Origin of the sequence: Porphyromonas sp. oral taxon 279 str. F0450 (assembly GCF_000292995.1) — a bacterium.
Lineage (GTDB): Bacteria > Bacteroidota > Bacteroidia > Bacteroidales > Porphyromonadaceae > Porphyromonas > Porphyromonas pasteri.
This window is the reverse complement of the sequence record NZ_ALKJ01000031.1, coordinates 1-87266: the sequence shown is the minus strand read 5'-3', so window position 1 is coordinate 87266 and position 87266 is coordinate 1. Positions and strand designations below refer to the sequence as shown.

At 55.7% G+C, this 87266-nt stretch carries 62 protein-coding genes, 2 tRNA genes and 2 riboswitches; of the genes, 30 read left to right on the top strand and 34 right to left on the bottom strand.

What is annotated here, in order from left to right:
* Positions 1–38: 38 nt before the first annotated feature.
* The 3 genes from folB to hemG are packed head-to-tail and all read right to left on the bottom strand — an operon-like array spanning position 39 to position 2793.
* On the bottom strand, positions 39–410 hold the full coding sequence (gene folB, locus HMPREF1323_RS07245; RefSeq protein ID WP_009433463.1) for a dihydroneopterin aldolase: 372 nt from the start codon (positions 408–410) through the stop codon (positions 39–41).
* Positions 411–434: 24 nt separating this feature from the next.
* The gene (locus HMPREF1323_RS07240; protein ID WP_009433460.1) at positions 435–1358 is read right to left on the bottom strand and encodes a cation diffusion facilitator family transporter; all 924 of its coding nucleotides are present in this window, start codon (positions 1356–1358) and stop codon (positions 435–437) included.
* A complete protein-coding gene (hemG, locus tag HMPREF1323_RS07235; RefSeq protein ID WP_009433454.1) occupies positions 1345–2793 on the bottom strand; it encodes a protoporphyrinogen oxidase in 1449 nt (482 codons plus the stop codon). The genes HMPREF1323_RS07240 and hemG overlap by 14 nt, the downstream gene beginning before the upstream one ends.
* A gap of 440 nt (positions 2794–3233) precedes the next feature.
* Between hemG and rfbA the strand changes: the two genes are divergently transcribed.
* The 4 genes from rfbA to HMPREF1323_RS07215 are packed head-to-tail and all read left to right on the top strand — an operon-like array spanning position 3234 to position 6787.
* On the top strand, positions 3234–4112 hold the full coding sequence (gene rfbA / locus HMPREF1323_RS07230; protein WP_009433437.1) for a glucose-1-phosphate thymidylyltransferase RfbA: 879 nt from the start codon (positions 3234–3236) through the stop codon (positions 4110–4112).
* A gap of 33 nt (positions 4113–4145) precedes the next feature.
* Positions 4146–4715 carry a dTDP-4-dehydrorhamnose 3,5-epimerase gene (rfbC, locus tag HMPREF1323_RS07225; RefSeq protein ID WP_009433455.1) on the top strand — a complete coding sequence of 190 codons (570 nt, stop codon included), beginning with the start codon at positions 4146–4148 and terminating at the stop codon, positions 4713–4715.
* Positions 4716–4738: 23 nt separating this feature from the next.
* Positions 4739–5812, top strand: a complete 1074-nt coding sequence (gene rfbB, locus HMPREF1323_RS07220) for a dTDP-glucose 4,6-dehydratase (RefSeq protein ID WP_009433436.1) — start codon at positions 4739–4741, stop codon at positions 5810–5812.
* Positions 5813–5839: 27 nt separating this feature from the next.
* On the top strand, positions 5840–6787 hold the full coding sequence (locus HMPREF1323_RS07215) for a glycosyltransferase family 2 protein (RefSeq protein ID WP_083845386.1): 948 nt from the start codon (positions 5840–5842) through the stop codon (positions 6785–6787).
* Between the two features lie 263 nt (positions 6788–7050).
* Here the strand turns inward: HMPREF1323_RS07215 and HMPREF1323_RS07210 are convergent, their stop codons facing one another.
* The 15 genes from HMPREF1323_RS07210 to HMPREF1323_RS07140 all read right to left on the bottom strand — a co-directional run bounded on the left by HMPREF1323_RS07210 (position 7051) and on the right by HMPREF1323_RS07140 (position 29923).
* A complete protein-coding gene (locus HMPREF1323_RS07210) occupies positions 7051–8124 on the bottom strand; it encodes a BACON domain-containing protein (RefSeq protein ID WP_009433487.1) in 1074 nt (357 codons plus the stop codon).
* Between the two features lie 47 nt (positions 8125–8171).
* Positions 8172–9464, bottom strand: coding sequence for a DUF4302 domain-containing protein (locus tag HMPREF1323_RS07205; protein ID WP_009433491.1), 1293 nt, complete (start codon positions 9462–9464; stop codon positions 8172–8174).
* 2 nt (positions 9465–9466) lie between these two features.
* Positions 9467–10348, bottom strand: a complete 882-nt coding sequence (locus HMPREF1323_RS07200; RefSeq protein ID WP_009433446.1) for a zinc-binding metallopeptidase — start codon at positions 10346–10348, stop codon at positions 9467–9469.
* A gap of 18 nt (positions 10349–10366) precedes the next feature.
* Positions 10367–11944, bottom strand: a complete 1578-nt coding sequence (locus HMPREF1323_RS07195) for a RagB/SusD family nutrient uptake outer membrane protein (protein ID WP_009433432.1) — start codon at positions 11942–11944, stop codon at positions 10367–10369.
* A 13-nt stretch (positions 11945–11957) separates the two neighbouring features.
* Positions 11958–15269 carry a SusC/RagA family TonB-linked outer membrane protein gene (locus tag HMPREF1323_RS07190; RefSeq protein WP_044124202.1) on the bottom strand — a complete coding sequence of 1104 codons (3312 nt, stop codon included), beginning with the start codon at positions 15267–15269 and terminating at the stop codon, positions 11958–11960.
* A 651-nt stretch (positions 15270–15920) separates the two neighbouring features.
* Entirely contained in the window at positions 15921–16640 is a 720-nt protein-coding gene (locus tag HMPREF1323_RS07185; RefSeq protein ID WP_009433472.1) for a HesA/MoeB/ThiF family protein, read from the bottom strand.
* Between the two features lie 39 nt (positions 16641–16679).
* Entirely contained in the window at positions 16680–17798 is a 1119-nt protein-coding gene (gene thiH, locus HMPREF1323_RS07180) for a 2-iminoacetate synthase ThiH (RefSeq protein WP_009433434.1), read from the bottom strand.
* Positions 17795–18571 (bottom strand): thiazole synthase, encoded by a 777-nt coding sequence (locus HMPREF1323_RS07175; protein WP_009433467.1) that lies wholly within the window; start codon positions 18569–18571, stop codon positions 17795–17797. Before HMPREF1323_RS07175 ends, thiH begins: the two co-directional genes overlap by 4 nt.
* Before the next feature lie 14 nt (positions 18572–18585).
* Positions 18586–20520 (bottom strand): thiamine phosphate synthase, encoded by a 1935-nt coding sequence (locus HMPREF1323_RS07170; protein ID WP_009433482.1) that lies wholly within the window; start codon positions 20518–20520, stop codon positions 18586–18588.
* Between the two features lie 5 nt (positions 20521–20525).
* Complete coding sequence (gene thiC / locus HMPREF1323_RS07165; protein ID WP_009433479.1) at positions 20526–22337, bottom strand: phosphomethylpyrimidine synthase ThiC; 1812 nt, start codon at positions 22335–22337, stop codon at positions 20526–20528.
* A 39-nt stretch (positions 22338–22376) separates the two neighbouring features.
* Positions 22377–22601 carry a sulfur carrier protein ThiS gene (locus HMPREF1323_RS07160; RefSeq protein ID WP_044114215.1) on the bottom strand — a complete coding sequence of 75 codons (225 nt, stop codon included), beginning with the start codon at positions 22599–22601 and terminating at the stop codon, positions 22377–22379.
* A 145-nt stretch (positions 22602–22746) separates the two neighbouring features.
* Positions 22747–22855, bottom strand: a riboswitch (TPP riboswitch).
* Positions 22856–23282: 427 nt separating this feature from the next.
* Entirely contained in the window at positions 23283–24494 is a 1212-nt protein-coding gene (locus tag HMPREF1323_RS07155; RefSeq protein ID WP_009433452.1) for a DNA/RNA non-specific endonuclease, read from the bottom strand.
* 12 nt (positions 24495–24506) lie between these two features.
* A complete protein-coding gene (locus HMPREF1323_RS07150; protein ID WP_009433449.1) occupies positions 24507–26267 on the bottom strand; it encodes a DUF5689 domain-containing protein in 1761 nt (586 codons plus the stop codon).
* A 44-nt stretch (positions 26268–26311) separates the two neighbouring features.
* A complete protein-coding gene (locus tag HMPREF1323_RS07145; RefSeq protein WP_009433470.1) occupies positions 26312–27127 on the bottom strand; it encodes a DUF5689 domain-containing protein in 816 nt (271 codons plus the stop codon).
* Between the two features lie 21 nt (positions 27128–27148).
* The gene (locus tag HMPREF1323_RS07140; RefSeq protein ID WP_009433476.1) at positions 27149–29923 is read right to left on the bottom strand and encodes a TonB-dependent receptor; all 2775 of its coding nucleotides are present in this window, start codon (positions 29921–29923) and stop codon (positions 27149–27151) included.
* A 223-nt stretch (positions 29924–30146) separates the two neighbouring features.
* Between HMPREF1323_RS07140 and HMPREF1323_RS07135 the strand changes: the two genes are divergently transcribed.
* Positions 30147–31193 (top strand): endonuclease/exonuclease/phosphatase family protein, encoded by a 1047-nt coding sequence (locus HMPREF1323_RS07135; RefSeq protein ID WP_009433443.1) that lies wholly within the window; start codon positions 30147–30149, stop codon positions 31191–31193.
* A 273-nt stretch (positions 31194–31466) separates the two neighbouring features.
* Here HMPREF1323_RS07135 and HMPREF1323_RS07130 read toward each other — a convergent pair whose 3' ends face one another.
* Genes HMPREF1323_RS07130 through HMPREF1323_RS07120 form a run of 3 tightly spaced genes read right to left on the bottom strand, consistent with a single transcriptional unit; the run spans position 31467 to position 33572 of the window.
* Positions 31467–32177 carry a ComF family protein gene (locus tag HMPREF1323_RS07130; RefSeq protein WP_009433466.1) on the bottom strand — a complete coding sequence of 237 codons (711 nt, stop codon included), beginning with the start codon at positions 32175–32177 and terminating at the stop codon, positions 31467–31469.
* Complete coding sequence (locus HMPREF1323_RS07125; RefSeq protein WP_009433483.1) at positions 32158–32673, bottom strand: regulatory protein RecX; 516 nt, start codon at positions 32671–32673, stop codon at positions 32158–32160. Before HMPREF1323_RS07125 ends, HMPREF1323_RS07130 begins: the two co-directional genes overlap by 20 nt.
* Positions 32670–33572 carry a N5-glutamine methyltransferase family protein gene (locus HMPREF1323_RS07120; RefSeq protein WP_009433453.1) on the bottom strand — a complete coding sequence of 301 codons (903 nt, stop codon included), beginning with the start codon at positions 33570–33572 and terminating at the stop codon, positions 32670–32672. The genes HMPREF1323_RS07125 and HMPREF1323_RS07120 overlap by 4 nt, the downstream gene beginning before the upstream one ends.
* A 23-nt stretch (positions 33573–33595) precedes the next feature.
* Between HMPREF1323_RS07120 and ribD the strand changes: the two genes are divergently transcribed.
* Positions 33596–34600, top strand: a complete 1005-nt coding sequence (ribD, locus tag HMPREF1323_RS07115) for a bifunctional diaminohydroxyphosphoribosylaminopyrimidine deaminase/5-amino-6-(5-phosphoribosylamino)uracil reductase RibD (protein WP_009433464.1) — start codon at positions 33596–33598, stop codon at positions 34598–34600.
* A gap of 566 nt (positions 34601–35166) precedes the next feature.
* On the opposite strand, the gene HMPREF1323_RS07110 is transcribed toward ribD, so the two are convergent.
* From HMPREF1323_RS07110 to gyrB, 10 genes are all read right to left on the bottom strand, one after another.
* A complete protein-coding gene (locus HMPREF1323_RS07110) occupies positions 35167–36351 on the bottom strand; it encodes a cytochrome d ubiquinol oxidase subunit II (RefSeq protein WP_009433473.1) in 1185 nt (394 codons plus the stop codon).
* 42 nt (positions 36352–36393) lie between these two features.
* Positions 36394–37974 carry a cytochrome ubiquinol oxidase subunit I gene (locus HMPREF1323_RS07105; protein WP_009433435.1) on the bottom strand — a complete coding sequence of 527 codons (1581 nt, stop codon included), beginning with the start codon at positions 37972–37974 and terminating at the stop codon, positions 36394–36396.
* A gap of 53 nt (positions 37975–38027) precedes the next feature.
* A complete protein-coding gene (locus HMPREF1323_RS07100; RefSeq protein WP_044114227.1) occupies positions 38028–38291 on the bottom strand; it encodes a DUF4492 domain-containing protein in 264 nt (87 codons plus the stop codon).
* A 363-nt stretch (positions 38292–38654) separates the two neighbouring features.
* Positions 38655–38737: transfer RNA gene (locus tag HMPREF1323_RS07095), tRNA-Leu, on the bottom strand.
* Positions 38738–39564: 827 nt separating this feature from the next.
* Positions 39565–39840, bottom strand: a riboswitch (cobalamin riboswitch).
* 692 nt (positions 39841–40532) lie between these two features.
* Positions 40533–41429: a Ppx/GppA phosphatase family protein gene (locus HMPREF1323_RS07090; protein ID WP_009433489.1), complete on the bottom strand. Its 897-nt coding sequence runs from the start codon at positions 41427–41429 to the stop codon at positions 40533–40535.
* Positions 41422–43512, bottom strand: coding sequence for an RNA degradosome polyphosphate kinase (locus HMPREF1323_RS07085; protein WP_044124201.1), 2091 nt, complete (start codon positions 43510–43512; stop codon positions 41422–41424). The genes HMPREF1323_RS07090 and HMPREF1323_RS07085 overlap by 8 nt, the downstream gene beginning before the upstream one ends.
* 30 nt (positions 43513–43542) lie before the next feature.
* Positions 43543–44010 (bottom strand): cytidine deaminase, encoded by a 468-nt coding sequence (cdd, locus tag HMPREF1323_RS07080; protein ID WP_009433475.1) that lies wholly within the window; start codon positions 44008–44010, stop codon positions 43543–43545.
* Between the two features lie 123 nt (positions 44011–44133).
* Complete coding sequence (locus HMPREF1323_RS07075) at positions 44134–45063, bottom strand: TIGR01212 family radical SAM protein (protein ID WP_009433486.1); 930 nt, start codon at positions 45061–45063, stop codon at positions 44134–44136.
* Complete coding sequence (locus HMPREF1323_RS07070; RefSeq protein WP_009433461.1) at positions 45060–45848, bottom strand: lipoate--protein ligase family protein; 789 nt, start codon at positions 45846–45848, stop codon at positions 45060–45062. Before HMPREF1323_RS07070 ends, HMPREF1323_RS07075 begins: the two co-directional genes overlap by 4 nt.
* Positions 45849–45931: 83 nt before the next feature.
* Positions 45932–47899: a DNA topoisomerase (ATP-hydrolyzing) subunit B gene (gene gyrB, locus HMPREF1323_RS07065; protein ID WP_009433477.1), complete on the bottom strand. Its 1968-nt coding sequence runs from the start codon at positions 47897–47899 to the stop codon at positions 45932–45934.
* Between the two features lie 612 nt (positions 47900–48511).
* On the opposite strand from gyrB, the gene HMPREF1323_RS07060 reads away from it, so the two are divergent.
* The 16 genes from HMPREF1323_RS07060 to HMPREF1323_RS06985 all read left to right on the top strand — a co-directional run bounded on the left by HMPREF1323_RS07060 (position 48512) and on the right by HMPREF1323_RS06985 (position 70509).
* On the top strand, positions 48512–52525 hold the full coding sequence (locus tag HMPREF1323_RS07060; protein WP_009433480.1) for a glycoside hydrolase family 2 TIM barrel-domain containing protein: 4014 nt from the start codon (positions 48512–48514) through the stop codon (positions 52523–52525).
* 185 nt (positions 52526–52710) lie between these two features.
* Positions 52711–53805: a DUF4831 family protein gene (locus HMPREF1323_RS07055; protein WP_009433481.1), complete on the top strand. Its 1095-nt coding sequence runs from the start codon at positions 52711–52713 to the stop codon at positions 53803–53805.
* 76 nt (positions 53806–53881) lie between these two features.
* The gene (locus tag HMPREF1323_RS07050; protein ID WP_044124200.1) at positions 53882–55435 is read left to right on the top strand and encodes a peptide MFS transporter; all 1554 of its coding nucleotides are present in this window, start codon (positions 53882–53884) and stop codon (positions 55433–55435) included.
* Positions 55436–55461: 26 nt separating this feature from the next.
* Positions 55462–55797 carry a hypothetical protein gene (locus HMPREF1323_RS07045; RefSeq protein WP_009433492.1) on the top strand — a complete coding sequence of 112 codons (336 nt, stop codon included), beginning with the start codon at positions 55462–55464 and terminating at the stop codon, positions 55795–55797.
* A 99-nt stretch (positions 55798–55896) separates the two neighbouring features.
* The gene (gene bioB / locus HMPREF1323_RS07040) at positions 55897–56889 is read left to right on the top strand and encodes a biotin synthase BioB (protein WP_009433439.1); all 993 of its coding nucleotides are present in this window, start codon (positions 55897–55899) and stop codon (positions 56887–56889) included.
* 21 nt (positions 56890–56910) lie between these two features.
* Positions 56911–58365 carry a sodium:solute symporter gene (locus HMPREF1323_RS07035; protein WP_009433441.1) on the top strand — a complete coding sequence of 485 codons (1455 nt, stop codon included), beginning with the start codon at positions 56911–56913 and terminating at the stop codon, positions 58363–58365.
* Positions 58366–58383: 18 nt separating this feature from the next.
* On the top strand, positions 58384–60381 hold the full coding sequence (locus HMPREF1323_RS07030) for a TonB-dependent receptor (protein ID WP_044124199.1): 1998 nt from the start codon (positions 58384–58386) through the stop codon (positions 60379–60381).
* A gap of 874 nt (positions 60382–61255) precedes the next feature.
* Entirely contained in the window at positions 61256–62002 is a 747-nt protein-coding gene (rlmB, locus tag HMPREF1323_RS07025) for a 23S rRNA (guanosine(2251)-2'-O)-methyltransferase RlmB (protein WP_009433462.1), read from the top strand.
* 29 nt (positions 62003–62031) lie between these two features.
* Positions 62032–62664 (top strand): L-threonylcarbamoyladenylate synthase, encoded by a 633-nt coding sequence (locus HMPREF1323_RS07020; RefSeq protein WP_009433493.1) that lies wholly within the window; start codon positions 62032–62034, stop codon positions 62662–62664.
* Between the two features lie 17 nt (positions 62665–62681).
* Positions 62682–63149, top strand: coding sequence for an rRNA maturation RNase YbeY (gene ybeY, locus HMPREF1323_RS07015; protein WP_009433451.1), 468 nt, complete (start codon positions 62682–62684; stop codon positions 63147–63149).
* Positions 63150–63267: 118 nt separating this feature from the next.
* Positions 63268–63996 (top strand): type III pantothenate kinase, encoded by a 729-nt coding sequence (locus tag HMPREF1323_RS07010; protein WP_009433465.1) that lies wholly within the window; start codon positions 63268–63270, stop codon positions 63994–63996.
* Entirely contained in the window at positions 63993–65300 is a 1308-nt protein-coding gene (locus HMPREF1323_RS07005; protein ID WP_009433445.1) for a hypothetical protein, read from the top strand. Before HMPREF1323_RS07010 ends, HMPREF1323_RS07005 begins: the two co-directional genes overlap by 4 nt.
* Before the next feature lie 100 nt (positions 65301–65400).
* Positions 65401–66747 (top strand): tetratricopeptide repeat protein, encoded by a 1347-nt coding sequence (locus HMPREF1323_RS07000; RefSeq protein ID WP_044124198.1) that lies wholly within the window; start codon positions 65401–65403, stop codon positions 66745–66747.
* 17 nt (positions 66748–66764) lie between these two features.
* Positions 66765–67475: an LPS export ABC transporter periplasmic protein LptC gene (gene lptC / locus HMPREF1323_RS06995; protein ID WP_009433469.1), complete on the top strand. Its 711-nt coding sequence runs from the start codon at positions 66765–66767 to the stop codon at positions 67473–67475.
* Between the two features lie 33 nt (positions 67476–67508).
* On the top strand, positions 67509–68762 hold the full coding sequence (locus HMPREF1323_RS06990) for a hemolysin family protein (protein WP_044124197.1): 1254 nt from the start codon (positions 67509–67511) through the stop codon (positions 68760–68762).
* 1138 nt (positions 68763–69900) lie between these two features.
* Positions 69901–70509: an LIC11966 family surface protein gene (locus tag HMPREF1323_RS06985; protein ID WP_156795226.1), complete on the top strand. Its 609-nt coding sequence runs from the start codon at positions 69901–69903 to the stop codon at positions 70507–70509.
* 112 nt (positions 70510–70621) lie between these two features.
* On the opposite strand, the gene HMPREF1323_RS06980 is transcribed toward HMPREF1323_RS06985, so the two are convergent.
* Genes HMPREF1323_RS06980 through HMPREF1323_RS06970 form a run of 3 tightly spaced genes read right to left on the bottom strand, consistent with a single transcriptional unit; the run spans position 70622 to position 76196 of the window.
* Positions 70622–73984, bottom strand: a complete 3363-nt coding sequence (locus tag HMPREF1323_RS06980; RefSeq protein WP_009433457.1) for a UvrD-helicase domain-containing protein — start codon at positions 73982–73984, stop codon at positions 70622–70624.
* Positions 73985–74001: 17 nt separating this feature from the next.
* Positions 74002–75105 carry a 4-hydroxythreonine-4-phosphate dehydrogenase PdxA gene (pdxA, locus tag HMPREF1323_RS06975; RefSeq protein ID WP_009433471.1) on the bottom strand — a complete coding sequence of 368 codons (1104 nt, stop codon included), beginning with the start codon at positions 75103–75105 and terminating at the stop codon, positions 74002–74004.
* Between the two features lie 14 nt (positions 75106–75119).
* On the bottom strand, positions 75120–76196 hold the full coding sequence (locus tag HMPREF1323_RS06970) for a DUF4837 family protein (RefSeq protein WP_009433450.1): 1077 nt from the start codon (positions 76194–76196) through the stop codon (positions 75120–75122).
* 894 nt (positions 76197–77090) lie between these two features.
* Here HMPREF1323_RS06970 and alaS point away from each other — a divergent pair.
* From alaS to HMPREF1323_RS06930, 8 genes are all read left to right on the top strand, one after another.
* Positions 77091–79727: an alanine--tRNA ligase gene (gene alaS / locus HMPREF1323_RS06965; RefSeq protein ID WP_009433468.1), complete on the top strand. Its 2637-nt coding sequence runs from the start codon at positions 77091–77093 to the stop codon at positions 79725–79727.
* 16 nt (positions 79728–79743) lie between these two features.
* A complete protein-coding gene (gene aroB / locus HMPREF1323_RS06960) occupies positions 79744–80805 on the top strand; it encodes a 3-dehydroquinate synthase (protein ID WP_009433456.1) in 1062 nt (353 codons plus the stop codon).
* A 66-nt stretch (positions 80806–80871) separates the two neighbouring features.
* A tRNA-Pro gene (locus HMPREF1323_RS06955) sits at positions 80872–80946 on the top strand.
* A 244-nt stretch (positions 80947–81190) separates the two neighbouring features.
* On the top strand, positions 81191–82954 hold the full coding sequence (gene aspS / locus HMPREF1323_RS06950) for an aspartate--tRNA ligase (RefSeq protein WP_044124196.1): 1764 nt from the start codon (positions 81191–81193) through the stop codon (positions 82952–82954).
* A gap of 17 nt (positions 82955–82971) precedes the next feature.
* A complete protein-coding gene (locus HMPREF1323_RS06945; RefSeq protein WP_044124195.1) occupies positions 82972–83520 on the top strand; it encodes an IS1096 element passenger TnpR family protein in 549 nt (182 codons plus the stop codon).
* A complete protein-coding gene (gene miaA, locus HMPREF1323_RS06940; RefSeq protein WP_009433459.1) occupies positions 83501–84427 on the top strand; it encodes a tRNA (adenosine(37)-N6)-dimethylallyltransferase MiaA in 927 nt (308 codons plus the stop codon). Before HMPREF1323_RS06945 ends, miaA begins: the two co-directional genes overlap by 20 nt.
* A gap of 703 nt (positions 84428–85130) precedes the next feature.
* Positions 85131–86282 carry a hypothetical protein gene (locus HMPREF1323_RS06935; RefSeq protein ID WP_009433488.1) on the top strand — a complete coding sequence of 384 codons (1152 nt, stop codon included), beginning with the start codon at positions 85131–85133 and terminating at the stop codon, positions 86280–86282.
* Between the two features lie 57 nt (positions 86283–86339).
* A partial coding sequence (locus HMPREF1323_RS06930; protein WP_009433484.1) for a PQQ-binding-like beta-propeller repeat protein occupies positions 86340–87266 on the top strand: 927 nt, incomplete at its 3' end.

The window sequence follows — 87266 nt, the reverse complement described above, 5'->3', positions numbered from 1 at the left end:
TCCCGTGTTTTGTATTCAGGCATCCGAGTCGTGGCGGCTTAGTCGCGGCTGGCTTCAAGGGTGAAGGCTGCGGACTGTACCTCGCCAGGGAAGGGCGGATTGCACTTGCTGAGGGTGAGTACGAGGCGCTGCATGCGGGGGAAGGTAGCGAAGAGGCGCTCACTGATACGGCCGACGACATGCTCCAAGAGGCGCGAGGGGATAGCCATCTCGGCCTTGACGACCTCGTAGACGTCGGCATAGCTGATGGTCTCCTCCAGTTCGTCACTGCGGACGCTTCCTGCGACGCCAGCCCAGAAAGTGAGCTCGACGACGAACTGATTGCCGACACGCTGCTCCTGTGGGAAGACGCCGTGGTAGGCGTAGAAGCGCATTTCGTGCAGGGTGATCTTCATTGCTTCGATCTTCATTGGCTTATCGTGGGGTAAGGGATGTTAGTAATGTCCGTGGGAGCTGGGCTCGATATGAATAGCGATGTGGGTCGTCGTCCCATAGCGGGCGCGTAGCTCACGCTCGATGATGAGGGTGATATCGTGCCCCTCGGCTACACTCATGCGCCCATCGACGAGGAGGTCGATCTCGATAGCGTAGCTCCCGCCGATGCTACGAGTGCGCATGCGATGGATGCCCTCGACACGGTGCGTCGAGAGGACGATCTCGGTGATCTCTCCTTCGATCTCAGGGCTCAGACATTCCTCTGTCAGCTCATTGAAGGCCGGGCGAAGGACGCTCCAGCCCATGTGGATGATGAAGAGGCTCACGACGCCTGCAGCCAGTGGCTCGAGGAAGAGCCAGCGCTCATCGAGGAAGATAGCTCCAGCGATACCGATGAGTACGGCGATGAGTGCCAGCGTATCACTGCGGTGGTCGAGGGCCTTGGCCTTGAGTGCCGAGCTCTTGAGCAGCCCTGCCCACTGGTAGGTATAGCGGTAGAGGAAGAGCTTGATCAGAAGGGAGACGAAGGCGACGATGAGTGTCATACGGCTGGGACGGGGCAGCTGGAGCGTACCCATCCCAAGGCCAATGATCGAGATGATGCTATTGTAGAGGAGGAGGACGCCGACGCTGATCATGACGACTGCCATGACGACCGAGGCGAGCGTCTCGAACTTCCCGTGCCCGTAGTGATGATCCTTATCCTGAGGCTTGCCCGAGATACGGATGAAGATGAGGGCAATGATGTCGGTGAGGAAGTCAGAGATTGAGTTGATCGCCTCTGCTATCATCGCGCTACTATGCCCTACGATCCCGACGAAGAGCTTCAGTAGTACGAGGAGGGCGTTGGAAGCACTGCCGAGGAGCGTCACACGTAGGATCTTCTTCGTGCGCTCGGGGTAGGTGCTTTTATTCGGCGCCATGCTGCTTGCTGATGAGACGAGCTAAGGCCTCGCCCTGCTTGATGCGGTCGGGGATGCCGATGCCGTCACGGATCGCCCCAGCTAAGTGGAGGCCTGGATAGCGCTCTTCGAGTTGCGCGATTCGCTCGAAGCGTGCTCCTGAGGAGGCTTCGTATTGGGGGATAGCCAAGCGGTGGCGGAAGATGTGCAGTAGGTCGGGCTCGCTCGTAATCCCGAGTAGGCGCTGCAGGCGCTCACGGACGAGGGCCTCGATGGCTTCGTCCGAGTAATCAATGACTTCTGGGGCTCGCATCCCTCCGAGGAAGATTGAGAGGAGTGTACCGCCCTTAGGTGCGCGCTCTTCGAAGCATGCCGATGGATGAAGGATACCTAAGAGTTCGCCATCTTCGTGCGAGGGGACCAGACCACCGAAGGCATGGAAGTGGGGGAGCTTCGTCTTACGCATGCCCCACGCCACTTGTACGATAGGCGCATAGCGAAGGGCTGTGATCGGAGCGAGGTCTTCTGTGGAGAGGAAGGGGAGTAGGTTGGGAAGAGTGGGGGCAGGTGTCGTCGTGATGACGTGGTGAGCTCGGAGCGTATGTGTGGTGCCCTCCGCCGTGAACTGCACTTCGTAGAGCCCCTCTGCGGTGCGTGTGATACGACAGCCTTCGGCAGTGTAGGAGAAGTGCTCGCTCCCGATATGATTTGCAAGTGCGTGTGTGAGCTGGGATAGCCCACCCGAGGTGGAGAAGATTTGCTTCGTCACACTCTGAGCCTCCGCATCCTTCGGTGCTCGTGCCTTGGCGATAGCCCCACGGATGAAGCTCCCATGTTGCTCCTCGAGGGCGTAGAGCTTGGGTAGGGCGTAGCGCGTCACGAGACGGTGCGGGTCGCCTGCGTAGATGCCTCCGATGAAGGGATCGACAGCGTAGTCGAGGAAGCTCTTCCCGAGTCGGCGCACGACCAGCTCTGCGATCGACTCGTTCTCCTTCCGACCACGGGCACGGAAGGGCTCGAGGAGGATGCCCAGCTTATCACGCATCGAGAAGAGTGGTGTCTTCAGCCCAGAGAGCGGTGAGGAGGGTAGGGGGAGGAAGGTCTGTCCTTCGCCTGTGTGCTTCCCCATGCTCTTGAGGATGAGGCGGCGATTGGCCTCGGTTGAAGCGGTGCACATGAGATCTGGGAAGGCGGCAAAGAGGCGAGGGACGGCAGCATGACTGATGATGCCCGTCGTAGGTCCCGACTCATAGATGAAGCCCCCTTCGCTGTGGCTCTCGATGACGCCCCCAGGCCGATCACGTTGCTCAACGAGGTGTAAGCTGAGTCCAGCCTCCTTCAGATGGAAGGCTGCGGTGAGGCCCGTCAGGCCAGCACCTATGATGACTACGTCAATCGGAGTATCGGGGAGGTTATTCGTCATGTGGCTTGATCCTGCTTCACTTGTGCGAAGCATCGGCAAAGATAACGAACATGCTCAAGATAGGGCGAGTTAATTAGGTGCATCCATTTAGTATGCTAATGGTACATCACAGAATACTATTTGCAATATTTAGGATTCAATCTTATCCCTTTAGATACAAGTACTTTACTCTCGTTAAACTACTTGTTGCTATCTCTTGCTCTTAACTTGGGGAGCTTTATTAAATGGTAGCGTTGTTCTCTATGATACTAGTAAGTAAGGGATTCCTCTGAGATCTGTTGGGAGATAGATGATGTATCAATGTGTTGTTTTTTAGTTGGCTATATTGGTGGCTCTTGGTGAGCTACCCTCAGGAAACTGTGTGATGGAAGGAATATTCTATCTTTGTGAAAAGAATGTATACGAGGAGCGTTGATCGTCGTTGATTCTGTTCTTAGCAAGGAACCTTCCCTTGAAAAAATTAAGCAGCAAATATGAAAGGAATCATACTGGCAGGCGGTACAGGTACACGCCTCTATCCCATTACCAAGGGGGTGAGCAAGCAGCTTCTCCCTATCTACGATAAACCTATGATCTACTATCCCATTTCAGTACTTATGCTGGCTGGGATACGTGAGATCTTGATTATCTCGACACCACAGGATCTGCCAGGATTCCGTCGTCTGTTGGGGGATGGGAGTGACTATGGAGTCTCATTTAGTTATGCCGAGCAGCCTTCGCCCGACGGGCTGGCACAAGCCTTCCTCATCGGCGAAGAGTTTATTGGGAATGATTCTGTATGTCTAGTTCTAGGGGATAATATCTTCTATGGTATGTCTTTCAGCCAGATGCTCACTCAAGCCGTAGCAGATGCAGAGAAGGGCTGGGCGACCATCTTTGGCTATTGGGTTAATGATCCAGAACGCTATGGCGTAGCAGAGTTCGATGACGAAGGAAATTGCCTCTCGATCGAGGAAAAGCCGGAGCATCCAAAGAGTAACTATGCTGTCGTCGGTCTTTACTTCTACCCGAATGAGGTAGTTCAAGTAGCTAAGGGAGTTAAGCCCTCTGCTCGAGGTGAGCTGGAAATCACATCTGTCAATGAGGCCTTCTTGAAGAAAGATGCTCTAAAGGTGCAGACGCTCGGCCGGGGCTTTGCTTGGCTGGATACGGGTACCCATGATTCCCTCTCTGAAGCTTCCACATTCGTCGAGACCCTTGAGAAGCGTCAAGGTCTCAAGATCGCTTGTCTCGAAGAAATTGGCTTCCATCAAGGCTGGATCACTAAGGAGAAGCTCCAAGAGATTGGAGAGTTTCTGAGCAAAAATCAGTATGGACAGTATCTCCTCTCGCTTCTGAAGAATAAGCGCTAGTTCGTATATCCACCAAATAGATACAGCGAGATCATGAACATCGTACCGACCTCGATTGAGGGAGTTGTGATCCTAGAGCCTCGGGTCTTCGGAGACGATCGTGGCTATTTCTTTGAGTCCTTCAGTGCAGCCTCCTTCAAGGAGCACGTCTGTGCAACAGACTTCGTACAAGACAATGAAAGTTATTCGCGCTACGGAGTGATCCGTGGACTGCACTTTCAGCTTCCTCCCTATGCTCAGAGCAAACTAGTACGCGTCGTGCGTGGCTCTGTCCTTGATGTGGCAGTCGATATACGCCGGGGGTCAAAGACCTTCGGACAACATGTGGCTGTGGAGCTAAGCGAGGATAATCATCGTCAGCTCTTCATCCCACGAGGCTTTGCTCATGGCTTCAGCGTACTCTCCCCCGAAGTAGTCTTTCAGTACAAGTGTGACAACTATTATGCTCCCCAGTGTGAGGGTGCAATAGCATGGGATGACCCAGATCTGGCGATTGACTGGCGCATACCAACCGATCGGGTGAACCTCTCCGAGAAGGATAAGCTACACCCTAGACTCAAGGAGGCTGAGCACCTCTTTGATATACAAGACTTACTTTACTAGAAATCAAAAATATCAATTACGCTATGCAATACAAGCGCACCCTACTGATCACAGGTGGAGCTGGATTTATCGGCTCGCATGTCGTTCGTCTGATGGTGAATAAGTATCCAGACTACCGCATCATCAACTTGGATAAGCTAACTTATGCGGGTAATCTGGCTAATCTCAAGGATATCGAGCAAGCTCCGAATTACCTCTTCGTACGTGAGGATATTTGTGAATATGAGCGTATAAGAGAAATCCTGAAGGAGTACGAGGTGGATGGGATCATTCACCTAGCAGCAGAGAGCCATGTGGACCGCAGTATCCGTGATCCTTTCACCTTTGCTAAGACCAATGTCTTGGGGACGCTCTCTCTCCTGCAGGCTGCTCGTGAAGTTTGGGAAGCTCGCCCGGAGAAGTATGACGGGAAGCGCTTCTATCATATCTCTACCGATGAAGTCTACGGGACGTTAGCGTTTGATGGGGCCCTCTTCACTGAGGACTACAAGTATGATCCACATAGCCCTTACTCAGCGAGTAAGGCTTCCAGCGACCACTTTGTCCGTGCGTACCACGATACCTATGGGATGCCGACACTGGTGACCAACTGCTCGAATAACTATGGTCCCTATCAGTTCCCAGAGAAGCTGATCCCCCTCTTCATCAACAATATCCGTCATGGTAAGCCTCTGCCCGTCTATGGAAAGGGCGAGAATGTGCGTGACTGGCTCTATGTCGTCGACCACGCACGTGCTATCGACTTGATCTTCCATAAGGGACGCACTGCCGAGACCTACAATATCGGAGGCTTCAACGAGTGGAAGAATATCGACCTGATCAAGGTGCTTATCTCTACGGTAGATCGACTCTTGGGCAATCCTGAAGGCCACTCCCTCCCTCTGATCTCCTATGTGACGGACAGAGCAGGGCATGACCTTCGCTATGCGATTGACTCCACCAAGCTACATAAGGAATTAGGGTGGGAGCCCAGCCTCCAGTTCGAGGAAGGTGTCGAGCTGACAGTACGTTGGTATCTGGAGAATCAAGAGTGGCTTGACAATATTACCTCTGGAGCCTACGAGACCTACTACGAGCAAATGTATCAGGGGCGCTAATTCTTCCTCTATCATCCTTGCAATATTATGCAGACTCAGCCGCTTATATCTTTCGTTATGCCCGCCTACAAAGCGGAATGGCTTGCGCAGGCAGTAGATAGTATCCTCGCTCAGACATATCCAGCCATCGAGTTGATCGTCGTAAACGATTGTTCTCCTCATGATCTTGACTCTGTTATGGCTCAGTACACGGATCCTCGAGTGCGCTACTATCGCAACGAGCAGAATATCGGAGGGAAGCACTTGACTCGGCAGTGGGAACACTGTCTAGGGTTCGTACGAGGTGAATACCTCGTTATGGCTGCAGACGATGACCTTTATGCTCCGACCTTTGCCGAGGAGTGTATGAAGCTAGCAATGCAGCATCCTTCTGTAGACTTGATCCGTACGAGGGTAGAGGAGATTGATGAGGTAGGGGCACTTGTAGGGCTTGAGTCATTTTATACAAAAGGTCTGATCTCTCAGCTTGAGTATATCTATGCCTATCGTTCTGGAGAAGTCTTTATCTGTATGGGAAACTTTGCTTTCAAGACTTCTGTCTTGAGAGAGAAGGGATTTGTTGATTTCCCAAGGGCATTAGGTTCTGATATCGCTACCACTATCGAGATGGCAGCCAACGGGGTTGCGTGTGTAGATCAGCCTCTGTTTGCTTTCCGCCACTCGACGATTCATCTGTCAGGTTCTATGGCCCAGCTTGAACCTAAGATGGGGGCCATTACTCTCTTCTACGAGTGGATGGAGCGTTATCCTATCCCCGTTCCCCAGAATAAGTATGAGGTCTATTATGCCAATAAGTTGACTTCGCTTGATTGGCATGAGAAGTGCATCTACGACTACTATAATCAGGTGATTCGCTATGTCCCTATGCTTAAGCTCTCCCACTTCTTATCCTTAGCGAGACTTGCTTCTTCCAAGGAGAAGACAAAGATGATTCTTCGCTGGTGTAAGGATCGTGTCTTACCCCTTAAGCACTGAAGCGGGAAGGCTCGACAATTTATATTAAAAGTAAGGCCAACCTCTCAAATGTGAGAGGTTGGCCTTACTTTTTACTTTCTATATATGGGCGAGTATGATTTTATAGCTGCATCTTTCATCATAGCTGTGTGGGGAGATTGCTTTAACTTGTATAAACTCAAGCTCTCTGTGTGTAGGAGTGAAAAGGCAAGCCCCTCGCCCATAGCAGATGCTACGAGCGAGGGGCTGATGCTTAGTGGATTCGTCCGAAGGACGGAGGAGGGTTACTTGGCCTCGAGCTTAGGCTGGATGAAGAACTTCTCGATGCCGATGAACGTACCTTGGGTGATCTGGCGTGAGCTTGAGCGGACGAAGCCGTAGGAAGCCCAGTACTGCTCCGAGGAGATCTTGCTCTTCTCCTTGAAGATGAGCTTGCCGTCATGGTTGACGGAGATCAGTACGGGCTCACGTGTCCCGATGATATAGGTCTTGTGCTCAGCAGTGAAGTCATCGGCAGCGAGGACGCTCATGATGTAGATGTTCTTGCCGCTGGCTGGGTCTGTCGCCGTCTTCACCACCTTCCCGTTGAGGAGCTCCAGGCCTTGACCAGGCGTGAATGCAGCCTCCCATGTGTAGGTGCCGTCGATGATGAACTGTGCCTGCGTGTCGCTGACCTTCTTGATCTCCACGTCGGAGCTTAGGGGAACCATCGTCCCCGTAGCGGCATCCAGCGTCATAGAGTGCTGAGTGTATTGCCCTACGATGTCAGCGAGATCGACCTGTGTGACCTGAAGTGAGTCAACGAGACCAACCCCCTTGGCGATGATCCAGCCCGTGCGGGGACGGCCCGTGGTGTTCTCTGCGACGATGACACGAAGCTGCTGATCCTTGGGCTCCAGCTGGATCCAGTCGGCTGAGGTGGTGTAGGTGACGGTGATATTCGAGGGTGCCTTGATCGTCTTGTCAATGGCAGCATCTCCCCCGATCATCGCTTGCTCCTTCGGCAGACCGAAGATGATGCCGGCCTGCATGATGTTGATCGCGATGGAGTCACCCTTACTATCCTTGAGGACCAGCGAGGCGTTGCGTGACTGGGGATTGATATTGTCAGTCGCGGTAAGACGGATCGTCGCACCTTCCTGAGCTACCTGAAGCCAAGAGGCGGAGCTGTAGGCCTTCGCAGGAGCCTTGTCTAGACGTACGGTCGCCGTAGAGGACTCTACGGGTAGGTAGGTCTTAGCCTCCAGTACGGAGAAGTCCACCTGGCTCAGTCGAGGTACATCCTGCTGCTTCTTACACGAGCTACCAAGGCTCAGCAGTCCGAGAGCAGCGAGGAGGATTAAGCTTATTCTCTTCATGAGTATTGTAATCATCTGAATTGAGAGAGGTACATACGAGGCTGGCACTAAGGCTGCTTCTTGATGTACTGGATATTCTCGATAGCGATCGGCATGACGAGGTTGCCCTTACTATCAACGAGCGGAGTATTGAGGTCTTCACCGTAGGCGATACCATAGAAGGAGTCGACCTTACCATCGGCGAGCTCGGTACCCTTAGCGACGGCTTGCTGGAGATCTTCATCCCAAGCGAAGGTGATGCTATGGAGCTCAGCGGCGAGGAGCTTGCGTCCATCAGCCAGCGATGCAGGTACGAGGATGATACCACCAGCATATCTATTCGTCGGGTCGTGCAGAGCCTGTCCCTGGAAGCTGATCGTACCCGCAGTAGCATCGTAGGGGAGGACCATCTTGTAGCTGACTCCGTAGAAGGTGAGGACGGCCGAGAGGGTATTGGCTCGCTCACCAGCTGAGAGGGTGAGGGTCGTAGGCTTACGCCAGCCACGGACGGGGTTGTGTCGGAGCGTCCACGTGCCGTACCAGAAGTCGATAGGCTTATAGCTCTTGGGGAGGAAGAGCTTCGCGACGAGGTCACCCGAGGTGAACTGCTGGGCTTCGCCATCCCAGGTGAAGGTGCTGTAGCTCTTGCCTTCGACTACGATGGGGCTCTGTAGCGTGATGCCCTTAGCGGTGAAGTTGAATGGCGTGTCGAAGCTACGCTCACCGATCTTGACCGAGAGGCGACGGGCGTCTCGACGGATCTCACCCTGCGCCAGCTCCTTGCTCCCGAGAGAGAAGTCGAAGGTGCTTGCTGTCATCCCTTCGCGGACATTGAGGATACCGAGGATCTGCTCCTCGATGCTGCTGTCATCGGGGATGCGGACGAGGCGCATCTCATTGCCCCACTTCTTACCGAGGAGACGTACTGTATCAGCGGTGGCTGAGAGGATAGCGAACTCATAGTCTCCCTGGATCCCCTCGGGGTAACCGAGTGATGCGGAGGCCAGTGAGTGAATCACCTCATTATAGGTGGGGAAGGTCAGCACAGGGCCTTGGTCGCGGACGATCGAGTACTCGCTGGTAGCCCGTAGCTCGGGATCTACGTTGTCACCAGCCATTGTCACGTGACCGTTCTCGAACTTCATCAGGAGCGTGAAGCCAGGACCCGAGTAGTCTCGGCCAGCATAGTACTCCATACGCCAGCCCTTGGGCGCAGCTTCGAGAAGGGCTTTCTCCTCAGCGATGAGGGCGTCGATGCGAGCTGCCGCAGGCTTGTCGAAGATCTCCTTATTGTCCTTGAGGCAGGAGGGGAGCATGAAGCTCAGCAGCCCCAAGAGGATATATATATAGGTAGGACGCATGATTAGTTGAGCTTAGTTAGGTCTAATGTAGCGATCTGGCCACCACGGCGCAGGACGACGTCACGTAGGTCATCGAGGTCAAGCTTCCACGAGTCACGGGTATAGTCCTTGACACGCTGGAGCTTGCGCTGGATGAGTGCGGCACCAGCAGAGCCTGCATTGTTGAGGATCTGCTGCCACTGCTGGGGCGTGTAGGTGACGTAGTAGGAGAGCATCTCTGCGAAGTCCTCTGCATCATTCTGCATCGCGTAGGGCGATACGAAGCCAGCACGATTGGCAGCACGCTCGGACTGGTTGAACCAGTCACCACTGACATAGCCCGACTTCGTGATGAGAGCAAAGTCCGTGCTGTAAGGCTTCTTCTGATTGAGAATGTGGGTGAACTCGTGATGCATCGTGTGGAAGTAGTAGGTCGTCATCGTCTCGTAGTCGGCCAGAGCTTGGTCGGTGAGCGAATTGACCTTCCCTAAGATGACCTTGTAGCCACCATCGGCACTACCGACGACCTCGGTGCGCTGGCGGGTGTAGCCCGGCGTACCGATAGCTACGAGGATACGTGGGGCGTTGAGCTTCATAAACTCAGGCCCGAGGACTTCGGCATAGGCATCGAACCAGAGGTACTTCGTGATAATCGCGAGCTTGGCTGTCTTAGCCGAGTCGGCGGGGATGAAGTGATAGCTGAGGTCTGTCTCGGAGTCCTCGAGCTTGTACTTGAAGCGGATATTGTATGGACTGCGGTAGTTCACGTCCAGCCACTGCTCGAAGTCATTGAGTGTCTCCGAGGTTGTGGGGAAGATCGTGGGATCCTTCGGCTGGTCATCGGAGCAGGCGATGATACCTACGGTGAGGAGTAGCCCGATGAGTCCTTGATATATGTAGTTCATAGGTCCTTCGTCGCTATGTTAATGTTGGGAAGCTCGGGGATTAGCCTCGAGCTGTGCAGAGATGACGTCCTGAGGAAGCTGGACGGCCAGACGTGGGTCGCGTGCCTCCATCTTGTCCGTCACAGCCTCGACAGCATTGCTGACGTTCACACGACGGCGGTAGATCGTGATGCCGTAGCGCTTGACGTCCTGCATGCGGAGACCTTCGTGGATGGTGATGAGGCGGCGGAGCTGGAGGATGGCCTGCAGGAGAGGCTCCTGAGTCTCCGTCTCAAGGGCGGGTGTCGTGTGAAGCTCCTTCTTAGGAGTAGGCTTCTCGGGCGTATAGTACTTGATGCCTTGGTAGAAGTCCTTGATCTGCTGAAGGGTCAGCTGTACACTGCGCTTCGTGAAGGCGCTGAGCTCGATGTTGAGGTCAGCGAGAGCCTCGTCATAGCGCTGCAGAAGGGCCTTCGCCTCGGCACGCACCATGAGTGTCTCATCAGTGGTGAAGGTAGCGTAGGTCGAGTAGGGGATACCGATACCTGCTACACGGTCGATGTACTTCGGCGTGTAGGGGAGCTTGTGGAGGGCGTACTTAGATACCCCGTTGTTATTCACCACGACGTAGTTCATCACATCGCCACTGGCACCCCATGGACCATCGGCCTGGAGGGTCTCGGTAGTGGAGATAAGTGCACCGTGGGCATACTTACTACCACGCAGGATGGGGATGCTGACGCCGCCCCATTCGGTAGCTACCGTCTGCAGGAGGATATTCGCCTTGACAGAAGACTGGATATAGGCGTTAGGCTGTACATTGCCCGAGAGCCCCTGCTTACTCCACGAAGCCCAGTCACGTAGGTCGGTGCGTGGGTTCGATCCCAGAGCGGCATCAGCGTGCTCAATAGCCTTGGCATACTGACGGGCATAGAGGTAGAAGCGTGCAGCGAAGGCATGAGCAGCCTGTGCAGTGAAGTGGTACTTCGGCTTACCGTAGTTTGCTGAATTGATATCCCGCAGGCCCTCGGTGAGGTCTTGCTCGATGTGCTTGTAGAGCGCTTCGAGCGTGCCTCGGTGATGGAGGGTACGCCCAGGGTGCTCCTCAGGCTCGGTAGGATAAGGCAGACCATAGTCGGAGGCTGCCGTCTCGGGAGCATAGGCTTGGCAGAAGACATTTGCCAGCTGGAACATCGAGTAGGCGCGGCATAGCTTGGCTTCGGCAACCTGACTGGTGTAGGCATCCTTATTGCTTGCGCCAGCGACGTGCTTGAGCACCTCATTGCAGACGGTGATCGCGGTATAGTGTGCATCCCAGAGCTGCTGAGGGGTCTCCTGCTCGCGGATCTCGGAGATATCGCTCCAGCGATAGGCCTGCTCCTGGAAGGGGCTGATAGCGCTCCACGAGGTGTAGTCATGCTCGTCGCTATTGTCGGAGTACATCTCCAACAGGTAGGCTGCGTGGGCATCGGGATAAGCCGATACGAGGAACTTCGCCGCATCCTCTGGGCTGTGCAGCTCCATACGGTTGTCGGGGTACTTGTCGAGGTACTTACCGCAGCTCGAGAAGAGCAGTGCCAGCGAGAGGACTGAGGTGATGATATGTTTCTTCTTCATTGGTGTCGATGCGTTAGAGTCCAAGCTTCAGGGTGAGAGTGAACTGTCGGGGCGTAGGCGAAGCTACCCCACCGATGTTGAAGAACTCTGGGTCTTGGCCGTTGAGCTTCTTGTCTGCATACAGGAGGAAGAGGTTCGTAGCCTGTACCTTGACCGAAGCGCTACGCAGAGGCGTACGCTTGATCAGACTTGTGGGCAGGTCATAGGCGAGGGAGATCTCCTTGAGGCGGATGAAGTCGCCCTTAGCGATACGTGCCGTAGAGTAGTTGTAGCCGTTGTAGGCGTAGCGCAGATTATTGTTGGTAGCGTACTGACGACGGCTCAGGATGGTGGGGATGTCCGTACGATCCTCCTCGCCAGCAGCCTGCCAGCGGTTGATGAAGGCGTGCGTCATCGAGGCCATATCCCCATAGTAAGCCTTGAACTTCGGATCAAGTCGGACGACATTGCCGAAGGCATAGGTGAGGAATACATTGAGGTGGAGGCCCTTGTAGGAGAGTGTATTGCCGAGTGAGCCCGTGTGGGTGGGGTCGGTAGGACCTTCGTACTTGAGGTACTCGGTGTGGTTACGCTCCTGGAAGTTGATGTTGTCGGTCGTGACCTCACCCTTCTCGTTGATGAGCTGGGGGAGACCTTGGTTATTGAGGCCGACGAAGGGGATAGAGAAGAGGGCACGTGCGGGGTAGCCCTTCTTAGCGAAGCCGTTCCCACTGACAAGGTCGATCATACGCCCCTGGTTGTAGAGCTTGGTGATCTCCGAGTGCGTGTAGGAGTAGATGAAGCTCGTCGTCCAGTTGAAGTCCTTCGTCTTGATGTTCTGCGAGGTGATGCTGAGCTCAAGACCACTGGACATCATCTCTGCGACGTTGGCAGGACGGATGATCGTACCACCGATACCCTGCGTGATCATGGGGCCCATTTCATCGAAGTTACGACGGGTGTAGGCATCGAAGGAGAGGCTGAGGCGATCACCGAAGAGGCCTGCGTCGAAGCCGGCGTTGAGCTCGTTCTTCTTTTCGTAGGTCAGGTCCGCATTCCCCAGCTGCTCGATACCGATACCGGGCTCCTGGTCTTCGGCGAAGAGGCGGAAGGGGATGTAGGACTTGAGGATAGTCGTCGAGCTGCTATAGGAGGGATCTGGAGGCGTCCCCGTAAGGCTATAGGAGAGACGGAGTGTGAGGTGGCTCAGAGGCTTGAGCTTCTGGAAGAAGTCTTCCTCGTGCATATTCCATGCGCCCGAGACGTTCCACGTAGACATCCAGCGAGCATTGCTGCTGCGCCCGAGTTGATTCGAGCCTTCGTAGCGGTAGGTACCGTTGACGACGTAGCGCCCCTTATAGGAGTAGGTCGCATTGCTGTAGAAGGCTACCGTACGATAGTTCGTGTTGTTGAGGTTGTAGTAGCTATTGCCGTCCTCTACCTGCTTCTTGAAGTACTGGTAGGGGTAGAAGGGCGTCTCTCCAGCGGCATACTGCAGGCCCCAGCCCGTGAAGGCGGTGCGGTTACGCTGGATATTGGTCGTCTCAAGACCACCGAAGAGATTGAGCGTGTGGACTCCGAAGGTGCGGTTATAGTTTGCCGTAGCACGGAAGTCGTAGTTGCTCATGCGGTTCTCACCCTTGTGCATGAAGCCACCATTGGGCAGGACGGTGCTGGGGAGATCGTAGGGATGATCTGGGTCACGGTAGAGGTACTTGTTGGACTCTCTGATGACGCTGTTTGGCATGGCGCGGTAGGCCAGTGCTTGGTTCGAGTTGTCACGCACATTGTGCTGCTGTGAGGCAGCCGTATGCTTGAAGGCCCCGAGGAGGGTCAGCTCCAGACCACGGATGGGCTTGAAGCGCAGCTCAGCTTGGAACTTTGCATCGAGTACATCCAGGTCGATGTAGTTATTCTCCAGCTCGTTGAAGATATTGAATGGAGCGTAGTTCGCCGTATAGTACTCTCGTGGGTCGAGGACACGCGAGGTATTCGTAGCGTAGGAATAGGGGTTGATGTCGAAGTCGCGCTTGACCTCACCACCTACGACGTCTACATCTTGACCGAGCGTACCAGGCGCACGCTGGTTACGATAGGAGGCACCCCCGATGACATTCAGTGAGAGGCTCTTCAGGAGGTGATGCGTGACGTTGAGGTTAGCGGTGTATCGCTTGACCTGACTCTGCTTGTACCACCCTGGATCGATGAGGGCGGAGGCAGAGGCGTAGTAGTTCGACTTGCTCGTACCACCGCTCATGCTCACCGAGTGGGTCTGCATGATGGAGGGCGAGAAGAGCTCCTTGAACCAGTTTGTATTGCGTCGCTCAGCCTGCTGGAGGTAAGCGTTCTCTGCCTTCGTCGTATTGTCGAGCAGGAAGGTGCGGGTCTTGGGATTGTACGTGTTGATCAGCTCGTACATCTTACCATAGATCCCGTAGTCACTGCCGTTGAGGACCTCGGCGAAGTTCAGCCATCCTTTATCGCGCAGCTCGCGGTAGATACTCATCTGCTGCTGTGAGTTGAGGATGTCGAAGTCGCGGTAGGAAGGGATGAGGCGGCTGGTGAACTCACCCGTGTAGTTGAAGTTCGCTTGACCTTGCTTCCCCTTCTTCGTCGTGACGACGATGACACCCGCCATAGCGCGTGCACCATAGATAGAGGTAGCCGAGCCGTCCTTCAGCACCTGGAAGCTCTCGATGTCGTCGGCATTGAGACCAGCGATAGCAGAGCTGATGAGCGTCTCAGGGTTCCCCGAAGCGAGGTCATCAGCACCTACATTAGATACGTCTTCCATGATGACACCGTCGACGACCCAGAGGGGCTTGGAGCTCCCGTAGATAGAGGTTGCCCCACGCACGCGGATCTTAGGAGCTGTACCAAAGGTCCCCGAGACATTCTGTACCGAGACCCCTGCTGCGCGGCCTTCAAGGGCGCGGGCTGCATCGGGTACCCCGTCGAGCTTGGCTTTGTCGCCGCCGAGCTTAGCGGAGGCTCCCGTGAAGAGGCGCTTGTCTACCTTGGTGAGCCCCGTGACGACGACCTTGTCCAGCGTCTTCTCTGAGGGCTCGAGTGTGATCTTCATCTTGTCCTTGATAGGCACCTCTTGGGTGAGGTAACCAATGTAGGAGATGCGCAGGGTCTTAGAGCCTGCGGGTACCGTGATCTTGAAGCTGCCATCCAGCCCCACGGTTGTCCCCACCTTGCTATGTTCCTTGACGATAATCGAGGCTCCGATGGCGGCCTCGTTGTCGGGGGCGGTGACGACGGTGCCCGTCACCACCTGCTGCGCGAGCGCAGGCAGGAACCCCAGGAGCAGGGTGAGGAGGAGTAATGTACTTTTCCTCATTCGTTCAATTAATTGTATAGGTGTTTGAATAATTTATGCTTGTCTGTATTCCGTGGTAAAAAGAGACGAGCGACCGCCTCACTGCCTATGGCTGGGGGGATCGCTCATTGCTTGCTGTCCCCGAGGTGGGGAACAGTGACGCTATATTATATAATGTAGAGCCATAACAAAGGGAGCTATCGTCCGCAACCAGGGGCGGGGAGATAGCTATCGCATTCGCTTGGCAAAGCTGGGTGTGTCGTGGTGTTTGTTTTGATACCTCATGAGATCATTGTGGTGTCATAAGGATACAATATTGATCTATTCTCAGCCACAAAGCTACGTAATTATTAGATACAAAGTAGTGTGTGCCGAATTTTTAGGTAGCGTATTCTCGCCTAAGCTCCCTATAGTTCCCATAGATGACGCCCTTTATAGAAGGGATGCTTGATGTTCTATACGGTGAGGGGTAAAATGAACCAGTACTGGTCGCTGAGTTGACCAGTACTGTTTGGTGGTGTGTACCAGTACTGGTCCGAAGTCCGACCAGTACTGCTTGATTGAGTGACCAGTACTGGTTCAAAATTGAGGGTACTATTGAAGCCCGCTATCTGCTTGCGTAGACGTATGTAGATAGCGGGCTAAATTGCTCTGTCTCTTCCGACAGGTAGCTTAGCGGCGGATGAGCTGGAAGGAGAGCTGAAGGCTATCTACGAGGAGGAGGCCTTCGGTGAGGGGAGAGGGAAGGCCCAGCAGGAGCTTGAGAGCTTCGGCGGCGGCGATAGAGCCGATGACGGCGGGAGTGGTCGCCATCACGGGGAAGGGGGCTTGTGTGGGGCTTGGGGCGTCTCCCTCAGCTCCCTCGGGGAAGAGGTCTCGGTAGCGTGAGGGTGAGTCGGGGAGGAAGAGTGCCAGCTGTCCGCACCACCCCTCGAGCGAGGCATAGAGCCACGGGATCTGGTGCTCTGAGGCGTAGCGATCGAGGAGGAGGCGTGTCGCTTCGTTGTCGGTAGCGTCGATGAGAAGGTCGACCTCCCCGATGAGGCGGGTGGCATTCGCCTCGGTGAGGCGCTCACTGTAGGCCGTGATGTCGCAGTGGGGATTGGCTGCGCGGAGTCGCTCGGCAGCGCACTGCGCCTTGCTCCTACCTACCTCGTGCGTGGTGTAGAGCGTCTGACGGGGGAGGTTACTCACTGAGATACTATCGTCATCGCATAGTGTGAGATGCCCGATCCCTGCTCCCACAAGGAGGGGCAGGAGAGCTGAGCCCAGCCCTCCTGCTCCGATGACGGCTACCCGCTTCCTAGCCAGGCGCATCTGCCCTTCTTCCCCGACTTCGGGGAGGCTCATCTGTCGGGCGTATCGGGTCTTGAGGTCGTCTATCTCTGCCATGTCCATTGCTTGGAATCGTGCTTTTAATGGGCTGTGAGGTCAGAGCCAACTATCCCAGTCCTTCCATACCGGCTCGTAGCCTGCGCTGCGCAGGTGGGCGGCGAACTCCGCAGGACTACGGCTGTCGTTGATGACGAACTGCTCCAGATCTTCGCTGCTCTCGGCATAGCCTCCGGGCTCGGTGTGGCTCCCCGCGCTCATGCTCGTGATACCCAAGGGGAGGACGTGATCACGGAAGGAGGCTGACTCACGTGTCGAGAGGGAGATCTCCACATGCGGATCAAGGAGACGGAAGGCCAAGATGAGCTGCGTGATGCCGAGGTCATCAATGGGTGAGGAGGGCTCATAAGCCCCCACTGCGGGGCGAAGACGAGGTAGGGAGATAGAGTAGCGGGTCTGGCGGTAGCGCTGACGAAGGTAGCAGAGATGCAGGGCGGTGAAGGTGCTATCGGTGCGCCAGTCCTCGAGCCCTAAGAGGGCACCGAGCCCAATCTTCTCGATACCTGCTTGGGCGATGCGGTCGGGGGTCTCAAGACGGTAGCGGTAGTCGGCCTTCTTCCCTCGGGGGTGGTAGCTGGGGTAGTGCGCCTCGTGGTAGGTCTCCTGATAGACGCAGACATAGTCTACCCCCGCCTCGTGGAGGGCGGTATATTGCTCGGTCGTGAGGGGCTGGACCTCGAGGCTGAGCTGGGCGAAGTGCGGGCGGATATGCTCGACGACCTGCAGGTAGTACTTCCATGAGTTGGCACGAAGGTCTTCGCCACTGACGAGTAGGAGGTGTCGGAAACCCAAGGCCTTGATGGCCTCTACCTCCCGGTCGATCTCGGAGAGCGTCAGCTGGCGCCGTCGGATCTTGTTCTCCACGCTGAATCCGCAGTAGACGCAGCTATTGGAGCATACATTAGATAGGTAGAGCGGGATATAGAGCTGGATCGTATGGCCGAAGCGCTCTACGGTAAGGCGGTGTGCCTCGCGTGCCATCTCCTCGAGGTAGGGAACGGCAGCAGGTGAGACGAGTGCCATGAAGTCCGCTATCGTGCGGTGCGGTGCAGCGAGGGCGCGCTGGACGTCCGCTGCCGTCTTGCTATAAATCTCCCTCTGGAGGGTGTCGAAGTCATAGGCCCGTAGCACATCATAGGCCGTCGTGTCGGTGGTCATGGCTCGGGAGTGAAGAGGAAGGCGGTGAGAGGAGAGGAGGCTACCGCTTCGTGACTCTGTGGGGCGAGCTTAGCTTCGTAGGCCATGCGACCTGCTTCGACCCCAAGGCGGAAGGCGCGCGCCATAGCTATGGGGTCTTGTGCTGTGGCGATAGCTGTGTTGACGAGTACGGCATCAGCACCCATCTCCATACATTCGGCGGCGTGGCTGGGGCTACCTATGCCCGCATCGATGACGACGGGGATGGTGCTCTCAGCGATGATGATACGTAGGAGGGCACGGGTGTCCAGCCCGCGATTCGTACCGATAGGTGCTGCTAGGGGCATGACGGTGGCACAGCCTACCTCCTCGAGACGCTTGCAGAGTACGGGGTCTGCCTGCACATAGGGTAGGATGATGAAGCCTCGCTTCACCAGCTCCTCGGCGGCACGTAGCGTCTCGATGGGGTCGGGCATTAGGTAGCGTGGGTCGGGGTGCACCTCGAGCTTGAGCCAATTCGTCTCGAGGGCTTCGCGTCCTAGCTCTGCGGCGAGGATGGCTTCTTCGGCGGTCTTCGCCCCGCTGGTATTGGGAAGGAGCTGGATGTGAGGGTTGTCAAGGGGAGCTACGAGGTCATCGCTGTCGGTATGCTGGAGCTCGACACGCTTGAGAGCGAGGGTGACGAGTTCGGTCCCCGAGGCTTCGACAGCACGAGCCATGAGGGCGGGGGAGGCGAACTTCCCCGTACCGAGGAAGAGTCGCGAATGGAAGGTCTTGTCTGCTATGGTAAGCATAGTGGTCAGGTGTATTAAGGTCGGTCGTCCGCAGCGATGCGGGCGGCATGGATGAGGCTGCTGCTCATGGCGACGCCGTAGAGTCCGAGGGCATATAGGTCGGGGATGTCCTCGGGGGACACGCTACCGATGGCATAAGCTGGGAGGGGAAAGGCCTGGAGCTGGAGAGCACGATAGCCCTCAAGCCCCAAGATGGGGGCGAGCTTCTTCTTTGTCGAGGTGAAGCGGAAGGGGCCGATGCCCACGTAGTCGATGGGGAGCGTACGTGCTGTGGTGAGGTCTTCTGTGCTGTTGCACGTCAGACCAATGAGAGCATAGTTGCTTAAGAGACGTCGGGCCTCCGTCGGGGATATATCTCTCTGTCCGAGATGCACGCCATCGGCACCCGTGAGGAGCGCGATGTCTACTCGGTCATTGATGAGTAGGGGGACGCTGTAGGCATGACAGAGTGCTAAGGTCTCGCGTGCGGTATGAAGGAAGGTCTCCCACGTGGCGTCCTTCATGCGTAGCTCCACGATATCCGCTAAGCCCTGACGAAGGACGAGGTCGGTCTGCTCGAGGATCTCCGCTGTGGTGGTAGCGTGCGTGACGAACATCCGACGGCCGAGTGGCAGTCGTCTTACGGGAGCTTCCTGCCCTCGCCCAAGGCGGTAGTGCATCGTCGCACGCTGGGCTGTGTGGAGTGCCTCTTGGTAATCTTCGCCCCGAGCTAAGGCAGCGCATAGCGTGGTGGCGTAGAGGCAGCCCGTGCCATGGCGGTCTTCTCCGAGGCGTGGTGCGGTGCTCTCGATGAGCCGACCATCGGCAAGGTAGGCCCTGTCGGTGACTTCCTCCTCCGTAGAGGAGGCGGACTTCGCGATGACAGCGGTATGAGTGCGCTCTACCCATTCGTGTGGTATGCTCTCCCCGAAGAGCTGGCGGGACTCGTAGTGATTGGGGAGGATGACGTCTACCAGCTCTGCTACCTCGAGGAGGCTTTCACGGCTGGCATCGGAGAGGAGGTCTGCGCCCGAGCTGGTGCGTAGTATCGGATCCCAGACGATGCGACAGGCTGGGAAGAGCGCACGGATCTCACGAACGAGGAGGCGCAACTGGTGGAGCGAAGCGATGAGCCCAATCTTAGCTACCTGCGGAGGCGACTGCCTACGAAGAGCACGTACGGCCTCGATGAGGTCTGTGTCAGCAACTGCCGTGAGGCGGGTGAAGGCCACAGCATCCTGACAAGTGAGCGCCGTCACGATGCTATAGGCATGCACTCCTAAGCGTGTGGCATGCTGCATATCCGCTGTGAGCCCAGCTTCTGCTGTCGGGTCGATACCCCCGCAGAGGAGGAGTGTCGGGGCGCACAGCTTCTGCACACGCTCGGTGAGCTCGTGGAGCTGCTGATTTGCGAAGTATCCTAAGAGTGCGACACCAGCGAAACCCTCTTCGATGAAGCCTTGGGCATTTGCCTCTCCGATGCCCCCCAGAGCGATGAGGGGGAAGGGGAAACGTGCCGTGACGGCTCGCCTCAGCTCGGGCGTCCATGGGCTATCATTCCCATAGTCAGGCTTACTGATGCTCGCTGCGACGGGGCTCACATAGGCGTAGTCGGGACGGAAGGGTAGGTGCTCCAGCTCCGCTACGCTGTGGCAACTGATACCGACGATCTGCTCGGGGCGAAGGGCCTCCGTTGGGCGCTCACGGAGTGCACTCCAGTCGGCTACGGAGAGGTGCACACCGCCAAGCTCCCAGCGTCTCACCAGCGCGATGTGGTGTGAGAGGACGCAGCGACTGCGGAGCTCACGAGGTATAGAGCGGATGAGCGCCTCAAGCTCCTCTACCGTGGCGTCGGGCTTGCGTATGTGTACGCGCCCGACGCCAAGACGGAGGAGGTGAGCGATGTACAGGGCTTCGCCTGTATCACCGAGCGAGGGTGGTGTGATGGCGATGATCTGCTGGGGTAGCATAAGGGCTATCTATGGTGACTACATGGGGCTTCGGTGCTGAGTGCAAGTCCTTTGCTGGGGACAGCAGAGCGTGACTGCAATACTTGACGGAAGGAGCGGTTCGCACGCATCGAGCAGAAGTGCTCACCACACATTGAGCAGAAGTGCTTCTCCTTGTGCTCCTCATCGGGGAGGGTCTCGTCGTGGAACTCCTGAGCACGCTCGGGGTCGAGTGCCAGATGGAACTGGTCTCTCCAGCGGAATTCAAATCGCGCCTTACTCATCGCATAGTCACGCAGGTAGGCCGTCGGGTGTCCCTTCGCTAGGTCTGCGGCATGGGCTGCGAGCTTATAGGTCACGACTCCCTCACGGACGTCATTGCGCTCGGGGAGGCCGAGGTGCTCCTTCTGCGTGACGTAGCAGAGCATGGCGGTACCCTGATGCCCGATGATCGAGGCGCCGATAGCCCCCGTGATGTGGTCGTAGCCAGCACCGATGTCGGAGACCAGCGGGCCGAGGGTATAGAAGGGGGCTTCATCGCAGTCGAGGAGTTCGCGTGTCATGTTCTCGGGGATGAGGTGCATGGGGATGTGCCCAGGGCCTTCGATCATCACCTGCACATGGTAGCGAGCGGCGATGCGATTGAGTTCGCCGAGAGTCTTCAGCTCTGCGAACTGTGCTGCATCGTTGGCGTCATGGATGCAGCCTGGACGCAAGCCATCGCCGAGGGAGAGGGAGACGTCGTAGCGGGCAGCTATCTGACAGATCTCCTCGAAGTGGGTGTAGAGGAAGCTCTCCTCGTCGTGCTCGGTGCACCAGCCCGCCATGATCGCCCCACCACGGCTGACGATACCTGTAAGGCGCTTGAGGGTCAGCGGGATGTGCTCCTTGCGTAGCCCTGCATGGATGGTGAAGTAGTCGACACCCTGCTCCGCCTGCTCGATGAGGGTATCGCGATAGATCTCCCAGCTGAGGTCGTAGGTCTTGCCGTGGACCTTCTCCAGCGCTTGGTAGAGGGGGACGGTACCGATGGGCACGGGACTATTGCGGATGATCCACTCACGCGTCTCGTGGATGTGACGCCCAGTGGAGAGGTCCATCACGGTGTCAGCACCCCAGCGGGTAGCCCATACGGCCTTCTCCACCTCCTCGGCGATGCTGCTGGTGATGGCAGAGTTGCCGATATTGGCATTGACCTTACAGAGGAAGTTGCGCCCGATGATCATGGGTTCGAGCTCGGGGTGGTTGATGTTGGCTGGGATGATGGCGCGCCCTCGGGCGATCTCTTCACGGACAAATTCTGGGGTCACGTATGGGGGGATCTCTGCGCCCAGCGGGTCGCCTGCCATGGCATGGCGCTCCTTGGCCTCGTCGATGAGTTGGTTCTCACGTATCGCCACGTACTCCATCTCCTCGGTGATGATGCCTTGACTGGCATAGTAGCGCTGGGTGACACAGTGCTCCTTCGCTACCCGAGGGTGGAGGGAGATGTGACGGTAGCGCAGGCCGTCAAGGGCGCGCTGCTGGAGGCGTGAGCGGGTGTATTCACTGCCGAGCTCTTCGCTACGGGTCGTATCGTCTCGGCGGTCGATCCACGGCTCACGTAGGCGTGGCAGGCCCGCCTCGAGGTCTACCTGATAGGCGCTATCGGTGTACGGGCCACCTGTGTCATAGACGACGACAGGGGCATTGGGGGTACGGCTCCCATCCTCATTGTAGGTGTCGGAGAGGACGATGCGGCGCATGCCGACACGTAGCTCGGGGAAGAGCTGGCCAGGTACATAGATCTTCTCCGAGCCGATGAGTGGGCCGTGAGTAAGGACATTTTTGATCTTCATAATAGTAGGGGAATGTGTGTGTCGTGGGAAGGGTAGGGCTTAGCCTCCGAAGGTAGGTCGGATGAGGAGAAGGGTGTCGCCCTCCTCGAGCTGGTAGGTGGCTAAGGCTGTGCGGGGTACCAAGCGCTCATTGACGGCGATAGCCGAGCGAGGTGGTAGGTCGATCGCTGCGAAGGCAAGGGCTTCGGGGATCGTGCATACATGGGGGAGCGTGGTGGGAGCTCCGTTGATCAAGATCTTCATCGTAAGTAACTCTATCGTCATGGTGTGATGAGGAAGTGCGAAGTGACGACACACCTCCAGCGAGCCTACTACCACAAGGGGGCAGACACTCTCTGGGGAACTATGACGAGCCGACGGGCTCAATCACAGCGCGAGTAACGGAAGATCTTAGAGGATGAGCGGCGGGATATCGCCTCCACTCTCTGCCTACGCCAGCATTATCTGGATCAGGTCTTCGGGTATAATCTCAGCACAGCGTGGACTCGTGTCCTACGCCAGCACCCCTTTGAGTTGCTCTACGGACAAAGGTAGTCCTTTTCTTGATACTGCCAAGAGCGGGCTTTGATAAGCCCTTCGCCTTATCGCGAGTATTCCTCTTGTCCAGCGGGGGGAAAAGTGTCCTTCTCGTGAAGAAAAAAGCGCCTTCATGTAGTGGTTTTCCTCTGTCTATGCACGTAGTTTTAAAGACCAGGCACGTAAATCCAAATATCCACGTACGTAGATATTAGAGCCACGTACGTAGCCCAAACTTTTCTGCCACTCGTCCGCAACTTTTATCCCTACACGCAGAGCAATAACTTAATATAGGATTGCTCTCAAACCCATAGTGGTTGCTACGCCTCCTGCGCCAAACTACACGTTCCCCTTCGTATAAAAGGCAACACCCGCCGACCGCAGGAGCAGTCGACGGGTGTCGGTAGGGGACGGAGCTAAAGACTCGACTTAGAGCCCGGGCCAGTAGCTGAGCGTAGCAGGCGTAGCGGGAGATTCTGCCTCGAATTGCTGCTCGATGTCGTCGGGGAAGTTGTGGAAGAGATCCATCCCGAGCTTTGTCTCCAGCTCGTCGATAGATAGGGCGACACTACGCATGGAGGTATTTGCTCCATAGAAGCGGTGCTCGACCAAGAAGCCGATGCCGTGGTAGGTAGAGCCCTTCTTCATGACGAGAGCCATCCAATAGTACTTAGGCACGACGATGACGCCACGGACCTTCTTGCTCTCGACCTGATCATCACGGATCGTCCCGCCCTTGGCGACGTAGAGGACGTCACGGAGCTGGGAGTTGCGACCCCATGCTTGGACCTTCTGCTCGAGCTCCATCCAGAATTTCTGGTTGAGGTCACTGAGCTGTGGGCTCATATTCGTGTAGTAGAAGGTCTGTCGATTGGCCTCGGCACTGAAGAGGCGGTCAGAGGAGGCGACCATGTGACCACGGTCGTATCCGCTCCCACGGAAGAGATTCTCCGTAGAGAATCGCTGAGGTATGTAGGGATCCCACTGCCAAGCATCGCTACGTCTGACGGATTGAGCCGAGGTCGTATTGTCGAAGGTGAAGCAGACGAAGCGTGGGTGACGCTTGTCGGTGTCGTACTCGAGGGAGTAGTTCACGATACCACCAGCGCGGTGCGTGACGAAGTAGTTCTGACTACCACCATGGAGTGCGGGGACCTCGAGCATCGTCGCGTCACCGAGGATATACTCACCCGTAGGGGAGGGGATGGGTGATGGCGTAGGGGTGACCTCACCCGTACCCTGCTGGCTGATGACGAGGGTGTCACGAACGCCCGCTGAGGTCGCGATGATCTGTGCTGAGCGAGAGGCACCGAGGTTCTGACTTACCGAGACGGAGATAGAGGAGCTGGACGTGCCATCCCCCTTGCTACGCTCAAGCTCGATCCATGAGGATGCCTCCTCGGGCGTGACGGTGAGCTTCCAGTCGGAGGCCGCACGGAGCTTGATGTAGAAGTTCGAGCCTTCCTTGGGTACGCTCTTGATCTTGTCGGTCGAAGAGCCTGGGAGGGAGAGCTGGAGGCGGTCGGAGGTGCGAACGGGGTGGTCACCACGCTCGGTGGTACAGCTGGAGAAAGCCATCCCCATGAGGCCGAGCCCCATGAGGATGGTCTTTATCCGAAGAGATTTAATCGTCTTCTGCATAGAGAGGAAGGACTATCGCTTACCGAGGTAAGACTTGATGGTGGCATCCTGATTCTCCTTCGTGATGGCGACGCGCTCCCACTGGTCAGCGGAGAAGGTCGCAGAAGGAGCCTTGACGGATGCGATACGGTGGAGGACGATGTCGGCACCAGCGAACTTCTTGTGGCTGTCGATCCAAGCCGTCTCCATACCATTACCGATCTGGTCGATGGTCACTGTACCCTTCAGCAGAGCCACGGGGTCATTGCCATTGAAGCTGAAGTCTGCGACCGTGCCAGCAGTATAGACTTTCGCCTGCTCGTGGCGGAGGACGAGTGAAGCACCTGCAGCGAGCTTACCCCTCAGAGCGATGCGGCTCTCGGCAAACTTGCCCTCCGTAGCCTTATTGTCCTTACCGAAGTTCTTCACGAGGAGCGTGTAAGTGCTGAGGTCGATCTCCTGATCCGTGGGGTTAGAGATCTGGATGTACTTCTCGTTGCCGAGACCCTCGATGTAGGCAGAGATGATCAGATCGCCAGAGGTAGCTGGAGGGGTAGGTGTGGGCGTAGGAGTAGGAGTAGGAGTGGGATCGGGTGAAGGGGTAGGCGTCGGAGCCGTGCCCTCCGTGCAGCGCTCAGCCGTCAGACCTGCGAGGTCATCAGCCGTACGAGGCCAAAGGTTGTAGTGCTTGGTGCTCTGACCTGAGGCCTTGTTCGTCGTCACCGAGCGCTGGATGATACCGACGATGCGGCCGTTCTTGTCGGATGCGATCGTCGTCTTGAAGGTCGAGTAGTAGGAGATAGCTACCGAGAGATCGGATACACCTGCCGTGACCTGCGTAGCGCAGTCCGTGAGCGCATTGAAGTAGCTCCCTGCAGACGTCTTACCCTGAGCAGGCTTGTTGGGGTTGAGTTCCTTGCCAGGAGTCTTGAACTGTGCGCCATCGACAGCTACGAGGATGTTGTCGTACTTGCCAGCGTAGATGTCTGCGAAGGTCACGGCCTTAGGAGTAATCGTCGCTACTTCGCCCGTGGGAGTAACCATAGAGGTAGCATCATTCAGACCCGTGTAGTCGATCTGCAGTGAGCCATCCTGGTAGCGGCCGACCTTCGTGCCCTTGGTCTTGATGGTGAAGACCGCACCGGGACGCCAGTCCTTAGAGGCGTTGGCATTCAGACGAAGCGTGATACCGACTTCGCCAGCCTGCACGACGATGTTCTTGAGGCTGGTTATATTGTTCGCCGTGATGTCAGAGAGGAGGACGGCCTTGAAAGTCGTCTCTTCGTCTACCGTGACGCTCTGACCCTTGTCGTACTTCTCGATGAAGGCGGCAAGTGCTGCACCGTCTACCGTCGTGGGATTTGAGGGTAGGTTAGGAGTAGGCTGATCCTTACCTGGGGTGATGACTGCAGAGCCGTCACCAGCCTGCGTGATGGTATAGTAGAGGGTCTCGTTGCCAGCCTTGAAGGCGAATTGGCCTTGGCGGGTGGCACCTGAGGCATTCTTGAGGACCTTGATCGTGACGTCACGTTCGCCAGCGTCCCCTGACTCGGGGCTGATGCTCAGCCAGTCGAGGGCGGTGGTAGCCGTCCAAGAGCGGTTGGTACGGATGTGCAGCGTGGCGGTGCTCTCGTCCTTGCCGATGAGGGTATTGCCGTTGCTGTCCTTCGTCAGCTGGGTGACCGAGATCGATGGGCGCTCATAGGCGTCATCGTTGTCCTTACACGAGGCGAGGGACAGGGTAGCACAGGAGGCTAAGAGGAGTGTCCAGCGCGTGATCTTACTTGTTGTCATCAGTCAATCGTATTTGTTGAGATGGTGAGTGCTGTAGGGGGGATTTAGAAGCGTGCGCCCGTGAGCTGGACATCTTGCTCACGCAGGATGAGGAGCTGAGGGGTGTCACGGAAGTAGGTGAGGATAGCAGTGATCGTACCCGAGCCCGTGGGGACGGTGCGACCCGCGAACTTCGCATAGCTGCTCGTGCGGACGATGAGCTGTGCGCCAGAGCGGTCTACGAGCGTGCGATTCACATTGCGGTTCTTGTCCTTGCCCTGCGGATCAGCATAAGTCTGACCCAGCTCGGAGGCGAGGAACTGTACATCCTTGAGGCTGACGAGCGTACCTGCGTACTTTTTATTCAGTGTCGCGATGGTGAGCTCGTGGGGCTTGATATCGGTGTGACCTTCCTTGAGGAGTACGCGGTGTACGAGGAGCTCAGGATAGAAGGCTGTCTCGTACTTCTCATCCTTGGAGGTATATCCGATATTGATCTGTCCAGCGTAGTCGCCGAGCTGCAGGCCCTGGCAGAGGAGGCGTACTCGCGTACCCTGAGGGTAGACAGAGCTGAGGTTGCCGAGGGCGAACTTAAGCTCCATACCGCCCGTCTCATCCTCGATGTAGCAGGACTTGTAGAGGTTCCCCTCGCTGTCGTCTGAGGCGATGACTGCAGAGATGACGATGGGCTTGTCGATGAGCGTACCACCACGCTTGTAGAGAGCCTTGAGCTGGCTGATGGTGTGCGTGGGTAGAGGGAGCTCGTCCGTACTCTTTTGGTCGGTACGGGGAGGATCGACTTCGTTGTACTTCGTGCAGCTCGTAGCCCCTATCCCGATGAGCATCGAGAGGGTGAGTGCATATATAGCATGACGATTCATAGGATCTATGCGTGTAGGGGGTTAGAACTGGAGGGTGGTATTGAAGAAGAACGTCGTCCCGTAGACATAGGAGAGCTTCGTATCGAAGGGGCGATAGAGCTGCTGCGTCCCGTCAGTAGCACGGATCGTGCGGATACGGAGCTGTTCGTAGCCTCCATTGGGCAGGCTGCGGTTGTTCAGCACGTTGCTTACCGAGAGGTTGAAGCGCAGGTACGTGCCATAGGTGATGCGCCAGGAGTAGCTCGCAAAGAGGTCTACCGTGAAGCCATCACGCAGCTGCTCGGGGAGGATGTAATTGTAGTCAAGCGAGGTGCGCCCGCGGTCGGTGCGGATGACAGGCGACATCGAGACGAAGTTGCGCCCGAAGTAGTTCGCGTTGATCCCGAAGTTCGCGTACCAAGGAGAGTAGTACGTCAGCCCGAGGGTCGCAGCCGTCTGAGGCGTACCACTCACGTTCAGCCCCTTCCAGTAGATGCGGTCGCGGTCGACGATCTCGTTGGAATTGTCGATGCTCTGGATGTAGCTGGGGTTGTTGGCATACTCATACTGGCCCAGGGCAAGCGCAGCGTTAGCCGTCAGCGTGGGGCTGATCTTCACTTCGAAGCCTGCTTCTGCTCCGAGGTGGCGGGTGGCGATGCCGGTGATGATGTAGTTCGAGAACGAAGCTCGGCTATCATCGTAGAAGCTCATCGAGCGGGTGTGATCTGCGATGTGCGTGTAGAAGGCCGTCACACGTCCGCGCAGCCAGGGAAGGCGTACGAGGTAGGAGGCTTCTGCCGAGAAGATCTTTTCGCTCTTGGGGGCCTCGATGTAGCTATCGCGTGTACGAGGTGAGATGAAGAGATTCTGGAAGGTGGGTGCCTGCTCGAGGTATGCTACGTTCGACTGCAGGTAGTGGTGGCCATTGAGCTTGTAGGTAGCCCCAGCCTTTACCCCGAGGTCGTTGAACTTCACGCGGTCCGACAGCCCGTAGGAGTTGTCGGGGAAGAGCCCGCGCTTCTGATGACCTTCGCGCTGCATACCCGTGTGGGTATAGGAGATACCCGTATAGGCATCGAGGCGCGTGAGGTGGTAGGTCGCATTGGCCCACATCTGATAGCGGTAGCTCTGTGCTGTGTAGTCGTAGCTGAAGCGGTCGCCCTTCTGGACGATACGGTCGGGGTGCAGGAGGTCTACCTGACTCTTCGTCGCGTCACCACCGAAGTCACGCTCAGCGAACTTATCGATGTCATAGACGAAGTCCGCACCGAGGAGGTCACCTACCTCGGCATAGTTCGCTGTGCGGTTGTGGCGGAAGTTCGCCCCAGCCGTGATCTCAAGCCAGCTCTTGGGAAGCCAGTTGGCAGAGGTTGCCCAAGCGAATTCACGCTGGTCAGTGTGGCGGTCTTCGATCATGTAGAGTGCCTTACGCCCCGTAGCGAGGGTGCGGCCAGAGGCATCCTTCACCGTAGTGAGGTTCCCGCGGTTCACCTCATAGAGGCGGTCCCAATTGATATAGCGGACGTTGGGGTCTGACTTCCACAGCTCCTCATAGATCGCTGCAGCATCGCCATCCTGACTATTGGGGTCAGCCATGCGCGTGAAGTAGGAGGGGAGGTAGCGGTAGTAGTCCGCACGTGGGTCGGGAGCGTTGTACCAGTTCAGCGATGAATAGGCATTCTTCCCGAAGCGGTAGCTGAAGGTGGTATTGATATTGAGCGTCTTCTCCAGATTGCTGAAGTAGTGCGAGAGCTGGACGATAGGCTCGTGGTTGCGGCGCTCACGAGCATTGCGCCACTTGCCGCCTTGGCGCCCGATGTTGGGGTTGTAGAAGTTTGAGCCGACGAGGTCATATACCTCCTGTGTGGTAGCGCTGGCTACACCACGGCGAGTAGGAGCACCGAGGGCGATGAGGCTGAGGCTATTCATCTCATCGAGCTTCTTCTCTACGCCGAGGAAGTAGCTCCAGGCATCGTAGTACTGCCCACGGACGTAGGAGTATTGCCCATTGCCGATACGGCGGGCTACGCTGGCTGCGAAGCTCCAGCCGTCCTTGCGCTCTCCCGAGGCATAGGTATAGGCGAAGCGGTTGCTATAGGTGCGGTTGCTATTCGAGTAGGTGAGGCGATGCTGCGTGCCAAACATTGAGGGGCGTGTCGTCACGTTGTTGGTTACGCCGACGGCACCAAAGCCCGAGACGATGGGCTCGAAGGACTGCGAGGTCTGCTGCTGGCGGGTGACGTCGTTGAGACCACCCCAGAGCGACCAAGCTGAGTAGCCACTGTTGAGGTCGTTCATCCCGATGCCGTTGAGCATCTGCTCATTGTACTGGGAGTCGTAGCCACGGTTGCGGAAGCGAGCCGTGCTGAAGACGTAGCCCGAAGCGCTGAGGAAGGGGTCGCGTGAGGAGGTGAGTAGGGTGACGCGGTCTTGCATGCCGGCGGCTTCGTTGCCATCCTCTTCGCTGACGATGAGGTCATCGTAGCGACCATTCCCGCTTTCGCGGAGTGCGATGAGCTTGAGCTGCTTGAGGCCCGAAGCTTCGTTCTCCTGCTTGACCAGCTCGATCTGCTTGGTCTCGTAGCCTTCGGCGGAGAAGGTCAGTGTATATCGTCCCTTGGGGAGGAGCGCCAAGACACTTCGGGCGTCTTGCCCGAGGAGCATCTTCTTCGCCACGGGGCCGTAGATGCTGACGTGGACCTTAGCGACGGGCTTGCCACTCTGGCTGTCGATGACCAGAGGTTCGCCCGTAGTCTGTCCGAGGCCTACACTGGCGAATGTCAAGGTGCAGGCGAGTACGGTAATAAGTTTATTCATGCTGTCGCATTATATCGATGACGCTTGCATGCACTCCGCGGATCGTGCAGACCTTCCGCTCCGTCGTCGGAGCTCCTGTCATTATGAGGTGTAAGCCGTTTATCCGTGCTGGAGCTTCCTCCCTATCTTCGAAGCTGAGATACGAAGTAGCGCGCAAGATTTGTTACATTTGCACGACTAAATTACATAATCTATCTCGGATAGCCTCTTAAACGACAAGCTTATGCTAAGGAAAATCTCCGCTCTCACCCTCGTCCTTCTCCTCGCTCTTTGCTCCCTCCAAGCCCAGAAGCAGGTGCGCCTCACGGTAGCCTTCTACAATCTGGAAAACCTCTTCGACACCATCGACGGGGAGAACAACGATGCAGACTTCCTGCCCGATGGGAAGAACCAGTGGACGCCCGACAAGTACAAGCAGAAGCTTCACAATATGGCCTATGCTATCAGCCAGATCGGCTCGAAGCGAGGACCCGATATCCTCGGGGTCTGTGAGATCGAGAATAGAGGCGTGCTCGAAGACCTCCTGAAGGAACCCGAGCTGGCGAACTCTGGCTACGAGATCGTGCACTTCGACTCTCCCGACAAGCGCGGTATCGACTGCGCGCTCTTCTATCGTCCCAGCTACTATCAGTTCACCGCTGCACACCCACACCCCGTCATCCTCAAGGGGGAGGAGCATATCAAGACGCGTGATGTCCTCGAGGTCAATGGCCTCTTGCTTGGCGAACCCGTATCGTTCCTCGTCGCTCACTGGCCTTCGCGCGTCGGTGGCGAGCAGGTGTCGCTCAAGCGTCGTCTGTACGCTGCCGAGGTCATGCGCTCGGTCACGGACTCCCTCCTCGCGGCAGATCCTAATAATAAGGTCATCCTCATGGGGGACTTCAACGACGACCCCACCTCTCCCAGCGTCGTCAACGGCTTGCGCTCGAAGACTTCGGCAGAAGATCTGGCACCTACCGACCTCTTCAACCCCATGGCTGCCCTTTACTCTTCGGGCCGTGGCACGCTCGCTTATCGTGACGTGTGGAATCTCTTCGATAACCTCGTCGTCACGCCCAACCTCATCGGCGGGCCCGCTGATCGCCTGCACCTCCAGCAGGACAAGGCCACGGGGAACTACGGCTATATCTTCAATGCCGACTTCCTCACGCAGAAGACGGGGCACTTCAAGGGCTATCCTTTCCGCACCTTCTCCTCGGGTCGCTTCCAGGGGGGCTATAGTGACCACTATCCCGTCTACCTCTATCTGACGAAGACCATCGCTGAATAGCTCCGCCGCTTACTCCGCAAGCTTAAGCGAAAAGATGTCCCGCGCCCACCTCAGTATGCTGAGGTGGACGCGGGACTTTTATACCGTCTGGGGGCTGTCTTTTTAGTGCTGTGGGAAGTGCTTATCTATGAAGGGATATAAGGGGGATGCGCGGGATGGAAAATGAACCAGTACTGCTCACCAACGCGACCAGTACTGGTTGCCCTATGTGACCAGTACTACTTCGAAGTCGGACCAGTACTGGTTGGATCGCTGACCAGTACTGGTTCGTTTTTAGCGGATGGCGACGGCGGCGACGAAGATGTGGACTTCGCTGACGCCACATTGCTCCAAGAGATCGGTGAGCGCAAGGAGCGTGGAGCCCGTCGTCACCAGATCATCGACGAGGAGGATGCGCTTGCCCCGTAGCTCCTGAAGGCGCTCCGTCTTGTCGGTGAGATAGAAGGCCGCTTGAGCATTCTCACGGCGTGCGTCACGGTCCAGCGCCGTCTGTGAGTGACTGCCCCGATGGCGAAGAAGGTAGCCTTCCGAGCAGGGGACGCCGTAGTGCCGTGCGAGAGCTTCGCCGAGGAGGGCAGCTTGATTGTAGCCACGGGCTTCGAGGCGCGTGCCTTCGATCGGGACGGGGAGGATGAGGTCGATGTCGCCTTGCTGGGGTGCAAGTTGCCCTTCGGTGAGGGCGGTGCGCACGACAAAGTCCGCGACCTCACCATAGCCTCGGTACTTGAGGGCGATGATGAGGTCGTAGGTAGGATTGGCGTGCTGGTAGATGAAGGGGGCTGAGAGGCTTCGGATCAGGGGGGAGCCAAGAAGGCGCTCCTCGGCGTGCACGAAGGCGGGGGCATGGCGAGGGAGCTTCGTGGCGCACTCCATGCAGACGCAGTGCTCCCGCTCCCCGAGATGCACCCGACAGATGGCGCAGGTGCGGGGGAAGATGAGATCGGTAAGGAAAGCACCGATGCGCTTAGTCGTCGCCCAGCTCATCGGGGAGGTCAGAGAGGAGTTCGCTGATCGCCTCGCGCACATCCTCATAGGGGTAGCCCCGATAGAGGGCAAAGCGTGTGAGGCGGTCATAGATCTTGCGTGGCTCAAGCCCAGCGGGAAGGGAGCGGTACTTGCGCTCGAGGAGGGCGGTGAGTTGGTCTTCGCCCTGCATCTCTTCTTCCTCGAGCTCCTCGATCGCGGTGTCAATGAGGCGTGAGGGGATGCGATGACGGCGGAGCTCGGCCTGCAGGCGAAGCGGCCCCCAGCCGTTGAAGCGGTACTTATCTCGCACGAAGGCTCGGGCGAAGCGCTCCTCGTTCAGGTAGCCCTCTTGCTCCAAGCGCTCGATGAGGGCGTCGCATACCTCGCCGGAGATCTCCCAGCCCCGACACTTCTTGCGTACCTCTTGGGCGGAATGCTCAGCGTAGGCGCAGTAGGAGGCGAGGCGTGAGAAGGCTTCTTCGGGACTAAGCTCCTTTTTCTTCTTCTGGATCATTCGGCGGGGCAATAGGTGAGGTGGAGGAAGCGAACCTTCCCACTCAGGTCGTGGATGAGCTTAGTCTTGGCATGCCGCCTCCTGATACGCTCGAGCATCGCTTCCTCTGTCGCCGTAGCGTAGAGCGGATTCAGCTCGACCCACAGATTCCCTCCCGAGCGGAGGTAGCCTTGTGCCACCAGCTCTGCCAAGGCAATATAGTAGGCGATGGGGGAGGCTTCGGGAGCGAAGAGGGCTAAGTGCGGCTCGTGAAGCAGGACCTGAGGCGTCATCTCTTCGGCTTCCTCGGGGTGGATGTAGGGCGGATTACTTACGATGAGATCCAGCGGAGGTGTCGGGGGAGTATGTTCCTCAAGGAGTGCAAAGAGGTCGTGCTTCCACAGATAGACTTCGCGCCCCGTGGCCTTGCGCAGAGCTTCGAAGTTGGCTTCGGCGATAGGTGCGGCCTCGCTGGATACTTCGAGCGCTACGCTTTGCTTCACCTCGGGAAGGGCGGCAGTGAGGGCATAGGCGATACAGCCACTCCCCGTACCGACATCAAGCAAGCGCTGCGAAGCTCGGCTCTCGGGGTGCTGTAAGATCAGCTCGATCAGCTCCTCAGTCTCAGGGCGCGGGATGAGTACCCCAGGGGCGACCGTGAGGCGATGCCCCGCGAAGTAAGCATAGCCTAATACATATTGTAGGGGAGTACCAGCGGAGAGGTCGTGCAGCATGCGCTCCAGACGGGCGCACTCTGCGGGTGATAAAAGCGTATCTTTGCTCAAGAGCAGTAGCTGTGTGCGGGTGCAGCCTCGTACCTCCTCGAGGAGTTGGCGGGCTATCTCCCGTGCTTCCGAGGGCTCGTAGAGTGCCGTGAGACACTCCAGAGCTTGCTGCTCGAATGATCGTATCGTATCCATATAAGCAAATATAACGAATACAGATGACAGATGATGAGCGCTATATGCGCCGTGCACTTGATCTGGCGGCCCTCGGTACGGGCTATACTTCCCCCAATCCTGTCGTCGGTGCCGTCATCGTGCACTCAGGCCGTATCATCGGTGAGGGCTATCACCACCGTAGTGGACAGCCCCATGCCGAGGTGATGGCTATCCGCTCGGTGAGGGAGCGCGACTTGCTCCCCGAGTCAACGATCTACGTGACGCTGGAGCCCTGCTCACACTACGGGAAGACTCCTCCCTGTGCGGATCTCATCCTACAAGAGCGCATACCGCGCGTCGTCGTCGCCATCCCTGACCCCTTCCCTCGTGTGGCGGGGAGCGGGCTGGAGCGTCTTCGTCAGGCGGGGGTAGAAGTCTCTGTTGGAGTCCTCGCTGACGAAGCGCTTCGCCTCAATGCCCCCTTCATCACAGCGCATACCCAGCACCGTCCGCTGGTGACGCTGAAGTGGGCGCAAAGCCTCGATGGCTTCATTGATCGATCTCGGGAGAATAGCACGGAGGCTCCCGTCCTCTTTAGTACGCCCCTGTGCCAGAGGGAGATCCATCGCGAGCGTATGCACCACGATGCTATACTCGTCGGCTACCGGACGGCTCTACTTGATGACCCGCAGCTGACAAATCGCCTCTGGTACGGCTCGTCGCCCATCCGTGTGGTCTTAGATCCGCAGCTCGCTTTGCCTCCGAAGCTTCGCCTCTTCACGGATGGTCTTGCCCCAACGTGGGTGATTTACCTCGAGGGGGCGGGTGTGCCTCAGCCTCGCGAAGGTGTGCGCTATCTGCCTCTTAGCGGAGAGCGTATTGAGCCGGAGCAACTGCTTCAGCTCCTATATAGAGAGGGCATTCTATCGCTCCTCATCGAGGGTGGCGCAGCGACGCTGTCGTCCTTCCTTAGCTTAGGTCTCTATGATCGCCTCTTAGTCGAGGTCGCCTTGAAGACCTTGGGTGAGGGAGTCCCAGCGCCTGTTATCCCCAGCGCCCTTTCGTGAGACTGTTGCCTTAGAGCCTCAGCCACTATTTATTCTGCTAAGGTATTGCACGCCCAGCTCCTCGATATGCCCCTCCAACGTGCTACACAAGCCCTTCACCTTATCGCACGTATTCTTCTTATCCAGCGGAGGGAAAAGTGTCCTTCTCGTGAAGGAAAAACTGCCTTTCCGTAGTGGTTTTCCTTTGTCTACGCACGTAGTCTTAATGACCAGGTACGTCAATCCCAGTATCCACGTACGTAGATATTAGAGCCACGTACGTAGTCCACACTTTTCTGCCTCTCGTCCACAACTTTTATCCCTACGCAGAGCAACGACCTAATAGAGGTTGCTTCACAAAGCTATATAGCTTCGCACCGAAAGCTATATAGGAATCCAAGCAAAGCTATATAGTTTTCTTCGCCATCCTATATAGCTCTACACACGGACCCATATACCAATGGTCTCTTCGTAGAGCTTTTCCCCGTAAGCAGCTTGAATATAAATAGCGATCGCCCCAAGGAGATGAGCCAGTGGCTTACTCCTTGGGGCGATCGCTTTGTGTGGGTAGCTACCCGAGCAGCGGACTAATAGTTGTGTCCGTCTGGGTCGAGCATCTCCTTGCGCGTGATCTTATGCAGGTCGAGCGCACGCCAAGCGTAGACGATGTACGCTAAGACGAAGGGAATGATTAGCGATACGAAACTCATTGCCTTCAGAGTGAAGGGGCTCGAGGAGCTATTGCGGATGTTCAGCGAGTGGTTGATGAGCTCGGGCATATCTGCGCTGTAGGCAGGGTAGTAGGAGGTATTGTTCCACCCAGCGATGAGGAAGAGGGCTAGTGCCGTGAGGACGACACCGATACCTTCGAACCAGATCCCCTTGCGGAAGCCTTCCTTGAGGAGCGTCAGCAGGATACCTGCCAGCACGAGCACCACCCCGATGAAGAAGATCGCAAAGACTGCGGGCATCTCGATGAGGTTCTTCCAGTACTTGTAGTCCACGAGATAGGTGACCTCGGGGTTAGCGGGATCGTAAGCGAAGCCCTGCTTCGTGAGAAGGAAGAAGAGGTAGGCGAGGAAGAGGATGAGGAAGATAGCGGCGTTCCAAGCGAGTGCACCACGTGAGCGCTTGTAGATCGTCTCATCATCGATGTTGTTGATGAAGAAGAGGAGCGCCGTGGTACGTGCGAGGAAGAAGACGGCAAGGCCGAAGACGACATTCCAGATGTTGAGCACTGCTTCGAGGCCGTGGAGCTGGATCCCCTTGTAGGGGAGCCACTCGGAGATGACCTGGCTGGCACCAGAGAGGTCAGCGATAGCCTCGCGGTTCACCATGAAGGTAGAGCCCGTGAAGAAGGTCGATACAGCAGCACCGAGGAGAATCGGAGCGAGGAGGCCGTTGATGAAGAGGAACGTCTGGTAAGTGCGGCTACCGAGCACATTACCATTCTTATTCTGATACTCGTAGGAGATTGCCTGGATGATGAAGCAGAAGAGGATGAGCATCCACACCCAGTAGGCACCACCGAAGCTGGTCGAGTAGAAGAGGGGGAAGGAGGCGAAGAAGCCACCGCCGAAGACGACCAGCGTAGTGAAGGTGAATTCCCACTTACGGCCGATAGAGTTCACGAGGAGCTTGCGGTCGAGCTGCTCCTTGCCAATGCTGAAGAAGAGCGATTGGCCCCCCTGCACGAAGAGCAGGAAGACGAGGAGAGCACCGAGGACGGAGACTAAGAGCCACCAGTATTCTTGGAAGAATGCGTAGTCCATAATAAATCGTTTGCTTAGCTTGATTAGATGACTTCGTGGGGCTTAGTGCTGATCAGGGCCCTGCTTGATAGCCTTGCGCATGATGTTGATCTCAGCCACGAGCATGATCGTGAAGAGCAGGAAGAAGAGTGCGAAGGTGATCATCACCGACGAAGCTTCGATCTTCGAGATAGCTGCATGGACGGGTAGGAGGTTCTGGATAGTCCAGGGCTGACGACCCACTTCGGCGACGACCCAGCCGGCTTCACTGGCTACCCATGCCAGAGGAGTGAGGATGATACTTGCCCAGATGAGCCAGCGAGTAGAGGCGAGCTTCTCATTACGCTTGTAGGCGTACCACGTCAGGATGAGGAAGAGCAGAAGGAAGGCACTACCGAGCCCGACCATGACACGGAAGGAGTAGTAGGTCAGAGGGATGTTGGGGATCGTCTCGTACTTGCTGGTGAAGTAGCCATAGCCGTAGTAGGGGAAGTTCTCCATCAGTACAGTGCGGTGCTGCTCAGCGGAGATGCTATCCCCAGCCTTGCGAGCGGCACGGAAGGCATTGAGAGCATCGATAGCGATACGACCACGACGCATCTTCTCCTCCGTAGAGATGGCGATCTTACCATCGGGCTGACGGTAGCCACCTTCGAGGATGTTGATCACGCCAGGTACGTAGTGCGTACCCGTGCCAGCGACCATATAAGAGAGGAGGCGGGGGGCTTCGATGTTGAAGATGTGTGAGGGCTTGCCATCATCGGGAAGCTGCTTGTCGGGGTTGAGCAGGCCGATGACGCCGAGGCCGATACCTTCACCATCCTCCGTGCAGCCTTCGCTGGTGCACTTACCCGTGTCGTAGATAGCCTCCATGGCCGCGAGCTTCATAGGCTGGTTGGTAGCGACGTCGACAGCCGAGCTGTGCCCGGTCATAGCCGTTAGCAGTGCTGCTACGAAGCCGAAGGGGGCGATGATCTTGAGGTTGCGGCGAGCGAACTCTACGTTGCGCTTACGCAGGAGATAGAGTGCACAGATACCGAGTGCGAAGAACGTACCGAGCGTCCAAGACGAGGTGACCGTATGGAGGAACTTGATGATAGCCGTGGGTGAGAGTGCTACAGCCCAGAAGTCACTCATCTCATTGCGCATCGTATCGGGGTTGAAGACCATACCCTGAGGATTCTGCATCCAAGCGTTAGCGATGAGGATCCATACTGCAGAGATAGTAGCCCCGATGATAGTGAGCCAGCTGGAGGCTAAGTGGAAGCCCTTGCTGACCTTACCCCAACCGAAGAACATCACGGCGATGAACGTCGACTCCATGAAGAAGGCGAGGATCCCTTCGATAGCGAGGGGTGCACCGAAGATGTCACCGACGAACCAGCTGTAGTTCGACCAGTTGGTCCCGAACTGGAACTCGAGGATGATCCCCGTAGCTACGCCGATAGCGAAGTTAATCCCGAAGAGCTTCTGCCAGAACTTCGTGGACTTCTTCCAGAATTCATCACCGCTGCGATAGTACTTCGTCTCAGCCAGTGACATGATGACCCCCAGGCCGAGGGTCAGCGGGACGAAGAGCCAGTGATACATGGCCGTCAGGGCAAACTGTGCCCGCGACCATGAGACTAAAGATTCTAGATCCATTGTAAATAGTTATTAGAGTTTGATATGTTTATCTCGCATGAAGAGAAGGTGCGTCATCGGGCGACGGTATCGCCTGGCGCACGACGATTGAGGAGCTCGTCACCGACGAACTCAGATCGTTCAATATGCTGCTCCTTGGCCTGCTGCTTGACGTGGTTAGGGAAGAAGAAGGCGCGCAGGATAGCAAACATGATGAAGAGCTTCAGCACAATGATGAGCCAAAGCTTCTTGCTTGTCGGGGTCAATCCTCGGAAGCCATCGCGATAGAGGCGGAAGGCTCGCACGAAGAAATTGGGTTTTGGTGACTCAGTCGGCATAGGGTCGATGAGAGGGTGAGAATGATAATTTCGTCGGATGAATCCGGTTCGGACAAAGATAGAGCAAACGAGTGAGTGGACTGCAACCCGAGAGGCCCGATAACCCTGATAATGAGCCCTTAGTTTGATAGCCTCTATCTATGTGTGTATTTATAGAATTGATATATCGGGGTGCTGGAGCGAAGTAAACTACCTACTGGACGCTGTCTAAGGGAGGAATAAAGTGCCTGGATTTATTTGTCGGAAGCTACTGGACTTATACGATTGGATAGCATGTGTCTTTGGGATAAATGGCATCTTCCTCGATAAGAATAACCCCTACGCAAATCATTGATTTACGCAGGGGCTTCCTGTAAGTGGTTGTACCCAGAGTGGGACTCGAACCCACACAACCTATTGGTCAAGGGATTTTAAGTCCCTCGTGTCTACCATTCCACCATCTGGGCGACCATGTAACGCACACCATAGGCGTACGCATTCGGCTGCAAAAGTAACGTAAAATCGGTAGATAAGCAATTGCAGAGCGCATAGCGAGTAGCCTCCGTCGTGAAGCGGATGCTAAGATGAGGGTGCGGAAGGGATGAGGAGTAAGGACTCCATGGTATTCGGATGGGACTACGGGTAGTGATACCTCGCATAGACCTTTAAGTAGTATGCATGACTGCTCTTGCTCTCAGCTCTTTCGGTAGAGTAGACGTACAGGGCAAGCAAGATATTGGGGCCGGCGACGGTCAAAGCTGATGTCACATCTCTCCGAGGGGAGTTGTGACGAGCCTTAGACCGAGCCGTGCACCTAACATGGTCGGCGTATGGATCGAGGTGGTGCAGCCAGCGAGGTATCCCTGGCTGGTCCTATGGGGGGGCAGGGGCGGTTTTGGATAGGTTGGAGGAACATGAAGAAAGGCCCCTGTGAGTACCAGACCCATAGAGATCCCAGACAGAGTAGAGCCTTGTCCTACTTGTCACAAGCGGGCTTGTGTACGACCCGATAGGGGGCACACAGCTGCAGGATGTTCAAAAGATTATCGGGGGATATTCTGATGAGGTGACCTTCTCTCCGGCTTCGTCCTTGCGGGCGAAGTGATACGCACGACACATTTCAATATCTGGAAGCCACTGCGCGTCTCGAAGAGCGGGGCAGAAAGACTTCCTTCACTACCAGCACTGACGGGCGGTCCGTCGGGCGGGGTAGGAGAAGGTGCACACATCGGAGAGAGCTACCATCAGGAGGAGCGTCTCATGGCAATGTCTTCCCAATCTTATTCCCGAGATTGACACATTGGATCTCATGAGCAGGTCTCCTGGCTTATCACCCTAACTTCTCATTCCTACGATCCTTCCCAAGTAGCTTCGTACTCAGTGGCGAAGGTCTGCCAAGACGCTCGGCGAAGAGCTCGTTGGTCCTTCCGTCATAGGAGGAGCCTATCTATCATCCCCATGGGGAGCTGCAGATAGGGAGTGACTTACAGTAGCGGGTACTGCGCCGGATTTACACCGGCTTCCCTTACTACCCTGGGTCCAGACTGGTGCGCTTCACCAGCATAATGCCCTCGGGTATACTCGTAAGACACAGCAAAGTTAAGACAAATTTTTAGATAACCTAAGAGCTTCAAGGGGTGAGCTTGTGAGGTGAGCTCGGGTGCTTCTTTATGGGTGAAAGATTTGAGGCCATTGCGCAAGCCCTTCGCCTTATCGCGCGTATTCCTCTTATCCAGTGGAGAGGAAAGTGCTATTCTTGCGAAGAAAAAAGTGCTTTCACGTAGTGGTCTTCCTCTGTCCACGCACGTAGTCTTAAAGACTAGGTACGTCAGTCCAAATATCCACGTATGTAGATATTAGATCCACGTACGTAGCCCAAACTTATCTGCCGCTCGTCCACAACTTTTATTCCTACGCGGAGCAACAAGCTAATAGAGGTCACTTGATAAAGCTATACGGAATCAGTCCAAAGCTATATAGCTTTCTTCGCCATCCTATATAGCTCAACTCTCGTGCCCATATACCTATTATGATGAGACCATTGTGTAAGCTACCTCTTCATTACTCGTACCTTCTTCCCCCCGAAAATCGGAGTCTTTCGGCTGAGAAGTTCGAAGGAGGATAGTGCAAGCTGTGAAGGGATAGGCTTGCGCAATGGTCTCTACTTAGCCTATACCTATAATATATAGCACGTCCGTCGCCCTCCCGCAGTAGTGAGCGTGGAGGGTGACGGACGTCGTGGAAAATGCGCCTTGGGTAGCGCTATGGCAGGATCGGACAGACAGAGTCGACGATACCGTCGGCGAGCCCCTTCGTGGGGACGATGATCTCCGTGGCTTCGGTGATTGAGGCGACTAAGAGGAAGATGTCTGCCGCAGGGACGATGACCTCAGCACGGTCGGGCTTGAGGCGGAAGAGCTGCATACGCTGCTCGGGAGTGTACTGCCGGAGCTCGTCGGCGACACGCTGGAGGCTCTCGACAGGGAGGCTGTTCACATTGGCACGCTCCGAAGGGGCGCCGAGGCGAAGGAGCTTATTGATATTCCCCCCTGTACCGACAAGGCGTAGGGTGCCATAGGTAGAGCGCAGGGTACGCACGTAGTCACCGAAGGAGTTGCGCTCTTCGTCACGCACCTTACCGCTGAGCTGGCGGATCGTACCGATATCAAAGGAGCGAGACTCGATGAGCTCTGCACCACGTACGAGGTTGAGCTCCGTACTACCCCCACCGACGTCGACGTAGAGGAAGGTATCCTCGGTCTGGCTGGCCAGCGAACGGATGAGGTCGGAAGAGATGAGGCGAGCTTCCTCTCTACCATCGATGATCTCGATACGGATGTCGGTCTTCTCGTAGATCTTCTCCACGAGCTCGGCGCCATTCTCGGCATCACGCATAGCAGAGGTGGCGCAGGCACGGAAGGCAGAGACTTCGTAGATCTCCATCAGCTCGCGGTAGGCCTTCATGAGGCTGACGAGCTGCTTACCCTTCTTCTTCGATATGCGCCCATCGACGAAGGCATCTTCACCGAGGCGTAGAGGGACGCGTACCAGCTGGACCTTGGAGAGTGGCTCGGCACTCCCAGGCTCGTTGAGGCACTTGATGAGTAGGCGGACGGCATTGGAGCCAATGTCGATACCGGCGTAGTGAGACTTACCCATTATTCTCTTTGTTCTTCTTTGCTTCGTAGTACTTGTATAGTGCTTGCTGGGAGTTGAAGGGGGCTTCATCGGGACCCAAGTCATCGCGACGTGGGCGCACGGCTTCCCCTTGGACGTAGTAGCCCTGCTCGGTATCTCTCAGCCCTGCTGAGATGATGAAGTCCAGTTCGCGCTGTATGGCAGGGTCGTAGACAGGGGTCATGACTTCGATGCGGCGGTCGAGGTTGCGCGTCATCCAGTCGGTTGAGCCGATGTAGTACTTCGGCTCTCCACCTCCACCGAAAACGTAGATGCGGGAGTGCTCGAGGTAGCGTGAGATGATCGCATTGATGAAGAGCCCTTCGCTATAGCCTGGTACACCAGGTAGGAGGGAGCAGTTGCCTCTCAGGCAGAGCTCGACACGCACGCCAGCCGTCACGGCTTCGTAGAGCTTGGCGACCATCTTCTCATCGACGATATGGTTGAGCTTGAGGCGTATGTAGGCCTCCTGTCCAGCTCGTGCCAAGCGGATCTCCTTATTAATAAGGTTGTAGAGTGGCTGGCGCATATCGTTGGGTGCGACCAGCAGGTGATGGAAGTGTGGGGCGATGAAGGGGCGCTCGATGAAGTCGAAGACCTGCATCACGTCGTGTACGATGCCCTTGTGCGCAGTCATCAGCATGAGGTCGGTATAGAGTCGAGCGGTACCCTCGTGGAGGTTGCCCGAGCCGATGCAGGCGATGCCCCCATGCTTGGTGCGGATGTAGACAAGCTTCGAGTGGACCTTCAGCTTCTCATGACCGAGGACAACGTTGATACCGAAGTCCTGCATCTTCTTCCCCCAGTTGATATTTGACTGCTCGTCGAAGCGTGCTAAGAGCTCGACGACGGCGGTGACGCGCTTGCCGTTCTGCGCTGCTGTGGTCAGCGCCTTGACGACCTTGGAGTTTTGCGCCACGCGGTAGAGGGAGATACGTATCTCGGTGACCTCTTCGCTGATCGCAGCTTCTTGTAGAAGGCGGAGGAAGTGATCGAAGCTGTAATAGGGGAAGTGCAGGCAGCGGTCTTGGTGCATGATCTGGTGGATCATGCTCTGCGTGTAGTGGAACTCATTCATCTGCAGCGGGGGCTGCTTGGGGAAGCGAAGTCCCTTGCGCCCGCAGTCTGGGAGGTCCATCAGGTCACGCATGTTGTGGTAGCGTCCTCCGCCGATACGTGTGTCGCGGAAGTTGAGCTCCGCCATGGCGCTGAGCTTGCGCAGGATCTCGGGTGAGAGGGCTTGGTCGTAGACGACGCGCACGGTCTCGCCGCGCTTACGGCGCTTGACACCACGGGAGACCTTCTCGATGACACTTGAGCGGAGGTCTTGCTCGATCTCGAACTCAGCGTCCTTGGTGAACTTAAACGTATAGGCCTCGTACTGCACATACTCCCGCCCGATGAAGATGTAGGGGAGGCAGTAGCGGATGACGTCGTCAAGGAACATCAGGTAGCTCTCACCATCCTTGTCACGCAGACGGAAGAAGCGCCCAAGTTCGCGCACGGGTACCTCCAGTAGCGCCACCTCGTGCCCCGTCTCAGGCTCCTCCTGATCGTGCCATAGGACGACTGCCAGATAGAGCGACTCCTTGAGGTGCTGCTCGGGGTTGAAGGTAGGGCTATTGATGAAGATCGGGTTGGTGAAGCCATTGATCTTGTCCATAAAGAAGGACAAGACTTCCTCCTCTTGGCTGCTGGTGAGCTCGCGCTCATTGATGATATGGATGTGAGCAGCCTTGAGTTCTCGTACCAGCTGAGCGAAGGTCTCGTCGAAGAGCTGGGAGTATTCTCTATTGAGTCGGAGGATGGTGCGGAGGGTCTCCTTCGCTTTCTTGCGCTCGGTCGTGGGGAGCTCTTCCGCAGAGTCGATGAGGCGACGCAGTGAGGCGACGCGCACACGGAAGAATTCATCCAGATTGTTGGAGTAGATGCCGAGGTAGTTGAAGCGCTCCAGGAGGGGGAGATCGGGGCGCATAGCCTCTAAGAGGATGCGCTTATTGAAGTACATCCAGCTTGTGTCACGCTCGATATAGGGCATGGGCCCGCGGTGCTGACGTTGCTGCATAGAGTCTGTTAAGGGGGGAGGATATATGGGCTAAAGGGCGCTACCGTCGAAGCCGAAGGGCAGTAGGTAGCGGCAGTCCTCGAGGAGAATAGTCTTCTCCTCACCCATCAGAAGTATGGGGAAGGGGTGGAAGCGTGTGGCGGTCTCCATGATCACCTGACGGCAGCTGCCGCAGGGCGAGATGACGGGCACACGGCCAGCGCTGTTGATAGCGACGATAGCGAGGCGCTCGACAGCGACGTCGGGCCACTGGGCACCAGCCCAGAAGAGTGCTGTACGCTCGGCACAAGTCCCCGAGGGGTAGGCGGCATTCTCTTGGTTGGAGCCCGTGACGATCTCGCCATTAGCGAGTAGGACGGCGGCGCCGACGTGGAAGCGGCTATAGGGGGCGTAGGCCTTCTGAGCGACTTCGAGTGCGCGCTCCTCCAGCTGGCGATCTTGCTCGGAGAGCTCGGAGCGGTCGAGCGTCTTATAGGGAATAGTAAATGTTTGCTCCATGTGCGTATGCTATACGAATGTGATGAGGGTGGGGAGACTCCCCAGCACCTCTATAGCGAATGTACGAAAAAGTGAGGAATGCTTGCAGTAGAGGTTGCAGGTGAAGTCCCTCAGATAGCGCCCTTACTCTCGGGGCTCTTGGGGCGTAGCCGTAAGCGCCTTGCGGATCTTGGCGGTGAACTCGTGGTTCTTCCAGCCCCAGCGTGGGGCTAAGAGCAGGGCAGGCGGGGACTGCGAGACGAAGCGCTCGAGCACGATGTCGGGGCGGAGGCGGCGAACGAAGTCCACGATGAGGTCGATATACTCCTCCTCGGTGAAGAGATGGAAGTCCGATGGATCACGCTGATACTCGCCTGCCATGATCGTCCCACGGATGATCTGTAGCTGGTGGATCTTGAGCGTAGTGATGGGGAGCTGCGAGAGGCGGTCGGCATGCTGGAGCATCTCTTCGCGACTCTCACCTGGGAGACCGAGGATGAGATGAGCTCCGACGAGGATACCTGCAGCGTGGGTGCGCTCAATGGTCTCGACGCTGGTCTGATAGCTGTGCCCCCGCTGGATACGCTCAAGGCTGCGGTCGCACGTGCTCTCTACACCGTACTCCACGAGGAGGAAGGTGTGCTTGGAGAGCTGCTCGAGGTAGTCGAGTAGGGGCTGAGGCATGCAGTCTGGGCGCGTGCCGATGATAAGCCCGACGACGTCTTCATGACGGAGTGCCTCCTCGTACTTCGCGATGCAATCCTCCACCTCCCCGTAGGTATTGGTGTAGGACTGGAAGTAAGCGAGGTACTTCATCTCGGGGTACTTCCTGCGGAAGAAGGCGATGCCTTCGTCGATCTGCTCGGTGATGCTCTTGAGCTTCGTCGCGTAGTTCGGGCTGAAGCTCTTATTGTTGCAGTAGGTACAGCCTCCCTTGCCCATAGATCCGTCACGGGTGGGGCAGGAGAAGCCCGCCGTGAGCGTGATCTTCTGCACCTTCTGTCCAGGGAAGTGGCGCTGGAGGAAGGTGGCGAAGTCTACGTAGGGGAGGGCAGGGCTTGTGGATGGAGTCATACGGTCGGAGTCTTGGCGCGCCCTATCGGTGAATGGATCCAGTCGGCATGCTCGAAGTGCTCAGCACGCTGCGTACGGATGTATTCCTCTACCGAAGCGTTGAATTCAAGCGGGAAGAGCCCCGTATGCTCCTCGCGGAGGGCGGCAAGGATATCCTCCTGCAGGTCGGTGATGGTATAGCCTTCGGGGAGTGCTGGGCGGAGGTTCGTGACCTGTGAGCGGACTGAGGCGACACGTGAGCGTGCCTCTACCTCGGGAGAGACTGTCAGGATGCGCTCCAGCTCCTCGAGGTTAGCATCGAAGAGCAGGCAGATGTGGTAGAGCATGCGTGAGCGGTTCACCGCCTCGGCTGCTCCACCGACCTTATAGCCGTCAAGACGGAGGTCACCACGGGGTGAGCGCTCCACGATGACTCCACGCCCAGTGAGTGCTCGCTGTATGGGAGTAGGAAAGGCCTTCAGGTCGAAGCCTTGGCCCGAGTGGTCGTTCTTTATCGCCGTGAAGTTGAGATTCCCGAGGTCATGGTAGACCGTGCCTCCGCCCGATGTGCGGCGCAGGAGGGCGATGTCATGCTCCTTGAGGTAGTCGAGATCGAGCTCCGCCTCAGCCCACTGATAGCGCCCCATGAATACGGAGGGGCGATTCACCCACAGCATGTAGATGGTGTCCAGCGGACGGAGCTGGCGGTAGAGATAGTCCTCGAGAGCGATGTTGTAGTACGGGTCGGTCGAGGGACTGATATAGTAGTAGGCGTTGGAGGTGGCAGGAGTCGTCATCGTCATCATAGTCGAAGGCTATCCCTCCAGCGGCATCCGAGCCGTCGGAGGGATAGCCTTCTCTTATTATAATAGGTATAAGGGGCGCTGGACTAAGCGTCGATGCGAGCGTAGGTCGCATTCGCCTCGATGAACTCGCGGCGGGGAGCTACGTCATCACCCATGAGCATAGAGAAGATCGCATCAGCCTCAGCGGCATTCTCGATGGTGATCTTGCGCAGGGTGCGGTTCTCGGGATTCATCGTCGTTTCCCAGAGCTGCTCTTCATTCATCTCACCGAGACCCTTGTAGCGCTGTACGCGTACGCGGTTCTCGTCGCCACCACCGACACGGTCGATGAAGGCCTGACGCTGCTGTTCGGTCCAGCAGTATTCGCGCTCCTTGCCTCGGGTACATAGGTAGAGGGGCGGAGTAGCGATGTACACGTAGCCGTTCTCGATGAGCGAGCGCATGTTGCGGAAGAAGAAGGTCAGGATAAGCGTGGCGATATGGCTACCGTCCACGTCAGCATCGGTCATGATGATGACCTTGTGATAGCGGAGCTTCGAGAGGTTCAGCGCCATGCTGTCCTCTTCGGTGCCGATGGTCACGCCGAGAGCCGTGTAGATGTTACGGATCTCTTCGCTCTCGAGGACCTTGTGCTGCATCGCCTTCTCTACGTTGAGGATCTTACCACGCAGTGGGAGGATCGCCTGGAACTCACGGTCACGACCCTGCTTAGCCGTACCACCTGCAGAGTCACCCTCGACGAGGAAGAGCTCGGAGAGGATGGGGTCCTTAGAGGAGCAGTCGGCGAGCTTACCAGGCAGGCCACCACCCGAGAGAGGCGACTTGCGCTGTACCATCTCACGCGCCTTGCGTGCAGCTTGGCGAGCCGTAGCAGCCAGGATGACCTTGTCTACGATGATCTTCGCTTCCTTGGGGTGCTCTTCGAGGTAGATCTCGAGGGCTTCGCTGACAGCGACGTCTACGGCGCCCATGACCTCGTTGTTCCCGAGCTTGGTCTTCGTCTGCCCTTCGAACTGGGGTTCTGCGACCTTGATGCTCACGACGGCCGTGAGACCTTCGCGGAAGTCATCCCCCGTGATCTCTACCTTGACCTTGTCGAGGAGCTTCGAGTCAGTAGCATATTTCTTCAGCGTACGCGTCAGACCACGACGGAAGCCCGCCAGGTGCGTACCCCCTTCGATGGTGTTGATATTGTTGACGTAGCTGTACACATTCTCGTTGTACGAGGTGTTGTAGGTCATCGCGACCTCGACAGGGATACCCTGCTTCTCGGTGATGATGTGGATGACATCCTCGATGAGGTGCTCCTTGGAGCGGTCGATGTACTTGACAAACTCCTCAAGCCCCTTCTCTGAGTAGTAGGTCTCAGTGAGGGCTACACCGGCTTCGTCACGCTGACGCTCATCGGTCAACGTGAGGGTGATACCTGCGTTGAGGAAGGCGAGCTCGCGCAGACGCGTAGCCAGGATCTTGAACTGGTACTCCGTGCTGGTGAAGATCGTGTCGTCGGGCTTGAAGAGTACCGTCGTACCCGTCTTGTCTGTCGTGCCGATAGTCTGCAGCTCGGTGGTGGGGACACCACGGCTGAACTCCTGCGTGTAGATCTTGCCGTCGCGCTGGACGGTAGCCTTGAGGAGGGTAGAGAGGGCATTGACACAAGAGACACCGACCCCGTGCAGACCGCCCGAGACCTTGTAGGAGCCCTTGTCGAACTTACCCCCTGCGTGCAGGACCGTCAGTACGACCTCCAGAGCACTCTTGCCTTCCTTCTCGTGGATGTCTACGGGGATACCTCGCCCGTTGTCCTGGACTTCGATGGAGTTGTCCTCGTGGATGGTGACCTTGATATCATTGCAGTAGCCTGCCAAGGCCTCGTCGATTGAGTTGTCTACGACTTCATACACCAAGTGGTGAAGACCCTTCTCGCCGATGTCACCGATGTACATCGCAGGGCGCTTACGTACGGCCTCCAGCCCTTCTAAGACTTGAATGCTACTGGCCGAGTATTCCTTCTCGTTGGTATGGTCTTGATCGAACAGCTCTTCGCTCATTGCTTATCTGTGTGATTAGTCCCCGCGGTGAGCGCATGGCGTCACGGTAGGGTATTACATTATTATATATAGGACAAAGATACGAAAAAAATGCGCTCCCTTGGGTGTTATTTCGCCAGTGCTTCGGGTGGACTATTGGTGCATCTTAATGACCTCTGTATTGGGACGAGGTGATTTCCTCTGGATAGCAAACTCCGTCTTCCCTCAAGAAAAGCTGCTCGGCAGTAGTGGTAAACCCACAAAGCAGTAGTGCTATTCTTCTCTCCACGTGCAAAGCCCTAAAATCTATGTGCATAGACGATAAGATTTTTGTGCCTGGATCTTAAATCTACGCACGTAGATTTAAGAATAGAGATACTACATGGGGAGAATATCTCTTTGGTTTTGAAGTAATACAGCCAGTGGTTTGTCGCTTTTTGTGTACTACTTCTACTTCCTACTTGGTAGCCTTTGGTGTTGCCTTTTTGAGGGCAGGCGAGGTGATTCTCTCAGTGCGGGCATTGTGCTCTGGGTAGATATGCACCAAAGCAGTATATTTGCCCATAGCATTCCAGCCGCGGCGGAGGACTCCACCTCTGTCGTCGGATATCTCCCCCTTGGAACGACAATCTAATGAACAAGATCTACGCCGTGAGTAGCCTCGCAGCTGCTCTAACCTTCGCCTTGCCCAGCCCAGTGACTGGTCAGCGACTCCTCCCCGGCTATCGCTATGATCACTCGACCGCCCCGACGGGTAAGGAGTGGCAAAGCCCAGCCGACTATGCTCTTGGTAAGGAGCAACCCCACGCTTACTTCTTCTCTTTCGCCCCGAAGGACCGTGCTGAGCGCGTACTCCCTGAGTATAGCTCGCTCTACCAGAGCCTTGACGGGACGTGGCGCTTCCACTGGGTACGTACGCCAGAAGAGCGCCCTGTGGACTTCTATCGCGCCGACTACGATGCCTCCTCTTGGGATGAGGTCACCGTACCGATGAACTGGAATGTCTACGGCCTCCAGCGCGACGGGAAGCAGAAGTATGGTACGCCTATCTACGTCAATCAGCCCGTCATCTTCTACCACAAGGTGCGCCCTGATGACTGGCGCGAGGGGGTTATGCGTACTCCACCGAAGGAATGGACGACCTATCGTGACCGCAATGAGGTCGGCTCCTATCGCCGTACCTTCAAGCTCCCCACCGAGTGGAGCGACAAGGCGGTCTTCCTCAACTTCGATGGGGTCGACTCGTTCTTCTACCTCTGGATCAACGGACGCTATGTGGGCTTCTCTAAGAACTCCCGCAATCTTGCCTCCTTCGATATCTCACCTTACCTCCGCCCCAAGGGAGAGGAGAATGTCATCGCTGTAGAGGTCTACCGCAATAGTGATGGCTCGTTCCTCGAAGCGCAGGATATGTTCCGCCTCCCAGGGATCTTCCGCTCGGTCTACCTCACCGCTAAGCCGAAGGTGCATCTGCGTGACCTGCGGGTTATCCCCGACGTGACCTCCGACCTCAAGGAGGGTAGCCTGCGTATCACCTCTGAGCTGAGAAGTCAAGGAACGAAGGCGGTACGTCCCGACCTGCGCCTCAGCTACAAGCTCTATACACTGCCTCTCTACTCCGATGAGGTGAGTGGTGCTCCCGTGGCTACCGCCGAAGGTCGTAGCACCTCGACGGGCACGGCAGAGACGACGCTCACGCTCCAGAGCCCTGCGCTCTGGTCTGCAGAAGCGCCCCACCGCTATGTCTTGGTCGCCGAGCTCTATGACAAGACTGGGAAGACGCTGCTGGATCGCGCGTCCATCTATACGGGCTTCCGTAAGGTCGAGATCCGCGAGACACCGGCCGACCAAGATGAGTTCGGGCACGCTGGTCGCTATTTCTACGTCAACCACAAGCCTGTGAAGTTCAAGGGGACGAACCGCCACGAGACGGATCCCTCCCGCGGGCATGCCATCACGCATGAGCAGATGGAGCGCGAGGTCTTCCTGATGAAGCGTGCGAATATCAACCACGTGCGCAACTCTCACTATCCTCCTTCTCCCTACTGGTACTACCTGTGCGATAAGTATGGTATCTACCTCGAGGACGAGGCGAATATCGAGTCGCATCAGTACTACTACGGCAAGGCTTCGCTATCGCACGTGCCTGAGTTCGAGGCACAGCATGTCTCTCGTATGCTCGAGATGGTGCATGCCAACATCAACCACCCCAGCATCGTCATCTGGTCGCTGGGTAATGAGGCTGGCCCTGGTGTGAACTTCGTCAAGAGCTACGAGGCTACGAAGCGCGTCGATACCTCACGTCCCGTGCAGTATGAGCGCAATAACGACATCGTCGATATGGGCTCCAATCAGTATCCTTCTATCGCTTGGGTCGAGGGGGCTGCTACGGGTAAGTACAAGATCAAGTACCCCTTCCATATCTCCGAATATGCCCACTCCATGGGGAATGCCTGTGGTGGTCTGGCGGACTACTGGAAGGCTATCGAGAGCTCGAACTATATCTGCGGTGGTGCTATCTGGGACTGGGTAGACCAAGCACTATACAACTACACGCCCGAGGGGCTTCGCTATCTGGCCTATGGGGGTAACTTCGGTGACTTCCCCAATGATGGTATGTTCGTCATGAACGGTATCATGTTCGCCGACCTCCAGCCTAAGCCACAGTACTATGAGGTGAAGAAGGTCTACCAGCAGATCGGTATCGAAGCCGAAGATCTGATGGCAGGACGTGTGCGTATCTTCAATAAGCACTACTTCGTCTCCCTCGCAGACTTCGACCTCCGCTGGAGTCTTTACCGCGATGGGGTAGAGGAGCGCTCGGGCGTCCTTGATCTCCCCGCTATCGCTCCTCGTACGGCCGAGACCGTCACGCTGCCTCTCTCTACCTCAGACCTCCAGCCTAATAGTGAGTACTTCGTCAAGGTCGAGTGCCGTCTGCGCACCGACAAGCCATGGGCTAAGGCGGGCTATGTAGCCGCTGATGAGCAGCTCGCCCTGCAGTCACTCCGTGAGCGAGATGCCCTGCAAGGGGGCAAGGGCCTCCGTGCGAAGAGCCTGACGAAGGAGGTCTATGAGGTCGCTGGTAGTGACTTCTCCGTGCAGTACGACCTCCGCGAAGGGACGATTCACCAGCTCGTCTATGCTGGTGATACGGTCATCTACCCAGGCAATGGGCCTCGTATCACGGCCTTCCGTGCTCCCGCTGACAACGATATCTGGGTGCGCTCGGCTTGGACGACCAATGGTCTGCACAACCTCAAGCACCGTGTCCTCAAGCAGCAGGTCACTAAGCTCCCCGACGGCTCGGTAGAACTCTTCTTCACCGTACGCTCTCAGGCTCCCTATGGCGCTACGCTCACGATGCACAAGGCTTCGGGTAAGTATGAGCTTACGGAGGATAAGGCACATCCCTTCGGTGAGAATGACTTCGCTATCACATCGCAGGCTATCTGGCGAGTGTATCCCGACGGAAGCATCCAGCTTCGCTCGAACCTGACGACGAATAAGCCCGCGTTGCCTCTCGGTCGTCTGGGCTATGAGTTCGTCCTGCCCCGTGCTTACGACAACTATACTTATTACGGTCGCGGCCCCATCAATAACTATGGTGACCGCAAGGCCAGCCAGTATATCGAGCAGCACAAGAGCAAGGTAGCCGAGCAGTTCGTCTCCTTCCCTAAGCCTCAGACGATGGCCAACCGCGAGGATGTACGCTGGGTAAGCCTGACGAATGCCTCTGGACGTGGTATGCTCTTCCTCACGGATAGCGTGATGACGAGCTCTGCTCTTCCTTACTCTGCGATGCAGCTGATGATGGCTCCTCATCCCCACGAACTGCCTGCTGCTGGTGATACCCATCTGGTACTCTCCCGTAGCACGACGGGGCTTGGTGGTGCCAGCTGTGGTCAGGGTGGTCCTCTGGTATCCGCTCAGAGCCTCGCTACTCCACAGCTCTTCAGCCTGATGATCCGCCCGCTCCGTGCTGGTGACTCAGCCGTCAAGCAGGCTAAGGCTAAGATCGATGGCCCCGTAGTTCCCTCGATCACGCGAGATCCTCACGGGGACCTCGTCATCACGGGTGCTCCAGGGGAAGCTCTCTGGTACACCATCGGTCGTGGTCGTCCTCAGCGCTATACCGAGCCTATCGACTTCTCTCAGGGTGGAGAGGTCTCAGCATGGGCTGAAGGACAGCGCCGCCTCATCTCGACTATGTCCTTCGGTCGTATGAAGTACGCTGCCTGCCGCATCGTCTTCTGTAGCAGTGAGGAGTATGGCTATGAGGCACAGGATCTCCTTGATGAGAGCCCCGACACGATGTGGCACACCGTATGGACGCTCACCGTACCCAAGCATCCTCACTGGATTGACTTTGATCTGTACAAGGTGAAGACGATCAGTGGCCTCACTTATCTGCCTCGTCAGGATGAGAGCACTACGGGTGATGTCAAGGACTATGCCCTCTCGGTGAGTGATGACGGGAAGCAGTGGACCGAGGTCCTGCGTGGTACCTTCGGTAGTGATAAGAAGCTCAAGGAGGCACTTCTCAAGAAGCCCGTTCGCGCTCGCTATCTGCGCTTTACAGCGCTCTCTGCTCATGACGGACAGGACTACGCCTCTGGCTCAGAGATCCATATCCTGGCTGAGTAATAGCCCATCTCTTTAGAGGACGGTAGGGAACTGCCGCTCCATGTGCGACGGCTTTCGAGGGAGTCACTCCCCTCGAAAGCCGTCCTACATAAGGCTCCTCGCGAGGGCTAACCGTTTGAATGTCCCCGCTTTTTTATTAGTTTTGCTCTGAATTGTCAGTTCACTCATTCATATACAGACATTACATGTATCGATTAGAGCGCTGGATCGCATTGCTCGGACTCTTACTCTTCGCTGCACCCGAACTTGGGGCTCAGACGAAGGTGCGTCGCTATGACGCTACCAAGGAGACGGACTATGGGGTCGTCTATCGCCTGCCCCGCACCGAGATCGAAGCGGTGGTGACGGTACGTGAGCGTACCTATACACCTGGATCTCTGTCGGCCTATGCTGATAGGTACCTCAATAAGAAAGCATCAGATAAGCCCCGCCATACCTTTGAGCTGGTCTCGGCTCGCCTCTATACCGTAGGGCGTCCCGACTCGACCCAGCAGTATCTGGTCTCCTTTGACCGCAAGACGCTGGCTCCCTTCGTCAAGCTCACAGATGCGGGTGTCCTCTTCTCCATCAATGGTGGAGGCGAGCTTCCTGCCAGCCTGAGTGAAGAGCGTCACTCTCGTGTCGTCTCTGAGAAGCAGATCGATACAGCTCAGCCCGCCCTCTCTCGTGAGTATTCGCAGGCTGGCTCCAAGGCTAAGCAAGCCGAGATCGCATCGAGCTATCTCTACGACCTGCGTGAGAATCTGATGAACATCGTCACGGGCTCCGTAGATAATATGCCTAAGGACGGAGAGTCTATGCGTCTGGCTCTCGAGCAGCTGCGCCGTGAGGAGCAGCGCACACAGCGTCTCTTCCTCGGGGATACGACCGAGCGCGTCAGTGAGTACATCCTTCGCTACATCCCCACGGGGCGTGAGGAGGGTGAGCTGACTTTGGCTCGTTTCTCCCCAGTGGCAGGTATGACGGAGGCGGATGATCTGAGTGGTGCACCGCTGCACCTCGTGATCTCTGTCCAGGAGCAAGCTCCAGAGCTCAACGAAAAGGACCAGCGCAAGAAGGATAAGATGCTCGAGCATAGCATCGTCTATGTGCAGCCTGGTCAGGCACGCATCACGCTCCTCTATGAGGGCCGCAAGCTCGCCGATGAGCAGGTCGGCCTCGCTCAGCTCGGTACCCTACAGGCTTTAGCTCCTAAGATGCTCCAGCTGACACCCAATGCAGCCACGGCTATCTACTTCGATACACGTACGGGAGCTATCCTTGATGTGCGTCAGGAGTAGCGGAGCTCTGCTGTACGAACCTCCAAGCAATACAGAAAATCGCAACTAACAATACTCATCCTAACACCCCAAACTTATGTTCAAAAATCATCCTAAGGGATTGATCGCAGCCTCTCTCGCGAACATGGGAGAGCGCTTCGGCTTCTACATCATGATGGCGATCCTGACGCTCTTCATCTCGGCCAAGTTCGGTCTGAGTGAGCAGACGACAGGGTACGTTTACTCGGCCTTCTACGCCTCGATCTACCTGCTGGCTCTCGTCGGTGGCGTCATCGCTGACCGCTCGAAGAAGTACAAGGCTACGATCGTCGCTGGTCTGGTCATCATGGCTCTCGGCTACGTGCTGATCGCTATCCCCACGCCTACACCAGTACCTAACCTCGCCCTCTACCTCACGCTGACTTGCGTTGGTCTGGGTGTCATCGCGTTCGGTAATGGTCTCTTCAAGGGGAACCTGCAGGTGCTCATCGGTCAGATGTACGATGATCCCCGCTATCAGAGCGCTCGTGATGCTGGCTTCCAGATCTTCTACATGTTCATCAACATCGGGGGGATCTTCGCACCCTTCATGGCTGTAGGTATCCGTAACTGGTGGCTGGGTCACAATGGCTTCGACTATAGCGCAGAGCTTCCTGCTCTCTGCCATCAGTACCTGCGTGAAGGTGCTAATATGCCTGCACAGGCTATGGAGAACCTTCAGAGCCTTGCCACCAAGGTATCGCTGGGTAATGAAGTCACCGACCTTCAGGCTTTCGTCGGTCAGTACCTTGATGTCTTCAACCGTGGCTTCCACTACGCCTTCATCGCAGCTGTCGTGATGATCTGCGTATCGATGGTGATCTTCCTCATTAACCAGAAGAAGTTCCCCGATCCAAGCAAGAAGGAAGTTGCAAGTAAGGATGGTGCTCCCTCACAGAACGAAGTGCAGATGAGTGCCGCTGAAATCAAGCAGCGTATCTATGCGCTCTTCGCAGTATTCGGTGTCGTCATCTTCTTCTGGATGTCCTTCCACCAGAATGGTTACTCGCTCACATACTTCGCTCGTGACTACGTTGACCTGAGTGTCATCAAGATCGACCTCGGCTTCACGGTGATTAAGGGTGCAGAGATCTTCCAGTCGGTGAATCCGCTGATCGTCGTCTGCCTCACGCCTCTCGTGATGTACGTCTTCGGCCGTCTGCGTGAGCAGGGTAAGGAACCCTCTGCTCCCCGCAAGATCGCTATCGGGATGGGTATCGCTGCTCTGGCTTATGTCTTCCTGATGGTTTGCTCACTCGGTCTGCCCGATCAGAGCACGCTTGGTGGCTTGACGGAGGCTGCAAAGCACGAAATGCTCCTCACGCCTTGGGTCATGGTCGGGATGTACTTCATCCTCACGCTCGCTGAGCTCTTCATCTCGCCCCTTGGTCTCTCCTTCGTATCGAAGGTCGCTCCTCCCCACCTCCAGGGTGTCATGCAGGGAGCTTGGCTCGCAGCTACGGCTCTCGGGAACTCACTCCTCTTCATCGGTGGTATCCTCTATACGAGCGTGCCTCTCTGGGCTTGCTGGCTGGTCTTCGTAGGTGCTTGCGCTGCCTCGATGATCACGATGCTTGCTATGGTCAAGTGGCTTGAGCGCGTAGCTAAGTAATTCACACAAGACGCTGATCCACTCCGATGTACTCCGCACAACCCCGCTCGCTGAGCGCAGCTCGTCTCTACTTCCGTCGCTGGACACGTAGTAGCGCAGCTGTCTTCCACAGCCTCGGGCATTGTGTCACCATCGGGCATCTCTCGTCAAGCGTCCTGGAGCGTCTCTCAGCAAAGACGACGACGCTCGCTACCACACCTGCTGTATGTGGCACGCTTGCTCCCACCGAAGGGAGCTGTGAGGAGGCCGAAGTCCTCGAGGAAGCTATGCTCTCAGAGCTGCTCCTCGCACTCACGCCTACTCCTAAGCCCACCGCATCGGCACATCCTGCAGACTACCTCAGTGTAGCTCTCTGCAGCTGACACAGCGCTGTCTCGCTACTACCCACTCCTCGATAGGAGGCGGGTGTGTAGCGAGACAGCGCTTTTTATATATCGATAAGATCACACGATAAGACTACTATGATACAAGATATCAAAGCACGTATCCTCGCTGGCGGTGAGATCACCGAAGAGGAAGCACTTGCTTTGCTTACCACTCCTCACAAGGAGGAGCTATACCAAGCAGCACACGAGATCACTGAGCACTTCATGGGGAAGGCATTCGATACCTGCTCCATCATCAACGCGAAGAGCGGTAACTGCCCCGAGGACTGTAAGTGGTGCGCACAGAGCGCCCACTATTCGACCTCAGCAGAGCGCTACTCCGTCGTCAGCCCCAGCGCTTGCGTAGCGCAGGCCAGCTACAACCGCAAGCAGGGTATTGGGCGCTTCTCGCTCGTGGCGAGTGGGCGTCGCCAGACCGATCGCGAGATTGATATGATGAGCATCAGCTACCGCGCCATCAAGCGGGCACATCCTGAGCTCAAGTGCTGTGCCTCGCTGGGCCTACTCACCGAGCCACAGCTGAAGAAGCTCTTCGATAGCGGTGTGACGACCTACCACTGCAATGTGGAGACTTCTCCCAGCTACTTCCGTGAGCTGTGTACGACACACACGCAGGAGGACAAAGAAGCGACTCTCGAGGCCGCTCGCCGTGTGGGTATGCGTATCTGCTGTGGCGGTATCATCGGCATGGGTGAGACACTGGAGCAGCGTGTCGAGCTTGCCTTCTACGTCAAGCGCTTGAAGAGCTACAGTATCCCAATGAATATCCTTCAGCCCATCGCTGGTACTCCGCTCGGTAACTCCACTCCGCTCACTGAGGATGAGATCCTCTCGGCTATCGCAGTCTTCCGCATGGTCAATCCTCGGGCATTCCTTCGCTTCTCTGGTGGACGCGCACAGCTCTCTCCCGAGACGCAATACAAGGCTATCTACGTCGGTATCAATGCCGCTATCACGGGTGACCTGCTCACGACCATTGGCCGTCAAGCTGAGGACGATATGAAGATGATCGAGGCTTGCGGTAAGGTCAATACGCCCGAGGACTGGGAAGTTCACTACAACTATTAGTCGCCACTATCATCTATCATCATGGTACAGGGTGTACTGATTACCTTCGTCCTCTATCTCTTCTTCCTCTTCCTGATTACCTTCTGGACGCGTAGACGAGGCACCAATGCGGATTTCTTCCTTGCGGGGCGTGCTACCCCTTGGTGGATCGTCTCGATCGGGATGCTCGGCGACTCGATCTCGGGTGTGACCTTCGTTTCGGTGCCTGGGATGGTGCAGCAGATGGATATGAGCTATATGCAGCTGGTCTTGGGCTTCTTCTTTGGCTACATCGTCATCGCCTACGTCCTCCTGCCACTCTACTATCGTCTGCAGCTCGTCTCGATCTATACCTATCTGGAGCAGCGCTTCGGGCGGCATAGCTATCGTACGGGTGCACTCTTCTTCATCATCTCGAAGCTCTTCGGGGCAGCAGCGAAGCTCTTCCTCATCACGCTTATCCTGCAGCAGCTCGTCTTTGCTCCGATAGGGGTGCCGTATGTCGTCACGGTCCTCGGGGTCGTCGGCATCATCTGGCTCTACACGCAGCGCGGGGGGATGGGTACGATCATCTGGACGGACGTCTTGCAGACGGTCTGCCTTGTGCTCACGCTGGGACTCATCGTCTATGTCGTTTCGGGGCAACTGGGGCTTAACCTCTCAGGTATCGTGCGCTTGGTCGGGGAAGATCCCCACAGCCGAGTCTTCTTCTTCGATGACTGGACGAGCCCGCAGTACTTCTGGAAGCAGTTCGTCAGCGGTATCTTCATCGTCATTGTGATGACGGGCTTGGATCAGAATATGATGCAGAAGAACCTCACGTGCCGTACACTCCGTGAGGCCCGTACGAATATGCTTACCTACGGCTTTGGCTTCCTTCCGCTGAACTATCTCTTCCTCGTCTTGGGGATTCTCCTACTGCACTTCGGCGCAGCGCATGGCTTGACCCTGCCTGAGCGAGGGGATGATATCCTGCCTTTCCTCGCCGCTGGACACTTAGGCCCTTGGGTCCTGATCTTCTTCACGCTGGGTATCACAGCAGCCTCGTTCTCCAATGCTGACTCGGCTCTGACCAGTCTCACGACCTCGGTCTGTACCGACCTTCTCGGTATGAAGCTCGAGGATGATGCGGTAGGGGAGCACCGTCGCTGGTGGATTCATTTAGCGATGTGTGTGGCCTTCGCTCTCATGGTACTCCTCATCAGTCAGATCCAGCAGAGCTCCCTGCTGAAGACGATCTTCACAGCAGTCTCCTATACCTATGGGCCACTCTTAGGACTCTTCGCTTTCGGGCTCTTCACACGCTGGGCGGTACGTGATCGCTTCACGCCCTATCTCTGTATCCTCTCTCCCTTTGTGAGCTACGGCGTCGCAGTGGCAGCGGAGAGCCTATGGGGCTATAAGGTCGGCTACGAGATCCTCCTATTCAATGGCTTATTTACCTTCCTCGGCTTGTGTCTCCTTCGTGACGGCAAGCGAGGTGAGGTCCACGTCTAATCAATCTTTTGTCTACAGATGAAGCAAACAAACATGCAGACCTCTGTTGCGCTACGCTTCCGGCGTATGACGCGCAAGAGCTACGGTGCCTTCAACACGATGCATCGTATCATCAACATCGGCACGCTTACCAGCCTGGCGCTGGCTTGTGCCTACACCTCCACCGTCAGTGCGCAGAATGTAGCTGCCTCTGAGCCTGAGTTCAGCCTCGGTGAGCCCGACAAGGAGCTTACGGGGGTCACGGTCACGGCCTCTAAGACGGCTACCCCGCTGAATGAAGCTACGCGCCTCGTCACCGTCATCTCGGCACGTGAGATCGCCCAGACCCCTGCGCGAAGTATCCAAGAGCTGCTGAACTATGTAGCGGGTATCGACGTCGCACAGCGCGGTGCCCAAGGGGTACAGGCCGATGTCTCCATTCGTGGCGGCTCACACGAGCAGATCGTCATCCTCCTCAATGGGGTCAATGTCAGCAGCAGTAAGTCGGGGCACCTAAGCTTCGATTTCCCTATCAACCTCTCGGATATCGAGCGTATCGAGGTGCTTCGTGGCCCCTCAGCTCTTATCTATGGGACAGGTGCTTTCTCGGGGGCTATCAACATCATCACCAAGCACAGCGCAGAGACCTCCCTCTATGCCAAGGCTACTGCGGGTATGCACCGCCTCGTGGGTGCAGAGCTCCGTGGAGCGATGACGTGGGGCAAGACGGAGAATAGCCTCTCGCTGAGCCGCTGCTCCAGCGCTGGCTACCGCACGAATACCGACTACGAGATCTATAATGCCCTCTGGCAAACACGCCTAAATCTCCCTGCGGAGAACAAGATGGATCTCCAGCTCGGCTACAATGAGAAAAAGTTCGGTGCCAACTCCTTCTATTCGGCTAAGTATCCCAATCAGTACGAGCATACCCAGCGTATGATCGCCTCGCTGCGTGGTGACCTTGGTGGTGAGCGCCTGCGTCTTCTCCCCACTATCTATTGGGATCGTGAGTACGACTGCTTCGAGCTGGTGCGTGGGACGACCTTCGGGCAGAACCACCATATCGTGAATAACTATGGTGCTGGGCTCATCGCTAACTACAGCTCCCTCCTCGGGACGACGACACTCGGTGGTGAGCTTCGCTATGAGGAGGTCATCGGGAATAAGCTCGGTACACCACGCGCTAAGCCCGAGAGCTACTACACGAAGTTCGGTAGTCGAACGAATGTCAGCCTCAGTCTGGAGCATACAGTCAAGCTGGATAAGTGGCTGATCTCTGCTGGGACACTTATGAGCCACAATACGCTCCTTTCAGGGAAGTATACCTTCCTCCCTTCGGTGAGTGTGAACTATCATCCCCTTGATCGCTGGAGCTTCGTCGCTACTTGGAGTCGCTCGATGCGTCTGCCGACCTTGAATGATCTCTGGTACACCGACCCTGTCCACAAGCATGGAGACAATCTCCAGCCTGAGTATGCCCACTCCTTCGAGGCTATTGCGAAGTACCAGACCTCGCACGTAGAGGCGCACCTCTCTTACTTCTTGATGAAGGGGAGCAACCTCATTGACTGGGTGAAGTTCGACCCCACGGAGACTGTCTTCACCTCGCACAATATCGCTGAGCTTACGAACCAAGGTCTCGAAGCTGGGCTGGCTCTTCGCCTCGGCGAGTACCTGCCCTTCCTTGGTGATGCGGGACGTCTCAGCCTTGACTACCTCTACATGACGCAGCAGCATCGTGCTCCTGGTGTCGCGATGTCTAAGTATGCGCTGAACTATCTCCGTCATAAGTTCACGGCACAGCTCGCACACAATGTCGGCTCTCGCATAGAAACCCTTTGGGCGCTGCGCTATCAGGATCGTGTCAATCAAGCCAGTCCCTTTGCGACGCTTGACCTCAAGCTCGACTATCGCCTGACGAATCACCTCCGTGCTGGCCTCGAGCTGAATAACATCACCGACACGCAGTACGCTGATATCGCTGGCGTACCGCAGCCTGGCTTCTGGCTCTCGGGGAGCCTCAGCTACAGCCTATAGGTACGCTCCCTCCCTTTCTACGTTGATACGCCAAGCCCCCACCGAAGTGCATGAGATGCCTGAGGTCGGGGGCTTGCTTTATATGCTTGTTTCATAGATGGATATGTGTGTAGTTATAGAGTGGGGTGCTATGAACCTATATAGATCACTAAAGCGACCAATATAGACCGAGACTGTGACCTATATAGCTCTCCCCACTGACCTATATGAGACTGTTGTCGCGAGTCCTGCCCTCTTTTTATTCTGCTGAGGCATCGCGCGCCCAGCTCCACGACACACCTCTCCGAAGAGATACACAAGCCCTTCGCCTTATCACGCGTATTCCTCTTATCCAGCGGAGGGAAAAGTGTCCTTCTCGTGAAGAAAAAAGCGCTTTCACGTAGTGGGATTTCTCTATCTATGCGCGTAGTCTTAAAGACCAGGCACGTAAATACAAATATCCACGTACGTAGATATTAGATCCACGTACGTAGCCCAAACTTTTCTGCCACTCGTCCGCAACTTTTATCCCTACGCGGAGCAACAACCTATATATAGGTCACATCACAAAGCTATATAGCTTTCTTCGCCATCCTATATAGGTTCATAGCATCCACCTCAATGGAATGCTCTTGCTCGGATAATAGGGGAGGGGCTTATTCTTTACGCTTTGATTGGGGATCCATGCTGCACGCTTGTGTAGTGCTGATCACGCCCCGTAGAGGTGCGAATAAAGGGAAGCGTAAGTGGCTGTGTGAGACTACGGGCAGGAGCTGTTATCTTTTTGTATCTTTGCTCTATGTGCGCACGTCTGAAACCGCCTCGATTGATCTGGGGTGCGTGTGGCACGAACCAAAGAGAATAGACTGATATATATAATAAGGTATAAGGACTGATGGGAAAGAATAACCTGATCTTCGGGATCCACCCACTTATCGAAGCCCTGGAGGCAGGTCGTGAGATTGATAAGATCTTACTCAAGCGCGGACTGCGTAGCAGCGAAGTGAGCCATATCATGGATGTGGCTAAGGAGCGTACGATCCCTGTGCAGATCGTCCCCGAGGAGCGCTTGACGCGTCTGACGCGCAAGCAGCACCAGGGGGTCATCGCCTTCATCAGCGAGATTGAGTACACGCAGCTGGATCAGCTCATCCCGATGCTCTACGAAGAAGGACGCTCTCCCTTCGTTGTCCTCTTGGACGGGCTTACCGATGTGCGTAACTTCGGTGCTATCGCCCGTACGGCAGAGTGCGCTGGTGTGGATGCGATCATCATCCCCGAGCGAGGAAGCGTGTCGGTGACTGCCGATGCCGTCAAGACCTCCGCTGGGGCGCTCCACCGTATCCCCGTCTGTCGTGTCAGCTCGATACAGGCTGCTGTCACCCTCCTACAGGAGAACGGTATTCAGATCGTCGCAGCCTCAGAGAAGGCCGCAGATATCTATACCGAGAGTGAGCTGTCGCTTCCCCTCGGTCTGGTCCTTGGGGCTGAAGATCACGGGGTGTCACAGGATGTCCTGCGCCGTGCGGATAAGATCGTCCGTATCCCCCAGGTCGGTGCTATCGGTTCGCTCAATGTCTCGGTCGCTGGCGGTATCCTCATCTATGAGGTCGTGCGTCAGGCTGGCCTCGGTGCTGAGTGATAGCCCTTTCATAATAGCTACTCTACACTATGCTCACTAAGATCTACGCTGACTCCCCCGACTATCGCTTGCTCACCGAGCTGGTCGATGAGCTCCGTCGTGGTGCGATCTTCATCTATCCCACGGCTTCGGGCTACGCCTACTGCTGTGACGCGCTGCATCAGCGTGCCATCGAGGAGATCTGTCGCCTAAAGAAGATCGACCCGAAGAAGAAGGCGCTCTCTATCGCCTGTGCTTCGCTGAGCCAGGTGTCAGAGTACTGTAAGATGAATGACCGCGCCTTCAAGTTCATCAAGGATCACGAGGTCAACTATACCTTCATCCTCCCAGCATCGGGTGCCCTGCCACGTATCTTCAAGCAGCGTCGTGAGGTGGGGGTCCGCCTTGCCCAGCATCCTATCGGCCGTCTTCTTGCCGAGCATTTAGGCAATCCACTGATCACCTCTTCGCTCCCCATAGAGGATGAGGACGAGCCCGAGTATTGCACCAATCCCGAGCTCATCGACGAGCGCTACGGGAATGCCGTCTACACCATCCTCGATGCTGGCGATATCCCGCTGGCTCCCTCGACGATCGTCGACTGCACAGAGGAGCCCTTCGAGGTGCTCCGCTATGGCCATGGGCGCCTGGCCGATGAGGAGCCTTTACTCAAGAAAGATTAGACTACAGCATATCACTTATGTCGAAAGAATCTGAGCTTATAGCTTACTATACAGACGAAGACGTCGAGGAGCCTCGCCTCCGAGAGCGTGTCCTTCGCAACTGGATCCGTGAGGTCGCTGCTGGCTATGACCGTCGTGTCGGCGAGCTCTGCTACCAGTTCTGTGGTGATGAGCGCATCCTGCAGACCAATCAAGACTTTCTCGATCATGACTACTATACCGATATCATCACCTTCGACGAGAGTGAGGGGGATGTGATCTCGGGGGACATGCTCATCAGCCTCGATACGGTGCGTAGCAATGCCGAGCTCCTTGGCAACGAGTATGCCGAAGAGCTGCACCGTGTGATCATCCATGGGGTCCTCCATCTCTGCGGGCTCAAGGATAAGAGCCCCGAGGACGAGGAGCGCATGCGTGAGGCAGAGGATAAGGCCTTGATCCGACTGCATGAATTGGTCGGTGAAGGGACGCCACTCTTTGACTAAAGTGATGGCTTCATCGTGCTTTGGTGCGGTGATAGGAAGCCGCTCCTCTTACCGTAGTTGCGGTATATTCCAGATAAAAGCCGTTTCTTTGTGGTATCATTGACTATCTGACCACTAAGTGAATTTAATCATCGATCAGGGAAACTCGGTCTGCAAAGTGGCCGTGGCGGATGGAGGTGAGCTTATCGCCCACTACTCCTTCCCTCAAGTTTCCCTACGAGAAGCTGGGGTCATCTTATCCGATCACCCAGCCCTGCAGGCGGCGATCTATAGCTCTGTCGCAGCTGTCGACAAGATGCTACTCAGCCTGCTCGCTGAGCGTATCCCCACCGTGCTGCAGGTCGACGAGCATATAGCCGTACCTGTAAGCGTGGCTTACGACCGCAAGCGCCTCGGTAGCGACCGTATGGCGGCTGTCGTCGGGGCACATGCTCTGGCACCCGAGGGTGTCAGCCTCTTGGTCATAGACCTGGGGACGGCGATCACCTATGAGCAGATCTCTCCTAAGGGAGAATATACCGGGGGGAATATCTCCCCAGGGCTCTATACCCGACTCAAGGCGCTGAATCACTTCACCTCGCGCTTACCGTTGATCCACGAGATCACGCCTCCCATACGAGACTTCGGGCAGACAACCTCCGAGGCCATCACCGCGGGCGTGCTCCGTGGGCTCATCTATGAGATCAAGGGATATATAGATGAAGCTAAGGCGTCAGACCCTAATGTCAAGGTCTACGTCACAGGGGGCGATGCTCCTCTCATCGAGCAGTACCTCCCCGAAGGGGTATGCGTGGAGCCCGACCTCGTCCTCTATGGACTGAATAAGATACTGGAGTACAACAGATGATAAAGCAGAAGAAGATCCTCAGCTACCTCCTCTCCGCAGGACTACTTACAGCTGCGACAGCAGGCGCCCTTAGCGCCCAGAGCAACTCAGACCGCTCGCCCTATAGTCGCTTCGGCTATGGGACACTCGGTATGCGCCAGACGGCTACGACACGAGCTCTCGGGGGTATCGGTGCGGGTCTGCGTGACGGTCTCGCCGTCAACCCCGCTAACCCTGCCTCCTATACCGCTGTCGACTCCATGACCTTCATCTTGGATCTGGCAGTGTCGCTGCGTGGATCTCACCTCGCTGAAGGGGGGAATCGTGATAGCCGTGTCTTGGGTAACCTTGATTACGCTACGATCCTCTTCCCCGTGAGCCGTCATATCGCGGTCAGTGCAGGGATCACTCCCTTCTCGACCGTGGGCTATCGCTTCGGTAGCCTTGAGAAGCTCCAGGGAGATAGCCAGAATAACTATCAACGTACCTATCTGGGCCAGGGTAGCTTCAGCGACCTTTACCTCGGTGTAGCATGGCGTATCGGAGGCTTCTCCCTCGGGGTGAATGGCTCCTATGTCTTCGGCTATACGACGCAGGAGCGTCAGGTATATATCGGGTCGGATGGTGCATCCAATCCCTTCTACCGCACGCAGCTCCAGCTCAAGGGCTTCAAGGCTGATATCGGTGCGCAGTACCAGCTGGATCTGGATCAGAAGAAGGGACGTAGCCTCGTCGTGGGTGCTACGTTCGCCCCTGAGGTCAAGCTCCGCTCGACGCTCATCGATCAGCACTTCCTCAGTGCCGAGAATTCCAGCCAGCTTGTGCCCGAGTCCTCTGATACGATCACCTCACGTAGCCTCCACCATGTGCCTATGAGCTACTCGGTCGGTGCTACCTATCGCCATAGCGAGAGCCTCCTCGTCGGAGCAGGCTTCACCTATATGCAGTGGGCTAAGGCTACGGGCCTTGCCCAGGATGGTGCTGCACCTCGTGACCACTATCGTGTAGGCCTTGGTGCCGAGTGGATCCCCGATCCTCGTGGTCGTGGACTCTTCTCTCGCTCCCGCTATCGCTTTGGTCTGAGTGGGGCTAACTCCTATATGCTCGTCCCCACCTCCTCGGGTGAGCAGAAGGGCTACAATGAACTCACCGCATCGGTCGGTATCGGTATGCCGCTCATCGACCGTCGTTCGCTCGTCAATATTACCGTAGACTATAAGTACCTCACTCCTCAGGCCACCGGTATGGTGCGTGAGCACTCACTTGGCCTCACTGTGGGGATTCTCTTTAACGAGAACTGGTTCCGCAAGGCACGTATTAATTAACTAAGTTATATACCCTTGCTATGGACTATCCGCCGCTCTATATGGTGGAGGTCTACGGCCGACTATGCGCTAATCATTTACACACTAAAGACAAGAGACAATGAAACTGAACAGAATGATCCTGGTAGCAGCTCTCGGATTTCTCTCGACGGCTGCTTATGCCCAGACGGGTAGAGCTACAGGTACTCCTTTTGGCTCAGGTGAAGACAGCATCCGCTGCCGCCAAAGTATCAGCCTGCTGACCAGCTTTGGTAAGACGGCGAACTATGCCGACGCCTATGAGCATTGGCAGAAGGCATACGATAACTGCCCCGCAGCATCTAAGAATATATACATCATCGGTGCTAAGATCCTTCACTGGAAGCTTGGTCAGGCTAAGACTGCTGATGAGAAGAAGAAGATCCTCAACCAGCTGATGAAGCTCTATGACGACCGTATCACTTACTTCGGTGACGATGCTAAGGTAGGTACGCCTCAGATCCTGGCTGATAAGATCGAGGACTACAAGACGATCGCAGGTGCTGATGCAGACTTCACGCAGGTCTATCAGTGGGCTAAGCCTGTCGTAGAGCGCTACAAGGCTGAGTCGCCTATCCAGCTCCTCTACTACTATGTCTTCAGCTCGCGCCTCATCGCTTCTAAGGATCAGTCGAAGATCGATCAGTACATCAACGAGTATACGCAGGCTGCTGAGTACGCAGATGCTATCCTCGCTGCTGCTGAGACGGACGAAGCTAAGAAGGTCATCGAGACGTACAAGAATCAGATGGATACGGAGTTCGCTCAGAGCGGTCTGGCCAGCTGTGATAAGCTTGAGAAGACCTATACGGTAGAGAAGATCGATCAGCATAAGACGGATAAGACCTTCCTGCAGAATGTCCTTGCGCTCTTCCAGCGTGCAGGCTGCGATGGCAGTGCTTCTGTACGTGCCGGTCGCTACCTCTTTGATATCGAGCCTTCGGTCACAGCGGCTATGGGTATCGCTGGTGAAGCTATCCGCGACAAGCGCTACGCTGAGGCTACGGAGTTCCTCAACAAGGCTATTGACCTGGCTAAGAACTCTTCTGACCGTCTCAAGTGCTACGAAGCACTCTTCCAGATCGCTCAGGTACAGCGCAACAGCAGTGCAGCTATCTCTTACGGGAACAAGATCCTCGCTGAGAATCCCCGTAATGGTCGCGTACTGCTCTATCTCGCTGAGCTCTCCGCTGGTAATGCTTCTCGCTACTATCCCGATGACAAGATCAAGCAGCGCTGCTACTACTATCTCGTCATCAATAAGCTCCGTCACGCTGCCAGCGTAGACCCCTCGGTCTCTGCTCAGGCTAACCGTGCTATCGCCAACTACTCTCGCTACCTCCCCTCTGCACAGGAGATCTTCATGCATCCTGATATCAAGAAGGGCTCTACGGTTAGCTTCGGTGGCGAAAGTGTCGTCATCCCCTAATTTACATAGCTCGCTCTATGTCTGATCTCCCTTCGCACTTAGGTGCAAGAGAGAGGGAAGAAGCCCTCCGCCGTCTGGATACTCCATCCAGACAGCGGGGGACTTCTCGTTCGTATCCCTTCGCCATGCTCTTTGTCTTCTGCACGCTCTTCCTTTCGCTAGGGGCATGCAGCAAGAAGAAGGTCGAGGTGAAGAATCTGGCGGTCAATCCCGATTCGCTCTATACAGCTCGTATGGTAGCGCTCAATACGCTCATCTCGGACTCTGGACTCATCCGCTATCGTATGACCGCTCCCGAGCTTCTGATCTATGAGCGTAATGACCGCAATGAATGGGTCTTCCCACGTGGTCTTGTCCTACGCCCCTATGACCTCAAGAGCGGTAGTCAGGTCTTCATCAAGGCAGACTCCGCTATCCGCCGACCGCTCAAGGAAGAGTGGGAGCTCATCGGTCACGTCCATGTCCAGGGACCTGATGGGCAGCGCCTCAAGACGAAGCGTCTCTTTTGGCTTCGTGCTGAGAAGCGCCTCTATTCGGATGATACGACTTACTTCCTCACCCAAGGCAAGGAGCTTCGTGGCTCCCACTTCAATGCTAAGGACGATCTCAGCTGGTATGAGATCTACGACAACAAGGGCGCCTTTGACTACGACGAGAATAAGGCGACCTCACCTACTGCACCTGCAGCCCCACGGGCCGATACGCTGAAGCAAGCTCCCCATCTCTAAGCTCTTCGACGCAGTGTGCTCTCACCATCGACGATGATTTACCTCTATATATTCCTCGGCCTAATTGCTTCGGCCTTCTTCTCTGGTATGGAGATCGCCTTCCTTTCTTCGGATAAGCTCCGTCTTGAGCTTGACCGAAGCCGTGGTGGTGTGTCGGCTCGGATCTTAGGTGTCTTCTACTCGCGTCCTGACCACTTCATCACGACGATGCTCCTGGGGAACAATGTTGCCCTCGTCATCTATGGTCTCTTGACCGCTGTGCTGATGGAGCCTTGGCTCAAGAGCCTCTTGGGCGAGAATGATGGGCTCATTCTCTTGGCGCAGTCGGTCCTCAGTACGCTGCTGATCCTTTTCGTCGGGGAGTTCCTCCCGAAGGTGACCTTCCGTGCTAACCCCAACCGCACGATGCGCTTCTTCGCAGGGATCCTCTTTCTCGTCTATCTCCTGCTCTATCCCTTTGCTTGGATCATCGGGCTGATCACGCGTGCGATTCTTTTCCTTGCTGGGCAGCGTACCTCGAGTGTGGCTATTCGCCCCCAGCTCTCTTCACTGGACCTCGAGTACTACCTCACGCATAGCTCGGACGATGGTCAGGCCTCGGGTATTGAGACGGAGGTGAAGATCATCCAAAATGCCATCTCCTTCTCGGGCCTTCAGGTGCGTGATTGCCTTCTGCCTCGTAATGAGATCGTCGGGGCAAGCATTGACTCGACGCGTGCGCATCTTGAGGAACTCTTCATCCGCACGGGACTCTCAAAGCTCATCGTCTATAAGGAGAATATCGACGAAGTCGTCGGCTACATCCATTCGAGTGAAATGTTCCGCGGTGACGACTGGCAGAAGCGCATCGTCTCAGCCCTCTTCGTCCCCGAGAGCATGCAAGCCAGCACGCTGATGCGCCTCTTGATGCAGAAAAAGAAGAGTATCGCAGTCGTCATCGACGAGCTTGGCGGTACGGCAGGTATGGTGACGCTTGAGGATATCGTCGAGGAGCTCTTCGGAGATATCGAGGATGAGCATGACCGTCAGAAGCGTGTGGCCAAGCGCCTTGATGACCGTACCTTCGTCTTCAGCGGACGTATGGAGATCGATGATATCAACGAGAAGTTTGGCCTGACACTCCCCGAGGATGAGGACTTCATGACTATCGCTGGCTACATCTTGTGCCACCATCCCAGCATCCCTTCGCAGGGGCAGATCCTTGAGATCGGAGACCTGCGCTTTGAGATTCTTCGCTCCACATCGACGAAGATCGTCTTGGTCAAGATGACCCTCCCCGAGGCATAGTGCCTCCCTCCCTTCGCAAGGGTAAGCCATCACCCTACCGCTCACATGATCCTGTGGCGGTAGGGTGATGGCTTTTATTATTGACTGCTTGAGGGGGGCGATCAATGCATTCTTATTGAGGATACCATTGCGCAAGGCCATCTCTTCACAGCTTGCACTTTCCTCCTTCGAACTTCTCAACCTAAAGACTCCGCTTTTCGAGGGAAGGAGGTACGAGTAATGAAGAGGTGGCCTTGCGCAATGGTCCCATAATAGGTATATGAGTACGTGGGTAGAGCTATATAAGATGGCGAAGAAAGCTATATAGCTTTGGATCGATTCCTATACAGCCTTGTGAGGTGACCTGTATTAGGTCGTTGCTCCGCGTAGGGATAAAAGTTGTGGACGAGTAGTAGATAAGTTTAGGCTACGTATGTAGCTCTAATATCTACGTACGTGGATATTTAGATTTGCGTGCCTGGTCTTTAAGACTACGTGCATAGATGCGGAAAAAGCACTACGTGAAGACGCTTTTTCTTCGCAAAAACAACACTTTTCCCTCCGCAGGATAAGAGGAATACTTGCGATAAGGCGAAGGGCTTGCGTACCACTTCGGAGAGGTATCTCGGGGAGCTGGCGTGCGATACCTTAGTACAATTAATAGCGGGCAGGACTCTCGGCAACAGTCTCATGAGGCCGTATTGCAAGGGGTGGTTGAAGTTATATAGCTCTTCTTATATTCCTATATAGCTTTGCGCGCGTTCCTATATAGGATTGAGGTGATTTCTATATAGCTTCGTGATCATTCCTATATAGCTTTGCGCGCGTTCCTATATAGGATTGCACTGATTCCTATATAGCTTTATGATCATTCCTATATAGGTCTACTTGCATTCTTATATGAGTCATCATGTGGATCCGTATCAATAAGGCGGCTGTCTATCGGTTGACTTTGTCTGATCCTCGGAGCTCTATGCTCACGGTCTATAGCGAGGAGTAGGGCCTTTCAGCAGAAGGGTCATGCCTCCTTCTAAGCTGGGATAGGACTGTCTTTGCCTGTAACGTGCCCGATATTATACCGTCTGCAGGGTTGCGGTATTGATGGAAATCACTATTTTTGCCCTGTAATCGATTTATTTATAATCAAACTACAATCAAAATGATGGACCTTTTTAAGAAGCTTCAGGGGCTTTTCGGGGGAGATAACTCTGCCGAAGCTATCGAGAAGCAGATGCAGAAGATGCAGGAGCAGATGCAAGCTGCTTTCGGAGGCGAAGAGCAAAAGCGCGGCTGGCAGCCCGATGAAGGCTGCTACTATGCCAAGGGTGAGTACGACAATGCCGTCGAGTACAACAACGAGCTCATCTGCCTCTCCAACTATGGTCTCGACCAGATGGCGAAGATGAATGATGCGATGGATGCCAAGGATTACAACCGCGCTGAGTGGGTTCGCCTGGAGTGGATCGAAGATCTCAAGGGCTTGAGAGAGCAGGCTGCTGCGCTCGGTGCCTATGATGGTGATGACCGTATGCTCAAGGCGCTCTATAAAGTCTTCGATGGCTGGGAAGCTCTGATGAAGGATGGCTACAAGACCCTCATCAAGATGCGTCTTGATGGTCTCCGTGGTACGCCCGAAGAACAGGCACAGCTCAAGAAGAATAATACCATTTTGGTGCGTCTCATCGACAACCTCAATGATGCGAGCGAGGAGTTCCTCGATGCTCACGGTGTCGGTGACTACGACTATGATGACGACGACGAGGATTAATCGTCGCTGAGCCACACGCTCACTTTCCCGCTTTACTATATAAGAGCAGCCTACTGCACCCCTCACTGAGGACTGTGCAGTAGGCTGCTCTTCTTGTATCAAGGTAGCTTGGCTACCCCTTCACTTGTAGAATCTTGGGCGCTGGCTCATGGAGGTAGCAGAGATAGCCCGAGACTTCGGTGTAGCCCATCTGACGAAGAAGCTCCATGTACTCACGGACCTGGCGGTGGTGACCCTTACGCTCCTCCCCAGACTTATAGTCTACGACCTCGATATGGTCATCGGGGTAGAAGATCACTCGGTCAGGACGGCGGCTGGTCTCCAGCTCTCCACCGATGATCGCACGCTCGTTGAAGATCTTCCCTGTGCCATCGAACCATCGTGCTGCTTCGGGGTGGTCTACGACAGCACGGAGCTGGGAGGAGAGCTCCTCAGCATGCTCGGCCTTGATATATCCATGATGTACGGCCTCGCTGATGGCGGGAGCTACATCGCTTGCGGTCTCGATCTCGGAGAGAATGAGGTGCAGTGTACGCCCATAGGCACGCTGGCTATCCTCAGAGAAGTACTCGAGTCCCTCACGAAGGATGGCTAAGCGCTTGTCAATAGGGTAAGAGCTTAGTGCACCTACCTGTAGAGCCGTAGCGCTATCCTCTTCGGAGTCGGAGTGCTTCTTCTTTGGTGCAGAAGTACTGTCACCTATGGGATCCTCCTTCGTCGTCTGATGAGCGGGGAGGATCTCATGGAGAGCCTTGTCTTCTTCTACGGAGGCCAGGAAGAGGTCTTCTATCTTGGAGATCTTCTCCTTGCTCTGCTCTGCTTCCTCCCGGATCCATATATGTAGCTCCTGCTTAGGGCGCGTAGTGGCGACATAGAGGAGGTTGAGCGAGTCCATCATGTTCTTCAGCTTCTCCTCAAAGTAGGGCTCAGCGAAGTAGCTCATCTGCAGGGTAGAGGTGTACTTAAGAGGGACGCTCGTCACATTCGTTGCGGTAAGCTCTTCGGTCTCGCTGATATGGGGGATGGGGCACCATAGGATGTTCTCCTTGTTGCCGCTCAGGGCCTGATCCAGCTCCCAGCTGATGTCGGGGAGTAGGACGACGGGGAAACCGAGTCCCTTGGACTTATGTATGGTCATCAGGGTGATAGCATCCTCGGCTGAGTTGTTGACGATACTCTGCAGATGGCCTTTGTCTTGCCAGTACTGGAGGAAGGTCGAGATATCTGCAGCCTCCTCTTGCTCCCAGCTATAGAGTATGTCGAGGAGCTTGACGAGGTAGGCGCCTTCGCTCTTGGGGAAGAGCTTGCCATAGCGTGAGTTGATGATCTCGACGACTTCGTAGAGCCCTTGGCGCCCGAAGTCACGCAGCTCTTGTAGCTCGGCATCGGATAGGTCTTCTTCCGCTTGCCCCGAGAGGGCGAGGACTTGGTGATAGGCCTCTTGGAGGACTGCTAGGCGTAGTGGGATGCTGGTATCTGCCAGATGGCTGAGCGCTGCGATGATGAAGCGTACCGAGTATGCTCGATCGACGTGTAGAGCTTCCTCCGAGAGGAAGGGTAGGGAATAGCCCTCCAGCACTTCCTCGGGAGCGCTGAGGAGTGTCTCCGCTACGTTGGCTGCATGCGCCTTTGTGCGAACGAGGATAGCGATGTCGGAGCAGCGATAGCCTCGCTTGAGTAGGTCGACGAGGACAAGCGGGAGTTGATCTAAGGCGCCGCTGGGTACTTCCTCTTCGGTGTCTGAAGTCTCTTCGCTGTCCTCTCCCTCTGTGGTGCTATCATCCTTCTTTTTGGGGGGAGCATAGCGATGGAGTACGACTTGACCGAGGCCTCGCTGTTGCTTTGGCTTAGGAGTATTCTGCTCCACGTCTTCATAGGCCTTGAGGAGGATGTCCAGCTCTGCATCCAGTCGGCTCTTGACTTCCTCTTGTCCTTCGGGGAAGCCGTAGCCCCTGACCTCGCCCCAGAGTGAGTCGAAGATACTTCGGATGAGTGAGCAGAGCTGTGGGTAGAGGGCGTTGTTGAAGTCTACGATCTCGGGGACACTACGCCAGTTGTCCTCAAGGTTTTTACGCTCAGCGGAAGACGTGAAGTCCTCGGTGAGCTGTGTGGTCAGTAGGGTGCTGTCGGAGTTGCGGAAGCGGTAGATACTCTGCTTGGCATCACCGACGATGAGGCAGTCTTGGCCTTGGCTCTGGGCATTATCAAGGAGAGGCTTGAAGTTCTCATACTGCATGCGACTCGTGTCCTGGAACTCGTCGATCATGTGATGCTCGATGCGCACCCCGATCTTCTCGTAGAGGAAGGGTGCATCATTATTGTCCTTCAGTAGCGCTTGGATGAGCGAAGGTGCATCAGAGATGAGCATGAGCTTACCCTCTCGCTTGAGCTCTTGGAGGGCGTTGTCGATGTCGATCAGTATGCCATAGAGCCCCGCATATCGGTTGATCTGCTGGGCGGTGACGTAGAGCGGGAGCTGCTGGAAGTTGTAGTCGCTGAATTCCTTGAGGGCATCATAGATGCTACTGAGGTGAGGCTCTATCTGCTCACGGATAGCCTGCTTGTTCTTTCCTACAAGCTTAGCCAGCATCGTTTCTCTGTCCGTAGCATCAAGGAACGCACGTAGGCGTGACCTTTCAGCAAAGGCACTTGACTTCTCGAGGAGAGCACCTTGGTTTCTTAGACAAGCGAAGATAGCACCGAATACACCTGTAGTACTATTGCTTAAATCTTCTATTGCAACCCCAGATTTCTCCAGTGCGTTGAGTGCTCTCTCTGCGAGGCCACTTAGTGCTTGTTTCCTGTCTTTGATGATCTTACGAGCTGCTTCACGTAGCTTCTTGACCTGCGCTTGGGAGGGGAATTCCTTGCCTGCACGGAGCTGCTTGACGGCTTCGTTCTCAAGCTGCTTGGCGAACTTGCTGAGCTGGTCTTCGATATTGTAGCCCTTCCCATCTTCTATCGCCTCGGTGGTTAGCTCACTAAGCCAAGCCTCAATCTCCTTGTCGCTCTTCTCTTGATCCTGTCGGGCTAAGACTTCGAGGACGGCCTGATGAAGGAGTTGGTCCGAGTCAAGCTGCACGCGGAGAGCCCCAGCATGGCCCAGCTCATAGGCGAAGGAGCGGACGACCTCTTGGAAGAACGAGTCAATGGTACGCACACGGAAGCTCGTGTACTCCAGCAGCAGGGCATGCAGCGTCGCATTAGCTCGCTCCTGTAGCTTCGCCTCCGAGATACCCAGCTCCCTGCATAGATCATCTGTGAATAGGGACTCCTCTGGGGTGCGTGCGAGGGTAGAGAGCTCAGCGACGATACGTCCCTTCATCTCAGCGGTGGCCTTCTTAGTGAAGGTCACCGCTTGGATAGTCGTGAAGTATCTGGGGTCGCCATTGCTCAGCATCAGACGCAGGAACTCACGTGTGAGCGCGTGCGTTTTCCCCGATCCCGCCGAGGCGGTATATATCTTGAGGGACATGAGCTTGGGGCGAAGCGTTAGTATTCGTCTGGGGTACTGGTCGTGTCGAGCTTCTCGTCGTCTCGCCCACGATTGTGGTAGTGACGGCGGAGAGGATTGCGCGTAGCCTCGTCGTAGCTGCGACGGTGACGGTAGATGTCGAGTGCGCTGTAGATAGCCTCTCGCATTGAGGTGGGGTCAGCGATACCCTTACCAGCGATGTCGTAGCCCGTGCCATGGTCTGGGGACGTGCGTACGAAGCTGAGTCCCAGCGTGACGTTGATCCCTTCGTTCATATACAGTGCCTTGAAGGGAGCTAAGCCCTGATCGTGATACATGGCCAGGATGCCGTCGAAGGAGTCTACACGACCACTGCCCCAGAAGCCGTCCCCAGGGAAGGGACCAAAGGTGATGATGCCCGAGGTGAAAGCCTCCTCGATAGCGGGGCGGATAATAGTATCCTCCTCGTTCCCCATGAGCCCCTTATCGCCTGCGTGGGGATTAAGGCCAAGTACGGCGAGGCGTGGCTTCGTGATGCCGAAGTCTCGCTGTAGGCCAGCCTCGAGGAGGCGGAGCTTGCGGAGGATCAGTTCGCTCGAGAGTCGTGAGGCAATAGCACTCACTGGGATGTGTGTCGTAGCTAAGGCCACACGGCAGTCGCCCGAGGCGAGCACCATCAGTGATTCGCCAGGTGTGCGTGCTGCGATCGCCTCGAGGTAATCTGTATGCCCATTGAATGGGAAGAGGTCGCGTGGCATCACGGCCTTATTGATGGGGGCTGTGACGAGGACGTCGCAGAGTCCCATGCGGATATCAGCCGTAGCACGCTCAAGAGCTTCGAAGGCAGCGCGCCCAGCCGCGTCGGTGGGCTGACCGATCTCTACCTGCTCACGTCCCGTGGTACAGTCGAGGATATTCAGCACGCCGTCCTTGGCTTCGCTTGCCTGGCGGATGACCTGCCAAGAGACATGCTCAAGGCCTAGGTGCGCCTTCCAGAAGTTTGCTACGTGCGAAGAGCCGTAGAGAATAGGGGTGAAGAGCTCAAGGATGCGCTCATCCTCAAAGATCTTTAGTACGACTTCATAGCTGATACCATTGATATCGCCGTGGGTGATAGCTACCCGTATCTTGCGTGTACTCATTGTCAGACTATGGGTTAGAAGCCCTTGGTGTAGCGAGCCTTGAGGATGATCCCTGGGTCAAAGGCCTTGACAGCGCTGGGGCGGAAGGAGTAGAGCGAAGACTCCATCATGCGGATGAGGTGGAGCTTGTCCTCGTTGGGGCGGTAGACGAAGCCCTCGAAGACGTAGACCTTGCCTGCAGCCTTGTCGACGACAGCATGGCTGACGAAGGGGCCACCCATCATCGCACCGCCTTCCATCTTCCACAGACCACGGAGTTCAGCACGCGCTGTCTCCTCTTCGGGGAGCTGTACACGGCGGTAGAGGAGGCCATAGTTCTGCTCGGTGCAGGGGTAGGAGCCTTCGAATTCGCCTGAGATATTGGCCTTGAGTACGGAGTCACGCTTCGCAACCAGAGCATCAAGGCTGATATCCTTGGGGCTGTGATAGGGGTAGGTGTAGACGAGGATGTCGTGACGAGAGCGCATGGAGGAGTTGGACATCCAGAGGAAGTCCTTGCCGACACGCTTATTGCGAATATCCTCAGGGACATTGACGCGATGAGCGAAGAGGCTGTCGACAAGCTCGGTAGCCTTCTGGCTGTAGGTCTTAGCGATAACCTCGCCGTAGAGGAAGAGTTCGTGGCGAATGAAGAGATTCATCAGCCCTTCGCCCTGAGTCTTGAGGTAGTTCTGTACCGAGTCGGCGCTGGGTGAGGTCATGCGCGCGACGATCTGCCCCTTGGCCCAGTCGTCATAGCTGTACTTCAGCGAGACCTTTGAGTAGCGCTGAGGGTCGATGTCGAGGAGGAAGACATTGCGGACGAGCTTCAGCGAGCCTTCGAAGGATGGGGTAGGGACGCGCGAGATGCGCAGGGAGGGTTCGCTCTGAGGAAGGGCAGGGGCATCTTCTTCGAGTAGGTCATAGAGTTGCATAGCCATGGGGGACTCGAAGTAGTCCTTATCCATGACGAGCATCAGCTCGCCTGGCTTCCCGATAGCGCTCTGCTGGAGTACAGAGGAGTTCTTGGAGGAAGATTTGCAGGAGCCGAAGGCTAATATGCTTGCGATGAGGGCGGGTAGGGCGAAGCCCATCCGGTAGTTGATCTTCATAAGGCGTATGTTGCTTTGTCTATCGTGCTTATTTACAGTAAGACAAAGATAACCAAAGTGGCACAGACTACCGCAGGGATTAGCTCTGTGCTATGAGGCTCCTTCCTATCCAGTAAATGGGGCGGCTATACGTCGATTTTTGTGGTTGCGAAGGAGCTGGCCTATGTGTAAGTATATCTGCATCTTATGCGAGGTGAAGAAGTGGGCCTCCATAGCTGGGTAAATGAACCTATATAGGTCAGCCTGCCGACCAATATGGGTACGGGGTCGGGCTATATAGGGATGGTGAAGCGAGCTATATAGCTTTGGACTGATCCCTATATAACTTTGTGACGTGACCTATATATAGGTTGTTGCTCCGCGTAGGGATAAAAGTTGCGGACGAGTGGTAGATAAGTTTGGGCTACGTACGTGGCTCTAATATCTACGTATGTGGATATTAGGATTTACGTACCTGGTCTTTAAGACTACGTACATAGACAGAGGAAAACCACTATATGAAGGTACTTTTTCTTCACGAAAACAGCACTTTTTCCTCCGCTGGATAAGAGGAATACTTGCGATAAGGCGAAGGGCTTGCTCGGTCATTTCGAAGGGGGATATCGGGGAGCTGGGCGCACGATGCCTTTGCACTCTAAAAATAGCGGGCAGGACTCGCGGCAACAGTCTCAATATGGGTTGCGAAGGGGGACCGTATAGCGGTGGTATGCAATCCCCATTGCGACGAAGTGATTCTCGATAAGGCTGCTTCCCCTCGCGCGCGTACATTCTCTCTATATGTGTAGAGGCGGGTAGCAAAGAGCTCTCGTGGGGTAGGGCTTCTACACTACCTATAAATAGCGTACCTTTGCGGGACAAATAAAGTATCATATAATAGTAAGCAACAACGACACAATGACCTCTAAAGAGATTCGCGAGTCATATAAGTCTTTCTTCCAAAGTAAGGGCCACACGATCGTACCATCAGCTCCGATGGTGGTCAAGGGCGACCCTACTCTGATGTTCACGAACGCAGGGATGAACCAGTTCAAGGATATCATCCTCGGTAATGCCGAGATCAAGCATAGCCGCGTGGCGGACTCACAGAAGTGCCTTCGCGTAAGCGGTAAGCACAACGACCTCGAGGAGGTGGGCCATGATACGTACCACCACACGATGTTTGAGATGCTTGGGAACTGGTCCTTCGGGGATTACTTCAAGCACGAAGCTATTGACTGGGCCTGGGAATATCTGACTGAGGTACTCCACCTCTCCCCCGAGCGCCTCTATGTGACGGTCTTCGAGGGGGCTCCAGCCGAAGGCCTTGAGCGCGATGACGAGGCTGCCTCTATCTGGGCAAAGCACCTACCAGCTGAGCGCATCATCAACGGGAATAAGCACGACAACTTCTGGGAGATGGGCGACCAAGGCCCCTGCGGTCCTTGCTCTGAGATCCATATCGACATCCGCTCTGACGAAGAGCGTAAGGCTGTCGATGGCCTCACGCTGGTCAACCAGAGCCACCCCCAGGTCATCGAGATCTGGAACCTCGTCTTTATGCAGTACAACCGTAAGGCCGATGGCTCTCTCGAGCCTCTGCCTAAGCGGGTCATCGATACGGGGATGGGCTTCGAGCGTCTCTGTATGGCTATGCAGGGGAAGACGTCGAACTATGATACCGATATCTTCACCCCGATGATCCAGGCTATCGCCACGCTCACGGGGATCGAATATGGCGCTGATCAGAAGTCGGATGTCGCTATGCGCGTCATCGCTGACCACATCCGTACGATTGCCTTCGCTATCACCGACGGTCAGCTCCCCTCCAACGCTAAGGCGGGCTATGTTATCCGCCGTATCCTACGCCGTGCTGTCCGCTACGGCTACACCTTCCTCGGCCGTCGTGAGGCCTTCATGTACAGCCTCCTGCCCGTGCTTATCGAGACGATGGGCGATGCTTATCCCGAGCTTATCGCTGGTCGCGAGCTCATCGCTAAGGTGATGCGTGAGGAGGAAGAGAGCTTCCTGCGTACGCTGGAGACGGGTATCCGCCTGCTGGATAAGCAGATCGAGGAAGCAAAGAAAGCTGGTAAGACCGTCCTTGATGGGCACGATGCCTTCGTCCTCTACGATACCTATGGCTTCCCCCTTGACTTGACTGCACTGATCCTCACCGAGCAGGGCCTGAGCGTCGACGAAGCGGGCTTTGATAAGGCCATGCAGGAGCAGAAGGAGCGTGCACGTAATGCCGCTGCTATAGATGCAGGTGACTGGCAGGTCGTCAATGATGGCTCTGCTGTACGCTTCGTCGGCTATGATACCCTCGAGTGCACCACGGAGATCCTGCGCTATCGTGAGGTGAAGCAGAAGAATGCTACCTTCTATCAGGTCGTCCTCTCTGAGACTCCCTTCTATGCTGAGATGGGTGGGCAGGTAGGTGATAAGGGCTTCCTCATCGCCACCGATGGCACGAAGTACGAAGTCTTTGATACCAAGCGTGAGAACAACCTCGCTATCCATCTGATGAAGAAGCTCCCCGCTACGCTGGAGGGTGACTTCCGTGCCGTGGTTGACGAAGAGCGTCGTCACCGTATCGAGGCTAATCACTCTGCTACGCACCTCCTGCATGAGGCTCTGCGTGAAGTCCTCGGCTCGCACGTCGAGCAGAAGGGCTCGTTCGTCTCTGACGAGGTCCTGCGCTTCGACTTCGCTCACTTTGCGAAGGTAGAGCCTGAGCAGCTCCGTGCTGTCGAGCGTATCGTCACGGCGCGTATCCGTGCCTGCATCCCTCTGCAGGAATATCGTGAGGTGCCTATTGACGAAGCTCGCGAGATGGGGGCTATGGCTCTCTTCGGAGAGAAGTATGGGGATCACGTCCGTGTCATTCGCTTTGGCTCATCGACCGAATTCTGTGGGGGGACGCACGTCGCCTCTACGGGTGTGATCGGTACGCTGCGCATCACGAGTGAGTCCTCCGTAGCTGCAGGTGTACGCCGTATCGAGGCTGTCACGGGTGTAGCCGCTGAGAACTACCTCTATGAGCAGGCTGATATGATCGATGCTATCCGCCAGCTCTTCAATAATAGCCCCCAGCTGATGACGGCTATCCGTAAGACCCTTGAGGAGAATGCCGAGCTCGGCAAGCAGGTAGGGGAGTACGTCCGTGAGCAGATCGCTGAGAAGAAGCGTCAGCTGCTGGAGAAGCGTGTCGAGGTCGGTGGTGTCCGCCTCTTCCTCGTCGAGAAGGAGGTGCCTGCTGAGATCGTCAAGGATATCGCCTTCCAGATTGCAGGCGAACTGCACGAGCCCTTCGTCTTCATCGCCGCTTGCGTAGAGCCCAGCTCTTCTAAGCCCAGCCTGACGCTTATGATCAGCAAGGATCTGGTAGAGTCAAGAGGCTGGAACGCTTCACAGCTCCTCCGTGCTGCTGCCAAGCATATCCAGGGCGGTGGTGGCGGTCAGCCTCACTTCGCTACGGCAGGTGGTAAGAACGTCGATGGACTCAACGCTGCTGTCGAAGAGCTCCTATCCGCTATGGAGCTGAAGGCATAAGCCTACCCCTGTACGGATGATCATCGGTACACAGATACTCGATCACAAGCTCCCCTCAGTCGCTGAGGGGCTGGCTTGCGATCGACTCTTTTTAGTCCTGGAGGAGCGTGTCGCAGAGCTCCATCCCGACCTCCTTCCTCAGCTGCAGTCTGCACTTCCCGAGGCCATATGTCGTACGCTGCGAGGTGGCGAGGAGTGCAAGACGACGGAGTCGCTGGGATTCCTATGGACTTGGCTCAGCGAAGAGGGGGCTACTCGTCGTAGTGTCCTCGTTCTCGTTGGTGGAGGAGCCCTGCTTGACTTAGGGGGCTTAGCTGCCTCGACCTATATGCGTGGCATAGCGACGGTCTATGTGCCGACGACACTGCTGGCGATGGTCGATGCCTCGGTAGGGGGGAAGACTGCGATTGACTTCCTCGGGGTAAAGAACCTCATTGGTTCCTTCCACCCTGCCCATGAGGTCATCGTCGATATTGACTTCCTGCGTACTCTCCCCTTAGAAGAACTTCTCTCAGGCTATGGTGAGGTCGTCAAGCATGCCACCCTTATGGGAGGAGAGGCCTGGCGAGAGGTCTGTCATATTGGCGACCCCGTTGGCCTTATGGATGACGAGTGGCAGGCCCTCATCGAGAAGAGTATTGCCTACAAGGCATCCATTGTGGAGGCTGATCCTACGGAGCGAGGGCTTCGTCGTATCCTAAATATCGGGCATACGGTAGGGCATGCACTGGAGGCCTACTCACATCAGAATGAGTTTCGCCGCACGCTCCCACATGGTGAGGCCGTCGTCTTCGGGCTACTCATCGAGAGCTATATCACGATGCGCCAGCGTGGGACGAGCAAGGAGTACATCCGTCAGCTGATGACCTTGGCCCGTGAGCTCTACTCGCCCTTCTTCTATACCTGCAAGGATTACCCCGAACTGCTTCGTCTTATGCGGCATGATAAGAAGAACTCAGCAGGCACCATCACGCTCATGGGCGTCATCGAGCCTGGAAATATCGAGGCGGTAGAGGTTGCGGATGAGGGAGTTATTAAGGAAGGGCTTGATTTTCTTCGCGAGACATTTGGTAGTTAGCCACCTTCTCCTTATCTTTGCAGCGCAAAAGGGACAAAGCCCACGTGGCAAGTCTCCAAGAGCACTCGGGATGTAGCTCAGCCCGGTTAGAGTACTCGTCTGGGGGGCGAGTGGTCGCTGGTTCGAATCCAGTCATCCCGACTGAATATAATGCGAGTAGAAGTGAATCCACTTCTACTCGCATTGCTTTTATAGTCCCCTATACTAAGGTATGGCTATGGTGCTTCGCTCTGGGTGGAGGATCCTGCGATGGTGCCTTACTGCTCTCTATCTATTACCTGCGCTATAAATCCCCCGTAATCTTTTGTATTTTTGTAGAGAGAACAAGCACTTATCACTCGGTGTGCAGGCCTCTGGCTGGCTACCGATCAAGGAAAAAGAATATATGTATCGCACTACTACCTGTGGCGCTCTGCGCCTCAGTAATGTCGGGGAGCAGGTGACGCTCGCTGGCTGGGTCCAGAAGGCACGCCGTATGGGCGGGATGACCTTCATCGACCTTCGTGACCGCTATGGTATCACTCAGCTCGTCTTCAATGAGGCTCACGTAGGCGAGGCTCTCGTCTCTGAGGCTGAGAAGCTCGGTCGTGAGTACGTCATCCAGATCACGGGTGAGGTCACCGAGCGTGAGAATAAGAATCCTAAGCTCCCTACGGGGGATATCGAGATCTCGGTCAAGACGCTGCGCGTACTCAATCCTGCAGAGGTGCCTCCCTTCACTATCGAAGATGATACCGATGGTGGGGACGACCTGCGTATGAAGTACCGCTACCTTGACCTGCGTCGTAGCTGCGTACGCTCCAACCTTGAGCTGCGTCACCGCTTCGCTCTCGCCGTGCGCCGCTATCTTGATGGTCAGGGCTTCCTCGAAGTAGAGACGCCTGTCCTCATTAAGTCTACGCCAGAGGGCGCTCGTGACTTCGTCGTGCCCTCTCGCATGAACCCTAACCAGTTCTACGCTCTGCCCCAGTCTCCTCAGACCTTCAAGCAGCTGTTGATGGTTAGTGGCTTTGACCGCTATTTCCAGATCGTCAAGTGCTTCCGTGACGAAGACCTTCGTGCGGACCGCCAGCCTGAGTTCACTCAGATCGACTGTGAGATGAGCTTCGTCGAGCAGGAGGATGTGCTGACGATCTTCGAGGGGATGACCCGCTATCTCTTCAAGGAGCTGCTCGATCTCGATATTCAGACTCCCTTCCCACGTATGAGCTGGCACGATGCGATGAAGCGCTATGGCTCTGATAAGCCGGATACACGCTTCGGCATGGAGTTCGTTGAGCTCAAGGACGTGCTCTCCGGCCATGGCTTCTCCGTCTTCGATGATGCAGCCTATATCGGTGGTATCTGCGCTGAGGGTGCTGCAAGTTATACGCGTAAGCAGCTCGATGCTCTGACTGACTTCGTCAAGCGTCCGCAGATCGGTGCTAAGGGCATGGTCTATGCTCGTATCGAAGCTGATGGCACGGTCAAGAGTAGTGTCGACAAGTTCTACAGTCAGGAGACGCTGCAGGAGCTGGCACGTGCGATGCAGGCCAAGCCCGGTGATCTGATCCTCATCCTCTCAGGTGATGATGCGATGAAGGTGCGTAAGCAGCTCTGCGAGCTTCGTCTTGAAGTGGGCAATAAGCTTGGTCTCCGCGATAAGACAAAGTTCTCCTGCCTCTGGGTGGTTGACTTCCCCCTCTTCGAGTGGGATGAAGAGACCCAGCGCTTCTACGCTATGCACCATCCCTTCACTTCTCCCAAGCCTGAGGACGTACCTATGCTCGAGACGGATCCAGGGGCTGTGCGCGCGAATGCCTACGATATGGTCATCAATGGTGTAGAAGTCGGTGGCGGCTCGATCCGTATCCACGACAGCAAGCTGCAGGCACGTATGTTCGACCTCTTAGGCTTCACTCCCGAGAAGGCACAGGAGCAGTTCGGCTTCCTCATGAATGCCTTCAAGTATGGTGCACCTCCTCATGGTGGTCTGGCCTATGGCTTGGATCGCTTTGTCTCCCTCTTCGCAGGGCTGGATAGTATCCGTGACTGCATCGCCTTCCCCAAGAATAATGCTGGGCGTGATGTGATGATTGATGCGCCTTCGCTGATCGATCAGGAGCAGCTTGATGAGCTTTATCTCAGCCTTGTAACCCCGACGAAGTAGCCTAATCCCTTAGACTTATGGTATATCGCCTATTAATGCTCTCCGATGAGAATGACTTCTTCAAGAGAGAGCTTCAGATCGACTCCGAAGCCACCTTCCTTGAGTTGAATGACTTTATCCTCGACTCGCTGGTCTATGCTCGTGACGAGCTGACGACCTTCCACATCTGTGATGAGGAGTGGCAGAAGGAGCTTGAGATCACGATGATGGATATGGGAGCTTCTTCGGATGAAGATAGCTACCTGATGGCTGATACACGCTTGGAAGATCTGCTGGATCATAAGGGACAGCACCTCTTCTTTGTCTTCGATATGCTGAGCGAGCGTGGCTTCTTTATCGAGCTGGCAGAGCTAATCCCAGGCAAGAGTCTTGATAAGCCTGTCGTCACAAAGGCTGAGGGTAAGGCTCCTAAGCAGCTGGAGAGCATTGAGGTAGCAGCTTCCCGTCTGGCAACGCCTGCTACGGGTGAGCCATGGGATGACGAACTCTTCTCCGACGAATCCGTCGATGAAGGGGATATCGACCTCGAAGGCTTCGATATCGCTGATGCAGAGAGCCTCTACTAAGCAGGAGTATCTCCCTACACTTATCGTGCTTGTTGGCCCCACAGGGGTAGGCAAGACGGCGCTTAGTATTCGCCTCGCGCAATACTTCGGTTGCAGCATCCTCTCGGCAGACTCTCGGCAGATCTTCCGTGAGATCCCTATAGGCACAGCAGCCCCCTCCGATGAGGAGCGGGCTGCTGTGCCTCATTATTTTGTCGGGACAAGGTCGGTCACAGAGCTATATAGTGCCGCTACCTTCGAGAGTGAAGTCCTGGAGCTCTTGCCTCAAGTCTTTGCTGAAAGTTCTTCTTCCACGGCACTTCTCTCCGGAGGCTCTATGATGTATGTCGATGCTATCACGAAGGGAATTGATAGTATGCCAGACGTGCCAGAGGAAGTCCGCTCAGCTGTCTGGGAACGCTATGCCGCGGAAGGGCTTGACGGAATCCTTGCGGAGCTGCGTCTCTTGGATCCAGTCTATTATAAGGCGGTTGATCCGAAGAACTATAAGCGTGTGCTCCATGGCTATGAGGTGTGTCTTGCTACAGGGTGCCCCTTCTCCTCTTTCCATACGGGGCAGCAGAAAGCTCGTCCCTTCCGTATTGTCAAGGTTGGGCTTACCCGAGATCGCGAGGAGCTCTATGAACGAATTGATAAGCGCGTCGAGCTGATGATCGAGGCAGGTATGGTGGAGGAAGCCCAGCGAGTCTATCCACTTCGTAGCCTTAATGCGCTCAACACCGTGGGCTACAAGGAACTCTTCTCCTACTTTGATGGCGATATTGACTTTGCTGAGGCGGTACGACTTATTCAGCGAAACAGCCGGCACTACGCTCGCAAGCAACTCTCTTGGTGGCGACGTGATCCCGAGATACGGTGGTTTCATCCCGATGCCTGGGAGGAGATAATTGCTTACATCCATCAATAGGGACTTTGTTCCAATATAAGTATGGGGTGCATACCACTAGTGGTATGCACCCCATACTTATATTGCTTTAGCGGCAAAGCAATAGTGTCAAGACCCCATACCAATAGGAGACTGTTGCCGCGAGTCCTGTCCTCTACTTATTGTGCTAAGACATCGCACGCCCAGCTCCCCGATATACCTCTCCGAAGCGGTCAAGCAAGCCCTTCGCCTTATCGCGAATATTCCTCTTATCCTGCGGAGGAAAAAGTATCCTTCTCGTGAAGAAAAAAGTGCCTTCGCGTAGTGGTTTTCCTCTGTCTATGCACGTAGTCTTAAAGACCAGGCACGTCAATCCAAATATCCACGTACGTAGATATTAGAGCCACGTACGTAGTCCAAACTTATCTGCCACTCGTCCGCAACTTTTATCCCTACGTGGAGTAATAACCTATATAGGTCAGCGGGGCGACCAGTATTGGTCGACGCGCGAACCACTATAGGTTACTACCACCGACCACTATTGGTTGACTCGTGAACCACTATAGGTTTGCACCACATACCACTATTGGTTTGTACCACGGGCGAGTAGTGGTCTGCATCCCCTCCTCCGCAAGCCGGCATTCTACCGCGCCTCTGCGTCCCCGCTGTACTCCCCGCCGAAAGGGCTAACTTTGACAGTGAATTCCCCATCATCCCCCAAAGGAAATAGCTTATTCAGACGACAATGATAGCCTACAAAGAGATTGCCCAAGTCAAGAATGTGAAGGGCCTTAACCCCATCACGGGAGACTATTCCTATGAGGAGAATGGGCGGGGCTACCTCTGTATTGATGGTGTCTTGCTTGAGAAAGAGGAAACCGCAAGTAAGATCATTTCTGTAGGCGAATACGTCTATGTGTGGTATAATCGCTATGGAACCATAGAGATCTATTCGGGGCATACCTTACTCAAGACATTTCAGAAGGAGGTGTATTTCTTTGATAGAAATGTGGGCCCTTACATTAGGCACCAAGTCCGTGATCCCAAGACCTTTGAGGCGAGTGAGAATATCCTTTCGGTCTCAGACGGGCAACCTCTCTTAGCACAAAACGTCCCTTACCGCTTGTATAAAGTGGGTGAGGAGGTCATCGGTTATAAGATCTTCGAGTATAAGCTTAGTCGTTTAAACTACTCTGGCGAGGTGCTGTGGACCTTTGACTTCCCCCTGTGTCCTCGTAGCGGTGAACCTGATGATCTTGATAAAGTGCTTGGGCTCACGCATGGTATGCTTTGGGTATGTACTGGTCTCTCAAGACTTATAGCTCTGGATCTGGAGACGGGTAAGCCTATACATCAGTTCTCCTCGGCAGCCTCCGACAAAGCAAATCCAGCCTACACATATGTCAGAGGCTTCGCTTACTTTTTCTTTCGCGAGGCGGATAAAGCTATCATAACGATCAGCAATTGGGGGATACATATCCTCAATGCTACTACAGCTGAATTTATCGAGAGCTATGAGTTCTCAGAAGTAGATTCTTCTGGACGAGAGGCGTTTGAGTTTCTCGATGCCGCACGACTATACGGAGATTGCCTTACGTTCATCGCACAGCGACACTGGGAGGCGCATGGCTACCGTTGTGCTGGGATCTTCGACTTGAAGGCTCGCCGGTTCATCTGGATAGGAGATATCATTTCATTGGAAGAAAAGATGTCTACGGGTAATCACCTGATTGCACAGTTCCCATTACAGATGGAAGGGAATAGGCTCTACATAAAGGATGCTGAGAACACCCTGCATATCTACCAAAAGGAATGGCGGCTAAAGGCGCAGGTGCGCCCGCAGAGCGAAGCGACCGCCTCCGCTGCTTGCGCCCCCACTCCCACCGTGGGGAGGTAGAGCGGCCTATATGGGTCGACACGCGAACCACTATAGGTGTTTATAATAAACTAGATCATGAAGATAAAAGAAGTACGAGAGATCATAAGAGGAGCTGAATACATACGGAACAGTCCTCTAGGCATTATGTGGTTTCGCGGAGAAAGCACAGAACTGAATGGGGTTGAAATTTCGAAGAAGGAGCTTTTTCTTCGGGATGGTTTGCGAGGAGGGGTATTTGCGGCTATGATTCCTAATGGAGACATCTACGAGATGACTTCGAGTGGGATTAAGCTACAACTACAAGTAGATGAAGCTGTAGGATATCCGAAGATAGGTGAACTCCCCCATTTCTATATAATGAACAAATGGGATGAAGCAACAGGCGATCACGTCTATAGATACATTCAAAATGGGGAGGTGTTATGGACTAGATCATATCCCTATAGACTTATCGAACAGTTTGGAAACTATGCTCTCCTATGGGGCACCTTAGGAGGACCGAAGGAAGGTGGTTGCCAGCTCATCGAGCTTGCTACTGGGGCTGTGCTTTGGGAATTAGACCACCCAGGTGCTTGTGTCAGCCAAGTTTACCCCTATGAGGATAAGGTCGTTATCGTATGGTTTCGGGAAATAGAGAATAAGAGTACCAATCGGGTGCTGTGTGTGGAGGTGCCATCAGGGACGGTATTGTGGGAGAATGATGCTGCAAGGAAGTACCAAAAATATGGAAACGACAAACTAGTATTCTTCTACTCTTCACTTTGGGAGGATGGATATGAGCGTGGAGATAATCACCAGCTTGCAGAGCTAGACGTACGGACTGGAGCCTTTCAAATGTATAAGTTCCCAGGCTATAACACCAGCACATATGTAACGACGGTCTACAAAGACTATCTTTTCTACGGGACACTCAACTATTACTTCTACGTTGGGGCTATCGACTTACGTACGCACGAGATGCTTCCAGAGGTTAAGATTGACTACACACCAGGGAATCTTAAC

Coding starts and splice junctions, on each gene's coding strand:
- HMPREF1323_RS07090 (WP_009433489.1), bottom strand. CDS start 41,429: ATGGGTAAGTCTCACTACGCCGGTATCGACATTGGCTCCAATGCCGTC.
- HMPREF1323_RS07020 (WP_009433493.1), top strand. CDS start 62,032: ATGCTCACTAAGATCTACGCTGACTCCCCCGACTATCGCTTGCTCACC.
- gyrB (WP_009433477.1), bottom strand. CDS start 47,899: ATGAGCGAAGAGCTGTTCGATCAAGACCATACCAACGAGAAGGAATAC.
- HMPREF1323_RS07045 (WP_009433492.1), top strand. CDS start 55,462: ATGTACTCCGCACAACCCCGCTCGCTGAGCGCAGCTCGTCTCTACTTC.
- HMPREF1323_RS07185 (WP_009433472.1), bottom strand. CDS start 16,640: ATGGCAGAGATAGACGACCTCAAGACCCGATACGCCCGACAGATGAGC.
- HMPREF1323_RS07205 (WP_009433491.1), bottom strand. CDS start 9,464: ATGCGTCCTACCTATATATATATCCTCTTGGGGCTGCTGAGCTTCATG.
- HMPREF1323_RS07120 (WP_009433453.1), bottom strand. CDS start 33,572: ATGGATACGATACGATCATTCGAGCAGCAAGCTCTGGAGTGTCTCACG.
- aspS (WP_044124196.1), top strand. CDS start 81,191: ATGTATCGCACTACTACCTGTGGCGCTCTGCGCCTCAGTAATGTCGGG.
- HMPREF1323_RS06935 (WP_009433488.1), top strand. CDS start 85,131: ATGATAGCCTACAAAGAGATTGCCCAAGTCAAGAATGTGAAGGGCCTT.
- ribD (WP_009433464.1), top strand. CDS start 33,596: ATGACAGATGATGAGCGCTATATGCGCCGTGCACTTGATCTGGCGGCC.
- HMPREF1323_RS07030 (WP_044124199.1), top strand. CDS start 58,384: ATGAAGCAAACAAACATGCAGACCTCTGTTGCGCTACGCTTCCGGCGT.
- bioB (WP_009433439.1), top strand. CDS start 55,897: ATGATACAAGATATCAAAGCACGTATCCTCGCTGGCGGTGAGATCACC.
- rlmB (WP_009433462.1), top strand. CDS start 61,256: ATGGGAAAGAATAACCTGATCTTCGGGATCCACCCACTTATCGAAGCC.
- HMPREF1323_RS07195 (WP_009433432.1), bottom strand. CDS start 11,944: ATGAAGAAGAAACATATCATCACCTCAGTCCTCTCGCTGGCACTGCTC.
- miaA (WP_009433459.1), top strand. CDS start 83,501: ATGCAGAGAGCCTCTACTAAGCAGGAGTATCTCCCTACACTTATCGTG.
- HMPREF1323_RS07075 (WP_009433486.1), bottom strand. CDS start 45,063: ATGACTCCATCCACAAGCCCTGCCCTCCCCTACGTAGACTTCGCCACC.
- HMPREF1323_RS07100 (WP_044114227.1), bottom strand. CDS start 38,291: ATGCCGACTGAGTCACCAAAACCCAATTTCTTCGTGCGAGCCTTCCGC.
- HMPREF1323_RS07135 (WP_009433443.1), top strand. CDS start 30,147: ATGCTAAGGAAAATCTCCGCTCTCACCCTCGTCCTTCTCCTCGCTCTT.
- HMPREF1323_RS07210 (WP_009433487.1), bottom strand. CDS start 8,124: ATGAAGAGAATAAGCTTAATCCTCCTCGCTGCTCTCGGACTGCTGAGC.
- HMPREF1323_RS07050 (WP_044124200.1), top strand. CDS start 53,882: ATGTTCAAAAATCATCCTAAGGGATTGATCGCAGCCTCTCTCGCGAAC.
- rfbC (WP_009433455.1), top strand. CDS start 4,146: ATGAACATCGTACCGACCTCGATTGAGGGAGTTGTGATCCTAGAGCCT.
- folB (WP_009433463.1), bottom strand. CDS start 410: ATGAAGATCGAAGCAATGAAGATCACCCTGCACGAAATGCGCTTCTAC.
- thiH (WP_009433434.1), bottom strand. CDS start 17,798: ATGACCACCGACACGACGGCCTATGATGTGCTACGGGCCTATGACTTC.
- HMPREF1323_RS07070 (WP_009433461.1), bottom strand. CDS start 45,848: ATGATGACGATGACGACTCCTGCCACCTCCAACGCCTACTACTATATC.
- hemG (WP_009433454.1), bottom strand. CDS start 2,793: ATGCTTCGCACAAGTGAAGCAGGATCAAGCCACATGACGAATAACCTC.
- HMPREF1323_RS07200 (WP_009433446.1), bottom strand. CDS start 10,348: ATGAACTACATATATCAAGGACTCATCGGGCTACTCCTCACCGTAGGT.
- thiC (WP_009433479.1), bottom strand. CDS start 22,337: ATGAAGATCAAAAATGTCCTTACTCACGGCCCACTCATCGGCTCGGAG.
- HMPREF1323_RS06980 (WP_009433457.1), bottom strand. CDS start 73,984: ATGTCCCTCAAGATATATACCGCCTCGGCGGGATCGGGGAAAACGCAC.
- HMPREF1323_RS07155 (WP_009433452.1), bottom strand. CDS start 24,494: ATGCAGAAGACGATTAAATCTCTTCGGATAAAGACCATCCTCATGGGG.
- cdd (WP_009433475.1), bottom strand. CDS start 44,010: ATGGAGCAAACATTTACTATTCCCTATAAGACGCTCGACCGCTCCGAG.
- alaS (WP_009433468.1), top strand. CDS start 77,091: ATGACCTCTAAAGAGATTCGCGAGTCATATAAGTCTTTCTTCCAAAGT.
- HMPREF1323_RS07000 (WP_044124198.1), top strand. CDS start 65,401: ATGAAACTGAACAGAATGATCCTGGTAGCAGCTCTCGGATTTCTCTCG.
- HMPREF1323_RS07005 (WP_009433445.1), top strand. CDS start 63,993: ATGATAAAGCAGAAGAAGATCCTCAGCTACCTCCTCTCCGCAGGACTA.
- HMPREF1323_RS06990 (WP_044124197.1), top strand. CDS start 67,509: ATGATTTACCTCTATATATTCCTCGGCCTAATTGCTTCGGCCTTCTTC.
- HMPREF1323_RS07110 (WP_009433473.1), bottom strand. CDS start 36,351: ATGGACTACGCATTCTTCCAAGAATACTGGTGGCTCTTAGTCTCCGTC.
- rfbA (WP_009433437.1), top strand. CDS start 3,234: ATGAAAGGAATCATACTGGCAGGCGGTACAGGTACACGCCTCTATCCC.
- HMPREF1323_RS07175 (WP_009433467.1), bottom strand. CDS start 18,571: ATGCTTACCATAGCAGACAAGACCTTCCATTCGCGACTCTTCCTCGGT.
- pdxA (WP_009433471.1), bottom strand. CDS start 75,105: ATGAGTACACGCAAGATACGGGTAGCTATCACCCACGGCGATATCAAT.
- ybeY (WP_009433451.1), top strand. CDS start 62,682: ATGTCGAAAGAATCTGAGCTTATAGCTTACTATACAGACGAAGACGTC.
- rfbB (WP_009433436.1), top strand. CDS start 4,739: ATGCAATACAAGCGCACCCTACTGATCACAGGTGGAGCTGGATTTATC.
- lptC (WP_009433469.1), top strand. CDS start 66,765: ATGTCTGATCTCCCTTCGCACTTAGGTGCAAGAGAGAGGGAAGAAGCC.
- HMPREF1323_RS07190 (WP_044124202.1), bottom strand. CDS start 15,269: ATGAGGAAAAGTACATTACTCCTCCTCACCCTGCTCCTGGGGTTCCTG.
- HMPREF1323_RS07055 (WP_009433481.1), top strand. CDS start 52,711: ATGTATCGATTAGAGCGCTGGATCGCATTGCTCGGACTCTTACTCTTC.
- HMPREF1323_RS07060 (WP_009433480.1), top strand. CDS start 48,512: ATGAACAAGATCTACGCCGTGAGTAGCCTCGCAGCTGCTCTAACCTTC.
- HMPREF1323_RS07240 (WP_009433460.1), bottom strand. CDS start 1,358: ATGGCGCCGAATAAAAGCACCTACCCCGAGCGCACGAAGAAGATCCTA.
- HMPREF1323_RS07085 (WP_044124201.1), bottom strand. CDS start 43,512: ATGCAGCAACGTCAGCACCGCGGGCCCATGCCCTATATCGAGCGTGAC.
- HMPREF1323_RS06985 (WP_156795226.1), top strand. CDS start 69,901: ATGATGGACCTTTTTAAGAAGCTTCAGGGGCTTTTCGGGGGAGATAAC.
- HMPREF1323_RS07150 (WP_009433449.1), bottom strand. CDS start 26,267: ATGACAACAAGTAAGATCACGCGCTGGACACTCCTCTTAGCCTCCTGT.
- HMPREF1323_RS06970 (WP_009433450.1), bottom strand. CDS start 76,196: ATGAAGATCAACTACCGGATGGGCTTCGCCCTACCCGCCCTCATCGCA.
- HMPREF1323_RS07160 (WP_044114215.1), bottom strand. CDS start 22,601: ATGACGATAGAGTTACTTACGATGAAGATCTTGATCAACGGAGCTCCC.
- HMPREF1323_RS07130 (WP_009433466.1), bottom strand. CDS start 32,177: ATGAGCTGGGCGACGACTAAGCGCATCGGTGCTTTCCTTACCGATCTC.
- HMPREF1323_RS07170 (WP_009433482.1), bottom strand. CDS start 20,520: ATGCTACCCCAGCAGATCATCGCCATCACACCACCCTCGCTCGGTGAT.
- HMPREF1323_RS06945 (WP_044124195.1), top strand. CDS start 82,972: ATGGTATATCGCCTATTAATGCTCTCCGATGAGAATGACTTCTTCAAG.
- HMPREF1323_RS07035 (WP_009433441.1), top strand. CDS start 56,911: ATGGTACAGGGTGTACTGATTACCTTCGTCCTCTATCTCTTCTTCCTC.
- HMPREF1323_RS07125 (WP_009433483.1), bottom strand. CDS start 32,673: ATGATCCAGAAGAAGAAAAAGGAGCTTAGTCCCGAAGAAGCCTTCTCA.
- HMPREF1323_RS07215 (WP_083845386.1), top strand. CDS start 5,840: ATGCAGACTCAGCCGCTTATATCTTTCGTTATGCCCGCCTACAAAGCG.
- aroB (WP_009433456.1), top strand. CDS start 79,744: ATGATCATCGGTACACAGATACTCGATCACAAGCTCCCCTCAGTCGCT.
- HMPREF1323_RS07140 (WP_009433476.1), bottom strand. CDS start 29,923: ATGAATAAACTTATTACCGTACTCGCCTGCACCTTGACATTCGCCAGT.
- HMPREF1323_RS07105 (WP_009433435.1), bottom strand. CDS start 37,974: ATGGATCTAGAATCTTTAGTCTCATGGTCGCGGGCACAGTTTGCCCTG.
- HMPREF1323_RS07145 (WP_009433470.1), bottom strand. CDS start 27,127: ATGAATCGTCATGCTATATATGCACTCACCCTCTCGATGCTCATCGGG.